Origin of the sequence: Pseudomonas sp. Irchel s3a12 (genome assembly GCF_900187485.1) — a bacterium.
GTDB classification, from domain to species: domain Bacteria; phylum Pseudomonadota; class Gammaproteobacteria; order Pseudomonadales; family Pseudomonadaceae; genus Aquipseudomonas; species Aquipseudomonas neuropathica.
Genome location: NZ_FYDN01000012.1, coordinates 1 through 115,093, shown reverse-complemented (window position 1 = coordinate 115,093; position 115,093 = coordinate 1). Strand labels below are relative to the sequence as shown.

The 115,093-nt window shown below is 58.5% G+C and carries 104 protein-coding genes and 1 pseudogene (1 of these 105 cut by a window edge); 46 read left to right on the top strand and 59 right to left on the bottom strand.

Annotated features, from left to right (window positions below; translation table 11 throughout):
- Nucleotides 1-637, bottom strand: partial view of an NADP-dependent oxidoreductase gene (locus CKW14_RS20570; RefSeq protein WP_095126081.1) — the 5' portion only. Its footprint begins 362 nt before the window's first position; only the first 637 of its 999 coding nucleotides appear in the window; its start codon is at nt 635-637; its stop codon lies beyond the left edge, outside the window.
- Nucleotides 638-744: 107 nt separating this feature from the next.
- On the bottom strand, nt 745-1,533 hold the full coding sequence (locus CKW14_RS20565) for an SDR family oxidoreductase (protein WP_034154110.1): 789 nt from the start codon (nt 1,531-1,533) through the stop codon (nt 745-747).
- 223 nt (nt 1,534-1,756) lie between these two features.
- Here CKW14_RS20565 and CKW14_RS20560 point away from each other — a divergent pair, with 223 nt between their 5' ends.
- Nucleotides 1,757-2,344, top strand: coding sequence for a TetR/AcrR family transcriptional regulator (locus CKW14_RS20560; protein ID WP_176471314.1), 588 nt, complete (start codon nt 1,757-1,759; stop codon nt 2,342-2,344).
- Nucleotides 2,345-2,353: 9 nt separating this feature from the next.
- Here CKW14_RS20560 and CKW14_RS20555 read toward each other — a convergent pair whose 3' ends face one another.
- From CKW14_RS20555 to CKW14_RS20535, 5 genes are all read right to left on the bottom strand, one after another.
- Nucleotides 2,354-3,358, bottom strand: a complete 1,005-nt coding sequence (locus tag CKW14_RS20555; protein WP_095126014.1) for an XdhC family protein — start codon at nt 3,356-3,358, stop codon at nt 2,354-2,356.
- A gap of 12 nt (nt 3,359-3,370) precedes the next feature.
- On the bottom strand, nt 3,371-4,723 hold the full coding sequence (locus tag CKW14_RS20550; protein WP_095126013.1) for a cytochrome c: 1,353 nt from the start codon (nt 4,721-4,723) through the stop codon (nt 3,371-3,373).
- A 17-nt stretch (nt 4,724-4,740) separates the two neighbouring features.
- Nucleotides 4,741-6,993 carry a xanthine dehydrogenase family protein molybdopterin-binding subunit gene (locus CKW14_RS20545; RefSeq protein WP_095126012.1) on the bottom strand — a complete coding sequence of 751 codons (2,253 nt, stop codon included), beginning with the start codon at nt 6,991-6,993 and terminating at the stop codon, nt 4,741-4,743.
- Entirely contained in the window at nt 6,993-7,448 is a 456-nt protein-coding gene (locus CKW14_RS20540; protein WP_007955170.1) for a (2Fe-2S)-binding protein, read from the bottom strand. The genes CKW14_RS20545 and CKW14_RS20540 overlap by 1 nt, the downstream gene beginning before the upstream one ends.
- Nucleotides 7,449-7,525: 77 nt before the next feature.
- Nucleotides 7,526-8,458 carry an AraC family transcriptional regulator gene (locus CKW14_RS20535; RefSeq protein WP_095126011.1) on the bottom strand — a complete coding sequence of 311 codons (933 nt, stop codon included), beginning with the start codon at nt 8,456-8,458 and terminating at the stop codon, nt 7,526-7,528.
- Between the two features lie 229 nt (nt 8,459-8,687).
- On the opposite strand from CKW14_RS20535, the gene CKW14_RS20530 reads away from it, so the two are divergent.
- Entirely contained in the window at nt 8,688-9,911 is a 1,224-nt protein-coding gene (locus CKW14_RS20530; protein ID WP_095126010.1) for an MFS transporter, read from the top strand.
- Between the two features lie 37 nt (nt 9,912-9,948).
- On the opposite strand, the gene CKW14_RS20525 is transcribed toward CKW14_RS20530, so the two are convergent.
- Nucleotides 9,949-10,410 (bottom strand): hypothetical protein, encoded by a 462-nt coding sequence (locus CKW14_RS20525; RefSeq protein WP_095126009.1) that lies wholly within the window; start codon nt 10,408-10,410, stop codon nt 9,949-9,951.
- 170 nt (nt 10,411-10,580) lie between these two features.
- Nucleotides 10,581-11,495, bottom strand: coding sequence for a LysR family transcriptional regulator (locus CKW14_RS20520; RefSeq protein WP_095126008.1), 915 nt, complete (start codon nt 11,493-11,495; stop codon nt 10,581-10,583).
- 172 nt (nt 11,496-11,667) lie between these two features.
- Between CKW14_RS20520 and CKW14_RS20515 the strand changes: the two genes are divergently transcribed.
- Entirely contained in the window at nt 11,668-12,678 is a 1,011-nt protein-coding gene (locus CKW14_RS20515) for an NAD(P)-dependent alcohol dehydrogenase (RefSeq protein WP_095126007.1), read from the top strand.
- A 129-nt stretch (nt 12,679-12,807) separates the two neighbouring features.
- Here CKW14_RS20515 and CKW14_RS20510 read toward each other — a convergent pair whose 3' ends face one another.
- Nucleotides 12,808-13,191, bottom strand: coding sequence for a nuclear transport factor 2 family protein (locus CKW14_RS20510; protein ID WP_095126006.1), 384 nt, complete (start codon nt 13,189-13,191; stop codon nt 12,808-12,810).
- 40 nt (nt 13,192-13,231) lie between these two features.
- Nucleotides 13,232-14,272 (bottom strand): NADPH dehydrogenase NamA, encoded by a 1,041-nt coding sequence (gene namA, locus CKW14_RS20505; protein WP_095126005.1) that lies wholly within the window; start codon nt 14,270-14,272, stop codon nt 13,232-13,234.
- Between the two features lie 112 nt (nt 14,273-14,384).
- Here namA and CKW14_RS20500 point away from each other — a divergent pair, with 112 nt between their 5' ends.
- Nucleotides 14,385-14,774 (top strand): helix-turn-helix domain-containing protein, encoded by a 390-nt coding sequence (locus tag CKW14_RS20500; RefSeq protein ID WP_095126004.1) that lies wholly within the window; start codon nt 14,385-14,387, stop codon nt 14,772-14,774.
- A gap of 150 nt (nt 14,775-14,924) precedes the next feature.
- Here CKW14_RS20500 and CKW14_RS20495 read toward each other — a convergent pair whose 3' ends face one another.
- Nucleotides 14,925-15,887 (bottom strand): AraC family transcriptional regulator ligand-binding domain-containing protein, encoded by a 963-nt coding sequence (locus tag CKW14_RS20495; RefSeq protein ID WP_095049007.1) that lies wholly within the window; start codon nt 15,885-15,887, stop codon nt 14,925-14,927.
- A gap of 67 nt (nt 15,888-15,954) precedes the next feature.
- On the opposite strand from CKW14_RS20495, the gene CKW14_RS20490 reads away from it, so the two are divergent.
- Both CKW14_RS20490 and CKW14_RS20485 read left to right on the top strand, forming a co-directional pair.
- Complete coding sequence (locus tag CKW14_RS20490; RefSeq protein WP_095126003.1) at nt 15,955-16,812, top strand: sterol desaturase family protein; 858 nt, start codon at nt 15,955-15,957, stop codon at nt 16,810-16,812.
- Complete coding sequence (locus CKW14_RS20485) at nt 16,809-17,402, top strand: NADPH-dependent FMN reductase (protein WP_095126002.1); 594 nt, start codon at nt 16,809-16,811, stop codon at nt 17,400-17,402. Before CKW14_RS20490 ends, CKW14_RS20485 begins: the two co-directional genes overlap by 4 nt.
- Nucleotides 17,403-17,495: 93 nt before the next feature.
- Here CKW14_RS20485 and CKW14_RS20480 read toward each other — a convergent pair whose 3' ends face one another.
- Nucleotides 17,496-18,398, bottom strand: coding sequence for a LysR family transcriptional regulator (locus tag CKW14_RS20480; protein ID WP_175559576.1), 903 nt, complete (start codon nt 18,396-18,398; stop codon nt 17,496-17,498).
- 123 nt (nt 18,399-18,521) lie between these two features.
- On the opposite strand from CKW14_RS20480, the gene CKW14_RS20475 reads away from it, so the two are divergent.
- Both CKW14_RS20475 and CKW14_RS20465 read left to right on the top strand, forming a co-directional pair.
- Nucleotides 18,522-19,952 carry an aldehyde dehydrogenase family protein gene (locus CKW14_RS20475; RefSeq protein WP_095126001.1) on the top strand — a complete coding sequence of 477 codons (1,431 nt, stop codon included), beginning with the start codon at nt 18,522-18,524 and terminating at the stop codon, nt 19,950-19,952.
- 430 nt (nt 19,953-20,382) lie between these two features.
- Complete coding sequence (locus CKW14_RS20465) at nt 20,383-20,712, top strand: hypothetical protein (RefSeq protein ID WP_095126000.1); 330 nt, start codon at nt 20,383-20,385, stop codon at nt 20,710-20,712.
- A 61-nt stretch (nt 20,713-20,773) separates the two neighbouring features.
- Here CKW14_RS20465 and CKW14_RS20460 read toward each other — a convergent pair whose 3' ends face one another.
- Nucleotides 20,774-21,679 (bottom strand): LysR substrate-binding domain-containing protein, encoded by a 906-nt coding sequence (locus CKW14_RS20460; RefSeq protein WP_093431533.1) that lies wholly within the window; start codon nt 21,677-21,679, stop codon nt 20,774-20,776.
- A 94-nt stretch (nt 21,680-21,773) separates the two neighbouring features.
- Here CKW14_RS20460 and CKW14_RS20455 point away from each other — a divergent pair, with 94 nt between their 5' ends.
- The 5 genes from CKW14_RS20455 (at nt 21,774) to CKW14_RS20435 (ending at nt 29,416) form a co-directional block, all read left to right on the top strand.
- Nucleotides 21,774-22,940, top strand: coding sequence for an MFS transporter (locus tag CKW14_RS20455; protein ID WP_095125999.1), 1,167 nt, complete (start codon nt 21,774-21,776; stop codon nt 22,938-22,940).
- Between the two features lie 58 nt (nt 22,941-22,998).
- Nucleotides 22,999-23,625 (top strand): TetR/AcrR family transcriptional regulator, encoded by a 627-nt coding sequence (locus CKW14_RS20450; protein WP_095125998.1) that lies wholly within the window; start codon nt 22,999-23,001, stop codon nt 23,623-23,625.
- 198 nt (nt 23,626-23,823) lie between these two features.
- Nucleotides 23,824-25,095 carry an OmpP1/FadL family transporter gene (locus tag CKW14_RS20445; RefSeq protein ID WP_095125997.1) on the top strand — a complete coding sequence of 424 codons (1,272 nt, stop codon included), beginning with the start codon at nt 23,824-23,826 and terminating at the stop codon, nt 25,093-25,095.
- A gap of 125 nt (nt 25,096-25,220) precedes the next feature.
- On the top strand, nt 25,221-26,330 hold the full coding sequence (locus CKW14_RS20440; RefSeq protein ID WP_095125996.1) for an efflux RND transporter periplasmic adaptor subunit: 1,110 nt from the start codon (nt 25,221-25,223) through the stop codon (nt 26,328-26,330).
- Nucleotides 26,327-29,416, top strand: a complete 3,090-nt coding sequence (locus tag CKW14_RS20435; protein ID WP_095125995.1) for an efflux RND transporter permease subunit — start codon at nt 26,327-26,329, stop codon at nt 29,414-29,416. The genes CKW14_RS20440 and CKW14_RS20435 overlap by 4 nt, the downstream gene beginning before the upstream one ends.
- A gap of 51 nt (nt 29,417-29,467) precedes the next feature.
- Here the strand turns inward: CKW14_RS20435 and CKW14_RS20430 are convergent, their stop codons facing one another.
- Nucleotides 29,468-30,382 carry a LysR family transcriptional regulator gene (locus CKW14_RS20430; protein ID WP_095048995.1) on the bottom strand — a complete coding sequence of 305 codons (915 nt, stop codon included), beginning with the start codon at nt 30,380-30,382 and terminating at the stop codon, nt 29,468-29,470.
- 214 nt (nt 30,383-30,596) lie between these two features.
- Here CKW14_RS20430 and CKW14_RS20425 point away from each other — a divergent pair, with 214 nt between their 5' ends.
- The 3 genes from CKW14_RS20425 to CKW14_RS30230 all read left to right on the top strand — a co-directional run bounded on the left by CKW14_RS20425 (nt 30,597) and on the right by CKW14_RS30230 (nt 32,749).
- The gene (locus CKW14_RS20425; protein ID WP_095125994.1) at nt 30,597-31,928 is read left to right on the top strand and encodes a nucleobase:cation symporter-2 family protein; all 1,332 of its coding nucleotides are present in this window, start codon (nt 30,597-30,599) and stop codon (nt 31,926-31,928) included.
- 31 nt (nt 31,929-31,959) lie between these two features.
- The gene (locus CKW14_RS20420) at nt 31,960-32,469 is read left to right on the top strand and encodes a nucleoside deaminase (RefSeq protein WP_095125993.1); all 510 of its coding nucleotides are present in this window, start codon (nt 31,960-31,962) and stop codon (nt 32,467-32,469) included.
- A gap of 148 nt (nt 32,470-32,617) precedes the next feature.
- Nucleotides 32,618-32,749 (top strand): hypothetical protein, encoded by a 132-nt coding sequence (locus CKW14_RS30230; protein ID WP_086936038.1) that lies wholly within the window; start codon nt 32,618-32,620, stop codon nt 32,747-32,749.
- Nucleotides 32,750-32,846: 97 nt separating this feature from the next.
- Here CKW14_RS30230 and CKW14_RS20410 read toward each other — a convergent pair whose 3' ends face one another.
- The 4 genes from CKW14_RS20410 to CKW14_RS20395 all read right to left on the bottom strand — a co-directional run bounded on the left by CKW14_RS20410 (nt 32,847) and on the right by CKW14_RS20395 (nt 37,547).
- Complete coding sequence (locus CKW14_RS20410) at nt 32,847-33,242, bottom strand: hypothetical protein (protein WP_095125992.1); 396 nt, start codon at nt 33,240-33,242, stop codon at nt 32,847-32,849.
- A 215-nt stretch (nt 33,243-33,457) separates the two neighbouring features.
- Nucleotides 33,458-35,926, bottom strand: coding sequence for a fimbria/pilus outer membrane usher protein (locus tag CKW14_RS20405; RefSeq protein WP_371857756.1), 2,469 nt, complete (start codon nt 35,924-35,926; stop codon nt 33,458-33,460).
- Nucleotides 35,927-36,123: 197 nt separating this feature from the next.
- Nucleotides 36,124-36,873 (bottom strand): molecular chaperone, encoded by a 750-nt coding sequence (locus CKW14_RS20400; protein ID WP_095125990.1) that lies wholly within the window; start codon nt 36,871-36,873, stop codon nt 36,124-36,126.
- A gap of 68 nt (nt 36,874-36,941) precedes the next feature.
- Nucleotides 36,942-37,547 carry a fimbrial protein gene (locus CKW14_RS20395; RefSeq protein WP_095125989.1) on the bottom strand — a complete coding sequence of 202 codons (606 nt, stop codon included), beginning with the start codon at nt 37,545-37,547 and terminating at the stop codon, nt 36,942-36,944.
- Between the two features lie 322 nt (nt 37,548-37,869).
- Between CKW14_RS20395 and CKW14_RS20390 the strand changes: the two genes are divergently transcribed.
- The 6 genes from CKW14_RS20390 (at nt 37,870) to CKW14_RS20365 (ending at nt 46,616) form a co-directional block, all read left to right on the top strand.
- Nucleotides 37,870-39,090, top strand: coding sequence for an EAL domain-containing protein (locus tag CKW14_RS20390; RefSeq protein WP_095048990.1), 1,221 nt, complete (start codon nt 37,870-37,872; stop codon nt 39,088-39,090).
- Between the two features lie 174 nt (nt 39,091-39,264).
- Complete coding sequence (locus CKW14_RS20385; RefSeq protein ID WP_093431564.1) at nt 39,265-39,972, top strand: response regulator transcription factor; 708 nt, start codon at nt 39,265-39,267, stop codon at nt 39,970-39,972.
- A gap of 7 nt (nt 39,973-39,979) precedes the next feature.
- Complete coding sequence (locus tag CKW14_RS20380) at nt 39,980-43,612, top strand: transporter substrate-binding domain-containing protein (RefSeq protein WP_095125988.1); 3,633 nt, start codon at nt 39,980-39,982, stop codon at nt 43,610-43,612.
- 104 nt (nt 43,613-43,716) lie between these two features.
- Nucleotides 43,717-44,100, top strand: a complete 384-nt coding sequence (locus tag CKW14_RS20375; RefSeq protein WP_095125987.1) for a hypothetical protein — start codon at nt 43,717-43,719, stop codon at nt 44,098-44,100.
- Nucleotides 44,101-44,410: 310 nt separating this feature from the next.
- On the top strand, nt 44,411-44,872 hold the full coding sequence (locus CKW14_RS20370) for a hypothetical protein (RefSeq protein ID WP_095125986.1): 462 nt from the start codon (nt 44,411-44,413) through the stop codon (nt 44,870-44,872).
- Nucleotides 44,873-44,987: 115 nt separating this feature from the next.
- Nucleotides 44,988-46,616, top strand: coding sequence for a methyl-accepting chemotaxis protein (locus CKW14_RS20365; protein ID WP_095048988.1), 1,629 nt, complete (start codon nt 44,988-44,990; stop codon nt 46,614-46,616).
- 75 nt (nt 46,617-46,691) lie between these two features.
- On the opposite strand, the gene CKW14_RS20360 is transcribed toward CKW14_RS20365, so the two are convergent.
- A complete protein-coding gene (locus CKW14_RS20360; RefSeq protein WP_093431579.1) occupies nt 46,692-47,231 on the bottom strand; it encodes a hypothetical protein in 540 nt (179 codons plus the stop codon).
- A gap of 299 nt (nt 47,232-47,530) precedes the next feature.
- Between CKW14_RS20360 and CKW14_RS20355 the strand changes: the two genes are divergently transcribed.
- A complete protein-coding gene (locus CKW14_RS20355) occupies nt 47,531-48,514 on the top strand; it encodes a fimbrial protein (RefSeq protein WP_371857755.1) in 984 nt (327 codons plus the stop codon).
- Here CKW14_RS20355 and CKW14_RS20350 read toward each other — a convergent pair.
- Together CKW14_RS20350 and CKW14_RS20345 are read right to left on the bottom strand one after the other, a co-directional pair.
- On the bottom strand, nt 48,509-48,871 hold the full coding sequence (locus tag CKW14_RS20350; protein WP_095048986.1) for a response regulator: 363 nt from the start codon (nt 48,869-48,871) through the stop codon (nt 48,509-48,511). The two genes, CKW14_RS20355 and CKW14_RS20350, sit on opposite strands and share 6 nt — an antisense overlap.
- Before the next feature lie 23 nt (nt 48,872-48,894).
- Nucleotides 48,895-50,334 carry an ATPase domain-containing protein gene (locus CKW14_RS20345; RefSeq protein ID WP_095125984.1) on the bottom strand — a complete coding sequence of 480 codons (1,440 nt, stop codon included), beginning with the start codon at nt 50,332-50,334 and terminating at the stop codon, nt 48,895-48,897.
- A gap of 531 nt (nt 50,335-50,865) precedes the next feature.
- On the opposite strand from CKW14_RS20345, the gene pstS reads away from it, so the two are divergent.
- The 6 genes from pstS (at nt 50,866) to CKW14_RS20315 (ending at nt 56,095) form a co-directional block, all read left to right on the top strand.
- Nucleotides 50,866-51,897 (top strand): phosphate ABC transporter substrate-binding protein PstS, encoded by a 1,032-nt coding sequence (gene pstS, locus CKW14_RS20340; protein ID WP_095125983.1) that lies wholly within the window; start codon nt 50,866-50,868, stop codon nt 51,895-51,897.
- Nucleotides 51,898-51,968: 71 nt separating this feature from the next.
- Entirely contained in the window at nt 51,969-52,934 is a 966-nt protein-coding gene (pstC, locus tag CKW14_RS20335) for a phosphate ABC transporter permease subunit PstC (RefSeq protein ID WP_095048983.1), read from the top strand.
- Nucleotides 52,934-53,827, top strand: a complete 894-nt coding sequence (gene pstA / locus CKW14_RS20330) for a phosphate ABC transporter permease PstA (RefSeq protein WP_095048982.1) — start codon at nt 52,934-52,936, stop codon at nt 53,825-53,827. Before pstC ends, pstA begins: the two co-directional genes overlap by 1 nt.
- A gap of 75 nt (nt 53,828-53,902) precedes the next feature.
- Entirely contained in the window at nt 53,903-54,664 is a 762-nt protein-coding gene (gene pstB / locus CKW14_RS20325; RefSeq protein ID WP_217827632.1) for a phosphate ABC transporter ATP-binding protein PstB, read from the top strand.
- A gap of 100 nt (nt 54,665-54,764) precedes the next feature.
- Entirely contained in the window at nt 54,765-55,463 is a 699-nt protein-coding gene (locus CKW14_RS20320) for a hypothetical protein (RefSeq protein ID WP_095048981.1), read from the top strand.
- 59 nt (nt 55,464-55,522) lie between these two features.
- Entirely contained in the window at nt 55,523-56,095 is a 573-nt protein-coding gene (locus CKW14_RS20315; RefSeq protein WP_095126080.1) for a hypothetical protein, read from the top strand.
- Nucleotides 56,096-56,176: 81 nt separating this feature from the next.
- Here the strand turns inward: CKW14_RS20315 and CKW14_RS20310 are convergent, their stop codons facing one another.
- Both CKW14_RS20310 and CKW14_RS20305 read right to left on the bottom strand, forming a co-directional pair.
- Nucleotides 56,177-57,421 carry a saccharopine dehydrogenase family protein gene (locus CKW14_RS20310; protein WP_095125982.1) on the bottom strand — a complete coding sequence of 415 codons (1,245 nt, stop codon included), beginning with the start codon at nt 57,419-57,421 and terminating at the stop codon, nt 56,177-56,179.
- A gap of 29 nt (nt 57,422-57,450) precedes the next feature.
- Nucleotides 57,451-58,548, bottom strand: coding sequence for a carboxynorspermidine decarboxylase (locus CKW14_RS20305; RefSeq protein ID WP_095125981.1), 1,098 nt, complete (start codon nt 58,546-58,548; stop codon nt 57,451-57,453).
- Nucleotides 58,549-58,789: 241 nt separating this feature from the next.
- On the opposite strand from CKW14_RS20305, the gene ppk2 reads away from it, so the two are divergent.
- Complete coding sequence (gene ppk2 / locus CKW14_RS20300; RefSeq protein ID WP_095048978.1) at nt 58,790-59,707, top strand: polyphosphate kinase 2; 918 nt, start codon at nt 58,790-58,792, stop codon at nt 59,705-59,707.
- A 40-nt stretch (nt 59,708-59,747) separates the two neighbouring features.
- Here ppk2 and CKW14_RS20295 read toward each other — a convergent pair whose 3' ends face one another.
- Complete coding sequence (locus tag CKW14_RS20295) at nt 59,748-60,875, bottom strand: aminotransferase class V-fold PLP-dependent enzyme (protein WP_095125980.1); 1,128 nt, start codon at nt 60,873-60,875, stop codon at nt 59,748-59,750.
- Between the two features lie 169 nt (nt 60,876-61,044).
- Here CKW14_RS20295 and CKW14_RS20290 point away from each other — a divergent pair, with 169 nt between their 5' ends.
- The gene (locus CKW14_RS20290) at nt 61,045-62,160 is read left to right on the top strand and encodes an aromatic ring-hydroxylating dioxygenase subunit alpha (RefSeq protein WP_095125979.1); all 1,116 of its coding nucleotides are present in this window, start codon (nt 61,045-61,047) and stop codon (nt 62,158-62,160) included.
- Between the two features lie 42 nt (nt 62,161-62,202).
- Here the strand turns inward: CKW14_RS20290 and CKW14_RS20285 are convergent, their stop codons facing one another.
- Nucleotides 62,203-63,501 carry an MFS transporter gene (locus CKW14_RS20285; protein WP_095048975.1) on the bottom strand — a complete coding sequence of 433 codons (1,299 nt, stop codon included), beginning with the start codon at nt 63,499-63,501 and terminating at the stop codon, nt 62,203-62,205.
- A gap of 294 nt (nt 63,502-63,795) precedes the next feature.
- Here CKW14_RS20285 and CKW14_RS20280 point away from each other — a divergent pair, with 294 nt between their 5' ends.
- Nucleotides 63,796-64,710: a hypothetical protein gene (locus tag CKW14_RS20280; protein WP_095048974.1), complete on the top strand. Its 915-nt coding sequence runs from the start codon at nt 63,796-63,798 to the stop codon at nt 64,708-64,710.
- A 20-nt stretch (nt 64,711-64,730) separates the two neighbouring features.
- Here CKW14_RS20280 and CKW14_RS20275 read toward each other — a convergent pair whose 3' ends face one another.
- The 5 genes from CKW14_RS20275 to CKW14_RS20255 all read right to left on the bottom strand — a co-directional run bounded on the left by CKW14_RS20275 (nt 64,731) and on the right by CKW14_RS20255 (nt 71,211).
- Nucleotides 64,731-65,690 (bottom strand): DMT family transporter, encoded by a 960-nt coding sequence (locus CKW14_RS20275; RefSeq protein ID WP_095125978.1) that lies wholly within the window; start codon nt 65,688-65,690, stop codon nt 64,731-64,733.
- A 256-nt stretch (nt 65,691-65,946) separates the two neighbouring features.
- Nucleotides 65,947-67,059 carry an alkene reductase gene (locus CKW14_RS20270; RefSeq protein ID WP_095048972.1) on the bottom strand — a complete coding sequence of 371 codons (1,113 nt, stop codon included), beginning with the start codon at nt 67,057-67,059 and terminating at the stop codon, nt 65,947-65,949.
- A gap of 170 nt (nt 67,060-67,229) precedes the next feature.
- Nucleotides 67,230-69,464: a molybdopterin cofactor-binding domain-containing protein gene (locus tag CKW14_RS20265; protein WP_095125977.1), complete on the bottom strand. Its 2,235-nt coding sequence runs from the start codon at nt 69,462-69,464 to the stop codon at nt 67,230-67,232.
- Complete coding sequence (locus CKW14_RS20260) at nt 69,461-69,934, bottom strand: (2Fe-2S)-binding protein (RefSeq protein ID WP_095125976.1); 474 nt, start codon at nt 69,932-69,934, stop codon at nt 69,461-69,463. Before CKW14_RS20260 ends, CKW14_RS20265 begins: the two co-directional genes overlap by 4 nt.
- Nucleotides 69,931-71,211, bottom strand: a complete 1,281-nt coding sequence (locus CKW14_RS20255; RefSeq protein ID WP_095125975.1) for a c-type cytochrome — start codon at nt 71,209-71,211, stop codon at nt 69,931-69,933. The genes CKW14_RS20260 and CKW14_RS20255 overlap by 4 nt, the downstream gene beginning before the upstream one ends.
- A 295-nt stretch (nt 71,212-71,506) precedes the next feature.
- Between CKW14_RS20255 and CKW14_RS20250 the strand changes: the two genes are divergently transcribed.
- Both CKW14_RS20250 and CKW14_RS20245 read left to right on the top strand, forming a co-directional pair.
- The gene (locus tag CKW14_RS20250) at nt 71,507-72,706 is read left to right on the top strand and encodes an MFS transporter (protein ID WP_095048968.1); all 1,200 of its coding nucleotides are present in this window, start codon (nt 71,507-71,509) and stop codon (nt 72,704-72,706) included.
- A 94-nt stretch (nt 72,707-72,800) separates the two neighbouring features.
- Nucleotides 72,801-73,724 (top strand): LysR family transcriptional regulator, encoded by a 924-nt coding sequence (locus CKW14_RS20245; protein ID WP_095125974.1) that lies wholly within the window; start codon nt 72,801-72,803, stop codon nt 73,722-73,724.
- A gap of 10 nt (nt 73,725-73,734) precedes the next feature.
- On the opposite strand, the gene CKW14_RS20240 is transcribed toward CKW14_RS20245, so the two are convergent.
- The 4 genes from CKW14_RS20240 to xylA all read right to left on the bottom strand — a co-directional run bounded on the left by CKW14_RS20240 (nt 73,735) and on the right by xylA (nt 79,051).
- Nucleotides 73,735-74,871 carry a sugar ABC transporter permease gene (locus tag CKW14_RS20240; RefSeq protein ID WP_007913196.1) on the bottom strand — a complete coding sequence of 379 codons (1,137 nt, stop codon included), beginning with the start codon at nt 74,869-74,871 and terminating at the stop codon, nt 73,735-73,737.
- On the bottom strand, nt 74,872-76,428 hold the full coding sequence (gene xylG, locus CKW14_RS20235; RefSeq protein ID WP_095125973.1) for a D-xylose ABC transporter ATP-binding protein: 1,557 nt from the start codon (nt 76,426-76,428) through the stop codon (nt 74,872-74,874).
- Nucleotides 76,429-76,583: 155 nt separating this feature from the next.
- A complete protein-coding gene (gene xylF / locus CKW14_RS20230) occupies nt 76,584-77,585 on the bottom strand; it encodes a D-xylose ABC transporter substrate-binding protein (protein WP_064118124.1) in 1,002 nt (333 codons plus the stop codon).
- A gap of 149 nt (nt 77,586-77,734) precedes the next feature.
- A complete protein-coding gene (gene xylA / locus CKW14_RS20225) occupies nt 77,735-79,051 on the bottom strand; it encodes a xylose isomerase (protein WP_095125972.1) in 1,317 nt (438 codons plus the stop codon).
- 175 nt (nt 79,052-79,226) lie between these two features.
- On the opposite strand from xylA, the gene CKW14_RS20220 reads away from it, so the two are divergent.
- Nucleotides 79,227-80,408, top strand: coding sequence for a XylR family transcriptional regulator (locus CKW14_RS20220; RefSeq protein ID WP_077572858.1), 1,182 nt, complete (start codon nt 79,227-79,229; stop codon nt 80,406-80,408).
- Nucleotides 80,409-80,465: 57 nt separating this feature from the next.
- Entirely contained in the window at nt 80,466-81,122 is a 657-nt protein-coding gene (locus CKW14_RS20215) for a dTMP kinase (RefSeq protein ID WP_095125971.1), read from the top strand.
- A 168-nt stretch (nt 81,123-81,290) separates the two neighbouring features.
- Here CKW14_RS20215 and CKW14_RS20210 read toward each other — a convergent pair whose 3' ends face one another.
- On the bottom strand, nt 81,291-82,217 hold the full coding sequence (locus CKW14_RS20210) for an alpha/beta hydrolase (protein WP_027620514.1): 927 nt from the start codon (nt 82,215-82,217) through the stop codon (nt 81,291-81,293).
- A gap of 121 nt (nt 82,218-82,338) precedes the next feature.
- Between CKW14_RS20210 and CKW14_RS20205 the strand changes: the two genes are divergently transcribed.
- Together CKW14_RS20205 and CKW14_RS20200 are read left to right on the top strand one after the other, a co-directional pair.
- Complete coding sequence (locus CKW14_RS20205; RefSeq protein WP_095048962.1) at nt 82,339-83,277, top strand: LysR family transcriptional regulator; 939 nt, start codon at nt 82,339-82,341, stop codon at nt 83,275-83,277.
- 254 nt (nt 83,278-83,531) lie between these two features.
- Nucleotides 83,532-84,308: an SDR family NAD(P)-dependent oxidoreductase gene (locus CKW14_RS20200; RefSeq protein ID WP_095049094.1), complete on the top strand. Its 777-nt coding sequence runs from the start codon at nt 83,532-83,534 to the stop codon at nt 84,306-84,308.
- Nucleotides 84,309-84,493: 185 nt separating this feature from the next.
- Here the strand turns inward: CKW14_RS20200 and CKW14_RS20195 are convergent, their stop codons facing one another.
- The 8 genes and pseudogenes from CKW14_RS20195 to CKW14_RS20160 all read right to left on the bottom strand — a co-directional run bounded on the left by CKW14_RS20195 (nt 84,494) and on the right by CKW14_RS20160 (nt 90,833).
- The gene (locus CKW14_RS20195) at nt 84,494-85,552 is read right to left on the bottom strand and encodes an ArsO family NAD(P)H-dependent flavin-containing monooxygenase (RefSeq protein ID WP_095125970.1); all 1,059 of its coding nucleotides are present in this window, start codon (nt 85,550-85,552) and stop codon (nt 84,494-84,496) included.
- Between the two features lie 219 nt (nt 85,553-85,771).
- The gene (locus CKW14_RS20190) at nt 85,772-86,287 is read right to left on the bottom strand and encodes a cupin domain-containing protein (protein ID WP_095048961.1); all 516 of its coding nucleotides are present in this window, start codon (nt 86,285-86,287) and stop codon (nt 85,772-85,774) included.
- A 278-nt stretch (nt 86,288-86,565) separates the two neighbouring features.
- Nucleotides 86,566-86,952: a putative quinol monooxygenase gene (locus CKW14_RS20185; protein ID WP_095048960.1), complete on the bottom strand. Its 387-nt coding sequence runs from the start codon at nt 86,950-86,952 to the stop codon at nt 86,566-86,568.
- Nucleotides 86,953-86,965: 13 nt separating this feature from the next.
- Nucleotides 86,966-87,091 (bottom strand): annotated as a pseudogene (locus CKW14_RS20180) (LysR family transcriptional regulator); the annotation flags it as partial.
- A 170-nt stretch (nt 87,092-87,261) separates the two neighbouring features.
- Complete coding sequence (locus CKW14_RS20175; protein ID WP_095049093.1) at nt 87,262-87,978, bottom strand: SDR family oxidoreductase; 717 nt, start codon at nt 87,976-87,978, stop codon at nt 87,262-87,264.
- Nucleotides 87,979-88,060: 82 nt separating this feature from the next.
- Entirely contained in the window at nt 88,061-88,546 is a 486-nt protein-coding gene (locus CKW14_RS20170) for an ATP-binding protein (protein WP_095125969.1), read from the bottom strand.
- Nucleotides 88,547-88,725: 179 nt separating this feature from the next.
- Nucleotides 88,726-89,625, bottom strand: a complete 900-nt coding sequence (locus tag CKW14_RS20165; RefSeq protein ID WP_095048958.1) for a DMT family transporter — start codon at nt 89,623-89,625, stop codon at nt 88,726-88,728.
- Nucleotides 89,626-89,753: 128 nt separating this feature from the next.
- Complete coding sequence (locus CKW14_RS20160) at nt 89,754-90,833, bottom strand: SDR family oxidoreductase (RefSeq protein ID WP_095125968.1); 1,080 nt, start codon at nt 90,831-90,833, stop codon at nt 89,754-89,756.
- 74 nt (nt 90,834-90,907) lie between these two features.
- On the opposite strand from CKW14_RS20160, the gene CKW14_RS20155 reads away from it, so the two are divergent.
- The gene (locus tag CKW14_RS20155) at nt 90,908-91,300 is read left to right on the top strand and encodes a MerR family transcriptional regulator (RefSeq protein WP_095048956.1); all 393 of its coding nucleotides are present in this window, start codon (nt 90,908-90,910) and stop codon (nt 91,298-91,300) included.
- A gap of 182 nt (nt 91,301-91,482) precedes the next feature.
- Here the strand turns inward: CKW14_RS20155 and CKW14_RS20150 are convergent, their stop codons facing one another.
- Nucleotides 91,483-91,953, bottom strand: a complete 471-nt coding sequence (locus CKW14_RS20150; protein WP_095125967.1) for a MarR family winged helix-turn-helix transcriptional regulator — start codon at nt 91,951-91,953, stop codon at nt 91,483-91,485.
- A gap of 285 nt (nt 91,954-92,238) precedes the next feature.
- On the opposite strand from CKW14_RS20150, the gene CKW14_RS20145 reads away from it, so the two are divergent.
- Together CKW14_RS20145 and CKW14_RS20140 are read left to right on the top strand one after the other, a co-directional pair.
- Entirely contained in the window at nt 92,239-93,192 is a 954-nt protein-coding gene (locus CKW14_RS20145; RefSeq protein ID WP_095125966.1) for a PDR/VanB family oxidoreductase, read from the top strand.
- A 36-nt stretch (nt 93,193-93,228) separates the two neighbouring features.
- The gene (locus CKW14_RS20140) at nt 93,229-94,302 is read left to right on the top strand and encodes an aromatic ring-hydroxylating dioxygenase subunit alpha (protein WP_095125965.1); all 1,074 of its coding nucleotides are present in this window, start codon (nt 93,229-93,231) and stop codon (nt 94,300-94,302) included.
- A 95-nt stretch (nt 94,303-94,397) separates the two neighbouring features.
- Here the strand turns inward: CKW14_RS20140 and CKW14_RS20135 are convergent, their stop codons facing one another.
- The 12 genes from CKW14_RS20135 to CKW14_RS20080 all read right to left on the bottom strand — a co-directional run bounded on the left by CKW14_RS20135 (nt 94,398) and on the right by CKW14_RS20080 (nt 108,380).
- Complete coding sequence (locus CKW14_RS20135) at nt 94,398-95,192, bottom strand: cyclase family protein (RefSeq protein WP_095125964.1); 795 nt, start codon at nt 95,190-95,192, stop codon at nt 94,398-94,400.
- Nucleotides 95,170-96,171, bottom strand: coding sequence for an NAD-dependent epimerase/dehydratase family protein (locus tag CKW14_RS20130; protein ID WP_095048951.1), 1,002 nt, complete (start codon nt 96,169-96,171; stop codon nt 95,170-95,172). Before CKW14_RS20130 ends, CKW14_RS20135 begins: the two co-directional genes overlap by 23 nt.
- 9 nt (nt 96,172-96,180) lie before the next feature.
- On the bottom strand, nt 96,181-97,164 hold the full coding sequence (locus tag CKW14_RS20125; protein WP_095125963.1) for a fumarylacetoacetate hydrolase family protein: 984 nt from the start codon (nt 97,162-97,164) through the stop codon (nt 96,181-96,183).
- Nucleotides 97,161-97,742: a cupin domain-containing protein gene (locus tag CKW14_RS20120; RefSeq protein WP_095125962.1), complete on the bottom strand. Its 582-nt coding sequence runs from the start codon at nt 97,740-97,742 to the stop codon at nt 97,161-97,163. Before CKW14_RS20120 ends, CKW14_RS20125 begins: the two co-directional genes overlap by 4 nt.
- 13 nt (nt 97,743-97,755) lie before the next feature.
- Nucleotides 97,756-99,003, bottom strand: coding sequence for an MFS transporter (locus CKW14_RS20115; RefSeq protein ID WP_095125961.1), 1,248 nt, complete (start codon nt 99,001-99,003; stop codon nt 97,756-97,758).
- Entirely contained in the window at nt 98,993-101,467 is a 2,475-nt protein-coding gene (locus CKW14_RS20110; RefSeq protein WP_095125960.1) for an RND family transporter, read from the bottom strand. Before CKW14_RS20110 ends, CKW14_RS20115 begins: the two co-directional genes overlap by 11 nt.
- Before the next feature lie 4 nt (nt 101,468-101,471).
- On the bottom strand, nt 101,472-102,575 hold the full coding sequence (locus CKW14_RS20105; RefSeq protein ID WP_095125959.1) for a YCF48-related protein: 1,104 nt from the start codon (nt 102,573-102,575) through the stop codon (nt 101,472-101,474).
- 59 nt (nt 102,576-102,634) lie between these two features.
- Nucleotides 102,635-104,023, bottom strand: coding sequence for a DUF1329 domain-containing protein (locus tag CKW14_RS20100; RefSeq protein WP_095125958.1), 1,389 nt, complete (start codon nt 104,021-104,023; stop codon nt 102,635-102,637).
- A gap of 12 nt (nt 104,024-104,035) precedes the next feature.
- The gene (locus CKW14_RS20095; RefSeq protein WP_095048944.1) at nt 104,036-105,733 is read right to left on the bottom strand and encodes a DUF1302 domain-containing protein; all 1,698 of its coding nucleotides are present in this window, start codon (nt 105,731-105,733) and stop codon (nt 104,036-104,038) included.
- 57 nt (nt 105,734-105,790) lie between these two features.
- Nucleotides 105,791-106,927 (bottom strand): FAD-dependent oxidoreductase, encoded by a 1,137-nt coding sequence (locus CKW14_RS20090; protein ID WP_007910244.1) that lies wholly within the window; start codon nt 106,925-106,927, stop codon nt 105,791-105,793.
- 134 nt (nt 106,928-107,061) lie between these two features.
- Nucleotides 107,062-107,424, bottom strand: a complete 363-nt coding sequence (locus tag CKW14_RS20085) for a Rieske (2Fe-2S) protein (protein ID WP_095126079.1) — start codon at nt 107,422-107,424, stop codon at nt 107,062-107,064.
- A 14-nt stretch (nt 107,425-107,438) separates the two neighbouring features.
- Complete coding sequence (locus CKW14_RS20080; RefSeq protein ID WP_095125957.1) at nt 107,439-108,380, bottom strand: VOC family protein; 942 nt, start codon at nt 108,378-108,380, stop codon at nt 107,439-107,441.
- Nucleotides 108,381-108,636: 256 nt separating this feature from the next.
- Between CKW14_RS20080 and CKW14_RS20075 the strand changes: the two genes are divergently transcribed.
- From CKW14_RS20075 to CKW14_RS20060, 4 genes are all read left to right on the top strand, one after another.
- Nucleotides 108,637-109,599 carry a LysR family transcriptional regulator gene (locus CKW14_RS20075; RefSeq protein WP_095048941.1) on the top strand — a complete coding sequence of 321 codons (963 nt, stop codon included), beginning with the start codon at nt 108,637-108,639 and terminating at the stop codon, nt 109,597-109,599.
- 59 nt (nt 109,600-109,658) lie between these two features.
- Nucleotides 109,659-110,816, top strand: coding sequence for a S9 family peptidase (locus CKW14_RS20070; RefSeq protein ID WP_095125956.1), 1,158 nt, complete (start codon nt 109,659-109,661; stop codon nt 110,814-110,816).
- 188 nt (nt 110,817-111,004) lie between these two features.
- Entirely contained in the window at nt 111,005-112,354 is a 1,350-nt protein-coding gene (locus tag CKW14_RS20065; protein ID WP_095125955.1) for an amidohydrolase family protein, read from the top strand.
- 11 nt (nt 112,355-112,365) lie between these two features.
- Nucleotides 112,366-112,812, top strand: coding sequence for a heme-binding protein (locus CKW14_RS20060; protein ID WP_095125954.1), 447 nt, complete (start codon nt 112,366-112,368; stop codon nt 112,810-112,812).
- Here CKW14_RS20060 and CKW14_RS20055 read toward each other — a convergent pair.
- On the bottom strand, nt 112,797-113,732 hold the full coding sequence (locus tag CKW14_RS20055; protein WP_095126078.1) for a LysR family transcriptional regulator: 936 nt from the start codon (nt 113,730-113,732) through the stop codon (nt 112,797-112,799). The two genes, CKW14_RS20060 and CKW14_RS20055, sit on opposite strands and share 16 nt — an antisense overlap.
- 431 nt (nt 113,733-114,163) lie before the next feature.
- Nucleotides 114,164-114,592 (bottom strand): hypothetical protein, encoded by a 429-nt coding sequence (locus CKW14_RS20050; protein ID WP_095125953.1) that lies wholly within the window; start codon nt 114,590-114,592, stop codon nt 114,164-114,166.
- A 372-nt stretch (nt 114,593-114,964) separates the two neighbouring features.
- On the opposite strand from CKW14_RS20050, the gene CKW14_RS30515 reads away from it, so the two are divergent.
- The coding region (locus CKW14_RS30515) for a transposase (protein ID WP_371857757.1) at nt 114,965-115,093 on the top strand (129 nt) is incomplete at its 3' end.

Here is a 115,093-nt window from a genome sequence, read left to right as displayed (position 1 = left end):
GGCTGTTCAACACCACGTCGTAGTCGTGCAAGACACTTTCGAAGTTCTGCTGTTTGTAGTCGATCACCACGTCAGCCCCTAGCACCTTGACCCATTCGACATTCGCGGTGCTAGTGGTTGTGGCGACAAAGGCGCCGAGGTGTTTGGCAAGCTGAATGGCAACGGTGCCGACGCCGCCGGAGCCGGCGTGAATCAGTACTTTCTGGCCTTTTTTCAGCTGGGCGGTTTCGACCAGCACTTGCCAGGCGGTCAGTGCCACCAAGGGCAGGGAAGCAGCCTGTGCCATGTCGGTATTGGCCGGTTTGAGGGCAATCGCATTTTCGTTCACGGCGATCAACTCAGCGAAGGTGCCGATTCGTGCTTCGGGTGGGCGAGCGTACACCTCGTCTCCCGGTTTGAAGCGTGTCACTTGCGTGCCGACTTCAGTCACCACGCCTGCCAGATCGTTGCCCAGAATCAATGGAAACGCGTAGGGGAGGATCAACTTGAATTCGCCGGTGCTGATCTTCGAGTCCAGCACGTTGACGCTGCTGGCATGGACCTCGATCAAGACGTCGTGAGAACCCACTGCCGGGACCGGCGCGTCGCCGATGCGCCCGGTGTGTTTGCCATAGCGATCAATCAAAAAAGCTTTCATCGAGGTGCGGCTCTTGTCGGTGTACGGATGGTAGTCGGTGCGTTGCGGATTCGATGCAGCGCCTTGTGACTGCATCTAATCTGCCGCGCATGCTCGCTAGCTGAGGATCACTCTGGCGTCTGGTAGCGCTGGGCAACCTCAGATTGGCGGATTTGCCCGATCAGGCCCAGCCGTGCGCCCTGCAGGGCATCCCAGCGCTCTGCTTCGTGCAGCGGCGGAATGGTCACCGGTTCGCGACGATCGAAGCCGACGAGCGCAGCATCCACCAGATCACCCACCTCCATGATTTCGCTCAAGGTGTTGATGTCGACGCCGGAGCGATCCCAGATTTCCGTGCGTGTGGCGGCCGGCAACACGGCCTGCACGTAGACACCCTGAGGCGACAGTTCCAGGCTCAGTCCTTGGGACAGGAACAATACAAACGCCTTGGTCGCGCCGTAGACCGTCATGCCGAACTCCGGTGCGAGGCCAACTACCGAACCGATGTTGATGATCGCACCGTCACCGGCCTTGGCCAGGCGTGGAGCGATGGCGCTGGCAAGCCGCACCAGTGCGGTGGTGTTGAGGGCGACCAGTTGCGCCACTTTGTCGGTGCTTTGCTCGACGAAATGGCCGGACAGCGCCGCGCCGGCGTTATTGACGAGGACGCCGATACGGGCATCGTCGCGCAGGCGGTTTTCAACAGTGGTCAGATCGCCGGGTTGGGTCAGGTCCGCCGGGATCACATCGACGGCGACGTCATGCTCGCTGCGCAAGCGCGCAGCCAGTGCATCCAGGCGCGCCTGATCGCGGGCGACCAGCACCAGATCGTGGCCGCGTTGCGCAAAGCGTTCGGCGTAGACCGCGCCGATGCCGGTGGAGGCGCCAGTGATCAGAACAGTAGGGCGAGTGCTCATGGTTTATCTCTCTTTGAGGGTGTGAGAAGCAGAACGCGCTCAGCTTGCGCTGATGCTCGATTCAGCCAGCGGCGATTGAGGTTGTTCCGTGCCCGTTGATGAAGATCGATGGTGCGAGCAATTAGGATGATGATCTAAATCTAAACTGTCAACGGTTTTGATTATGGCCAACATCTATGTATCATCGGACGCAGGATTTCCCCGGAAACACGAGGTATTGCACGTGAGAGTGACCAAGGCCCAGGCGCAGGCCAATCGAGAACACATCGTTGAAACCGCCTCAGAGCTGTTCCGTGAGCGCGGCTTTGACGGCGTCGGCGTGGCGGACCTCATGGCGGCCGCCGGTTTTACCCATGGTGGTTTCTATAAACATTTCGGGTCGAAGGCCGACCTGATGGCCGAAGCCTCGGCGTGCAGTCTGGCCAAATCGCTGACAGCCGCCCAAGCGCTGGATGTTCCGGGCTTCATCAACGTCTATGTGAACAGAGAACATCGCGACGGACGCGGCGACGGTTGCACCATGGCCGCGTTGGGCGGCGACGCGGCGCGTCAGTCGGATGAGGTGAAAGCGACGTTTGCCGAGGGCATTGAGCACACCCTGCAAACCCTGGGCGAGAAATACCCGAGCGGGCCGGATGCCGAGGCGGGTGAGGGGCGCAAGAAGATGATTGACCTGCTGTCGCGGGCCGTCGGCGCGATTATCCTGTCGCGTGCCTGCCCGGATGATTCCGCGCTGGCAGACGAGATTCTTGAGGTATGCCGCGCAGAAATGCTCGCTTCGTTGCCGACCGAAAACGCCGTCGCAGAGTAGCAGCGCGGCTCATTCAGCGAGCGCTTTGGCCCTGACGATGGAGAACGCTTGCGGCAGCTGGGCGCCATTCTTCGCCGCAAGAATCTCGGCCATCACGCTGACGGCGATTTCCGCAGGCGTCTTGCTGCCGATGTAGAGGCCGATCGGCCCGTGTAGACGCGCAAGCGACGCCTCGGTCTCGCCAAAATGCTCGATCAGGCGTTCGCGACGCAGCTGGCTGTTGCGCCGCGAGCCGATGGCACCGATGTAGAACGCCGGGCCGTGCAGCGCTTCGAGCAAGGCCAGATCGTCGAGTTTGGGGTCATGACTCAAGGCGACGATGCAGGTGCGCAGATCGACCGCGAAGTCGCGGACCACGTCGTCCGGCATGCCGACAATGCGCTCCACACCGTCTACCGCCCAAGTCTCGATGTACTCGGGACGCGGATCGCACACCGCCACCTTGAAACCGTTGAACAAGGCCATGGTCGCCAGATACTCGGCCAGCGCGCCGGCACCGATCATCAGCATTCGATAGCCCGGCCCCAAGGTGTTGAGCATCTGCACGCCATCGAAGCTGAACTGTTCCGGCGTTGCGGTCGGTTCGAGCATCACCTGACCAGACTCCAACGCCAGACGACGGCGAACCAGTTGCCCGGCGTCCAGTTGCGTCAGCAGTTCATCGAGCGACTGCCACGCCGGGTTGAACTCAAGGATCAGTTCAAGCGTGCCACCGCACGGCAAGCCAAAGCGATGCGCTTCATCGGCGCTGACGCCATAGCGCACCACTTGCGGCGCGCTGTCGCTAAAAGCGCTGCCGCCATGGGCCGTGGTATAGCGATGGATCAGATCGTCCTCGATGCAGCCGCCGGACACACTGCCCACCACGCGACCATCGTCACGCAAAGCCATCATCGAACCGGTCGGACGCGGTGAAGAACCCCAGGTGCGCGCCACCGTGGCGAGCAATACACGCTCGCCAGCGGCAAGCCAGTCCCGCGCTGTGCGCAGGACCAGCAAGTCGATGCTTTCCATCAGTGTCTCCTCTTAGCGCATCTGCAGAATGATCGGGCTGCTGCTGGCCGGATCGGTGTGTTCACGCAGTTTGCCCACCGTCTGCGCATCAACCGCAGTGCTTTGGTTGCCCCAGGTGCTGCGCATGAAGGTCAGCACTTCGGCGATCTGCTGATCCGACAGCTGTTCACGGAAGGCCGGCATGCGATAGGCATCCGGCACGCCAGCCGCGACGACACGCTGCGAGCCATTGAGGGTGATGTTGATCGCCGAGGCGCTTTCCTTGGCCAGTGCAGAAGTCGCGCCGGCCAGCGGCGGCATCCATTCGGACTGGCCCTTGCCGTCCAGACCATGGCAGGAAGCACAGCGCGTCACGTAGGTATGAGCACCGGGCGAGTCGAGACGCTCCGCCGCCGAAACCGCTTGATACTGCCAAGGCTCGCCATCGCGCTGGCGGTCGCCAGGCAAGGACTTCAGGTAGTGGGCAATCGCGGTCAGATCGTCATCGGTCATGAACTGCGTGGAGTTGTTGAATGCTTCGGTCATCGAGCCGTAGACCACCGCATGTTTGTTGCGACCGGTCTTGAGGAACTGGACGATCTCCGGTTCGCTCCAGCGGCCCAGCCCGGTGTTGTGATCATCACGCAGGCTCGGTGCGTACCAGCCATCGAGCAAAGCGCCAGCGAGGTATGGCTTACCGGCCTCATCCAGTGCCTTTTCGTTGAACGCCAAACCGCGCGGCGTGTGGCAACTGCCGCAATGCCCGGCGCCTTGAACGAGGTAAGCGCCACGGTTCCAGCGTTCATCCTGCGAGGGTTTCGCCGCATAAGGCTCGGCGTCGACAAACACGCCATTCCACAGCGCAATCGGCCAGCGCAGGTTCAGTGGAAACGGAATCGCACTGGGGATGTTCGCCTGTTTCACCGGCGCCACGCCTTTCATGAAGAACGCATACAGCGCACGCACATCGTCATCACTGAGCTTGGCGTAGGACGGGTAGGGCATCGCCGGGTACAGACGGCGACTGTCGGGCGCCACGCCGTGGCGCACCGCTCGGTCGAAGTCCGCCAGGCTGTAGTGGCCGATGCCGGTTTCCGTGTCCGGGGTGATATTGGTCGCATGGATTGAGCCCAGCGGTGTGGCCATTTCCAGGCCGCCAGCGAATGGCGCGCCCCCTGGCACGCTGTGGCAGGCCACGCAATCGCTGAGCCGGGCGACGTATTCGCCACGGGCGACCAGTGCCGGATCGATGTCGGCCACGGCGATCTGATGGGTTTCCAGGCGCGAGACAGGCTCGCGGGTGACATACCAGGCCAGCAGGCCTGCCGCGACCAGGCACGGCACTGCCAGCCAGCCAGCGGTTCTTGCGAATCGGCTGTTATTCATGGACGCTCCGGCGCTGATCAAGTGAAGGTGTGTCGGCTCATGGGCAGGCTGCGCACCCGCTGACCGGTTAGCCTTGCCACCGCGTTAGCGACGGCGGGCGCGACCGCAGGCAGCGGCGGTTCACCGATGCCACCCATTTTTTCGCCACTCTCGACCACACGCACATGGACCCGAGCCATCCGCGCAGGCGGCAGGATCGGATACAAGTCGTAGTTGCGCGCCCGGGGTTTGCCATCAATCCACACGGCTTCTTCCACCAGGGTTTGCGACAGCCCCAGCGCCACGGCGCCATTGACCTGAGCCTCGACGATCGCTGGGTTGACGATGCTGCCCGGGTCAATCGCTTGCCAGATATCGTGCACCTTGACTTGGCCGTTCTCGATGGACACCTCGGCGATCACCGCGGTCTCCGTACCGAACGGCGAAGCCATGGCCACGCCGCGCGCACGTTTGCTGCCATCCTCGGCGGTAAACGGCCCGCGCTTCCAGCCTCCGGATAGCTCACCCACCGCTTGCAGCAGAGTGGTCAAGCGCTTGTTGTCGCGTAACAGATGCAGGCGCAAATCGAACGGGTCTTTGCCGCCCTTGTCGGCCAGTTCGTCGAGGAACGATTCATAGAAGAAGTCGTTGAGCGAATTGCCCACCGAACGCCAGTAACCGAGCATGGCCGGGCCTTTGACGTAGATCTGCGCGATGCGCTTGTTAGGGATCGCGTAGGACTTGCCGGACAAGCCTTCAAGTGCCGTCGGATCAAGCTTCTCACCCTGCTTGCCGGCGAGGGCTTCGGTCGGGCCTTCGGTGGCACTGATCGCTTCGATTGCCAGCGGCCAGCCGTCGCTGTCCAGTGCGGCACGGAAATTCACTGCGGCAACGGGACGAAGCACGTCACGCAGGAACTCTTCTTCGCGACTCCAGATCAGTTTGACCGGGCGGCCAACCGCTTGCGCCAGCGCGATCGCCTGCGGATAGGGACTGGCCGAATCGTAGAGGAAATGCCGGCCAAAGAACCCGCCCAGCAGCGGCGAATGCAAGGTGATGCGCGAAATATCGAGGCCCGTGCGTTTGGCGATGTCCGCACGGAACATGTCCGGCGCCTGATTCGGCAACCAGACTTCCAGCGAACCGTCCGGGTTGAATCGCGCCAGTGCCGACGGCGGCTCCAACTGCCCGTGGTTCAGGTATTGGTTGTGGTAAGTGGCGTCGATCCGGGTCTTGGTTTCCTTGAGAATCGCCGCCACGTCGCCTTCATGTTCATCATCTTTGGCCGGGCCTTTATCTTCCGCGAGGCGCTTGAACCAGGCAACGCTGGAAAAGTCGGCGGGCATCGGCCGCACTTTGCTGTCGGCCGTTGGCTCTTGCCAGTTGACCTGGATCGCCTCGACAGCACGTTTGGCGTGCCACCAGCGCTCGGCGACTACCGCCACGGCACCCGGCAGACGATGCACGGAATGCACGCCTTTCATTGCCTTGACCTGCTCTTCGTTGCGCAAAGTGCCGACCGTCATGCCCAGGCGCGGGGCATGTTGCACGGCGGCATGGAGCATGTCGTCGACCTTCAGATCGATGCTGTAGAGCGCCTTGCCGGTGGACTTGTCGTAGGCATCGAGGCGCTTCACCGGTTTGCCGATCCAGCGGAACTGGCTCGGATCACGCAGCTTCACGGAGGCCGGATCGGGAACCGGCAGATCCATCGCGCGCTCGGCCAGTTCACCGTAAGCCAGCGAGCGGCCCGACTTGGCGTGCACGACTTTGCCTGGCTCGGTGGTCAATTCACTTACCGGCACGCCAAGTTGCTGCGCGCCCGCCTGCAATAACATGGCGCGGGCAAGGGCGCCGAGGCGGCGCATCACCGGGTAACTCATGCGCACCGACATGCTGCCGCCGGTGATGCGCATGCCGTTTTCCAACACCACATAGGCTTCGCCGGGCGGCGCCGCTTCGACCAGGAAGGTCGCCGGGTCGGCATCCAGTTCTTCACCGACAATCTGCGCCATTGCCGTGAAAGTGCCTTGTCCGCCTTCCATGAACGGGCAGAGCAAACGCACGCGATTGTCCGGACGGATCTCGAGAAACGCCGGGACCTGCGTGCCGCGCTCAGCCGTCGCCGTTGCAACGGCAGCTTGCACGCGTGTCGCACCCAGCGGCAGACCGAATCCGAGAACCAGAGCGCCGACGGCGGTGCCGGTGAGAAAACGTCTGCGCGAAACATTGATCGGTTCGTGCAGATCCAATACCGAGGCTTGCTGTGAAGGGTCGATACGAACGTTCATCACGCTTCTCCCTTGCCGGCCAGTTCATGCACGGCTGCATGAATCGCGTTGTAAGTACCGCAGCGGCACAGATTGACCATCGCTGCCTCGATCTGCGCATCACTCGGTTTAGGGTTTTGTTTGAGCAGCGCAGTGGCGGCCATCACTTGCCCGGACTGGCAGTAACCGCACTGCGCGACTTGCAGATCGACCCAGGTCGAGACCACCCGTTTGCCCACGTCATCGCTTTCGATCGCCTCAATCGTGGTGACCTCGCGACCGACGACACCCGCCACCGGCGTGACGCACGAGCGCACGACGTTGCCATCCACCAGCACCGAGCAGGCGCCACATTGCGCCAGTCCGCAGCCGTACTTGGTCCCGGTCATGCCCAGATCATCGCGGATCACCCAGAGCAAGGGCGTATCGGCGTCGGCATCGACCTGATAGGTCTTCTGGTTGATTCGTAGTTCCATGATTCACCCGCTGATCATCGGTTGACGTGCATTGTTATGAGCGGTGACGCGCGGCGAGGCGCATCACCGGTTTTCGTTCAATTCGCGACTGTGCCGAGCGCTTCTGCCTCGAATGGCTGACCGCGCAGAAGGGCGATGTCACGACTCGGCGCGGTGCCGAACAGCCGGGCATATTCGCGGCTGAACTGCGAAGGACTTTCATAGCCAACCGCAAACGCCGCCCGCGAAACGTCGAGGCGCTCGACCAGCATCAGCCGGCGGGCCTCGTTCAGCCGCAGCCATTTCTGGTACTGCAACGGACTCATGCCGGTGAGCTGGCGGAAATGATGGTGAAAGGTCGGCGCGCTCATCTGCACCCGCGCGGCCAGATCGTCGATGCGCAGGGCATCGGTGTAGTTGACCTTGAGCCAGTCGATGGCCTTGGCAATGCGGTAACCCTGGCCATCGACGGCCGTGATCTGCCGCAGCCGTGCGCCTTGATCGGTGTGCAGCAGCCGATAGTGGATTTCGCGCAGAATCAGCGGCGCCAGCACGGGGATCGCCTCGGGTTCATCAAGCAATGCCAGCAGGCGATCGAGTGCGCCTTCCAGGGCAGACGACAGACTGCCAATCGCGGCGCCCGTGCCCGTTGCTGGCTGCCGCTTGGCCGGCAAGCCGCTCTTGGTGATGACCTCAGCGAGCATGCTGACATCCAGCTTCAGTACGAGGCCGACACAGGGCCGCTCGGGGCTGGCAAGCATCACTTCGGAGTTGGCGGGCAGATCCAGCGAAGTCACCAGAAACCGTGAAGGGTCATAGCTGTAGCCTTCACCACCGACCCACAAACGTTTTTCGCCGCGACCGACGAGAATCAGGCTGGGTTCGATCATGCACACCACGGGCGGCGCTGGCTGGTCGCGACGAAACAGCGACAGTCCGGGTATGGCCGTGGCGAAGTCACCCGGCGCACTCACGCGCGGGTCAATGTGCAACGCCAAAGGCGATTCCTCGGGCAGAAGGGTTGGGATCATGTCGGGTCACTCCTGTTGACTGAACTCTAATCCGCGCGCGAGACGTTTCCTATCCATCACCCTGCATCGCCAGAGGATCAGGCAAGCATTCAAGAGGAATGCGCTAGGGAAGGGCCGGATTGACCGGGAGAATGTGTCTATCTGTTACAGGGGCAGTGCCCGGATGGGCGTCAAACTGCTTGCCCCTGCGCATCACACCCACAGGTTTTTCGCACCACAGGTAGTTCCCATGACGTTTCCTTCTACAGATCCTTCTAAAAGAACAGGCGGCTGGAGCGCTGTGCTGGCCATGTCGCTGGCCGCATTCGCTTTGGTCGCTTCAGAATTCATGCCCGTCAGTCTGCTGACGCCGATTGCGGCTGACCTGCACATCACTGAAGGCCAGGCCGGACAGGGGATTTCCGTGTCCGGTGCCTTTGCCTTGATCACCAGTCTGTTGATTGCCTCGGTCGCCGCGCGCGTCGAACGCAAGAAGCTGCTGTTGGGCCTGACCTTGCTGATGATCGTCTCCGGTACGATCGTCGCGGTCGCGCCGGGTTACCCTTCATTCATGTTTGGACGTGCGTTGATCGGGATCGCGATTGGTGGTTTCTGGTCGCTGTCGGCGGCGACTGCAATACGTTTGGTGAAGCCTGAACAGGTTTCGCGAGCGCTGGCCATCGTCAATGGCGGTAACGCGCTGGCCACAGTCATCGCCGCTCCGGCGGGGAGCTTTCTTGGCTCGCTGATCGGCTGGCGCGGCGCATTCTTCTGTGTGGTTCCGGTAGCAGTGCTGGCCGCCGTGTGGCTGCTGATCAGCCTGCCGTCCTTTAAGGCCGAACGCCAGGCCGGTAGCGGCAACGTCCTGCGGCTGATGAAGCAATTGCCAGTGGCCTTGGGCATGGTCGCCGTCAGCGTCTTTTTCATGGGCCAGTTCATGCTGTTCACCTACCTGCGTCCCTTCCTTGAAGGCGTGACGGGCGTCAGTGTCTCGACGTTGTCCTTGATGCTGCTGGGGTTGGGACTGGCCGGTTTTATCGGCACTTTTTTGATCGAACGGTTCATGGGGCGCGGCCTCTATCGCACGCTGACCATCATCCCGCTGATCATGGCGGCCATCGCGCTGGCGTTGGTCAGCTTCGGCAAATCACCGGTACTCACCGCCGTATTGCTCGGACTCTGGGGACTGGTTGCTACCGCCGCGCCGGTCGGCTGGTGGACATGGCTGGCGCAAACACTGCCGGATGATGCGGAGGCTGGAGGTGGCTTGCTGGTGGCGATTGTCCAACTGGCGATCGCCGGCGGCGCGATCATTGGTGGTCTGGCTTTTGATCTGAGTGGTTATAAAGCTACGTTCGAGCTTAGCGCCGCGGTGTTGGTTGTCGCGTCGGTGTTGGCCTGGCTGGCGGGGCGCAATGCAACGGAGGTTCATCTTGTCGAGGCGACAGCTCATTCGGACGCCGTTTCCGGCTAAGCTGGGTCCCGATTTGTCTGATCACGTAGGAAGCTGCTCAGTGCACCAATGACGGTTGGGTCGCGACCGAGACAGTGAAGACCACGACAAACAGCACGACGAGTCCCCAGAACAACACCATGATTGTCAGCATGACGACCTTAAGGCCTTGATAAAGCCTGCGCAGCCAATGGCCTTCGGGTTTTGCTTCAGAACGGGTTCTGAGTAGGCCTTTCAAGTAAAAACCGAGGAGCGCCAACAGCGCGCCATCGATCGCCAGCGCAGGCAGGCCGGCTATGGGGAAAATGCTTTCCCACCGATAGAAAGAAGACCGGCTCAGAAAGACCACATAACAAGTCAGGCTGCCGTAGGGCAGTGCTCTCCACCATTTACCGGCCAGCGCCCCGACCATCAGGCACATGATCACCATGAACGGGCTGAGGAGAATATGGAGCATCCAGTCCAGTACGTTGGGCAAGTAGTCCGGGGAGTGGATGCTGCGCCAGAGGTATTCCAACATTGTTCGGGCTCCTGCCGTCCATGAAGTAAGTGCTGCTGCGGTGCTTCCGTGCTGCAGCACGGTATCGGCGTGTTTTCGGGTTACATAAGGGGGTTATGTGAATTGGGCAGGAACGGACGTTTGCAAAGGACCGGTTCCGCCCTGTAACCACCGTTTACACAGCTTGATCGCTAGAGTTCCAGCCAGTCAGAATGAAGGTACGGAAAGCGCTCTTGCAGCCACTCAATAAAAGCTTGAACCTGGGGCGCCAGATGAGTCCGGCTCGGGTATAGCAACGACACCGGGCGAGGGGCTGGCCGATAGGGTTTTAGAATCTCCACCAAACCGCGACTTTCCAAATGCTCGGCCACGGCGATCCCGGGCGCCTGAATTATTCCGAAGCCAGACACGCCACACTGAACGTACGCATTCGACTCGGTGACGGTGATGCCGGCGTCAGGCACAAAGGATCGATCCCGACCTTTTACCGAAAAATGCCAGGGCAATGTTCTGTTGCTCTGACCGGACAAGAAGTTGACGCCTCGATGGGAGGCCAGATCGTCAAGTGTCTTGGGTTCGCCATGTTCGTTCAAATACCCGGGCGCGGCACACGTCACCATCGTCGCCATCGCGACAGGGCGAGCGATCAACGTCGAATCAGGTAGATCGCCGATACGCAACGCACAGTCGACGCCTTCGCCGATCAAGTCGACGGCCCGATCAGTCACGCCCAGAACCATGTTGATACTGGGGTAGCAGACGGTGAATTCTTTAAGGCTATTGATGAATTTCATCTGCGCGAAGGCGCTCGGGATATCGACGCGCAGCCGGCCTGTGAGCGTTGCTCCTGATCGATCGAACATTGAGGTCGCAGCAGCAATACCCGCCAGAATTTCCTGTACCCGTTCATAGAATCTCTCGCCCTCGGCGGTGAGTGCGACCTTTCTCGTGGTGCGCTGGAACAAGCGCACGCCCAATGACGTTTCCAGCTCCTGGATATATCGAGTGACCTGAGGTCGCCCGATGTCTAGCGATTCGGCAGCTTTGGTAAAGCTGCCAAGTTCGGCAAGCCTGGCGAACAGGCGCATCGATTGAAGCAATTCCATGACGCTTTCCTGTGAACCCGAATGAATCAAAGGTTGAACATGATTGTTATCCAAGAATAGAACAATCATGTCTTTTTCCACGCATTTATTGCGCGCCTTCAGCAGCGAAAAATGCACCCAAGGCGGAACCGGCTCTGGTTCGTGGCCATTGATGTGTAATTGGAGACTGGCAATGAAAGCTTGGTTATTGAAAGATTTCGGACTCGACAACCTGCAATTGGGAGAGGTTGCGACCCCGCAACCCAAGGCTGGCGAGTTACTGGTGAAGGTCGGCGCTGTCTCGCTCAACTTTCGCGACAAGGCTATCGTCGACGGCATTTATGAACCGCACATGGTGCCCAAGCCGCTGATTCCAGTGAGCGATGCTGCCGGCACGGTAGTTGCGATTGGTGACAACGTCACGCGCTTTAAAGTCGGTGATCGCGTCAACTCCCACCTTTACTCCCGTTGGCTGGATGGCGAGCCAGGGCCGAACGAACCCGATTACTGCTTCGGTTCGCCGTTGCCCGGCGGTCTGGCCGAATACATGATCATCCATGAAGACAGTGCCGTCGGTGCCCCCGACAACATGAGCGACGAAGAGGCGGCAACACTGCCCATTGCTGCGCTCACAGCCTGGTATTCGCTGGTGGACTTTGGACAAATCCAGCCGGGCCAAACCGTATTGGTTCAGGGCACTGGAGGTGTATCGATATTTGCCGTGCAGATTGCTAGTGCACTTGGTGCGAAGGTCATTGCAACGTCGAGCAGCGACCAGAATCTGCAAACTGTGACGGGACTGGGAGCCGTGGCTGGCATCAACTACAGAACCACCCCGAAGTGGGCGGACGAAGTGCTGAAATTAACCGACGGCAAGGGTGTGGATCTGCTACTCGATGTGGCCGGTGGCAGCGGCATCAATCAATCGGTCGCAGCAACCAAAGCATCGGGGCGCATTGCACAGATCGGCTTTCTCACTGGACAAACCGTTGAGCTCAATCTGATGCCACTTATTTTCCGCCAGACGACCATTCGCGGAATCGCCGTGGCGCCGCGTTCATCATTCGACCGGATGAACGCGTTCCTCAACGAGCACGAAATCCGTCCCGTGATCGATCAGGTTTATCCGTTCGAGAAAGCACGAGAAGCTTACGAACATCTCGCGAGGGGAGCGTTTGGGAAGGTTGTGATCAAAGTCGCTTGATAACGTTGAGGCGCCAATTTGGCGCCTTTTTTCTCGCTCATCGCAGCTTATTCGCCACCAGAGTCTGAGCCGGGCTAGGCTCAGATTCCGATGTCAACGATAAGCAGGGGCCGTCGGACGACCATTCCATCAAGGCCCTACATGAGTTTGAAAAATCTTGCTAATCACAGTCCACTTGCCATCAACTTTCAGCAGATGAAAAAAGTCGGTGAAAGAGATGCCTGACATGTCGTTGGCGTCGATGCGAGCACTAGCCGCCGTACCGACGACTTCGACGCGGACGATAGCTGCTGGTGCGTCAGGAGAAGGGCGGAAACCCTTGTCGATCCCTTCGAACAGTATTGAAATCGCACCCCCAGCCAGCTTACCGTCGCCATCGACGCTGAACATGGTCGCTTGCTCACTGAAAGCCGGCTTCATGATGCTGCTTTTGGCCTGCTTGCAGCCCTCAATGTACTTGTTAAGCACCTCGGTAATGGCTTGGTATTCTTCAACGTAAGTCGGTTTGCTCATGTGCTTGCTCCTGCTTCATAGGATTAGTGCAACAAAGGCATCAGGCTTTGGTATCAAGCCAGACAGATCCATAACGTGTGTAGGCGGTAGGAATCTCGATGATTTCCTTAAGATCATCTGCAGCGGTGCGAACCCAGAATGGATCTCGGAGCATTTGCCGCCCGACAAACACCAGATCAGCTCGGCCGTTCTGCAAGATTTCTTCTGCCTGACGCCCACTCTGGATCACCCCCACAGCGCCTGTCGCAATATGCAATTCCTTACGCAGTAATTCAGCGGCCGGCACCTGGTAACCCGGATAGGTCTCGACCTTGACCATCTTGATCCCGCCGGAACTGCAGTCGATCAAGTCAACGCCCTGCGCTTTCATCCAGCGACCATATTCGAGAAACGATTCGGGCGTGTTTCCGCCTTCGGCGTAATCAGAGCTGGAGATGCGAACGAATAGAGGGCGATCCCCCCAATGAGTTTTAACCTCTTCCAGTACCTCGCGCAGGAAGCGATAACGACGCTTGGCATCACCGCCATACTCGTCGTCGCGGGTGTTAGCCAGCGGCGAGAGAAACTCACTTAACAAGTAGCCGTGCGCGGCATGGATCTCAAGCACATCGAAGCCCGCTTCGCTGGCGCGACGTGCGGCATCGCCGTAAAGCTTTACCAGAGCCGGAATCTCATCAGCCGCGAGTTCGCGAGGAACAGGGCTGGTTTGCGTAAATGGAATCGCCGATGGCGCGATGTGAATCAGACCGGGCAGGTCAGCATTGCGCCCCGCATGGCCGATCTGAGCGCCGGCTTTTGCACCAAAACCGTGAAGCAATTCTGTTAGCGCCTTCAAGCCAACAACGTGCTCATCGCTCCAGATGCCAAGGTCACCGGCTCCAATACGACCGTCAGCCTGAATGGCCAGCGTTTCGGGAAAAATCAGTGCTGCCTGACCCAGGGCACGAGCGCCGTAATGAACGCGGTGCCAGTCGGTCACGAAGCCATCATCCGCCGCCATGTGCATGCACATAGGGGACATGACGACCCGGTTTTTCAGGGTGAGGCCCTTAATTTCATAGGGTGATAACAACAAACTCATCTGGCAGATTCCATCGTGGTGAACATGGAATCATGCTAACTTTTGCAGCACATCGACGTAAGTACGCACAATTTTGTGCGGTAGGCACACTTTTTATACCAAGGTGATAACAGTGAAAAAATGTAACCCTCAGGATGAGATTGAGGCTTTCGCGTGTCCCGTCGCCTTCACTGTTGATGTCATTGGTGGAAAATGGAAATCGCTCATGCTTTTTCACCTGATGTCGGGCACGAAGCGCTTCAACGAGCTGCGTCGGCTAATTCCAGATATCACGCAGAGGATGCTCACACTTCAGCTCAGAGAACTGGAGACTGACGGGGTGATTCATCGCGAAATCTATCGCGAGGTGCCACCCAAAGTTGAGTATTCGCTTACAGCGTTAGGTGACTCACTCGCGCCATTGGTGAGTGCGATGCGAGAGTGGGGCGCAGTGCATGAACGCACGATCCTGGAGCTCAGGCGCTCTGCCGTCTGTGACGACAAGTTGGAATCTCTGGCTTGAATCATGCCGATGTTGAGAGGTGGAGGGGGTGAACAATACGAAGTTTGATGCCCGCTTGGCGCAGGGTTGAAACTGCACGAAAATCACTCGCGCGTGATGAGGCGAATTTTTGAGGTCGCACTGCCGTTACGAAAAATTCGGGCTGCCACCTTATTTCATGTCACGCCATCGGCTTCGGGCGTGTAGATACGCCGTCAAATCGCTGTAACCTAGTTGAGCTGCAATCTCCGTTAATGACTCTCCCTGCAATTCAAGATGCATTTCCAATTCTGCGCGAATCTGATCGAGCAATTGTCTGAAGGTTGTACCTTGCTCTTCCAGCCGTCTGCGCAAGGTCCTTGGCGTCTGGTGCAGCGACTTCGCCAGATTGTCCAGATTGGGAGTTTCACGTCTCGCTAGAGATCGTCGCGCTCCTTCAGCAACCTTGGCTGACCAACCGCTGAAGTTCCGATGCGCGGCGATCCGTCGATCCAGCTCCTGCGTTAATAATTCCAACATCCCGTGATGACGGGTTTGCATTGGCAGGCTTAAGCTTCGAGCATGAAAATAGAAGCAGTTGATCGAGCAATCAAACTCGACTCGATCACCAAACCATTCGGTGTATTGCTTGTAATACGACGGACGCGAATGAGTGAACTTTGCCAAAATCGGCTGCACATTGTGTCCTGTACCTCGTCGTAACTGCGCTATGGACATAACCCCGTAGTGTTCGACGACATACCGCGCCAACTCTCCTGGCGCATCAACGTTCAATTCGACTCCGACGCCGTTTTCGTCATTAACCAACCTGACATTGTCTGTGTCCGAGGCAAGAGGTGCGTACCGGGCCCAAAGGTGCATGGCTGACAAAATATCTGGACTGTACAGGCAAAGATAAGCCAAGACATGCCAGTCCTGGGGTGTGAATAGCGCGAACAATTTTAATCCGATCGCCGGATCGATACGTGCCGCTTCGCGCCACAGTTGATCCAGTTCGATCAGGTTGTAATCCGTACTTTTCCGGGCAACCTGGCTATCAAGGAAGCGCTCCAATACCTGGCCCAGCCTGCCGCGATGAAAGCGTTGGGGGGGGCGGTTGGCCGGTTCTAGCTCAATTTTGTCCATTTCGCGCATTGGGAGGACTTGCTCGCAGGTTTCTAATGAAAGGGCATTGCCCGCAAGGGCCTAAATCGAGAGTGCCATGAATACAACAATGCTCGTCAATAACCCCGCTGTGATAGTAGCCGGGATTTTCCTCTCCTTCATTTTACTGGAACTTGCCTGTTCCTCGCTTCGTCAGTCGTCAGGTAGTAAACGTGACGTGCTCATTGAAGTCGTCGGCTCCGGTATATTAGTGATGGTCACATTTCCTTTAGTCATGTGGCTAAGTGGTCTGATATTAAATCACGCCATCCCGGAAATGAAGGGCGCACTGACCTCTATTCCATGGATCGCAGGATTTGCGTTGTTTCTACTGCTGGATGACATGACCCAATATTGGTGGCATCGCCTGACGCATCGTATCCCTGCTCTTTATGCATTGCATCGCGCACATCATTCCGCGCCCTATATGAGTATTCGCATCGTCTACCGCAACAATAGTTTCTACTATCTCTTGATGCCGGGCATCTGGCTATCAGGCGTGTTGATTTATCTGGGGCTCGCACCCGTTTATTATGTTTATCTGATTATAAAAATGACTGTGATCTTCGCCGCACACAGCAATGTTGCGTGGGACGACAAACTCTATCGCATTCGCGCTTTACGGCCGATCATCTGGGTTCTTGAGCGAACCATCTCCACTCCATCCACTCATTCTGCGCATCACGGTTTGACTGCAGAGGATGGCGTGACTCACTACAAAGGTAATTTCGGTAACCTGTTATTTTTATGGGATGTGTTGTTCGGAACAGCCAAAATTACCCGTAGGCGTCCGCCAGCATACGGTATCGAACACTTGTCACCGATAAGCTGGAAAGAAGAATTGTTCTGGCCAATCGTTCGCTCCCATCGCACGGCACCCAAGGTAAGTGAAGCTAAACAGAAGGTCGCACAATGAGTCGTCATATCGTTCTGCTGTCTGGATCGAATAGATCCAACAGTCAATCAATCAAAGTTGCGCATTATCTGCGCGAGCGGTTAGAAGCACTTGAGCTTTGTGACTCAAGCGAACTAATAGATCTGGCGTCGAGTCCGCTACCGCTGTGGCCAGAAGAAGACACTCAGAAAGCCTGGAGTGCCCAGCAATCCACCCTCAAAAAAGCAACAGCATTGATCGTGATTAGCCCAGAGTGGAATGGCATGGCTTGCCCGGCCCTGAAGAACTTTTTTTTGTACGCAGGATTCAGCGAACTAGGACATAAACCCGCGCTTCTAGTTGGCGTTTCGGCTGGACTTGGGGGAGCCTACCCAATTACAGAGTTACGTGCTTCAAGCTATAAAAATAGCCGGATCCTGTATTTGCCTGAGCAACTGATTATTAGAAACGTTGAATCAATGTTTAACAGTGAGTGCCCTTCAGATGAAAATGATATGCGCATCCGCGCACGTACCGATTGGGTTTTGCATGTTCTTTGCCAATACGATGACGCCTTGCGTACGATACGAACTGCAATCAAATATCCTCCTGAGTTCTCGACGGGGATGTGAGATTGTCGCACCTCAATAAGTTTAAAGTGCAACTGTTAAAGCTAAACATTAGTGGCTGCCGGTAAAGGTCAACTATTTCCAACTCAGCCCAGATCAAACCACAGTGGGCCGTAACTCCTGCGCCAGTTCAATCAGTGCGCGCAATCGCGCCGGCACGAAGCGATGGCCCGAGTAGTAGAGCCTCAACCCGCCAAACGACGGGCACCACGGCAGCAACACCGGCACCAGGGCGCCGCTCGCCAGTTCTTCCTGGATGAACCACTCGGAAATGAACCCAATGCCGAGGCCCGACACTACGGCCTGTTTGATGGCCAGCAACTCGTTGGACGCGAAGCACACCGGCAGATCCATCTGCAGTTTTTGGCCATCGCACTCCAATTCCCACTGGTAGAGGCCACCATGGGCCATGCGCATGCCGATGCTCCGGTGGGTGAGCAGATCTCGCGGATGCTCGGGCACGCCTTGGCGTTCGAGGTACTCGGGCGTGGCCACCACAAGCATGCGGATGTCACCTGAGAGTGCCACGGCAATCATGTCTTGCGGCACAGACTCTGCCAGACGAATCCCGGCGTCGAAGCCACCGGCGATGATGTCGACCATGCTTGATTCGCTGACGATGTCGATGCGCACATCGGGATAGCGCTGAGCGTACTGCTTCAATAGCGGATCCAACAGCAGGTAGGCCGCGCCATGCGGTGCATTGATGCGCAATGTGCCGCTGGGTTCATCGGGGCCGGCGCTGGCTTCCTCGCCGGCACTTTTGATCTGTGCCAACGCAGGTGCGATGCGTGCCACATAGCGTTGGCCGATGTCGGTGAGGGCAACGCTGCGCGTGGAGCGATTGAACAGGCGCACTTTCAGGCGAGCTTCCAGGCCGGCCACCGCGCTGCTCACGGCGGTGGTGGACATGCCCAACTCCTGTGCTGCGCCGCGAAAACTGCTGCGGCGCGCCACGGCCAGTACCACTTCCAGCTCGGTCATTGCTGTTCTGTGCATGGATTGTCCTGAATATAAGGATGCTTCATCAGCCAAAGGATGGCTTATCGGAATAATGAACCCTTCTTAGACTCCTTCACAGAGGCTCGATTCAGGCGAGCCGTTTTTGAGCGAGGAGTCGCCATGCAACGCATTGAACATATCTACATCAACGGCGAGTTCGTCCTTCCACACGGTCAGGAATGGTTTGATCTTCATAACCCGAGTACCGAGGAAGTCATCGGCCAGGTTCGGCTGGGCGACGCACTGGACGCACAGCGTGCGATCGCAGCCGCCAAGGTTGCGTTCCCGGCGTGGGCCCGTACCAGCCGGGAGGAGCGCATTGCGGCACTGCACCGCATGCACCGGGCCATGGCGGCAAGGGAGGAGGAGCTGCTGGAAGCCATCCTCGTGGAGTACGGCGCACCTGCGGTTCGCGGGCGCTGGATGGCGACTTATCCGGCCGAGGTGATCGCGCAGGCAATCGATGCACTGGAGGCATTCGATTTCGAGGAACAGGTCGGCATGGCCAGGGTCATTCTGACGCCGGTGGGCGTGACCGGTCTGATCACGCCCTGGAACAGCAATGCAGGCTTCATCTGCAACAAGCTGGCCACCGCGCTGGCAGCAGGCTGCACCGCCGTCATCAAGCCTAGCGAGATGAGCGCATTGCAGACGCAGGTCGTGGTCAGTGCGTTGCACGAAGCGGGGCTGCCACCGGGTGTATTCAACATCGTCAACGGGCGAGGCGATGTGGTCGGTGAGGAAATCGCGCGACATCCCGATGTCGCCAAGATCTCGTTCACGGGCTCGTCCGCTATCGGGCGACACCTGGTAAAAACCGGTGCTGACACCATGAAGCGCGTGACGCTTGAACTCGGCGGCAAGTCGCCCACCGTCGTACTTGACGATGCGGATTTCCAGGCAGTCATGCCGCTGGTGCTGCAAGCCGGATTTCTCAACAGCGGCCAGGCTTGCATCGCAGGCACTCGCATCCTCGTGCCGCGCCGCCGGCTGGCAGAGTTCGAGCGCATTGCGAAGGAGGGCGTCTCACAGATCCGATCGGGCGATCCGCGTAACACCGACACCGACATCGGTCCGATGGTGAGCCAGAAACAATGGGAACGGGTGCAGCGCTACATCCGTACCGGCCAGGAAGAAGGCGCGAGGTTGCTGGCGGGTGGCGAAGGTCGCCCGCAAGGCTTGCATGCCGGATGGTTCGTGAAGCCCACGATCTTCACTGATGCCAACAACCGGATGCGCATCGCGCGTGAGGAAATCTTCGGCCCCGTGCTGACAATCATTCCCTACGAGGGTGATGCCGATGCGATCAGCATTGCCAACGATACGGACTATGGGCTGAGCGCCCTGGTGCTGGGAAAAAGCTCGGAACGTTGTATGAACGTCGCTCGTCAGATCGATGCGGGGCGCGTGCTCATCAACACCCTGGCCCACGAATCACGTGCGCCCTTCGGTGGATTCAAGCATTCAGGCCTTGGGCGCGAAATGGGCAGGTGGGGGATCAGTGCGTATTTGGAGCCGAAGGCGTTGATCAGCTCTGCCCCATTGAAATGACTGGGTCAGGTTCCTGTCTGGGGGCACTGGAGGGGGAATGGCAATTTAGCGTTCACTGAGCGACTGAAAACGGCCCGAAGCTGCCCTTGATGTCTGTTTGTTGTCGTCATATCTTACGGGCATTCATGGAGGATCCTGGCTGATGGCTCGCGTGGGTTTGAAACTGACACCCGGTTTGCGGACTGAGAGTATGCTTTCCCCGTTTTACGGGATCGACGTCAGGTTTTTTGCTCCTGCTATGGGGCAGTTTCGTTCGCAGGGTGGATTGGCTGTACTGCTCCAGGCACCGCCCCGTCAGCTTCACCTGCGCAGTGTTTGAAGATGCCGGGCTATCTTCAGAGAGCATTGCTCAGTTCAGGTCAATGTTGGCAGCGGAACATGGATGATCGCGTCGTCCCGGCATGTCGGGCACATTCTCAGGAGATAATTGATGAGCGCTGGCGATGTACCTGTGGGGCAAGTGGTACAAGGCTACGTAACGTTTCTGGGGAGTGAGGGGACGTGGATTGGAGCGCAGTTCATGAGCTTCAGTTATAGCGCCAACGGGAAGCGGTTTCACAAGTCTCTCAACGAAACCATTGACGCTTGGTCAACTGCAACTCTGCGTAAAGCCTCATACGGGCTGAAGGTAGGCGATCCGGTGTCGGTTTGGTGCTCTCTCAGCGACCCAGATGTGTGTTGCATCGGCGAAAAACCAGCCGACAAGCCGGCATTGGTGCGTTTGATTGAGTCTCTGGGAGCGATAGGGTATTTAAGTTGATCCACGCTCTCCAGGCCGACATGTGTTGAATTCAACATCACGAATATCCGCAAATATCAGCTTAAGTCTCGGCTGACATCCGATGATGTTCCACCAAGAAGTCCACGAACAACCGCACCCGCGCCGGCATTGCCGCGCCACCGACGAATACCGCATGAATCGGTTCTTGGTCCCCCGGGTTCCACGCTTCCAGCAGCGCAATCAGTTTGCCGCGCTGCAGATCCTCACTCACGCTGAACTCCCCGATACGGGCAATGCCGGCGCCCATTCGCGCGAATTGCGCCAGCGCTTCACCACTGCTGCATTCGATGTTGCCGCTGACCTTCAGGGCAAACGCTTTGCTATCGCGGATAAATGGCCAGTTGGGTTCGGCACGCTTGAAATTGAAGCGCAGGCAGTTGTGTTGGAGCAGGTCTTCCGGTTCCTGAGGGATGCCGTGGCGTTGCAGATACTTCGGCGATGCCACCACGACCTGGCCGGTGGTGCCGATCCTGCGTGCGGTCAGCGGGCTGTCGGGCAGATGGCCGAAGCGCACCGCGACGTCGGCTTGCCCGCCAAGAATGTCGACCACTTCGTCGCCGAGGTTGAGGTCGACGACGATGTTCGGGTAACGGGCGCTGAAGGCTGCGATCAAGGGAACGATGGCCAGCCGTCCATGGCCAAGGGCGGCACTGACCCGCAGTCGCCCCTTGGGCACGCCTTGATCGGCGATGGCTTCTTCGACTTCATCCATGTCGGCGAGGATTCGTCGGGCGCCGCGCAGGAACGCTTCGCCCTCGGCCGTGAAGGTGATCGCTCGGGTGGTGCGCAACAGCAGGCGGGTGCCAAGCCGTTGCTCGGTGCGCGCGATGATCCGACTGACGGCCGACGGTGTCAGACCCAGTGCACGCGCGGCGGCCGACAGGCTGCCTTCCTGCGCGACGGTGGTGAATACGCTCATTTCACCTGATCTGCCGTTGAAATCCACTTGTGCCTCCTACGCAAAGGTGATTGCCAAAAATGCTATCTACCGCCTGAAAAGACGGGATCGTAGCATTGGCGGCATAGATAAGGAGCTTTCCATGCGTATCAATCCACCACTTGTTGCACTCGCCATCGGTGCCTTCGGCATCGGCGTAACAGAATTCGCCCCCATGGGCATGTTGCCGGGTATCGCTGCGGATCTGGGCGTTTCCATTCCCGCTGCCGGTTTGCTGGTCAGTGCTTATGCGCTGGGCGTATTGCTCGGCGCACCGCTGATGACCCTGACCACCGGCAAGATTCCCCGACGCTATCTGCTGATCGGGCTCATGGCGATTTTTACCCTCGGTAATCTGATGTCAGCGTTGGCCACCGATTACTACAGCCTCATGGTCGCCAGGGTGGTCACCTCACTGAACCACGGTGCGTTTTTTGGCGTTGGCTCCGTCGTCGCCGCCACCCTGGTCGCCCCGGAGAAACGTGCCGGGGCGGTTGCGGCGATGTTCATGGGCCTGACGTTGGCGACCATCGGCGGTGTGCCGCTGGCTGCCTGGTTTGGCGAAATGTTTGGTTGGCGCACGGCTTTCTGGGGCATTACCGGCCTGGGCGTGCTGACCATGGCTGCGTTGTGGTTCGCTTTGCCCAACGTGCGGGCGCCGCAAAGCGTCGGTGTCATGGCGGAAATTCGGGTATTGGGGCGCGGCCCGGTGCTCGCCGCGCTGGCCCTGACCGTCGTCGGCTCGAGCGCGATGTTTACCGTCTTCACTTACATCGCACCGATCCTCAGCAGCGAGACCCATGCGTCCACTGCTTACATCACCGCCATGCTGATGCTTTACGGTGTCGGGTTGACGCTGGGCAACATGTGGGGCGGCAAGGCCGCTGACCGCTCGATCGATCGCACCCTGATCGTCTCGCTGAGCGTGCTGATTCTGGTCTTGTTGGCGTTCACCGTACTGATGCGCTGGCCGCTGCCGGCCGCCGTGGCCATCCTGATCTGGGGTATCGCCAGCTTCGCTCTGGTGCCACCGCTACAGATGCGTGTAATGGAGGCAGCCAAGGACGCGCCCAATCTGGCCTCGGCGGTGAACATCGGCGCCTTCAACTTCGGCAATGCGATTGGCGCGGCGCTGGGCGGCGCGGTGATCAGCAGCGGGCTGGGTTATCCGGCGATCTCCCTGGCCGGCGCGGCGATGGCGGGCCTGGGGCTGCTGATGGTGTTGGGATTTGCGTGGCGTTCCAGGACGATTGAAGCCGCCGTGGTGTAACACGTTCAACAATGCTCGGCGAGTTGTCAGTCATTCATAGGGTGAGTAAGCTGCCCCCATGAATCAGCCATCCCTATCTGCCTCCTCGCCGAGCACTCGTGGCCCCGCCGAACACGACATTCGTGACCAGATTGTCGCCGCGGCCAACGAGCATTTCAGCCAATATGGCTACGGTAAAACCACGGTTTCCGACCTGGCCAAGGCCATCGGTTTTTCCAAGGCGTACATCTATAAATTCTTTGATTCCAAGCAGGCGATTGGCGAGGCCATTTGCGGCAACTGCCTGGGCCAAATCGCTGCAGCCGTCGAACAAGCGGTTAACGCAGAAGCGCTTTCAGCCACCGAGCGTTTGCGCAGGTTGGTCAAAACCGTGATCGCCACGGGTGTGGATCTGTTCTTCAACGATCGCAAGCTCTACGACATCGCGGCGTTTTCCGCATCAGAGCGCTGGAACAGCGCCCAGGTGTACGAAGCGCAGATCAAGGGCTTTATCCTCGACATCGTGCGTCAAGGTCGAGAAGCGGGGGAGTTCGAGCGCAAGACCCCGCTGGACGAGACCGTCGAGGCGATCAATCTGGCGTTGCGACCTTTCGTCAACCCGTTGCTGTTGCAGCACAATCTGGATTTGATCGAGCAAGCGCCCACGCTGACCACCAATCTCATCCTGCGCAGCCTCATGCCTTGACCCATCGCTGAGCAAGGTTTTCAGGCGATTCGAGTCAAACGACATCCCCTCATTACGTTTCCTGCCCACCGGCACATCAGTGCTGGGAGGGCATTGAATTTAGTCTTATGTGACCATTGACTGAATCGGTCACATGGATAATATGGCTTCGCTGTAGTGCTCGATGTTCTATTCCAGTGATCTCCATAGAGTCCAATAATGAAAAAAACAATGCTCAAGAGGCCCGTGGGCCTGGCCTTCGTGCTTGCGTCTTCCAATGTGTTTGCCGGTGGCTTTGCACTCAACGAACAAAGCATCAGCGGGATGGGCTCGGGTTTTGCCGGGCGCTCCTCTTCAGCTGAAGACGCCAGCACGATCTACGGCAACCCGGCGGGCATGGCGCGGCTTAAACGGGAGCAGGTCAGCGTGGGCGCGGCGACACTGTTCGCCAAGTCGGATATCAGCCGGACGCGCAGTACGTTCGGCGGCAATGAAGATGGCGACATGGTGCCGACGACCACCGTACCGATGGGGTATTACGTCAAACCCATCGATGACCACTGGGCATTCGGCGTCGGATTTTATGTACCGTTCGGGCTGATCACCGACTACGGCCGTGGTTTTGCCGGGCGCTATTACGCCAACAAGAGCGAAGTCACCACGCTGACTTTCCAGCCGACCATCAGTTACGCCTTTAACGAAAAAGTCTCGATCGGCTTCGGCCCGACCATTAACCGTATCAGCGGCGAGATATCGGGCATGGTCCCCAATCCACTCAGCCCGGGGCGTAATGACGGCAAGCTGAAAAGCACCGGCGATGACACCGCGCTGGGCTTCAACGCCGGTGTGCTGGTGCAGGCGACAGACCAGACCCGCCTGGGCCTGACCTACCATTCCAAGGTCAGTTACCACCTGGATGCGAAAACCAAGGTCACCGATGGCATCTTCAGCGTGCTGGGCGTCAGCGGTCGCAACTATGACGCGTCGCTGGACGTGGACACGCCGGAGTCGGTGGACTTTTCGGTCACGCATCAAATCAATAACGACTGGACGCTTTATGTGGGCAGTACCTGGACGCGCTGGAGCCGCTTCAAGGAGCTGACGATCGAGAACAGTGGTTTGCCGCCATTGCTGAGCGGCCAATTGGGCAAGATCAGCGAAGAGCAGAACTGGCATGACACTTGGGCTCACGCGATCGGTGCAGCCTATCAATTGAATAACCAGTGGGTGCTGCGCGCCGGTTTCTCGGTTGATCAGTCACCGGCTAACAACACCAATCGGGGGCCGCGGATTCCGACGGGCGACCGCAAGGTGCTCAGCTTCGGGGCCGGCTGGACGCCCGTGGAAAATGTCACGATCGACCTGGCTTATTCCTACCTTTGGGAGGAGAGCGTCGAGGTCAACGACACCTCGACATCGAGAGGTGCCTACAGTGCCCAATACAAGAACAGTGCGAGCGGGCTCGGGACTTCGGTGAGCTACCGTTTTTAGGCAGGCCCGTCAGCCGATTCGTAGTTCGATACTGCAGGTGGTCAGGATGCAGGTTGTGACCATTGACGTTATTGGTCACAAGGCTGAGAATATGATGATCATCCTATTCCTCAGTAAGGGAACCTATGCGCCGGCTCCGACCTTTCCCCATTGCCGCATGCTTGTTGCCTCTCGCCCTGAGCGCCTGTGGCGAATCTTCCAGCGTTGCAGATCCCCGTACGCAGGCGCCGCTGGTCAGATCCGCTGCGGTTCAAGCGTCACCCGATGTCGCTCGCTCTTTCACCGGCGTGGTCGCGGCGCGCGTTCAGGGCGACCTGGGTTTTCGCGTATCGGGCAAGGTGCTCGAACGTCTGGTTGATACGGGGGAGGTCGTCAAGCGGGGTCAGCCGCTGATGCGTCTCGACCCGATCGACCTCGGGCTGCAAGCGCGGGCGCAGCAGGCGGCGGTCATAGCTGCTCGCGCCAGCGCCAAACAGACAGCCGACGATGAGGCTCGCTATCGCAAACTGGTCGGAGTTGGCGCCATTTCGGCATCAGCCTACGACCAGTTCAGAGCCGCCGCAGAGACGGCAAAGGCGCAGCTCAACGCCGCGCAAGCGCAGGCGGACGTCGCGCGTAATGCTTCGGGTTATGCGCTGCTGGTCGCTGATGCGGACGGCGTGGTGGTGGAAACGCTCGCTGAACCGGGACAAGTCGTCAGCCCGGGACAACCGGTGGTGCGCCTGGCCCGCGCAGGGCAACGCGAAGCCATCGTGCATCTGCCCGAAACGTTGCGTCCGGCAGCGGGCTCCACCGCACAAGCCAGCCTCTACGGGGTTAATTCAGCGGCGGTGACGGCGAAACTGCGGCTGCTTTCGGACTCTGCAGACCGTACAACGCGCACGTTTGAGGCGCGCTATGTGCTCGAGGGGCCGCTGGCCAATGCGCCGATCGGTGCGACCGTGACCCTCAGCATTGCCGAAGGCGCCACCCAGACACAGGCATTACAAGTCCCCATCGCAGCGATTTACGATCCGGGCAAAGGCCCCGGGGTGTGGGTCATCGCCGGAACACCGGCAACAGTGACCTGGCGAGCGGTGCAGGTGCTGGGGTTGAGCGATGATTCGGCCCGCATCGCCGGCGACCTCGCTGCCGGTGAGCAGGTTGTAGCGTTGGGCGCCCACCTGCTGCGCGATGGCGAAGAGGTGCGATTGCCGCAGCAGAACGAAACCAGCGTTGCCGGGAGTCGTCCATGAGCCAGGGGCGCTTCAACCTTTCGGCCATCGCCGTGCGCGAGCGGGCGATCACGGTGTTCCTGATCTTTCTGATCGCTGTTGCGGGGACGTTGTCGTTCTTTAAGTTGGGACGTGCGGAAGATCCACCGTTTACGGTCAAGCAGTTGACCGTGATTACTGCGTGGCCCGGTGCGACGGCGCAAGAGATGCAGGATCAGGTCGCCGAACCCCTTGAAAAGCGCCTGCAAGAACTCAAGTGGTACGACCGCTCGGAAACCTACACCCGCCAGGGGCTGGCGTTCACGATGGTGTCGTTGCTCGACAGCACGCCACCCTCGCAAGTGCAGGAAGAGTTCTATCAAGCGCGCAAGAAACTCGACGATGAAGCCATTAGGCTGCCGGCCGGTGTGATCGGGCCGATGGTCAACGATGAGTTTTCCGATGTGACCTTCGCGCTGTTCGCCTTGAAAGCCAAAGGCGAGCCACAGCGCTTGCTGGTGCGTGATGCCGAAGCCATGCGCCAGCGTCTGCTGCATGTGCCGGGGGTGAAGAAGGTCAACATCATCGGTGAGCAAGCCGAGCGCATCTACGTTTCGTTTTCCCATGATCGGTTGGCGACCTTGGGCCTGTCGCCGCAGGACATCTTCGCCGCCCTGAACAGTCAGAACGTGCTGACGCCCGCCGGGTCCATCGAAACCAATGGGCCACAGGTGTTTCTGCGTCTCGACGGTGCTTTCGACAAGGTGCAGAAAATTCGCGACACACCGGTCTCCGTGCAGGGCCGCACACTCAAGCTCTCTGATGTCGCGACGGTTGAACGCGGTTACGAAGACCCGGCGACTTTTGTTGTGCGCAATAACGGCGAAGACGCGCTGCTACTGGGTGTGGTGATGCGCGAAGGCTGGAACGGTCTGGATCTGGGCAAGGCGCTGGATGCGGAAACCGCGCGGATCAATGCAGAAATACCGTTGGGCATGACGCTCGCCAAAGTCACCGACCAGGCGGTCAATATCGACTCGGCGGTCGGCGAGTTCATGGTCAAGTTTTTTGTCGCGCTGCTGGTGGTCATGCTCGTTTGCTTTCTCAGCATGGGCTGGCGGGTCGGGGTGGTGGTCGCCGCGGCAGTGCCGTTGACCCTGGCGATCGTGTTCGTGGTGATGGCCGCCACCGGCAAGAACTTTGATCGCATTACCCTCGGCTCATTGATCCTCGCGCTCGGGCTGTTGGTCGATGACGCGATCATCGCCATTGAAATGATGGTGGTGAAAATGGAGGAGGGCTACGACCGCATCAAGGCATCTGCCTATGCCTGGAGCCATACGGCGGCGCCGATGCTGTCCGGTACGCTGGTGACGGCGATCGGCTTTTTGCCCAACGGTTTTGCCCAGTCCACTGCCGGCGAATACACCAGCAACATGTTTTGGATTGTCGGCATTGCGCTGATCGCGTCCTGGGTCGTCGCGGTGGCGTTCACCCCGTATCTGGGCGTGAAGTTATTGCCGGACATCAAGAAGGTCGTAGGTGGCCACGCGGCGATCTACAACACGCCGAATTACAACCGCTTCCGCCGGCTGCTGACTGCCGTGATCGCACGCAAATGGCTGGTGGCGGGCACGGTGGTCACGCTGTTTTTCGTCGCCGTGCCAGGCATGGGGCTGGTGAAGAAACAGTTCTTCCCGACCTCCGACCGCCCCGAGGTGATGATCGAGGTGCAAATGCCCTACGGCACCTCGATCGAGCAGACCAGCGCCACGGCCGCCAAGGTCGAAGCCTGGTTGCACAAGCAGGATGAGGCAAAAATCGTCACCGCCTATATCGGCCAGGGTGCGCCGCGCTTCTTCCTGGCGATGGCGCCCGAATTGCCCGACCCTTCGTTCGCCAAAATCGTCGTGCTGACGGACAGTCAAGAAGCACGCGAAACCCTCAAGTTCCGACTTCGTGAAGCGGTTGCTGAAGGACTCGCGCCGGAGGCCCGCGTAAGAGCAACGCAAATTGTCTTTGGTCCTTATTCGCCGTTTCCGGTTGCCTACCGGGTGATGGGTCCTGATCCGGCGAAGTTGCGCGACATCGCCGAGCAGGTCCGCGGCGTGATGCAAGACAGCCCGATGATGAGAACGGTGAACACCGACTGGGGACCGCTGACCCCGACCTTGCATTTCAGTCTCGATCAGGACCGTCTGCAGGCAGTGGGGCTGACCTCCAATGCGGTCGCCCAGCAACTGCAGTTTCTGCTGAGCGGAGTGCCGATCACGGCGGTGCGCGAGGATATTCGTTCTGTGCAGGTCGTCGGGCGTGCGGCGGGCAATATCAGGCTCGACCCGGCGCAGATCAAGGGTTTCACTTTGGTCGGCGTGTCGGGACAACGCATCCCGTTATCGCAGATTGGCGAGGTCGATGTGCGCATGGAGGACCCGATTCTGCGCCGCCGTGACCGCACACCGACGATCACTGTGCGTGGCGACATTGCCGAAGGTTTGCAGCCACCGGATGTATCGAGTTCGATCATCAAGCAGTTGCAGCCGATCATCGACACGTTGCCTTCCGGTTACCGCATCGAGCAGGCGGGGGCTATCGAGGAGTCCGGCAAGGCGGGCAAGGCGATCTTGCCCTTGCTGCCGATCATGATCGCCATGACGTTGCTGATCATCATCGTGCAGGTGCGTTCGATCGCGGCGATGATCATGGTCTTCCTCACATCACCGCTAGGCTTGATTGGCGTGGTGCCGACGCTGCTGATCTTCAATCAGCCGTTTGGCATCAATGCGCTGGTCGGTCTGATTGCGCTGTCGGGGATCCTGATGCGCAATACGCTGATTCTGATCGGGCAGATCCACCACAACACGCTGGAAGGGCTGGACCCGTTCCACGCCGTTGTCGAGGCCACGGTGCAACGCGCACGGCCGGTCCTGCTGACGGCGCTGGCGGCCATCCTGGCCTTTATTCCCCTGACGCACTCGGTGTTCTGGGGCACGCTGGCCTACACCCTGATCGGCGGCACATTCGTCGGTACCATCATGACGCTGGTGTTCCTGCCAGCGATGTATTCCATCTGGTTCAAGATCCGTCCTGAGCACAACGCTCAGACTGAAACAGTCAAACTGGCGTAGTGACAACGCCTGCAATCGAGGCCCGCTTTGGCGGGCCTCTTTGTCCCCCCGTCAAAGTGTGGTGATCTGCCCGTTGCGGTCCAGCTCATACACCTTGTTGCCCTGCAATTTCTCCTTCAGCCACCGCTCGGCCTTGCCCAGCGGTCGCTGCCGCGCCCACAACAAATCCACACCGATCTGCCAGTCCGTATGCGGATACGCCGAGAGCTGCAGTTCCACCAGCTCACCATTGGCCAGTTCGCGCTGAACAAGCTGACGGGGCAGGGTGGCCCAGCCGAGCCCGGCGCGGACCATTTCCAATAACGCCAGATAGCTTTCCGCTTGCCACAACTGGGTCGAGCGCAGGTATTCGCTGCTCGGCAGTTTGCTTGCGTGGGCGCTGAAGGCCAGGCGGCGATGGACGTGCAGGTCGTCGAAGGTGACGTCATCGAGTTGCGCCAATGGATGCTCGGGATGGCAGACGTGCAGCATGATCAGTTTGCCCAGTTGCTGGAACGCCAGTTCCTTGGGGTAGCCGGGCTGCGAAAACGCCACACCGAGTACCGCTTCGCCGCTGCTGACCAATTCGCTGACGTCGCCATACACCGGATGGCGGATGATCAGGTCGACAAAGGGGAACGCGGCTTCGAAGGCCTTGAGCACCGGCATGATCGGGCCGTACGGCGTTTCAATCGCCAGTGTCAGGCTGGTTTCGACATTGTCCGAAAGGCAATCGGCGTGGGCTTCGAAGGTCATGCAGCGTTCGAGCACGGCTTCGGCCTGCACCAGCAATTTGTGGCCGCTGGCGGTGAGGGCAGGGCTGCGGTTGCTGCGATCGAACAGGTCGACGCCAAGGTCGGTTTCGAGGTTGGCAATCGCCGCGCTGATGGTCGATTGGGTCTTGCCCAGTTGGCGCCCGGCTGCGGAGAACGATCCGCTTTTGACCACTTGGACGAACATCAACAGTTGATCGAGTGAGAAGCGCAAGCGGTGAACTCCCGGGTCGAAAATAAAGGTTTGGAGCGGCTAACGAATGCGTGATTGTGCCATCGAAAAAAACGATGGTTGCTAATTTGTTTCATCGTAATAAACGTTCAACTATGGTCCCGCGTCAAACGATCTCCGGGGCGGATCTGACTTTCAAGCGCCCCTGAGCATGCCCGCGATCTCAACAGATGCCGCACCTTCAGGAGCGTGTGAAATGACTACACAACGCATTCATCCGGTGGACGAGGTTTTGCCACTGCGACAGTTGTTCACGTTTGGCTTGCAGCATGTGCTGGTGATGTACGCGGGAGCGGTGGCAGTGCCGCTGATTCTCGGCAGTGCGATGGGGCTGACCTCGGCGCAGATCGTTTTACTGATTAACGCCAACCTGTTGACCTCGGGGGTGGCGACGTTGATTCAAACCCTTGGCTTCTGGAAGTTCGGCGCGCGGCTGCCGCTGATTCAGGGCTGCTCGTTCATAGCCCTGGCGCCGATGATCATGATCGGCAAGGAATTCGGCCTCAGTCAGATTTTCGGTGCGGTGATCGCGGCGGGCTTTATCACCATTGCGTTGGCACCGGTGTTCATCCGCTTGCTGCGGTTTTTTCCGCCGGTAGTGATTGGCAGTCTGATCACCATCATCGGCATCTCGCTAATGCCGGCGGCGGCGATCTGGCTGGGCGGCGGCAATCCCGACTCGGCGGATTTTGGTAATCCCGCGAACCTGTTGCTCGGTTTGGCGACGGTCAGCGTGACGCTAGTGATCTACGCCAAATGCAAGGGCTTTCTCGGCAACCTCAGCGTGCTGATTGGTCTGTTCGTCGGCAGCCTGATCGCAGCAGCCTGCGGTATGACTCACTTCAATCGTGTCAGCGAAGCGGCGTGGTTTGAGCTGAGTGCGCCGATCGCCTTCGGCGCGCCGGAATTCGCACCGGTGCCGATTCTGATCATGACCCTGGCGATGCTGGTGATCATGGCCGAGACCACCGGCAACTGCTTGGCGATCGGCAAGCTGACCGGCAAACCGACCACGCAACAGACTCTCGGCAATGCGTTCCGCGCCGACGGCTTGTCGACCATGCTCGGCGGTTTGTTCAACAGCTTTCCCTACAACGCCTTCACTCAGAACACCGGTTTGATCGCGCTTTCCAACGTGAAAAGCCGCTTCGTCGTGGCCGCCGCCGGGGCAATCATGGTGCTGATGGGCCTGTTCCCCAAACTCGGCGCGTTGATCGCCGCCGTGCCGACGCCAGTGCTCGGTGCCTGCGCGATCGTGATGTTCGGCATGACCACGGTGGCGGGGATTCAGGAACTGTCACGGGTGCAATTCGAGGGCACTCGCAACGGCATCATCGTCGCCGTATCGGTGAGCGTCGGCGTGCTGCCAATGTCCTTTCCGGCGCTGTTCGAACACGTCGGCCCGACCCTGAAACTGGTGCTCGACAGCGGGATTTTCCTCGGTGCGATCACCGCCATCGTCCTCAACATCCTGCTCAACAACGATAAAAAATCCACTGAAACCATCGGCGCTGAACTGGCCGACTGACTGTTTGTTTTCCACTGCCCAGGAGTTACCCATGAATCAATTCACTCAGCTCATCCCGGCTGGCGTCAGCGATCTGGATCTGGCGTTGTTGCGCCAGACCATCGCCTTGTCCGAGGCATCGAAACAACGCGGTCGCCATCCGTTCGCGGCATTGGTGGCCGACCGCAACGGCAAGGTGATTGTCGAAGCGGGGAATAACTCGATGCCGCCGGAAGGCGATCCGACGCAGCACGCCGAGTTGGTGGCGGCCGCCGCAGCGGCAAAATTGCTGTCGCCGCAAGAGCTGGAACTGTGCACGCTGTACACCAGCGCCGAACCTTGCTGCATGTGCGCCGGCGCGGTGTATTGGACCGGAATCGGGCGAGTGGTTTATGCCTTGTCGGAGCATGCCTTGCTGGGATTGACGGGGGATCATCCGGAGAACCCGACGTTCTCCTTGCCGTGCCGCGAGGTATTCGCCAAGGGGCAGCGCAAGGTCAGTGTGTTGGGGCCGATGCTAGAGGGCGAGGCGGCTGAGCCGCACAAGGGTTTTTGGTCGTAACCAGCTTTGCAACGAAGCTCGAATGGGGTGAGGTTGCGCTATCCAGAGACTTGAGAGCACTTGCTCGCCGAGAGGGAGAAGGTGCGAAGTTTTGGAACTGCCAGCCCTCGGCCGATGCCGAATGAGTAACCAGAACGAGGGCAAAGCAATGACTGAAGAAACAGCACAATTTCCAGAGGAAGAAGTACCGGATCAATCGACGCCGGCGCATTCCACAGAGGAAGAGCAAAAGCGCCTTAAAGATTTTAACAAGGAAGGCATCCCGCCCGGCAGCTGCTGATCGGTAGGCACTGGCTCGGGCCACGTACCTTCGGCGCGTCGCTTTGCGACGCGCCATGAGGCGTTGGCCCGTGCCTGTGCGGCCATCGGCGGGGATTTCAAGCGTGTGTGTCAACGCTGAGTGTCATTTGGATCAATGTTGCCTGCAGCGCGTGGAGGTTGCCAGCGCATACAGAAATCTGATTTTGAATCTCGATTGTTCTTTGAGCCTTCTCTTCTTCTGGCATATTCATTCTTTCGGTTTTAGCCAGCTCTGCTTTGCGAGTTGCAAGTTGTTGCTGTATCTCGGCAATTTGTTTTTTTATGAGCTCGACTGCACTAATAGGCTGTTTGACCGTATTAACTCCTTTTTCGCTGGAATCAGTCCTAATCTTGTCGTCGCTTGTGGTTTTCTTCGTAAGCGATAGATGGTTTTGCGAATCTGATTTTATGTGTTGGTTGTTCTCTGGTTTTTTCTTATAGGTGGTTGTTCTAATGGCGCTGATTTTTGGCATGGCTAATTCTCTTGGCTTTCTCGCCTAAAGGGCGTTGGGGCTATTGATCTCACACGGTTGCGCGTGAGTGCTCACTACGCCTTTTATGGTAATGAGCCTTCTGCGTGTGGATATAGGAATTGTCTTGTTTTTATGTGCCATGGCTAGACGAGCAGAAACGACAAGGCTCTGAATAAATCAGAGCCTTGATGTTGAAGATTTAAGAATTGAACGTGTTATTTCGATGTGTCTACGCTGGTTGAGCAAGAAAGCCTGTAATGCTCATAGTTCAAATCCTTCAGTCGTTCTGGCAGCTTGTAAGGGGCAGGGCAACTTTTACCCTGCCACTTGATTGTGATGATGCCTTGATCTTTGGTAACAAGCGCTAACGCCTTGCCGGTGGGGTCGGAAAGCGCCAGTTGTTTACCGTCGGCGTCCATCAATACCGCTCCGAATGGAAGGGGTTTGCCCTCGGCATCGTAGAGTTCGAACTGGATCCGTCTCCCTTTGCTGCCTTCGAAGCGCGCAAGCACTACTGAACCTCGTCTCGGTACGAGTTGTTGGGTGGCGTTGTCCAGCTCTATGTCACCGCCGAGATTTCGTGTGTCCAGCGTCACCCAATTCACCCGATAGGGCTGTGCGTTTGGAAGGACGGCATAGCCGTTGAGGCCGGTTTTTACGCCGGAGTAGCTGCTGACTTCTACCCCTGACATGCCAGGCACCGCCACCAGGGCGAATGTTTCGCCCACGGTCTGGCCCATGTTGATGCCCCCCGCGTGGGCCACGATCGAGCCGGCCGCGCTCAGGTTCTGTGATTCATAACCGCTGCCTCGGCTGTAGCCCAATCCCAGATCACCCATCGCTGTGCGGGTACTCAGGCTGAGCGAGCCAGAGCGATCACCTTGCACACTGCGGCCGGTCTGTACGGAATAGTAGGTGTCACTGTCTTCAGTCAGATAACCATTGATCCCGGCTTGTGTACTGGTGCCGGTATTCTGATGATTGCTGGAAATATAGGCGCGAGGCGCGCGAGGTGTCGATCCGAGCGGGAATGAGATCGAAACGCTCAGTTGGGTGTCGTGAGTGGTGTCACCGCGTGCGCCGAACTCTTCGGTTTTACTCAAACTGATGTTGTAGTTCAGGTCGCGCCAATTATTGTTGTAACCGGCAGAAAAGCTGCGCGAACCACCGCGATCCCAATAGCGCTGATCACTGGCATTCAAGTACAGCGAGCCGTACTGGCGCGCTTCACCCAGGGTCTGGTTGATCGTGAGGTCGGTACGGGTTTTGGCGTTACCTGCGCGCCGCGTAGCGCCGGTGCTGGTGTCCTGAACGTGGTCGGTCAGCGTGCGGTAACCCTCGGTCGAATAACGATAGGCGGCGAGGGTGAAACTGGTATCGGTGCCGGTGAAGGTCTTTGCATAGAGCGCGCGTACGCTGCTGCCCTGGGTCGTTTTACCGAATGCCTTGCTAGACGATTGCGTGAGGTCCAGTGACATCGCGCCAATCGAAGTGTTCTTCGCCGCACCGACGGAAAGCGCCTTGAAACCATTGCTGGCCTGAATGCCGGCAATGCCTGTCAGGTTGCTGGTCAAACCGTAGGCGAAAGTACCGCCCAGGAAGGCCGGCTTGTCGTAGCCCTCGCTGTTGTTGTTGAATTTTCCGCTCGACAGGCTGTACTTCAATTGACCCTCACGCACCATCGTCGGCAAGGCGGAGAACGCCTGTCGGGTGACCTTGCGCCGACCATCCGCCTCGACAATGGTGATCTCCAGATCGCCATTGGAGCCCGATGGATAGATATCACTGATCTCGAACGGACCCGGCGGCACGTTGGTGGTGTAAAGAATGTAGTTATCCTGGCGGACCTCGATCTTCGCATTGGTTTCAGCCACGCCACGAATGATCGGCGCATAGCCGCGCTCGCTGTCTGCGCGCATGCCCTCATCAGAGGCCACCTTGACGCCTTGATAGCGCACGCTGTCGAACAGGTCTGAGTCGGAAAAGATTTCACCCGCGCTCAGTTGCCCCTTGATCGCCGTGAGGTCGCGCTGGATGAACGTGCGGTTGCTGACAAACCGGTTGGGCCGGCCGGTGGCACTGCTCAGATTGGACTCGTTGCGCAAACGCCAGGCACCGAAGTTGATGCCGTTGCGCAGACCCAGGTTATTTGAGATTTGCGTCGAGTAATCGGTTTTGCTGCGGGAGCTGCTCAACTGATAGTTGATGAACCCGGCGGCCACGCCATCGTCCCAAAGCTCTGGGTCCACATAGCCGCGCATGCCGCGCGCCATCGCGACCTGCGGCACGCTGATATTGAGGCGCAGGCGGTTGGCGTCAAAACTGAGACTGGCTTGTTCGATCATCGACGCAAGATCGTAGTGATCGGCCGGCCGTTGCTCGTCAACCAGACCTTGCTCACGCAGTTTGCGCATGTCTACGCCTAGCTGCTGTAACAATTCCAGGGTGATGCGTGGCTCGACTTTGCCGTTGAGCGGATTGGCCGCGAAATCAACGTCGCGGCGACCGACCAGCGTGCCGTTGCTGAATACGTCAACGCGATATCGGCCCGGCAGAACGCTGTTGGCATTCAACAAGGGTTGCAGATCGACCGCAGATGAACCTTCCAGAAACAAGGTATTGAACGCTTCACCCGCTACCGCGGCGGGGGCTTCGGCACCCATGGCGAATCCACAGATGGCCATATTGATGGCAAAGCACAATGGATGCAGGCAGCCCAACGCCGTTTTGTTTTTATGGCGCGCAACGTGATGCTTTACACAACTTGAAGATGTGTGGTGTTGGGAGGAAAACATGCAATTTGCCTTATCAGTCCGTATTGCTTCAACCGGAGTCCGGAACTCGTAAATAGCTTGTAAATTGGCGGGGTGGGGCGGGGAAGTTATTGGGCGGATGCATCTTTCAAGCGCTCGGCATGACTTTCGGTAGCGCTGAGTGGTGCATCGAATCGTTGTTGTGCGCCGTAATCGTTAATGGCTGAAAAAGTCAGACGCGGAGATCCAGGTGGCAACTCTTTCAAGTTGAATGAACGGACTTCGCCCGGAACGATCATTGTCGAATCAATCACCAGTTCGGCTTTTTTTCCTGCAGCGACTTTCAGGTCGGCCAGCGATACGTGGTAATTGCTTTGATTTTTTACTTTCAGTACCGACTTGCCAGCTTGCGTGACCAGTTGCCATACAAGTTGCACCGGCGCTTGCGCGGCGTCACCGGCGAGTCCATCCGGACGGAAGAAAACCTTGATGCGCTGACGTACCGCCAGTTGCAGCGTATTGACATCGGCAGCACTGGCCTGAGGGATTTCCTGCACGTTCAGCCACACCACCGACTCTTTGTCCGCAGGCATGCCGCGGCCTTCATACAGAATCCTCAACAGTTGCTGTTGATTGGGTTCGAGTCGGGCCAGCGGTGGAGTCACCGCAAATGGCGGCGCGCTGCCAGCCGTGTCGCCGGCATCCAGCCACGATTGCGCCAGGATGGTTTGCCCGCCGTTGCGCACGGTGACGTTTGCCTCTTTGTGCGCGCCATCGAAGATGACCCGGGTGGAACTCAAGGAGATGCTGGCGAATGCCGAGTGCGTCATCAACACCCCGGCAAGCCCCAGACACAGCGGAAAATAGCGACTTAACATAGTTTTCACCGATTGATCTGGTGGGGAAGGACGAGGCACAGCGGCCCCGTCCAGGTATTGCGCGCTGCTTATTCGTATTCGAGAACGAACGGCAGAGTGGTGTTACCGGTACCTGCAGTAGCGGTGGTCTTGTCGCCGGTGGTGACGTAAGCGGCTGCGAACGACAGGGTGCCGTCGCCGCCAGTGGTGCCGTCGCCAGTCAGGCTGGTCTGTACTTTGGCTGTGGCTTCGGAGCTCAGGTCGATCAACTGGCCGTTGCTGTCCAGCAGCGCGATACCTACGCCTTTGGCCGCATCAGTACCTTGCAGCTTGAGAACTTTCTTGCCATCAACCAGGCCCGAACCGCCGTTGACGGTTGGTTTGAACAGCATCGACACCTTGGTGCCGGCGTTGCAGTTCACTTTCAGGTTGAAATCGTTGGCAGCCACGCGACCAGCACCCGGGGCAGAATCGGTGCCCATGTCTTTGATCGATACGCTGCCCATGTCCACGGCAATCATCTTGTCGTTACCCGAAGCGCCATCTACCGAGCACGCATCGTTGTTGATGACGCCGGTGAAGCTGATTTGACCGCTGCCGCCCTTGACGGCTTTAGCGGCTTCTTCTTCAGCCAGTGCACCAGTGGAGGCAGCCAGTACGGAAAGAGTGAGTACTGCGAAAGCGAACTTTTTCATGTTTATATCCGAAGTTATTGTGAAGTGCTGCATTGAAATGCCAGGCCATGTTAGGTCGGTGATAGCGATGGGTCTTTGAGATTTGTCTTAAAGCGTGATAAGTGCGAACAAGGCGGCAATATCGGAAGTGAGTATTTATATCTTCAGTCAATTTTACGGCAGGCTAAATGAGACAATTCTCAAAGTCGCACGGGTTCTGTTCGGTTACTGTTTGCGGATGCAGAAATTCTTAGTCAGTGCAAAGTTTGTGAGCGGTCTTTCTGCTTGAAAGATAATTCAGATGTTTTGCTATTAATGGCTGATAGAAAGAGGTTCCCGGTTTGTGAGCACGCTTCGAATATTGGTATTGGAAGATCACGCCTTCCAGCGCACGGCTGCGGTCAGCGCGCTTAATAGTCTGGGTTACAAAAATATCTTTCAGGCGGCTGATGGCAAAGATGCGCTGGCTGTGATCTCCCAGGCAGGGGGTGTGGACGTTGCGTTGTGTGACCTGAGCATGGCCGGGATGGATGGTTTGACCTTTTTGCGCCTGGCGAGAGAGGCCGGATTGATTCGCGCAGTGATCATCTGCAGTTCGTTGCCTGAAGACTTGTTGCGCACGGTTGATCGAATTGTCACGTTGCAGGGCCTGGAATTGCTCGGCAGTGTTGCAAAGCCGTTGATGGTCGATGTGCTGGCGCCATTGCTGGCGCGCTATCGGCCGCACAGCCAGGTCGATGTCAAAGTGGCGGAAAGTCATCTCGATCAGCCTTCGGAGAACGAAGTGCTTGAAGCGATACGTCGGCAGGAATTTCGCGCGTACTTCCAGCCCAAGTTTCATCTGCGCAGTGGTGAAGTGGATGGCGCCGAGGTGCTGGTGCGCTGGCAAAGCCCCAGTCGCGGGTTACTTTCACCGGGCATGTTCTTGCCCACGATCGAGCGTTGCGGGCTGCTTGACGAAATGTTTTTCAGCCTGCTCACGCAAGGATTGAGTCTGCAGCGTTTCGTGCAGTCCCACGGCAAACCGTTCAAGCTCGCGTTCAATCTCGACGTGACGCAGATGGCCAACCCGAATCTTGTCGATCGGATCAAGGCGCTGTTGCGCATTCACGGTGCCTCGCCAGCCGGGCTGATATTCGAGCTGACGGAAACCGGTCTGCTGCAGATGCCCGAGATCAGCATGGAAAACATGGTGCGTCTGCGCATGCTCGGCTTCAGCCTGGCAATCGATGATTTCGGTGTCGGCTATTCTTCGCTGGAGCGACTGTGTCAGATGCCGTTCAACGAAATCAAACTCGACGCCGGCTTCGTGCAGAATTTCCAGCAGGCTCGCTACAGTGCGGTCATCCACGGTGCCTTGGCCTTGGCGCGCGAGCTGGACATGCGTGTGGTGGCAGAGGGTATTGAAACCGCAGACCAGGTTCATCACCTGGCTCGACTCGGTTGCCAGTGGGGGCAGGGCTTCTTCTACGCTCGCCCCATGAATTGGGCGCATCTGGTCGATTGGCGCTTCGAGGGTCAAAAGTCGTCCTGGCGCCGCGCAATAGGTACGTCCGACCTTTGATGCGCGCTCGCGGTCTGACTTTTGGGACAAAGCCCTATTTCGTCGTGTCTTCAAAACAATCATCATGTGCCGAGAAATCAATCAGATGCACCTGAAAGCTTCGGTGATGCCCGGGATCTGCTGCGGTTGCCAAGTGCTGATGATCCTTCAACCCTCCTCATCATGGAGTTGCTCATGCATTGGTCAGTCGTGAATCCGTTACGCGTTGCCATCCTTGATGATCACTCGCTCATACGTCTGGCGATGAAATCGCGGCTGACGCGCGAAGCCGAGTTCAGTGTCGTGGGCGTGTACGGGAGCAGCGCGCAGTTGCTCGCTGGATTGCGCGAGGTCGAAATCGACCTGCTGATACTCGACTACAAGCTGCACGATGGTGAGCTGGACGGGCTCAATCTGATTCGCCTGCTGCGCAAGCAATATCCAGACATGCGCATCCTAGTCTCATCCTCTGAAGAGCGCCCGGCGGTGGTGAACATGGCGATCGGAGCGGGCGTCAGCGGATTCTTCGGCAAGTCCCAGCCAGTCGATGACCTGATCACGGGCATCCGTTGCGCAGCGTCCGGCCAGTTGTACCTGTCGCCGGCAATGGCCTTCGAGCTTGATGTGCTGCCTGCGTCGGTCGATGAACCTGCTGGTGCCAATGATGACGGCGCGGCGCACAGCGACGATTTCCTGAGCAATCCTTTGCTGTCGCCGAAAGAGAAAGAAGTCTTGCGTTGCTGCCTCGAGGGTATGGGGGTGACGCAGATTGCTTTGAAGTTCTCGCGCAGTCGCAAAACCATCAGTGGGCAAAAACAGGCCGCTTTCAAAAAGCTTGGCATTCGTGGTGATGCAGAGCTGTTCAAGTTGCAGCACAGCCTGACAGCCGACAACCAGGGATAACACGCTTATGTTTCAACTGTTGCGCGGTGTTTTGCTCGTCAGTGTGCTTTTCGTATTCGGTAGCGGGTCGTTGTGGGCAGCAGAGCCGCGCACTCTGCAGGTGTTCGGTCGATCAGACTGCAAGACGCTGCAGGTCGATCTGGGCAATGAAGACTGGAGTTGGCTGCGGCAGAAACGCAGCCTCGTATTGGGATCGGCACTTCCGGATTTCCCGCCTTATGTCATGACCGCCAGCGGTACGCGTTATGAGGGCATTGCCGCCGACATCGCCTGCATTATCGGCCAGGCCTTGCATGTCGAAGTTACCGTCAAGGCATATCCCGACCGTCGCGATGCCATGGCGGCGCTTGAACGCGGCGACATCGACATGTTGGGCAGCTCCAACAGTTTCGAGTTGATCGACGGCCTCGTCGCGCTCAGCAAGCCTTATGTCGAAGACGTGCCGGCAATGTTCATGCGCGGCGATGATCGGCGACCGATGCCGGCCAATCTGGCCGGTTTGCGTATTGCGGTTGCCGACGATTACCTGCCATCCAGTCAGCTCCATGGTTTGTATCCCAATGCCGAGTTCGTACTTTTTCCATCGAACGAGTTGGCACTGGCCGCGCTGGCGTTTGGCAAAGTCGATCTGTTTCTGGGCGATACGGTGTCCAGCAACTATCTGATCAACCTCAACTACTTCAACTATGTGCGCCTGCACTCGTTCGTCAAAACGCAAACCAACGGTTTCAGCTTTGCCCTGCGCCGAGGTAATGATCAACTGCTGCGTCTGATCGACTCGGTCATCGAGTCGATGGGTGACGGCAAGATAGCCGAAATCACCAAGCGCTGGTCCGGTGGCGGCGGGGCACTGACACCCAAACGTATTGACCTGACACCCGGCGAAGCACGCTGGCTTGAGCTGCACCCGGTCGCGCGGTTCGTGATCAATGACGATCAGGCGCCATTTGCGTTCTTTGATGGCGATGGCAACTTTGGCGGAATCGGCGCCGATCTGCTGGAACTGATTCAGCGGCGCACCGGTTTGCAGATCGATGTGGAGCGTACTGACAGTTTTTCCAGCTTGAGCACACGCCTGCTGGATGGCAGCGCCGATATCTCATTGCTGACGCCAACGGTCTCCCGTGAAGTCGGTATGCGTTTCACTCACCCATTCCTCGCCAGTCCCTTTGTGATCGTCACCGCCAAGGATGCAGGCGCGCCTTCAAGCCTGCAGGAGCTACGCGGCAAGCGCGTCGCCGTCCCCGAAAGCTCCGCGGAGCGTGAGTTGCTCAAGGATTATCCCGACATTGAAATTGTCGACAGCGAGACAGTGCTGGGTGCGCTGGCTGACGTGAAGGATGGGCGAGCGGATGCGATGATTACCACGTTGCACGGTGCGCGCTACTACATCGCTCACATCTACAGTGACAGTTTGCGCATCTCCAACATCGTCGGCATGAACAAGGGTTTCCTCGCCTTCGCCGCCCGGCGCGCCGATACCGAACTGGTCAGCATTCTGAACAAGGCTCTGCTGAGCATTCCACCCGATGAGCTGGACGTGATTCTCAACCGTTGGCGTCCCATTGCCGCGTTCTCGGGACTGTCGTGGCGCGATTACAAGGTGTTGATCTATCAAATCAGCGCTGGTGCCTTCTTGATTATCCTCGGATCGCTGGCGTGGAATTTCTATATTCGCCGGCAGATCCGCGAGCGCAGTAGGGCAGAGCGCTTGCTCGGCGATCAGCTGAAGTTCATGGGGGCGCTGATCAACGGCACGCCGCATCCCATTTACGTACGCGATCGGGAAGGTCGGCTTGTCACCTGCAATAACAATTATCTGCAGACGTTTGGCCTGTTGGAAAAAGACGTGATCGGCAAGACCGTGCTCGAAAGCGGCAAGCGCAATCGCCAGGAAGCGTTGCAATTTCACGATGACTATCTGCGCGTCATCGAGCGGGACGAACCTTACGAGGTGGATCGCACGCTGCATGTTGGTGAAACGCGGCTGATCATTTATCACTGGATCCAGCCTTATCACGACACGACGGGGGAAGTCAGAGGCGTGATCTGCGGCTGGATCGACATCAGCGAACGCCGCGAACTGATCGAGGAGTTGCGTTCGGCGAAAGAGCTGGCCGATGAGTCAAGCCGCGCCAAAACCACGTTCCTCGCGACCATGAGCCACGAGATCCGTACGCCGATGAGTGCCGTGATCGGCATGCTCGAACTCACCCTCAAGCGCGCCGAGCAGGGCCACTTCGATCGACCGGCGATTGAAGTCGCCTACGACTCGGCGAAAGGCCTGCTGGAGCTGATCGGCGATATCCTCGATGTGGTTCGCATCGAGTCTGGGCATGTCAGTCTTTCGCCCAAACGTGCCAACCTGCGCGAACTTGTGGAGTCCGTGGCGCGGGTGTTCGACGGCTTGGCCAGGCAGAAGAGTCTGGTATTGAAGCTCGATATCGACGCCACAGTCGGCTGTGACGTACTGGTTGATCCGATGCGCTTCCAGCAGGTGCTCTCGAATCTGGTCGGCAATGCCATCAAGTTTACCGATACCGGGCATGTCAGCGTCTCGATTCGCGGCCAACGCCTTGCTGACGAACGTTTGCAGGTCGACCTCAAAGTCGAGGATACCGGCATCGGCATTTCCAGCGCTGATCTGCAGATCCTGTTCCAGCCGTTTTCGCAAGCCAATCACGGCCCCTCGAACCGGGGCGGCACCGGTCTGGGATTGGCGATTTCACGTTCGTTGTGCGAGTTGATGGGCGGGCGACTGAACATCACCAGTACGCTGGGCAAAGGCACCTGCCTGGAAGTGTCGCTGTTCTTCAATATCCTCAGTCCGCTCGGCGGCAAGGTGCTGCCTGTTTCGGTTGTCCAGGACAAGCCAGTGCCGACGCTGCGGATTCTGGTAGTGGATGACCAGAGCGCCAACCGTCTGCTGCTGACGCAGCAGCTCAGCTTTCTTGGCCAGGCGGTGCGTGATGCTGCCGATGGTGCCCAGGCATTGGCATTGTGGCGTTCGGAGCCGTTCGACATTGTGATCACGGACTGCAACATGCCGGTCATGAACGGCTACGAACTGGCCCGCACTATTCGCCAGGACGAACGCGACAGTGGTGGAGCGCGGTGTATCGTGCTGGGCTTCACAGCCAACGCGCAGCCGGAAGAAAAAGTGAAATGCCGAGAGGCGGGGATGGACGACTGTCTGTTCAAACCGATCAGCCTCAGCACCTTGTCGACCCTGCTTGCCGGCTGGGAAAAGGACGTCGAAACCGAGCCAGTTGAAAGCCCGCCTGCGGCGGGTATCAAGGAGCTGGGGTCGATTCGCGAGCGTCTGACCGAGCTCACCGGAGGCGATCTCGACATGATGAAAGAACTGCTGCGCGAGGCGCTGTCGAGTTGTGAGAAGGATCTGGAGGAGCTGCATTCGCTGATACCCGAAAGCGATCCCGGGTTGTTGGCTGACCTGGCACATCGGATCAAGGGCGCGGCGCGCATTGTCGCCGAGCATCAGGTCATCGAGGCGTGTAACGACCTTGAGGCCGAGTGCGAAGCGCCGGTCATCGATCCACTGGATATCAATCGCAGCGCGTTGAAGCTGGAGCATGCACAGGCTGATCTGATCAAGAAAATCAAACGGGTCGAGCTGTAACCGTATTGGCGCAGGGCTCTGCTGACTGGCCTTGCATTGAAGGGGGACGTTAAAGATCATTTTGCAACGGGCGATACCTTGGTTAATAACCATGGAGTTTCGCGATGATCATTCGACGTCCTTTATTGATTGCCTGTCTCTGCCTGCTGAGTTTTGACACCGTCAGCGCGGCCCAGTCTGCGCCTGTCAGCGGAGTGATTCGCTTCAGCGGACAGATCGTCGAGACAAGTTGCATGGCGAGTGGCGCCAGCCGTGCTTCTGCTTCTGTCGAGCTGCTTGATTGTCCGCAGGCGAGCACCGGTCAGATATTCTCGGTGACTAACGTCAGTGCAGCAGGGCGGGGTGAGCCGCGCCAGCAAGTGTTCGTGAGGATGATTGCCGATACCCACGAGCAGGAAAAATATTACGACCAACGTTTGCTGCTCACGGACAACAAGGGCCATCAGATAACGACTGGCAATTACGTCGTGACGCTGACGCTGCCTTGATGGACTGAGAAAGAATGAGTTTGCGCCCCTTGTTTCAAGGTTACTGATAACAAGGGGCATTAATAATGAGAATTGTCTGGTTCGTACACAACCGTCCCGCGCTTCTGGCATTGCGCCGCTCTCCACCGTTGCAAAATCCCTCCTTCCAATAACCTTGAACCAAGCCACGCCGCGCTAGCGCAGGCTTGTCGTCAAGGTGTGCTTTTCGTTCAGCGAATCCTGTGGTTATTTTGAGACAAGTCTCATATCGGCCAGGTTGGCCCCTTGGTTATTTTCTTGAAAGGAAGAATGGAGCTGCCAAAGGTGTCCGATGTTTCTTGAAAATAACCGAAGTCGATCCTTGCGGATCCTGATCGCCGATAACGACGTGCGTAGAGGTCTGTCGATTGAACAACAGTTCAACAAGCTGGGCTGTCTCAGCGTAGTGAACGTCTGTACTTATCGTGACCTGAGAGTACTGACGTATTACTGCCCCCAACGGCTCAGCCTGGTCGTCGTCAATGCTGAGTTGCTCAACGAGATGGCGATGGATCCGCTCGATTTTTTTGGGGAAAACCCGCTGATTCGTCACCTGCTGATTTTCAACCCCAGTGACGATCATCAGTGGTCGAAGACCTTCTTCAACCCGCATCCGCAACGCTGGATGCGTCTGGTCTCGAAAATCAATCTGCCGCGATTGGCGGACTTTCTGATGCTGGCCGACCCGACGCTCAAGGAACTGGCGGAGCCGGCCTCATCCGAATCCACGCTTCCTTCAGGTGCAAACCGCTAGCTGTTGCGCCTTCGCGCGGTAATCCACTTGTGCTTTGAGGTGCTATTGCTCAGCGCCTGCTTTGCTGCCCGCTCGTTTGCCCCATTGTCTTGAATACACTCTAAGGTAAGGCATCATGCTGCTTCGTAAACTCAATCTCGCGCCGCGTTCGGCGCTGTGTTTTGGCTTGTTCTGTCTCATGATTATCGCGATCGGATTGATCGCCTTGCAGCAAGTCGACTTGCTCAATAAGGCGGAGACCTATGTCGAGACGACCATCGTGCCGAGTATCAAGCTGCTCGGACAACTGGATCGTGAACTCATCGAAATCAAGGGCAATAACGCCCGCCTGCGCAACCCTATTGAAACCCCTGAGCGCAAGGCTCAGGCCCTGATGGACATTCAGCAATCGCGTCAGCTCATCAAAAATCATCAGCGCGCACTCATTGATCTGCTGGCAACTGACGCCGGACGTGAGGCCTTCGAGGCGTTCGCCAAAGCACAACAGGTCAATGATCAGGCGCAGGACCAATACCTTGAAACCGTGGCGAACGGGCAGCTTGAAGCGGCCATTGCGCTGTCAAAGAATCAGATGCGTGCCGCCTCGGACGGCGTGCAGGTCGCGCTCAAGAAGCTGATTGCTCTCAATGAGATCGAAGCTTATGAAGCGGGCAAGCAGGCCGACAATGTCTACGAACACACGCTGTGGATCGTCAGTGTGTTCATTATCATTGCCATCGGTGCTTCCTTGGCCCTGGCGGTGTTGTACACGCGCAGCCTGACGGTGCCGATTGCAGGCTCGCTGAGGGTGGCGGAATGCATCGCCGCCAACGATCTGAGCGAAACCATCGCGCTGGATGGCTCCGATGAGGCAGCGCAGATGCTGTCGTCGTTGGCCGCGATGCAAGCCAGTTTGCGTGATGCGCTGATCATGATCCGTGACTCGTCCACGCAGTTGGCCGAAACCTCGGAAGTCATGCACGGCGTCACCGAAGATATTTCGCGTATCACTCAACGTCAGAGTCATGAAATCGAAATGGCCGCCACCGCCGTGACGCAAATGAGTGCGGCGGTGGAGCAGGTCGCGGACAACGCCGCATCGACCTCGCAACTGACGTCGGAATCAAGCGCCGCAGCCATTGCCGGTAAAGCCCAGGTCAGCGAAACGGTCGCGGCAATCAATCTGATGGTTTCCAGCGTGCATGGCACCTCGGCAGAAGTGCAGGCGCTTTCTACGATGGCGAGCGATATCAGCAGCGTGCTGGACGTGATCCGAGAAGTCGCCGAACAAACCAATCTGCTCGCGTTGAACGCGGCCATCGAGGCGGCGCGGGCGGGGGAGGCGGGCCGCGGCTTTGCCGTGGTTGCAGATGAGGTGAGAGGGCTGGCGCAGCGTACGCAGAAATCGACCGAGGACATCGAGTCCATGGTCAGCTCCATTCAGTCGGGCACCAGCAGGGCGGTTTCTTCCATGAGTCACACCCGCTCTCAAGCTGAAAGAACACTCGAGATGGCCAATATCGCCGGCGAAGTGCTGACTGACATCACTGGGTCTCTGAATCTTATCAATGAACGAAACCTGCTGATGGCGACCGCTGCCGAAGAGCAGGCTCAGGTTGCGCGCGAAGTGGATCGCAGCCTGATCAGCATTCGCGACCTGTCTTGCGAAACTGCAGAAGGCTCGAAACAGACCGCCGTTGCGTCGGCGGAGCTTTCGCAATTAGCGGCATCGCTGAATAAGTTGACCAAGGAATTCAAGCTGTAAAGAGTGAGCAGGAAGCCCTGATCACCAGGGCTTTGTTTGATCCGCGGTCAATCCTGTTGTGCAGCGGCCGCTACCTCATTTCTGTGTTGGCTGCTCGGTTTGTGCCGTCAGTTGTTCAATGCAGGTGGCGAGTTGTTTTTCATAGCTTTCAAGCACCGCTTCGGCTTCAGCTTCGCGCTCATCACGCAAGCGAAAGAAGTCATCGCGACTGAGCTGGTCCGCTACGAGGCGGATATTTTGCTCGATGATCGCGCACAGTGAATCTTCATCCTCTAACGCGGCGCTGGTTTGCGCCGCGCGTTGAGTGTTTTCGAGCTCCGTCTTTGCCGTCTCGGCGGCCTTCGCCTGTTCCTTCGCGGTAAGCAGGTCAGTCTCCAGTGCCTGCTTTTGTTCTGCCAGACGCTTGAGTTCTGCGCTCATTGACTGGATGGCATCGGCTCGCTGTGTGAGCTGGATCTCCTGCTTTTGCACCACGGCCTTCAGTGGAAACAGATTGTTGAGCTCATAACCGGCGGCGACAGTCATGGCGATCAGCGCCAGTGCCAGAATCGTCAGGCAATAGATGGCGGCGTTGCTCTGGGGTTTTGGGCTATTGAGGGTATCGAGGGCTCTCACGGAATCGTTTCTCCTTTCAAGAGTGGACAGTGTAATGACCGATTTCCGTTGCGCCTTTAAGACGAGTCTTAAATTGTCTGTTGGTTATCTGCGCTGGTAAAGGATGGTGTTCAATAACGTGTCCTTTTATAGGTTTTTCCGATTTGGCTAGTTAGCTATAAATCTATGAGAATTGTCTGTTTGTTGAATAAATAAACTTTTTGCGCAAGTGCTGTTTATTTATTATCTTCTCGTTCCGATTGTGGTGGTTTTGCTGCCGATTAAATATTCGCGCCATCGTCAGTCATTCAGTTGTTTGCATGCAATGCAGAGTCAGAGAGAGTGCTATGAAGTTATCCCGTATATCAATTGTCGGACTCTTGTATATGCTGTCGTCAAATACAATGGCGGCGGTATGCGAATTTTATCCCGATAATTCCATGGGCGACCTCCGAGTTGTCCTTCCGGCCACGATCTCGGTGCCGCGGGACACGCCGAACGGCACGGTTATCTATGAAAGCCCAATCGTGACCCTGGGAGCCATTCCCAGTTCGTTCAGGTGCTCTGCGGTACACAATGAAGGTGTTCGCAATTCTGTGGGCTTCACCCAATCAGGCGCGCAGATTTTTCCTGTTGGAAATACCGGGATCGGCTGGCAATGGATTCGACCGCCATCGGGCAAAGCATGGAAAGGCTTTCCGGGAGACACCGACGTTGCTGGCGGTTGGGGGTGGAATGGCACTCAGCACATCTTGCGTCTTGTAAAGACGGGTGAGATTTCCGGTAGTGCGACGATACCCTCAGGCCAATTGGGGAAATTTGTCGCTGCTGAAATCGAGCCTCTGGCATTGAATACAAGTGGCACGCGGGTGGTCTCACAGTCTTGCGAAACACCCGATGTAAAAGTTGATATGGGTAGCTATAACTTGAGCGATTTCCCGAAGAACGGTGCCTATGCCAAGGAGCAATACTTTTTTCTCAGTATGAAAAACTGTCCTGCCGGAATAAACAACTTCCGCTACTCCTTTTCGCCCACTGCGGGCAGCCCTCTGTGGGACGCTAATACTGGCATGGTAAATCTGAACAGTAGTTCCACTGCCAAAGGTTTGGCATTGCAGATGCGCTTCAGAGACGGGAAGCCACTCAAGCTGAATCAGAACTACATAATGAAAGCGCCTACATCGGAAGGCGGGAACGCATCTGTAGACTTGCAAGCGCGCTTCGTGCGCATTGAGCCCGCGAATTCACAAATGAGAGCGGGCAATGCCAATGCCGAAATTGCCTTTGTCGTTGAGTATCTATGAGGAAGCCAACAGCTTCTTCACCTCAGCCACAATCACTTCAATGTCGAAAGGCTTGGGCAGCACCACGTCAAACAGATCCGAGCGCTGCATGCCGATGTGCGCCTGCGCTCCACTCATGAGAATGATCGGCAGGTGTTTGACGGAAGGCTGAGCACGCACGGCTTCGGCGAATTCGAGGCCGTCCATGACCGGCATCATGAAGTCCGTGATGATCAGTGCTGGCCGTTCTCTCTCCAGCACTTCGAGGGCTTTCTTGCCATTGCTGGCCGTCACCGTCATGAAGCCTTCATCCTCCAGTGCAAAGCCAAGAATGTCAGCAATCAGATACTCGTCGTCGACTACCAGGATGGTGGTCATGTTATTTCAACCCGCTCGAAGACTTACGATATTGAACCAGGCAATGACTCAGATGAGACGGAAGGTTCATTTCTCAAAGCCTTTTCCAGGAACACATCTTGATCACGGATGACTACCTCGAACCGCGAAGGGTTGTAGGAGCTATCACGTATCTTGAGAATGGAAAGCGTCCTGCGAAGTTCAGCGTGATTTTCAAAGAAACGCATGAGAATCAGGTTGTCAGCAATACTGGACAGGTCGGAATTCGGTGCGCTGACCTCGGAGCCAAACAGATCGCGCATTTCCCACGAGGCGAAGACCGTGACGCCTCGGGATCGCAGCTCGTTCATCAGTGCACTGAAAAAATCGGTGATGCGTTCCGGTGTGGTTGAAACCCGAGTCATGCCGCTGAGGCTGTCGATGAACAGGCGCTTGATTCCTTTTGCATCGACCAGGCTCAGCAGGCGCGCACCGAGGGCGTCGAGCAAGCCCTCGGTGGTCGGCTGCCAGGCAATGCTCAGTGCACCGCTGTGTTCCATTTCTTCAATATTGATGCCCAGCGAACGGCCTTTGAGTCGCAGCCGTTGCGGGCTCTCATAGAAGCCGAAATGCAGGCCCGGCGCTTCGGCCGTCGACTGCGCGAGAAACTTCAGCCCCAGCGTGGTTTTGCCGATCCCGGAAGGTCCCATGACGAGCGTGACGCTGGAGCTGTGCAAGCCGCCACCGAGAATGTCATCCAGCGAAGCGATGCCGCTGGGAATGCGTGTCATGTCTGCGCTGTCGGGGGCGGAAGGGCGTTTGTACAGACTTTCCAGGCGCGGATAGACCACCAGGCCTTTTTCGGTGATTTCACACTCGTGAACACCGGTCAACGCGCCGCTGCCGCGGGTCTTGCGCAGGTGAATGCGGCGCACCGATCGGGTGCCGAACAGCTCTTCGCCCATTTCGATGACGCCGTCGACCATCGTGTGTTCCGGGCTGCCGTCGTCAAGGCGCGAGCTGGTGAGAAACAGCACGGTGCAACCGGCGAATGCCGCATGGCCTTGCAGTTCGGAGATGAATTTTTTCGTGTCGATCGGTGAGTCGGCCTTGGAGCGGGCGTTGAGCAAACCGTCGACGACCATGACCGTCGCTTTCTGCCGGCTGATTTCGCGCCGCAGCAGTTTCACCACTTCATCGAGGCCTTCGTTTTCCAGCGTATCGAAAGCGCTGACAAACTGTATTTCAGCGCCCACTCGGGATGCGTCGAAAAAACTCATGGTCGACAGAAACTGAAACAGTCGGTCGTGGGACTCGGCCAGCAACGTGGCGACCAGAACGCGACCGCCATTGCGGGCATGATTGAAGCCGAGCTGATTGGCGAGGATGGTCTTGCCGGAACCGGGGCGGCCCTGAACGATGTACGAAGCACCCGCGACCAGGCCACCCTGAAGCAGCGCGTCGAGCCCTTCGATTCCGCTTTGAAGGCGTTTTAGCTTTTCCACTATGCGACCCTGATCTGAAAAAACAGGCTTGTTAAGCCGGATGGATGAAATGCTAACGCCATTTCCATTTTGGAGCCATGGCGGTGGAGGCAAAGTAGCGTTGGAAAGTGGCGCTTGGCGAATGGCGGCACGCAATCCGGGAATAAGGACAACCCGCGCGCAAGAAGATTCGATTGCCAAATCCCGCGAACGACAAAGGCGGAACAGGCAGGGCTTTGCCTGACTGAGATAACGCAGGCGATGGGATTCGGACTCATGGCGACGGCCAGCGAATTCTCACGCGCCTGCCGCCGCAGCGGGCGAGTAAAAATTCAGATCCACTGTCGCCTGGATGGACACCCATTGCCTTGAGAGTCCTGGAAAGTCATGTGCGTCGGTACTACTGCGCAATAGGTATGTGCGAGGAGGGGGTACGATGAGTAAGGGTAGCAAGGGGTCAAAACGATTGAGGCGGGGTCCTGCCATCCAACGTTCATAAAAACTTAACGAGATTGCTGCAGAGTTAAGGAGCCCCTATAAGGAGTTTCCTTGATGAAACGATTGATCAAGTCTGCTGCGTTCGTTGTGACTGCATCTCTGTTGGCTACCTCAATGTCCTTCGCGGCGGAAAACGTCCGGCTGACAGGCTCCGGAGCCAGTTTTCCGGCACCGATCTACCTCACCTGGTTCAAGGATTTCAGCAAAAAGTCGGCGGGTGTCACTGTGGATTACCAATCCAAGGGCAGCGGTGCGGGTGTACAGGACTTTTTGAATAAAACCGTTGATTTCGCCGCCAGTGATTCTGCGATGAAAGACGAAGACATTGCCAAGGTGGGCGAGGGCGTGCAGTTGCTGCCAATGACGGCGGGTGAAATCGTGCTGGCTTATAACCTGCCGGGCAATCCTAAAGGGCTCAAATTGCCACGCGACGTCTACTCCAACATCTTCCTGGGCAAGATCACCCGCTGGAACGATCCGCAGATCGTCGCAGCCAACCCCGAGTTGAAACTGGCCGATACACCGATCACGGTTGTTGTGCGAGCAGACTCCAGCGGTACCACTGCGGTGTTCACCAAGCACCTGGCGGCCATCAATCCGGAGTTCAAGCAGGCGCTGGGGGAGGGCAACACCGTCAACTGGCCGGCCAGCGACAAATTCATCAAGTCGCCCAAGAATGACGGTGTGACAGCCACCGTACGCCAGACGCCGGGTGCCATCGGTTACATCGAATACGGCTTTGCCAAACTTGCCAAGGTTGACTTCGCGCAGTTGCAGAACAAGGCCGGTCAGTACGTGGTACCGAACGCGGAAAGCGGCGCCGAGGCACTCGCTGCGGTAAAAATGCCCGAGAGCCTGGTGGCCTGGCTGCCAGATCCGGACGGCGCCAAGTCTTACCCGATCACTTCCTACACCTGGATGATCTTTCGCAAGGACAACGGTAACCCGGCCAAGGCCAAAGCCATGCGCGAGATGGTCGAGTACAGCTTGACCGAAGGGCAGAAAATCGCCGACTCGATGGGTTATATACCTTTGCCACAGTCAGTCGTCGATCAGGTTCGCAAAGCGTCTGCCAACATCCAGTAAGCGCTCCTGAGGCCTCTCTCGGCGCCCGCTTGCAGCGCCGGGAGAGTTTCCCTTCATTCCGGAATTAGCCAATGAACACACCTTTTGTCGTACCGGTTAATCCGGCTTCTGCGTGCCAACCACCGTCCGCAAAGGACTTTCTGGTCGACCGCGTCTTCCGTGCGCTAGCGCAAATAGGCGTGGTGCTGATTCTGGCGCTGGTCTTTGCGCTGATATTCGAAGTAGGGCGCAAGGCCATTCCCGGCATGGAGAAGCACGGCCTGGATGTGCTTTTGGGGTCCGTCTGGGATGTTAATCAGGGCAAATACGGCATTCTGCCGGCCATTTGGGGGACGCTCTACAGTGCTTTCATCGCGCTGCTGATCGCCGGTTTTTTCGGTGTCAGCATGGCGATTTTTCTGACCCAGGATTTCCTGCCCGCTAAGCTCGCTGCCGTCTTTCGTACCATCGTCGAGTTACTGGCAGCCATCCCCAGCGTCGTTTATGGTCTCTGGGGGATCTACGTGGTGATTCCGGCAATTCGGCCGCTGGCGGAGTGGCTGAACAGCGAACTCAGCTGGATACCTTTTTTTGGCACGTCGTTGAGCGGACCTGGACTGCTGCCGGCGGCGCTGGTTCTGGCAATCATGATTCTGCCGACCATTGCTGCCGTGTCGCAGGACGCGCTCACCGGCGTACCGATGAAAACCAAGCAGGCTGCCTACGGCATGGGAACCACCCATTGGGAGGCCATTCTCAAGGTGATGGTGCCATCTGCCGCCACCGGCATCTTTGGTTCCCTCGTCTTGGGGCTGGGCCGCGCGTTAGGTGAAACCATGGCGCTGGCCATGCTGGTAGGCAACGCAAACAACATCTCCCTTTCTCTCTTTGCCCCGGCCAATACGCTGGCGGCCTTGCTGGCGTTGAATTTTCCCGAGGCAGGGCCGAATGAGATTGAAGTGTTGATGTACGCCGCATTGGTCCTGATGTTCATCACGCTACTGGTGAACATCATCGGTTCCATGATCATGGTCTATGCCCAACGTGGTACTAAATAATGACTGACATCACGTCCTCTGAGGCTGCATTTCCTAGCCTGCAGCGCAAGTTTGAAGGTCGCGCGCTGCGCAGCCTGGTGTTGACCATGCTGGTCTGGGGCGGTGCTCTATTGGCCAGCGTGCCATTGATCTCCGTGCTCTACATGCTGATCACTCGCGGCGGGGCACGTCTGAATCTGGAGGTCTTCACCGAACTTCCGCCCACCGGTTTCGAGACGGGCGGTGGCTTCGGCAACGCTATGGCCGGCACTTTCGTCATGGTCGGTATCGCAGCGGCGATCGCGGTGCCAGTTGGCATCATGGCGGCTATCTTTCTGGCGGAACTGGGCCCTGACAGCAAGCTGGCAAACGCCGCGCGCTTTGCCGCCAAGATGCTCACGGGGCTGCCCTCCATTCTGGCCGGGGTGTTCGCCTATGCGCTGGTCGTGATGACCACTGGTACTTACTCGGCGCCGGCCGGTGGCGTGGCACTGGCCGTGCTGATGTTGCCGATCGTCGTGCTGACGGCTGAAGAGTCGATGCGAATGGTGCCCAAGATCATGAAGGATGCCGCCTACGGCATGGGCTGCACCCGCTCACAGGTCATCTGGAAAATCGTCTTGCCGACCGGCATGCCCGCGATCCTCACCGGGGTCATGCTGGCCGTGGCCCGCGCTGCAGGCGAAACCGCACCTTTGTTGTTCACGGCGCTGTTCAGCAACTACTGGATCTACCACGACGGCAACCTGGCGGTCATGAATCCGACGGCCTCGCTCGCCGTACTGATTTACAACTTTTCCGGCATGCCCTTCGACAACCAACTCGAACTGGCATGGGCGGCCTCGCTGGTGCTGGTGATGATCGTACTGGTCGTCAATATTGTCAGCCGTATTTTCGGCAAGCCCAAGTACTGAGAACGGAGCATCTGAACCTTGAACGCATCAAATCTGCAAGTCGCGGCTCCGTTTGTCACTCAGGCGCCAGTGGTCATGGACTGCAAGCTGGACAAGATTTTCTACGGTAACTTCCTGGCAGTGCGTGACAGCCATGTTCCGATCGAAAAAAACAAGATCACCGGTTTCATCGGTCCATCGGGTTGCGGCAAGAGCACCGTGCTGCGCAGCCTCAACCGGATGAACGATCTGGTGAAGGGATTTCGCTTTGAAGGGCACGTGCATTTCCTCGGGCAAGACGTTTATGGAAAGGGCGTTGATCCAGTGGTCGTGCGTCGTTATATCGGCATGGTGTTTCAGCAGCCGAATCCGTTCTCGATGAGCATTTTCGACAACGTTGCATTCGGCCTGCGCCTCAATCGCTACAAGGGCGATCTGGGCGACCGCGTGAAACATGCCTTGCAGGGTGCCGCGCTGTGGGATGAGGTCAAGGACAAGCTCAAGGTCAGCGGCCTGTCCCTCTCCGGTGGTCAGCAGCAACGGCTTTGCATCGCCCGTGCCATTGCGACCGAGCCGGAAGTGCTGTTGCTGGACGAGCCTTGCTCGGCACTCGACCCGATCGCGACCCGACGGGTTGAGGAGTTGATGATCGAGTTGAAGAAGGACTACACCATCGCCCTGGTGACTCACAATATGCAGCAGGCCATCCGCGTCGCTGACACGACCGCTTTTTTCTCGGTTGATATTTCCCAGGGGACGCGCACCGGCTATCTGGTCGAGATGGGGCCGACAACCCAGATATTCGATAAGCCGCGTGAACAAATGACCGAAGACTACATCAGCGGCAAGTTCAGCTAAGCAGCAATCATCCAGTCAAGACGGCAAGCGGCCATGGACAAGGGTGCTGTACTGGCATCCGGCCGTTTGACCCTTTTATCTACCGTTCTCAGGATTGCCAATGTCTGCAACGCGTCGTCTTGATTTGCCCGCGATTGAACGGGTATTGCGAGAGGTTCAGGGCCGTTTCTCCGAACTCAGCAGGCACTTTACCGAGCCTCGCGATCCCTTCACTGACGAAGTGCTGCACAATGTGCTTGAAGGCTATGCGCTGATTGACGACTATGTCGCTCGCGGTGTCGACCTGTTCGACCTTCAGCAACTGAACCTGATGCTGGAGATCAACGCTACCGTCCTCTGTGGCCGGGACCCGGTTCGCCGACTGGAGTACGCTCAACACCTAGCGGCGACCGAAGAGCACTTCTTCAACAACGTTGAGGGGGGGATAAAGGACCTGTTCAACTGGTATTGCGCGTATCGCAGCGAGTCAGTCTGGAAGCGAGCGGCTGGTGTTTATGTTCGAATCCTCAGCAAGCCGCAGTTGTTTATCGAGGGTAATAACCGCAGTGGCTCACTCATCGTCAGCTATTTGCTCATGCGCGCGGGATTACCTCCGTTCGTGCTGACGCTGGAAAATGCCGGGGGTTACTTTAATCCGTCCTCGGTCATCCGCAACTCCGCCAAGCACGGGGTAAAGGCGTTGTATGAATTGCCCAAAATCAAGAAAAAGTATGCGGCCTTCCTTGAAGGTCAGGCGCCTGAGTCGATGAATTTTTTACTCAAAGACAAGACCTCGCCCGTCTTGCAAGGGGGAGATTGATGAGCGGGCAACCCATTTCCGCCAGGTACCAGGCTTCCGTCAGCCGCGTTTGGCAAGCCATGCTCGGTGCTATCCCCATGAGCGTATTCGCTCGCCAGCGCATACGGGTTTCGTTCGATATCGATGACACGCTGGCCTGCCAGCTGCATCACTGTGCCGTCGAGCAGAGCTGGTTGCCGGCTTGCTTGCATCGTTGGCTCGGCGAGCCACTGCGATGCGGTACGCGCTCATTGACCCGCGAGTTGCGGCGTCAGGGCTGCAGTATCTGGGTTTACACGTCGTCCGGTCGGACCCCGGCCTATATCAGGCGCTGGCTATTGTTGTATGGCATCCGCGTCGACGGGGTGGTCAACAGTGTGGTGCATAACCAGGCGTTGGCGACAAACGGACTGTCAAACGGCCCGTCGAAATTCCCCCCGGCCTTCGATATCGACTTGCATGTCGATGACTCCGAAGGTGTGCGCTCGGAAGGCCATGATCACGGTTTTCGCGTTGTTGTCGTGCACCCGGAGGATGAGCATTGGGCGCAGCGGGTTCTGGATGCCGTCGCTGACGTACAGGCACTGCTCGCCCGGCAACAACAGGGCAAGAGCAGGAATCCGCCGCAACAATGTCCGGAAGCCGTGTCCTGATTTTCAGTGCAGACAAAAACGCCGCTCAATGAGCGGCGTTTTTTGTAGCGGGCAGTGACGCGTCGCGGGTTATTGCGAGCCTCAGGCTACGCCGTTCCAGGGACGATCTCCGTTTTCATCCTTGATGCGGGTCGGCAGTCCCATGACGTCCAGCGCCTTGAGGAACGGCTCAGCCGGCAGTTCCTCGACGTTGGCCATGCGCTGCACATCCCACTCGCCACGGGCGACCAGCAGGGCAGCGGCAACAGGCGGTACGCCGGCGGTGTAGGAAATGCCCTGGCTGTCGGTTTCGGCAAAGGCTTCCTCGTGGTCGGCCACGTTGTAGATGAACACTTCGCGCGACTGGCCATCCTTGGTGCCCTTGACCAGGTCACCGATGCAGGTCTTGCCGGTGTAGCCGGGCGCCAGCGAACTCGGATCAGGCAGCACGGCCTTGACCACTTTCAGCGGCACGACTTCCAGGCCTTCAGCGGTCTTGACCGGTTGTTCGGACAGCAGACCGAGGTTTCTGAGGACCGTGAACACGTTGATGTAGTGCTCGCCGAAACTCATCCAGAAACGCACGTTGGGTACGTCCAGATTCTTCGACAGCGAGTGCACTTCATCGTGACCGGTCAGGTACAGGTTCTGCGAGCCTACAACCGGCAGGTCGTCGGTGCGTTTGACTTCGAACATGGTGTTGCTGGTCCACTGGCTGTTCTGCCAGCTCCACACCTGCCCGGTGAATTCACGGAAATTGATTTCCGGATCGAAATTGGTGGCGAAATATTTGCCGTGGGAACCGGCATTGACGTCAAGAATGTCAATCGAATCAATGCGGTCGAAATACTGTTGTTGTGCCAGTGCTGCATAGGCGTTGACCACACCCGGGTCGAAGCCCACGCCGAGAATGGCGGTGATGTTCTTCTCTTGGCACTCGGCGAGGTGCTTCCACTCATAGTTGCCATACCAGGGCGGGGTTTCGCAGATCTTGCCCGGCTCTTCGTGAATGGCGGTGTCGAGATAAGCGACGCCGGTATCGATGCAGGCACGCAACACCGACATATTGAGGAACGCGGAGCCGACGTTGATGACGATCTCGGATCCGGTTTCACGGATCAGCGCCTTGGTCGCCTCGACATCCAGCGCATTGAGGGAGAAGGCTTTGATATCGGCGGGTTGTTTGAGGCTACCCTTGGCCTTGACGCTGTCGATGATGGCCTGGCATTTGGAGATGTTGCGCGACGCGATAGCGATACGACCGAGTTCATCGTTATGCTGCGCGCACTTGTGGGCCACCACCTTAGCGACACCTCCTGCACCAATGATAAGAACGTTCTTTTTCAATTGCTTTTTCTCTCCTTTGTCTGTCCGTTTCAAGAAAGGCTGGACAGGTAGTCTTCGTAACCGAATTGGCGAACTACTTCGACGGTACCATCGAGTTGTTTCACCACGATGGATGGCATTTTCAGGCCGTTGAACCAGTTCTTCTTGACCATGGTGTAGCCGGCGGTATCAATGAATGACAGTCGATCGCCAATGGCCAGCGGACGATCAAACTGGTACTCGCCGAAGATGTCTCCGGCCAGGCACGATTTGCCGCACACCATGTAGGTGTGTTCACCCTCGCTCGGCGCCAGCTTGGCGTTCAGGCGATAGATCAACAGGTCGAGCAAGTGGGCTTCAATGGAGCTGTCCACGACGGCCAGGTGCTTGCCGTTGTAGAGAGTGTCGAGCACGGTGACTTCCAGCGAAGCGCTGTTAGTGATCGCCGCTTCGCCAGGCTCCAGATAGACCTGCACGCCGTACTTTTGCGAGAACGCCTTGAGACGAGCGCAGAACGCGTCCAGTGCGTAGCCTTCACCGGTGAAGTGAATGCCGCCGCCCAGGCTGACCCAGCTGACCTTGTGCAGCAGCTCACCGAAGCGTTCTTCAATGGTGCAGAGCATTTGGTCGAACAGGCCAAAGTCGCCGTTCTCACAGTTATTGTGGAACATGAAGCCGGAGATCTGGCTGATAACGCCTTCGATCTTCACCGGGTCCCATTCGCCTAGACGGCTGAACGGACGCGCCGGGTCGGCCAGCAGATAATCGGAGCTGCTGACTTGCGGGTTAACGCGCAGGCCCCGGACTTTGCCCTCAGAGCGCTCGGCAAAGCGTTGCAGCTGGCTGATGGAGTTGAAGATGATCTTGTCGCAATTGGCGAGCATCTCCTCGATCTCATCGTCGGCCCAGGCCACGCTGTAGGCGTGGGTTTCGCCTTCGAACTTCTGGCGGCCGAGCTTGAGTTCGTACAGCGACGACGACGTGGTGCCGTCCATGTATTGCTGCATCAAGTCGAACACCGACCAGGTTGCGAAGCACTTGAGTGCCAGCAGGGCCTTGGCCCCTGACTGTTCGCGCACATAGGCGATCTTCTGCATGTTGGTCAGCAGTTTCTGTTTGTCGATGAGGTAGTACGGTGTCTTGATCATTTCGAGGCCTCCGGCAAGGCCAGCCAAAAAAGGATGCGCATTGTGCCCCGACTGACTACATATCGAAAGAGCAGAGCGTGAGGCTCACTGAGCGGATACCCAACAGAGTTGAACGCTCGGGACGTTGGGCCGGTATGCAACGTCTGCTTCAAGCGATCAGCAATCCCGAGAACCCCGGTAACTGCTCAGTCATAAATCGACGTCAGTATGGCAGTACCATCCAGTACCCGAGGTCTTCACCATGCCCTCAGCTCAAGATCAGTTGATACACCGCATTCAGCGCGAGCTGCTCGACCACAGTGACGAGGAGCTGGAGTTGGAGTTGTCCGAAGACGGGCATGACCTGAACGCGCTGTTCGATGACCACGTTCCGAATGGTATTGAGAAGGACGACCGACGGCTTTATTTCAGCGAGTTGTTTCGCCTGCAGGGTGAACTGGTGAAGTTGCAAAGCTGGGTGGTCAAGACCGGACACAAGGTAGTGATCTTGTTTGAAGGGCGCGATGCCGCTGGCAAGGGAGGGGTAATCAAGCGCATAACCCAGCGGCTCAACCCCCGGGTATGCCGAGTCGCTGCCTTGCCCGCGCCCAACGACCGCGAGCGAACTCAATGGTACTTCCAGCGATATGTCTCGCACCTACCGGCAGCAGGTGAGATCGTGCTATTTGACCGCAGTTGGTACAACCGCGCCGGTGTTGAAAAAGTTATGGGATTTTGCAACGACTATCAGTACGAAGAATTTTTCCGGACCGTGCCAGAGTTTGAACGGATGCTCGCCCGTTCCGGCATTCAGTTGATCAAGTACTGGTTTTCCATTTCCGACCAAGAACAACACCTGCGCTTCCTTAGTCGCATTCACGACCCGCTCAAGCAGTGGAAACTCAGCCCGATGGACCTGGAGTCACGTCGGCGTTGGGAGGCCTATACCAAGGCCAAGGAAATCATGCTCGAACGCACCCACATTGCCGAAGCACCCTGGTGGGTGGTGCAAGCCGACGACAAGAAAAAAGCCCGACTTAACTGCATCAATCATCTACTCGGCCAAATGCCTTACGAAGAAGTCGAGTTACCGCTGATTGAACTGCCGCAGCGCGTGCGCGAGGAGGACTACTCTCGCAGTCCTACGCCACCGGAACTCATGGTGCCTCAAGTCTATTAAACGGCCGAACCAGGCGGCCCGACGACGGGTTGCCGGGTATCTAAATAACCTCATCCAATGCCTGCTCCAGCAGGCTGACCGTGCGCTCGATATTCTGTAGCTTCTCCAGCCCGAACAGGCCGAGGCGAAAGGTCTGGAAGTCGGCTGGCTCATCGCATTGCAGTGGCACGCCGGCGGCGATCTGCAGGCCGTGCTGGGCAAATTTCTTGCCGTTTTTGATGTCGGCATCATCGGTGTAGCTCACCACGACGCCGGGCGCCTGATAGCCTTCTGCGGCGACGCTTTTGATGCCTTTGCCGGTCAATAGCGCACGCACCCGATCGCCCAGCGCCTGTTGTTCATCGCGAACCTTGTCGAACCCGTACGCTTGCGTCTCTTTCATCACGTCGTTGAACCGCGCGAGGGAATCGCTGGGCATGGTCGCGTGATAGGCATGTCCACCCTGTTCGTAGGCCTGCATGATCTGCAGCCACTTTTTCAGGTCGCAGGCGAAGCTGCTGCTTTGCGTCTGTTCGATGCGCTCAAGCGCTGCAGAACTGAACATCACCAAGGCGCAGCAGGGGGAAGCGCTCCAGCCTTTCTGTGGTGCGCTGATCAGCAGGTCGACGGCGCATTTGTGCATATCCACCCAAATGGTGCCGGAGGCGATGCAGTCCAGCACGAACAGACCGCCCACCGCATGCACGGCGTCGCCAACGGCTCGCAGGTAATCGTCGGGAAGGAGGATCCCGGATGAAGTTTCAACGTGGGGCGCGAAGACGACTTTCGGTTTCTGCGCCGCGATGGCTGCCAGCACTTCGTCCAGCGGCGGCGGGGCGTAGGCGGCCTGGCGACCCGTCTCGATCGGCCGGGCCTTGAGCACCGTAGTGGCCGCCGGGATGTTGCCCATCTCCAAAATCTGGCTCCAGCGATAACTGAACCAGCCGTTGCGTATCACCAGGCATTGCTGGCCGGTGGCGAACTGCCGCGCCACCGCTTCCATGCCGAAAGTGCCGCTGCCTGGAACCACCGCCACCGCTTCGGCGTGGTAGACCTGTTTCAGGGTTTTGGAAATGTTCTTCATCACGCCTTGAAAGGACTGCGACATGTGATTGAGCGAGCGGTCGGTGTAGACCACGGAATACTCGACCAATCCCTCGGGATCGATGCTCGGATAGAGCTTGGACATGGTGACTCCTTCGGCAGAGAGGTAAACATCATTGGCAAGCAAGTGTAGGCAAAGGGCAGGGCAAGGGCACTGGCAAATCACGTTGGCCAAGTGGAGCCCTCTGGTTTAGTTTTGCACTCCAGGGTTTTTCTGATTTGAACTCACCGTACTGACGGATCACACGCCCCCCATGCTCACAAACCTGTGGTATGTCGTTCTCCCATCGTCACAGCTGACTGATGGACTGATGCCGGTTAAATTGCTCGGACAACCGTTCGTTGCGTTCCGCGATGACGCGGGCGTCGCTCATGTGCTTTCAGATATTTGCGTGCATCGCGGCGGTTCACTGTCAGCCGGCAGCAAGGTCGGCAACAGCGTGCAGTGTCCCTATCACGGCTGGCGGTTTGGCGGTGATGGCGTGTGCACGCAGATACCGGCGCAGCCCGACCTGCGGATTCCCGCCAAGGCCCGCGTCGATGCCTACCCGACACTGGAGCGATACGGCTGGATCTGGGCGTTTTTAGGTGATCTGCCTGAGTCTGAGCGTCCACCCTTGCCGATGCTCGACTGGATCGACGATCCCGCCATCCGCGTGGTCTCGGGTCACTTTGACTGGCAGGCCAGTTGGGACCGGATTATCGAAAACGGTCTGGACTTCGCGCACGCACCGTTTGTCCATGGATCAACCTTCGGCGATCCGGATCATCCCGAGATTGAATCATTCGAGGTCGACAGCGATGCGTGGAGCGGCAGCGCCCAAATGCTCATGCGCAGGCCGGCACGCAAAGGGCTGCTGCGGCGCAAATCCTCCACCGAGTTTGTCAGTGTGGCCACTGTTCCGGGGTTTCACCTGTCCGGCCCTTGTACAACGCTTGAGCTTGAGTTGCCCAACGGCTGGCGGATCTACATCGTCTCGGCGCATGTGCCGATTGACGCCAATCGCACGCGCACCTGGTGGATGATGGGCAGAACGTTCCTGCGCTCACGGCTGCTGGATCGCAGGTTCATTGCCAGCAATATCCGAATCTTCGAACAAGATCACGCGGTGCTGAAAAACGTCCGGCCCGAACGTGTGCCGGACTCCTTTCAGCAGGAGGTTTCGTTGAAGTCCGACGCGCTACAGATTGCCTTTCGCAAAGACGTGCAGGCGCTGGAGCAGCGCGGCTGGCGCATCGATGAAGAGCGTCTTGCGCGAACGTTCACCGGACGCAAGGCTTGTGCGATACCCAGCCCCGAACGTCGTCAGATTCGCGCTTGGGCGATTGAGCCGATTCCGCTCGTGGACATCACCCACGAATCCCAATAGTGGTGCAAGCCAGCCTGCGCTTGGCGCAGACTGGCGGAACGCTTAGCGCGTCTCGCACTGAGGCGATGGCTCACCGCTCAATGCATCAACCATCGGCGGATGCTCCTGTACCGCTTGACGCAAGTCTTCGGTCACTCGCAATTCCGCACCTGTCGGCGAGAAGGTGGCTGCCGCTGCAAACGGCGCGGGATTGGCCGGAACCGGGCGTTTGCCACGGCGCCACAGGAAGAAGGTGACCATGCACAGATTGACCAGCGCAAACACCCAGAACAGACCATTGGCACCGAACGAATTCATCACCGGCGAGATCATCATCGGGCTGATCGCCGAGCCCAGCGAATTGATCAGCAGCAAGCCCTGAATCATCGGCACCAAGGCTTCGGCCGGGGCACGGTCGGCGGCGTGGCTGACGGCAACCGGGTACAGCGCGAACACACCACCGCCAAGCAGAAACAACATCACCGCGAGCATGGTCGAGGACAACGGCACCAGAACGATCACCAGCGATAGCACCGTGCATGCCACCGTCAGAATGGTCAGCACTTGCAAGCGATCCTTGCGGTCAGACCAGCGCCCGACTGGGTATTGCAGGAGCATCGCGCCGAGAATCGTCCAAGCCATCATGCTGCCGACTTCACCGACATTCAGACCGCTGCGTTGCAGATACAGCGGCAGCAAGGTGTAGATCGCCGCGATGGTCACACCCGAGCCGAAACAGCCGACCAGCCCGGTCGGCGTCACGCCTAGCAGTTGCCGGGGTTTGAGCGGTTCAACCTGATCAAGCAATGGCGATACGCGCGGCAGAATCACGATCGGCAGCACCGACAACGAGGCGAGCATGCCGGCGACCATGAACGGTGCGCTGTCGCTCAACCCGGTGATTTTCCCTAGCGTTGCCTGACCCAGCACACCGGCGCCGTACAAGACGATCATGTACAACGCGAGCAAGCGCCCACGAATCTTCGCGTCGCCCGCCAGCAGCAACCAGCTTTCGATCACCAGAAACACGCCGACCGTGGCCCAGCCGTTGATCAGGCGCAGGGCGAACCAGCCCCAAGTGTCATAGAACAAGCCCTGCAGCAGGATGGTCACGGCGATCAGCGAGGCGAAACTGCCATAGGCGCGGATATGGCCGATGCGCAGAATCAAACGGTCATTGAACACCGCACCCAGGGTCAGGCCGATGAAGTAGGCCGATGAAACGATACCGATCATCGTGGTCGAGGCACCGGCAGCGTCCAGTCGAAGGGTGGTCAGCGACGACATGAAACCGTTGCCCAGCGCAACAATGAACAGCCCGAGCAGGGGCGCCAGCGCCATGGCCAGCAAACGCGGAGACATAAAAACCTCTAGAGGACGAACAGCGCAACGTGCGCCGCTGCGCATGCGATTGCCAAGCCGAAGTGTGTTGTGGTGCAGGCAGACACCGAGGGGGCTGCAAGAGAGCGCGGGATTCTAAGGCTTGTGCAGGATTTGCCAATAGTTGTTTGCTGCGACGTTAGGACGCAGGGGTTGCCCTTTATGCTTGTCCTGAGTGGCTGAGCAAAAAACAGCTTTTTGCCACCACCTAAGTGCTAAATTGCCGCGCGTACGATAAGTGTTCCGCAATCACGCAAGTTTCTGGAGATCAACAGCATGGAAGCCACCCGGATAGGCCGAAGAGCCGCAACACGTTACCTCGCAGTATTTGGCCTATCGCTGCTGTTCAACCCGTCAACCCCAGCCTTCGCCTTCAACCCCGACTTGCATTCGGCCTATGCACTGAAAGCAGCTCAGGCGTATCAACGCTGCCCGGGGGTGAAGTTGCCCGAACAGTTGGCGGAGGCTTTGGCGGCAGGCACTGACGCTGAGGATTCAAACCTGCTAACGCTCCCTCAGCGCGCTACCAATTGGCACTTCTATAACCGCAACAAAAAACTTGAGCCATTCTGGTTCGCCAACCGAAGCCTGGACGTGATCTTTTCCAAACGTATTGAAAAGCTGAACGCGCTGCTGGTGGAACCCGGTGCCGATCCCGTTGCGGTATACGAGCAAGCGGGAAGGGTCTTGCATTACATACAGGACATGAGCGTCCCCGGCCATGTCGTGCCGGCTTACCACGCCAAGTTGCCGGGCAATCATGCCGATCCGTTTGATGAGTTCGAGAGCATTGAAGCGCTGCCATTGTTCGACTTGTCTGACGCGCAGTGTCAGGCGCTTCGTGATGAGGCGAGTAAAGCCGACGCCACCCCTCAAGGTTTTCTGGACGCCGCTGCGACAGCAACCTTGCAGGCGATTGAGCAGATAGACGCGGCCGGCAAACCTGTCGTCGACGGTGCATGGCAAGCGTATTGGGTGTATCCCGCCCGAGATACCGATGAGGCCCGCAAAGGCTGGGGCCAATACGGTAGCTGCGAATTTGCAAGGGGCGATATCAACGCTGAGTGCAAGCGTGAAGAAGAGCTTGTGGCGTTGTTTGAGCAGCAATCTCGACAGGCTCAGACAAATTCGGTGTTGATGCTTTTTTATGTGCAAAAGAAGCTGGCCGAAGCAGGCCAAACTCGACCGTGAGAACCGCTGGCGAGAACCCCTCACGCACTGACTTTAACCTCAGCCTTGACCACTGATTTACGATATGTCAGCAAAACGATGCCCGTGACCACAATTACCCCGCCGAGAATCTGTCCGTTGCTGAGCATCTGATCCAGCACAATCCAGCCCATCAGCAGCGTTGCCAATGGTTCGATGTTCATCACCGGCGCATTGCGCGGCATGTCGAGTCGAGGTACGGAAATGAACAAGACGATAAAACCTGTGCCGTACAGCACCACCAGAGTGGCGAGGGCCAGCCATCCGGTCGAGGTGGCGGGCAGGTTCAATCCGCCGGGAAGAGCGCCCGTCAGCCCTGCGAGGTTGACGCTGCTGAATACGATGAAAATGGTCAGCAGACTGCGCACCGAGCCGCGTACCTGAGACAGTTTGTGGTCGGTGATCCACAGCGCGCAGGCGAACACGCTGGCGGCGCAGAACGCGAGCGCGACGCCCGTCAGCCATTGCGGATTGACGTCTGTCGTGGTTGAGAGACGCCCGGGGACATCCAGCACAAACACCAGACCCAATAGAATCAAACCCATCAATATCGCGGTGCGCGCGCTCGGTCGCGGGCCACCCAGCGCCCAGGTGAGCAATGCCAGCAGAATAGGGAATACGTTCGCCACCAGCAGGGCCAGCGCCACCGGCACCCGTGCGACAGCGGAATACAGACACAGACTCTGCGCAGTGATCAGCAACCCCAGCAGCAGTTGCCAGCGCCATGCGCCCGCCGGCAAACGCGGGCTTTGTCTTTGCCACAGCACCAGCATGGCGAGCACCAGCAAGGTCCCGCCGGAACGCATCAAAATCGCCAGCAACACTCCCGCACCATCATCAAATGCGACTCGCGCCGCCACATGATTGCCGGCAAACGCACAGCCCATGCACAACAGAATGATCACCGCCAGATAACGGGGGTAGGGTGGCGGCACGGTTTGCGTAGCGGTAGGGCGAGGCATGGCAGATCTCAGGATTGTTAGCCGTTCGAACGACTTGGTTTTTATTAGGTTGTCGTACAACTAGCCCGTTTTATCGCATTCGGCGACGTCGGGCAATAGACCTGAAAGCTCACAGCTGCACTGTGATAGGCGTTACGGTGGATTTTTCACATCTGCGACTAAACGTAGAGATCGTATGACTTGATCGAGCAGGGGCGCATCGGCCCCTGCTTCCAGGGATTTACACATTCATGAGAGGCGGGTGGCCTGCATTTGTTCAGGCATGAAATGGATAATCGATGTAGCCCCGCTGATCCCCACCGAAAAAGCTGCTCGGATCCGGCACGTTGAGCGCCAGGCCATCGTGCAGCCGACGCGGCAAGTCCGGGTTGGCCAGGAACGGCCGGCCAAACGCGATGATGTCGGCACGATCGGCAATCAGCGCCTGTTCGGCAGATTGCGCATCGTAGCCGCCGGCCAGGATCAGCACGCCGTTCCAGGTCTTGCGCAACTGGGCAATGATCGCGTCCCAGCGCGGGTCGAAGTTCTCGTCTTTGACTGTGCCGACCATCGCCGGCTCGACCAGGTGCAGGTAGGCCAGATTCCAATGATTGAGCGCTTCGACGAGGTGGCCGAAGGTTGCCTCCGGGGTGTCATCGCCCATGCCCATGAAGCGCCCCATCGGCGTCAGGCGTACGCCGACCCGCTCGGCGCCAACTTCTTCAGCCACGGCCGCGACCACCTCCAGCAGAAACCGCGCGCGGTTCTCCACGCTGCCGCCATAGGCATCGTCACGCTGGTTGCTGTTGCTGTTAAGAAACTGGTCGAGCAGGTAACCGTTGCCAGCATGAATCTCTACACCGTCCATGCCCGCCAGCAATGCGTTGCGCGCGGCCACGCGGTAGTCCTCGACGATGCCGGCGATTTCCGCGGTTTCCAGCGCGCGCGGCACCGGCACATCACCCCAGACGCCGTTACCGTTTTCGTCGACGATAAACGTCTTGCCAGGCACTGGCAGCGCGCTGGGCGCAACCGGCAGGCCAGCATCGGGTTGAAAACTGGGGTGGGACACCCGGCCGACGTGCCACAGTTGCATGAAGATCAGGCCGCCGGCCTCATGCACCGCCGCGCTGACGTCGCGCCACGCCTCAACTTGCTCAGGACTGTAGATGCCCGGCGTCCAGGCGTAACCCTGAGCCTGCCGGGAGATTTGTGTGGCCTCGGTGATGATCAGCGCGGCGCTGGCCCGCTGGCGGTAGTACTCGGCGTTCATCGGCGTCGGTACATCGCCCGGTTGGCCGGCGCGTGAGCGCGTCAAGGGGGCCATCGCCACGCGATGGGCGAGGGTGTAAGGACCGAGTGCGAGGGGTTGGAACAGACGACGGGTCATGGGTAGCTCCAGATTTCAATAAAGGAAATTCAAGCGCGGCAGCGGGGCCGCGAACCAGTGCCGCTAACTTAACCGCGCTCAGCGGGGCTGATAATCGGCGACCGGCGCTACGCTGTTTTGCGCGCAACGCAACGGCGCCCGTGCTCATCAGCGATGAACACGGGCGTGGCTCAGTCGGATTGGTTTGAGCGCGTGAGCGGTAGGTTCAGCCAGCGCCGGCCAGTGGCGTTGGCGACGGCGTTGCCAAGGGCGGCGGCCATCGGCCCTTGAACGATTTCAGCGGCACCGAGGAAGGGTTCTCCCGGTTGGTCGAGCAAATGCACATCGACTTTTTTCGGCAGTTGCGTGAAGCGCAGAATCGGATAACCGCTCCAGTCGTAGCTGCGAATGCCCCCCGCGTCGTAGGCGACTTTTTCGTACAGGGTCCAGCTCGCGGACTGCACGATGCCGCCCTCGACCTGATTGCGCAGGCCATCGGGGCTGACGATCTGGCCGACATCCACCGCCGTCACCACGTGATCGATGCGGATCTCGCCAGTCTGCGGATGCACGCGAAGTTTCACCGCGATGGCGCAGTAACCCATGATGTTTTTGTAGCGGGCAAAGGCGAAACCGATACCGGCGCCGGGCTCGCTGCTTTTTTGCGGCCAACCGATCTCATCACGCACACGTTCTACCACCGCGCGAGCACGCGGGTCGCTGAGATGGGCCAGACGCAAGGCGACCGCGTCGATGCCGGCCCTGATCGCCAGTTCGTCGATACTCGCCTCGATGGCAAAAATGTTGATGTGCGCGCCCAGTGAACGCATGGCCGAGGTGCGAAAGGGCATCTGGGTGACGAAGGTCATGTTGATGCGCGTCGAGTTCAACGCATACAGCGGTACCGCGTTGCGATCACCATCGCCTTCGGGCTGGGCGATCGGCACGGATGGCGCCGAGGCGAAGGGCCTCGCGAGCAAGCGTGCCGGCAGCAGACGCCCGGCGTTGACGATGCGTTCGTTATGCGGCGTGGTCCAGAGTTCGTAGGCCCAGTCCTGCAGACGACCCTGGCTGAGGCCTGCGTCGACTTCAGTGACCATCGCCGAGCTATACGGCTCCCAAAGATTTTCCTGTTCGCGCATCCATTGCACGCGCACCGGCGTACCGGGCACGCGCAGGGCAATCAATGCTGCATCGGCGGCGGCATCATCTGCGCCGTTGTGGCCGTAACACCCTGAGCCTTCAGTATGAATACAGCGCACCCGCTCTGGTGGCAGGCCGAGCATTTCGGCAATGCCGGCGCGCAGCGGGTAAACGCCTTGGGTGTGGGTCCAGACGGTGAGCGTGCCGTCCTTGAACCAGGCCACTGCGCAAGACGGGCCGATCGAGCCGTGCATCAGATATTGCTTGGTGACCCGCGCCTGAAAACGCGTGTCGGCCGCGCCGCTCGGCGTGCCGCTGTGGCTGATCGGATAGCGCCGTGAGGGCAGGCGTTTGAGCAGGTCATGAATCTGCGCCGCATCAGGAATCGCCTCGCCGCTGCTCCACTGCGCGACTTCGCTGGCACGGCGCATGGCTTTGATCGCTTGCCACTCATCACCGGCGACCACCGCCAGATAGTTGCCGTCGCGGATCACCTTGACCACGCCAGCCAGCGCTTCGATGGACGCCGCATCGAATGCTTGCAACGTGCAGCCCGGACGGGGCGGGCGGATCACCCGCGCATGCAGCATGCCCGGCAGGCGCATGTCCTGGACGAAGGCCGCACCACCGCTGACCTTCGCCGGGATGTCGAGGCGCGGCAACGAATGGCCGATCAGTTTGAAATCAGCGGCGGCCATCGCCGGTGACTGAGCCTTGGCATATTGATGCACATCGACATGCTTGACCGCGTCGGCATAACTCATCCGTTGAGCGGCCGGGCCTTCGATCACAGCGTCGCGGGTGCTCAGCAGTGCTGCATCAACCTGCCAACTGCGCGCGGCGGCATCGACGAGCATTTCGCGCACCTGCGCGGCGGCGTTATACAACGCGGTACCGCTGTCAAAAATGCTGTGGCTGCCGGCGGTGTAGCCTTCGTTGGGTGTCAGCGCGGTGTCGGCGGTGAGTAGGTTGATCGCGGACGCCGGCACCTGCAAACGTTCGGCGGCGATTTGCAGCAGCGCGGTTTTCACCCCGGTGCCCAATTCGACCTTGCCGGTGTAGACGGTAATGCCGTCGGCGCCGATGCGGATCCAAGCGTCGAGAAACGGATTGGTGCGCAGGCTTCCGGGCAGGTCGGGGGCGAGGACCACGGTGCCGAGCGTATCGACTTCCGTATCCGCTAACACACGCCGCGCGACCGGCAGCAGGGTGAACGCCATCAGCAACGCACCACCGCGCAGAAAGGCGCGTCGGCTCGGCTGCAAACCATTCGACTCACTCATGTCAGGCTCCCATTGTGCCCGGCCACCTGTTTGATCGCCTCGATGATCCGCAAGTGCGTACCGCAGCGGCACAGGTTGCCGGCCATGTGCTCGCGAATGGTCGCCTCATCCGGGTGGCGATTACGCTCAAGCAACGCCTGCGCGCGCATCAGCATGCCGGCAATGCAGTAACCGCATTGCGCGGCCTGTTTCTCAATGAACGCCGCTTGCAGGGGGCCAGGATCTTCTGCGCTACCGAGGCTTTCCACGGTGCGGATTTTTTTGCCTTCGAGACCGGCGCAGGGCGTCAGGCAGGCGAACACCGGTTGATCATCGACGATCACCGTGCAGGCGCCGCACTGACCGAGACCGCAGCCGTATTTGGCGCCGTTGAGGTTCAAGTGATTGCGCAGCGCATACAGCAGCGGCATGTCCGGCTCCAGCTCAAGCGCTTGCGCGGCTCCGTTGACGTTGAGAGTGATCTGGCTCATTTCGTCTCCTGACGTAACGCTTCAATAGTGGAAGAGAGGTCGGCCCACGGTTGATCGGGGCTGGCTTGCTGACGCAGATACGCGGCCAGTGCGCCGAGTTGCGCGTTGTCGAGGCTGGCGGCGAATGCAGGCATCAGCGGACCGGGCGATCCGGGTGTGGCGGGCAAGCCTTCAAGCACGGTTTTGAGGAAATTGCGCGAGCTGGCCGCTTGCAGCGCCGAGGTGTTTTGCAACCCCGGGCGACCATCGATGGTGCGCATCGGCGCCGCTGGGCCATGGCAACCGGCGCAGGCGCTGCTGAAGAGCAGGGCGCCGGTCGAGTGGTCTGCCGGGGCATTGGCGGCGCGTTGCGCTGTTGTCTCTGTCACCGAAAGCGGGTTTTCCAAACTGAGCAGGTATTCGGCAATCGCCTCGGCCTCACTGGCGGGCAAGCGGGCCAGACTCAAGCTGACCGGACGCATCGGCCCGGCGGGTGTGCCGTGGCCATCAACGATCTCAGCGCGCAGATAGCCGACCAGTTGCTCACGACTCCACGGGTTGCTGCGCTGGCCCATGCCGACCAGCGCCGGCGCGTGCCAGCCGTCAACGCTGCCGCCCTGTAGGTATTCCGAGGACTTTTCCGCGCCGATCAGGTTCAGCGGCGAATGGCAGCCGGCGCAATGGCCCGGGCCGTCGACCAGATAACGCCCGCGATTCCACGCCTCGCTACGTCCCGCCAGAGGCGTCAGTGGCTCACCGTGCAGGAACAGCAGGTTCCAGAACGCCACCAACGGACGAATATTCATCGGGAAATTCATCTGGTTGTGCGCGGCCGGCGCGTGCACGGCGGGGCCGCTCATCAAGTAGGCATAGGCGTCGGCGATGTCTGCTGCGCTCATGCGCCGGTAGTGCACGTAGGGGAACGCCGGATAGAGCAAGTGACCATCGCGAGCAATGCCCTGACGCATCGCCCGCTCGAAGGCCAGCAGTGACCATTGGCCGATACCGGTCTCAGCGTCCGGGGTGATGTTGGTGCTGTACAGCGTGCCGAACGGCGTTACCAGCGGCAGCCCGCCGGCCAGATATTCACCGCCGGGGCGGGTATGGCAGACCGCACAATCGCCGGCCTCGACCACCCGCGCCCCGCGTTGCAACTGCGCAGTATCGAACAGCGTCGGGCGCTCGATCGGCGCAATCGCCGGGCGCCACATCAGCCAAACGGCGCCGATCAGGCCGAGCACGGCGGCGACTGCCACGCTGATCCATAGCGTTCTGGACTTCAGAAATGAGCTGTTCATGGCACAGGAAGAAACGCGGCAGGCGATGACAGGACGGATGGGCTGCGGGTCATGGAAACGCTCCTTGTGATGGCCGGGGAAGGGCGCCGCAGGGGACTACGGCGCCAGGGGCCAAAGCGTAGAGAAACCGTCTGCGCGGGAGAATGACCGGCCCACGCAACAGCGCGTTGCGCGAGAAGCAACGCCTGCGCCGTTGCGTCGGACGCATCACTGCGTTGCCCGCCGCGTGGATTCTGCGCATCGCCACAGGGCCGTAGCCTTGGCAGCACTTTCCTGAACTCAATGAGGTGTCATCATGCTCACGGGCAACCCGGCCGTTGCGGCGAATGCCGAACAGCCAACTTCACTGTCCGGCCTGATGGTCGCGTTCCTGGCATTTTGCTGTGGCGCGGTCGTGGCCAATCTTTACTACGCGCAGCCGATCGTCGAACTGATTGCACCGCAGATCGGTCTGTCCAGCGCTAATGCCAGCCTGATCGTTTCGTTGACGCAATTTGGCTACGCACTGGGCCTGTTGCTGCTGGTGCCGCTGGCCGACCTGATGGAAAACCGTCGGTTGGTGGTCGGCTTCACCCTGGCGGCGAGCGTCACATTGCTGTGCGCCGGGCTGACCCATTCACCGTCGATGTTCCTGCTGTTGTCTTTGCTGATCGGTCTGACCTCGGTGGCCGTGCAGATCCTTGTGCCGTTGGCGGCACACCTGGCGCCCGAGGCCAGTCGTGGCCGCGTCGTCGGCAATATCATGAGCGGTCTGCTGCTGGGTATTCTGTTGTCGCGGCCACTGTCGAGCCTGTTGGTTGAAGTGTTCGGCTGGCGCGGGGTGTTTTACAGCGCGGCGGCCCTGATGGCGGTCATCGCGCTGATCACTGCGGTGGCGCTGCCGCGTCGGCTGCCGACGCATAAAGCTTCGTATGCTGCGTTGATCGGTTCGGTGTTTGCCTTGGCCCGGCGCTATCCACTGTTGCGTCAGCGCTCGCTGTATCAAGGGTTGCTGTTTGCCAGTTTCAGCCTGTTCTGGACCCTTGCACCGATTGAACTGATGCGTCACCACGGCTTCACTCAGGCACAAGTCGCGATCTTCGCGCTGGTCGGTGCGGTGGGTGCCATTGCCGCGCCGATTGCCGGACGTCTGGCCGATGCCGGGCATGGTCGTCGCGGCACGCTGGTCGCATTGCTGCTGGCGCCGGTTTCGCTGCTGATCGCCGCGCTCCCGGGCAGCGGCTATGTCTGGTTGGTGGTGTGCGCGGTGCTGCTGGATTTCGCCGTGCAATTGAACATGGTGCTCGGCCAGCGTGAGGTGTACGCCCTCGATCCCCACAGCCGTGCGCGCCTGAACGCCGTGTACATGACCAGTATTTTCGTCGGCGGCGCGCTGGGGTCGCTGGTTGCAAGCCCGTTGTACGAGCATTTCGGCTGGAACCTGTCCGCTGTCGCGGTGGCGCTGTTGCCAGCGCTGGCGCTCGGCTTGTTCCTGGGTCGCCAGGCCGATGTCTGAACAACCGGCGAGTGCGGGCAAGCACGGCGGTACAAGACGACGGGGGAACAGTGATGCACAATCATCCGCGTTCCCTTTCGACCGGACTCCGCTTATGGACAAGTTGCTGGCACTGAAGATGTTTGTGGAAACCGTGCGCTGCGGGGGCTATTCCTCTGCAGCGCGCAAACTCGGGATATCAACGTCGTCAGTGACCCGGCAAGTCGCGGGGCTGGAACACGAGTTGGGCGCGAGCCTGCTCAATCGCACCACGCGCAACACCAGCGTGACCGTTGCCGGCCAGACCTATTTCGAAAAAGCCGTGGCGATTCTCGACGCGATCGACGAAGCCGATGCCGTCGTCGCCGATCGTGGCGCCGAAGCGCAGGGCCGTCTGCGCATCAGCGTGCCGGTGGAGTTCGGGCGGCGCCTGATTGCGCCGCACCTGAGCCGTTTGCTTGAACGGCATCCGGGACTTGAGATCAGTCTGTCGCTGAGCGATCAGGTCAGCGACCTGCTCAGCGAGCAGATCGATGTTTCCGTGCGGCTCGGATCGTCGGTGGTCAGTGAAGACATCGTCAGCAAACGCGTGGGGCAGTTCGAACGCTGGGTGGTAGCGAGTCCGGCGTATCTGGCGCGTAGCGCAGTGCTCTGTCACCCACGGGATTTGCTCGAGCATCAATGCCTGCGTTTCGATTACGGCGGCACCCACCAGCACTGGACTTTTCAGAATGAAGACGCGCCCATTCAGCTCAATGTCCACGGGCGGCTGCAAAGTAATAATGCCGACATCCTGCGCGAAGCCGCCATCGGCGGCGGCGGGGTGACGCTGCTGGCCGACTGGCTGGTGCGCGACGACGTCGCAGTCGGCCGGCTGACCCGCTTGCTTGAGCAGTACGAGGTCAATCCCGGCAGCGCCAGCACGTGCATCAACGCGTTGTATTTACCCAATCACCGTGGGTCCAGCCGGATCAATGTGTTTATCGACTTCCTGATGGAAATTCTCAGCCCGACGCCCGCGACCACGCCCGCTGCGTGATGCCTGCGGCTCAACGGCGCCCGGTCCGCGTACTCACATCCACCCAAACCGCCAACACCAGAATGCTGCCCTTGACGATCATCTGCCAGTAACTGTCGACGTCGAGCATGGACATGCCGTTATCCAGACTGGTGATGACCAGCGCGCCGAGGAGGGCGCCGTACACCGTGCCGGAGCCACCGCGCATGGAGGTACCGCCGATAAAGCACGCGGCGATGGCGTCGAGTTCGCCCATGCTCCCGGCTGAAGGCGAACCGGCGGCCAGGCGTGCGGTATTGACCACGCCGGCGAGGGCGCACATCACGCCCATGATCCCGAAGATCCACAGCTTCACCGCCTGCACATTGATCCCGGACAGGCGCGTCGCTTCCATATTGCTGCCCACGGCATAGACGCGCCGGCCGAACACGGTCTGACTGGTGACGTAACTGAACACGCCCAGCAGAATCAGCAACAACAAGACCGGCACGGGAATGCCGTCATAGCTGTTCAGCGTCTGAACGAAACCGGCGAGCACGGCGCCGATCACCAATACGCGGATGACGTCACGCACCAACGAATGCGCCGCGAGGCCGTGAAGGGCGCGATTGCGCCGCTGTTTCCAGGTCAGGAACACCGTCAGCGCGAACAGCAAAATGCCCAGGCCAGTGCCGATCGCGTGGGGCAGGTAACCCTGACCGATGTAAACGAGCTCCGGCGATACCGGTGCGATGGTCGTGCCGCCGGTAATCCCCAGCAGAATCCCGCGAAACGCCAGCATGCCGCCGAGACCGACAATGAACGAGGGGATGCGCAGGTAAGCCGTCATGTAGCCGTTGGCGAGGCCGATCATCAGGCCACACAGGGCGACCAGACTGAGGTTGGCCAACAACGGAATGTGATAGACCACATCAAGAATAGCCGCGAGGCCACCGAGCAGGCCCAGCAACGAGCCGACCGACAAATCGATCTCGCCGCTGATGATCACCAGCACCATGCCGCAGGCGAGAATGCCGGTGATCGACATTTGCCGCAGCAGGTTGGAGAGGTTGCGCGGGGTCAGGAATCCGCCTTCGGTCTGCCAACTGAAGAACAGCCAGATCAGCACCACGGCAAACACCAGCGCGAGCATTTTGTAGCGGGTGAACAGTTGTTTGACCTGATTCATTTACGCGGTTTTCCGATCATTATTGTTATGACTGCCAGGCTGGCTGAGGGCGGCGGCGAGTACCTGTTCCTGGGTGAGTTCATGGTTGATGAAGTCACCACGCAACTGGCCTTCGCCGATCACCAGCACGCGGTCGGAAACGCCAAGCACTTCGGCCAGTTCCGACGAGACCATGATGATCGACACGCCGGCAGCGGCCAGTGCGCCCATCAACTTGTAGATTTCGTATTTGGCGCCGACGTCCACGCCTCGGGTCGGCTCGTCGAGAATCAACACCCGGGGTTTGGCCAGCAGCATCTTCGCCAGCACGGCTTTTTGTTGATTACCCCCCGAGAGGCTGGTGATCGGCAGGAACGGGCTGGCGGTCTTGAGGTGCAGGCGCGAGATTTCTCGATCGATGCTGCCCAGTTCGGCTTCGGCATCGATGCGGGTCAGTTTCGAGTAGTTGTCCAACACGGCGAGGGTGATGTTCTGACCGACGCCCAGGTCCGGAATGATGCCTTGGCGCTTGCGGTCCTCCGGCACCAGGCACAGGCCAGCACCGATGGACTTGAGTGGCGTGCGGGTGTCGATGGGTTGGCCATTGAGCCAGACTTCGCCCTCGTGGCGACCGGGGTAAGCGCCGAACAGCGCGGTCACCAGTTCGGTACGGCCGGCACCGACCAGCCCGGCTATGCCGAGGATTTCCCCGCGCTTGAGGACGAAGGAAATATCGTCGACCCGTTTGCGCTTGGGGTTGTCGACGTCGTAGCAGGTGATGTGGCGGGCCTCGAAAATCACTTCGCCAATGTCGTGTGGCTCGCTGGGGTAGAGGTTGCTCATTTCCCGCCCGACCATCTGCGTGATGATCTGCGCAATGTCCATGTCGGCCATGGCGGTGGTGGCGATGTGTTTGCCGTCGCGGATCACCGAAATGGTGTCGCACACGGCGGCCACTTCATCGAGCTTGTGCGAGATATAGACGCAGGCCACGCCTTTGGCTTTGAGGTCGCGGATGATGTCCAGCAACACCTCAATTTCCGAGCGGCTCAAGGCTGAGGAAGGCTCGTCGAGGATCAGCAGGCGCGCCTTTTTGTTCAGGGCCTTGGCGATTTCCACCAGTTGCTGATAGCCGCCGCCGTACTGTGAAACCGGCAGCGAGACGTTCATGTCGGGGACTTTCAATTCACGCATCAGCGCTTCGGCGCGGTGGATCATCGCCGGGTAATTCATGCGTCCGCCGGGCAGCGTCAATTCATGGCCCATGAAAATGTTTTCGGCCACCGACAGGTCGGGCACCAGTGTCAGTTCCTGGTGAATGATGACGATACCGGCGGCTTCCGTTTCGCTGATCGATTGCGCCCTGAGCGGTTGCCCGTCCCAGAGAATTTCACCGTCCCAGGTGCCGTGCGGGTAGACCGCCGAGAGGATTTTCATCAGCGTGGACTTGCCGGCGCCATTCTCGCCGCACAGGCCAACGCACTCGCCGGGTCGGACCTTGATGTCGATGCCGTTGAGCGCTTTGACACCGCCGAAGGTTTTGACGATGCCGTTCATTTGCAGCAGATAGTCGGACATGGACAGGGCTCGTATATCAAAGACTCACACACCACTGAACCTGTGTGGGAGCGAGCCTGCTCGCGAAAGCGTCAGTTCAGACAATGCATCGTTGACTGACACACCGCATTCGCGAGCAGGCTCGCTCCCACAAGGGTTTTTCGCATTACCGGAGATCACTTCCCGGCAATTTGCGCCTTGGTGTAAAAGCCGTCCTGTTCGAGCAGGTCGATGTTGTCCTTGGTCAACGGGGTTGGCGTGAGCAGGATGGTGTCGACCTTTTTGCTGCCGTTGTCGTACTGCGAGCTGAAGGCGGGTTTTTCGTTGCGCGCCAGTTGCACCGAAAGCTTGGCCGCTTCGCTGGCGATGAGTTTCAGCGGTTTGTACACGGTCATGGTTTGCGTGCCGGCGATCACTCGTTTGACTGCAGCAAGGTCAGCGTCCTGCCCGGAAATCGGCACCTTGCCGGCCAACTGCTGCGCCGCCAATGCCTGAATGGCACCACCCGCCGTGGCGTCGTTGGAGGCAACGATGCCGTCGATTTTGTTGTCGTTGCGGGTCAGGGCGTTTTCAACAATGCTCAGCGCTTCGGTCGGGTTCCATTCCTTCACCCACTGCTGCCCGACGATCTTGATATCGCCCTTGTCGATGGCCGGTTGCAGCACTTTCATCTGGCCTTCACGCAGGATCTTGGCGTTGTTGTCGGTAGGCGCACCACCGAGCAAAAAGTAATTGCCCTTCGGCGCGGCATTCAGCACACCGCTGGCCTGCATCTCGCCGACCTTTTCGTTATCGAAGGAAATGTAGGCGTCGACATCGGCGTTGAGGATCAGACGATCATAGGACACGACTTTGATCCCGGCTTTCTTCGCTTCGGCCACTGCGTTGGTCAGCACCGTGGCATTGAACGGCACGATGACGATGACATCGACGCCCCGGGAAATCAGGTTTTCGATCTGCGAAATCTGTTTCTGCTCGTTGGCATCGGCCGACTGTACGAAGACCTTGGCGTCCATTTTTTCTGCCGCCGCGACGAAGTAGTCGCGGTCACGCGACCAGCGTTCCAGGCGCAGGTCATCAATGGAGAAACCGATTTTCGGGTGGGCAGCGTCAGCCATCACCGGCAGTGACAGTAGCGCCAGGGCAGTGGCCAACAGCGTGCGTTTTACGTTCTTCATAGTGGGGCGTCCTTTTATTGTTGTTGGAAAGACACGGCCTGACGATGAGTATCGGGCTGGTAAAACTGTAGAGAATCCGCAGACGCCGCAGGCACAGATTTGTCGTAGAAATGTCACCGCGTCGATGCCCCTGCAGACTCCCTGTGTGATCAGCGATAGATGAACCGATTGACGATGTTCTCGAGCCTTTCCTGGCGGCCGCTGACGGCTTGCGGGTTCAACTCGTTGGTGAACGCGTGCTCGGCCAACGACTCAAGGTTGAAGTCACCGGCCATCACCGCCTGCCCGAACGGCTTTTGCCAGCCGGCGTAGCGTTGATCCTTGAGCCGTTGCAGCTCGTCGTTCTGGACCATGGCCGCTGCGCGCTCTAGCGACAGGGCGAGAACATCCATGGCGCCGACGTGGCCATGGAACAGATCGATCTGATCGAGGCTTTGCCGGCGCACCTTGGAGTCGAAGTTGAAACCGCCATTCTTGAAGCCGCCAGCCTTGAGGATTTCATAGGTGGCCAGGGTCATTTCTTCGACGCTGTTGGGGAACTGATCGGTGTCCCAGCCGTTTTGCGGATCACCCCGGTTGGCGTCGATACTGCCGAAAATTCCCAGCGAGACGGCCGTCGCGATCTCGTGATGAAAACTGTGGCCGGCGAGGGTGGCGTGGTTGGCCTCGATGTTGACCTTGATTTCGTGCTCCAGCCCGAACTGCTGGAGAAAGCCGAACACGGTGGCGCTGTCGTAATCGTATTGATGCTTGGTTGGCTCCTGCGGTTTCGGTTCGATCAGCAGGTCGCCGGTGAAACCAATCTTGTGCTTGTGCTCGACCACCATGCGCATAAAGCGGCCGAGTTGTTCGCGTTCACGCTTCAAGTCCGTGTTGAGCAGGGTTTCGTAGCCTTCGCGACCGCCCCATAACACGTAGTTGGCGCCTTTCAGGCGATGGGTCGCGTTCATGGCGCTGAACACCTGGGCAGCGGCGCAGGCGAACACTTCCGGATCCGGATTACTCGCGGCGCCGGCAGCGAAACGCGGGTTGCTGAAGCAGTTGGCGGTGCCCCACAACAGCTTGATGCCGCTGGCTTCCTGGTGTTGCTCAAGGTGATCAACCATCTGCGCGAAATGGTTGCGATACTCCTTCAGCGAGCTGCCTTCCGGGGCGACATCGGTGTCATGGAAGCAGTAATAGTCGATACCCAGTTTGGAGAAAAACTCGAAGGCGGCGGCTGCTTTGCCGATCGCCAGTTCCATCGGGTCGCCGGCGTGTTGCCATGGGCGCTTGAACGTCCCCGCGCCGAACACATCGGAACCCGGCCAGACGAAAGTGTGCCAGTAACAGGCGGCCATGCGCAGGTGTTCGCGCATGGGTTTGCCGAGGATGAGTTTGTCGGCGTCGTAGTGACGGAAGGAGAGGGGGGAATCGCTGTTTGGGCCTTCGTAGCGAATCGGCTCGACATCAGGGAAATACTGCATGGACCTTGTCCTTGTTGTTCTTGGCGGTGTCTCGATACTAGCAACGGCCCCGACCCCGCGGATTATGAAAAGCATCAACACGGAGTGCGATTTTGCGTATTGAGCTTCTTCGACCAGGCGCCTAGTCTGTGTCAATCGCCTCTGTGACAAGGGGCTCGGGACAAGCATAAAAACAATGAAAACCGTACCGCCTGTTCACCGCATCGCTCTGTTGTTCAACGGCAGCAAGATCTACGACCGTGGCATCATCAGCGGCATCGGCAACTACCTGAGCAGCACCCGTGCCTCCTGGGACCTGTTTCTCGAGGAGGATTTTCTCTGTCGTTTGAAAGGCATCGAGCGCTGGCAGGGCGACGGGATCATCGCCGACTTCGACGATCCGCTGATTGGCGAGGCGCTGGCCGATATCCAGATGCCAGTGGTAGCGGTAGGGGGCTCGTACGAGGATAAGCGCGCCTATCCGAAAGCGATTCCCTATGTCGCCACCGATAACAATGCGCTGATGACGCTGGCCTATACGCATTTGATAGAAGCAGGACTGCAACGTTTTGCCTGCTTCAGCCTGCCGGAAGCGCAAGCCAATCGCTGGGCGCAGGAGCGGGAAAAAGCCTTTCGCAAACTGATGAAACGCGACGGCCTGCACGGCGAAATCTATCGCGGCATGGGCACCAGCGCACCGCTGTGGGACAGCGCCGTCGAACAACTGATCGCCTGGCTGCAAAGCCTGCCCAAACCCATCGGCATCATCGCCGTCAGCGACGCCCGCGCGCGCCAGTTGCTGCAAGCCTGTCTGACCGCCGGGATTGCCGTGCCGGAACAGGTGGCATTGATCGGCATCGACAATGATCCGCTGACACGCAGCCTGACCCGCGTGCCGCTGAGTTCTGTTATTCAGGGCACGGAAACCATGGGCCGAACCGCTGCGCAATTACTCCACCAGATGCTGCACGGCATGCCGTCCACCGGTACGCAGATCCTGATCCCGCCGGATGCTGTGAACGTGCAGGTGTCGAGCTTGCACCAACCGTTGGGCAATCCGTACGTGATGCAGGCGCTGCTGTTTATCCGACAATATGCTTGCCAGGGCATCAAAACGGCGCAGGTGGCGGCGTATGTCGGTGTGTCGCGCTCATCACTCGAAGCGCATTTCCGCGCCGAGCGAGGCTGCAGCGTGCACGATGAGATCCTGCGTTTCAAACTGGCAGCGGCCACCAGCGGATTGAAAAATACTGACTCGGTGATCGCCGACGTGGCGCGCAGTTGCGGGTTTAAATCTGCGCAGTATCTGCACACGGTGTTTCGCCGGGAATTTGGCTGTACGCCGCGGGAGTATCAGCAAGGGGCAGGGATGCGCTGATGGAATGGCGGAAATGAGGTTAGAGTGGGCGTCAATGTCTTGATTGTTGCGTGAACAATGAATCGTCCGCTGTTCGTTTCTCTGGATGGGCCCAAAGGCACCGGCAAAACCACACTGTTGGAAGCCGTTACGCAAGTACTGAGGGCGGGCAACCAGAAAGTCATCCGGCTTTGCGAGAGAAAAAGCGATCCGTTCAGGGGTGAAACCATGGCCTTGGTCAACACTCTGGCGAGAAATCCTTGCCGGGATCTGGAGTGGGCTGTGTGTCAGCGCCTCGCGGATAGCCGTCGCTGGATCTCCCAGAACGTTCTGACGAAGCAGCCGCTGGACAGCATCATCTTGATCGATCGCTGGTATCCCTCGGATGCCGCGTTTCGCCAAACCATCCCGTTTGCCGAGATTCTTCAATTGAATATGGAGCGAGATGTGCGGGTGCCAGATCTGCATGTCGGCGTCGTCACCGATCCGGATATTTCATGGGCCAGGGCTGCGAACCGATCACGAGGACTGGGCGGCACTGTGATCCAGAAGCACGCAGAGCATGTGGCGTGTACAGAAATGTTCGAGCAAGCGGTCAAGGATCACGGCTGGATGTTGTGCCGTAATGAAGGAACGGTTGAGGAGGCGACGATGCTGGTGGTTTCTCGGATCTATGAGGTGCTTGGGTTGAACGTCGAAGTGGATGCCAGGCTTGGCGCTCAGGGTATCGCGTAGACCTTGAAGTTCAGTGGACACGGCCCTGCCAGGAAGGCCGTTTGGTTAGATTTTCTGGGGTTGGGCAGGGCGTTTGCTCAGGCTCTGTGAATAGCCTGATGAAGGTTTTATAGAAACAGGATGAGCAAAACCGCGACAGCCACAAAGCCATCGCGGTTGTTCTGCGTTTTAGCGGTTAGCGTCGGCCAAGCCAGCCTCGATGAAGCGAACGGAACTCTCCATAGCCTGCTGACCTTCTGGCAGCATGGTGGCGTAGAAGTGCCAGGCGTGGAACATCGCAGGCCATACTTCCAGGTTCACGCGAACTCGGTTATCAGCCAGGTGAGTTGCAAGGCGCATTGCATCACTCAACATCAGCTCGTTCTCGCCGATCTGCACCAAGATTGGTGGAAGACCGGTAACGTCCGCGAACACAGGTGAGGCTAGAGGATGATTAGCCAATGTGTCGCCTAGGAATGCTCTGGCGAGGATGTCCAAGACAGGCTTGGAGTTCAGAGGATCCAGACCTTCACGGTTGCTCATGGAAGCACCGGTGTGTTCAAGGTTCGCCCATGGTGAGATGGAGGAGCCAACCGCAGGCAATGGAAGCCCTTTCGATTTAGCCGCGACCATGACGCTTACAACCATCGCGCCGCCAGCCGACTCGCCAGAGAACGCAATTTTGTTAGCCGGGATTTTCTGCTCAAGCAACCATTCGTAAGCGCGCAATGTGTCGTCAATTGATGCTGGGAACTTGTGCTCGGGAGCGAGGCGGTAGTCCGGCATGTACACACGAGCGCCGAGCATTTTTGCGTAGTTGCCGCCGATGCCGTGGTAGCCGTCTGGACGGCCAACAATGTATGCACCACCGTGGATGTACATAACGACTGCGTCGGTTTTGATCTCATCAGGGGTAACCAGTGTGCCCGGTACGCCACCCATGTCGACTGCTTCGAATTTGACGCCAGCAGGCGCAGGATTTTGCGCGAGCATTTTTGCGTAGGAGTCGCGGATGTCGCTCATTTTTGTAGTGGTATCGATTCCCTTAAGAACGGGTACCAGATCGCTAAGGCTATTGGCCCAGGTTTGGACGGCTGCTTGGACTTTAGTGTTCATAATGACCTCAATTGATCGTTGGGAGTGGATTAGCTAATTGAGATACTATGCTTAGTATTGGGGAATAGGGTTCCCCATAACAGGTGCTAAGCCGCCCGAACGTTGAGACCACCGAGGCCGTATGGAACTCCATAACTTGAATGATATTGCCGCGTTTGTGAGCTCGGTAAACGCTGGAAGCTTCACTGCTGCGGCAAAACAGCTTGGCCTTACGCGCTCTGCAGTGGGCAAGTCGATAGTCAGGCTCGAGGCTCGTTTACAGGTACGCTTACTGAATCGCACTACGCGTAGCTTGAGCATGACCGATGACGGCCAGGTCCTGTATGAGCGCTGTGTGGGCGTTCTTCAGGATCTGGATGACGTGGAGGATGCCCTTGCGTTTCGTCGTTCGACACCCAGTGGGCGACTGCGGATGAGTCTGCCGGTTGCGCTGGGCAGACTTCATGTCCTTCAGCACATTGAGTGCTGCCTTAAGGATTGGCCCTCCCTGAGCGTGGATATCACCTTTTCTGACAGGCTGGTCGATCTGATCGATGAGGGATTTGATTTGGCCATGCGCATCGGCCCACCGAAGGAAGATTCTCGGTTGTTAACGCGCACTGTGGCCTATCAACAAATGATTACCTGCGCTTCCCCCAAATATTTGGCTGAGCATGCCGAGCCTAAAACGCCGGAGGATTTATCCGAGCACCAGTGCCTGCATTTCGTGAGCGGTGGGAGATTGCTTCCTTGGAATTTTCGCGTGAATGGTAGCTCTGTGTCCGTTACTCATGGTGGAAGGCTACAGATGGACAGTGCTGAGTCATTACACCAGTCAGCTGTAGCTGGCCTGGGTATCGCGACTCTTCCTTCCTACGTGGTGAACGACGATTTGAGGAGCGGCAAGCTTGTTCAATTGCTCGCTGGGTATGCAGAGGCGGCAGAGCCTATTCGGGTGATCTACCCTAGCAAGCGGCACCTCTCTCCAAAAATTCGACTCTTCATCGATAAGCTCGTGGAGGCTTGGTCACCATGCCCACCATGGGAGCATCACCTAGGGGAAGGCGCTCATTCAGGTTGATCAGTGACCGAGGTGCGTAATTGCAATTTACAAGTCGACTTCGTGCTAAGCGACGCACGCGCCGATTTGATCGCTGATCGCATCGATATAGCGTTTCCGGCAACACCTACCGCTAGCTGTATCTGCTTTCATTGGTCTGGTTATGGAGAAATTAGAGGGGCAAGAATTCCCTGCGACGACTCTTTCCTGATCCATGCATTGTCGAAATATCGACGATTCGGTCGCGCTGCAAACCTTCAACAGAGGCAACGATGATGAATTCAACCTGGGCAGATCAAGTGGCACTTGTGAGTGGAGCGGGCAGTGAGCTTGGAATCGGTATGGCCATTTCCCATCGTCTTGGGGCTCAAGGGGCCAAGTTGATCGTCACTGCAAGCAGCGCACGCATCAATGAGCGGGTTGCGGAGTTACGTGCCGCCGGCTTCGAAGCAGTGGGTCGATCGGTCGACTTGACTCAGGAAACTCAGGTGAGTGAATTCGTCGCTTGGGCTGAGGCCGTCTGGGGCCGCATCGATATTCTTGTAAATAATGCCGGTATGGCGATGCAAGGGAGTCCAGAACAGTTCTCCGAATTCACGAGTACGAGCCTCGAAAGCTGGAATCTTTCCATCGCTAGAAATCTGACAACTGCGTTTCTGTTAACCCAAGGGGTGTTGCCCGGGATGCGAGCGAGAGGCTATGGCCGCATAGTGAACATCAGCTCAACTACCGGCACACGGGCGAGTAATCCAGGGGAGGCTGCTTACAGTGCTGCAAAGGCGGGAATGGTTGGAATGAACATGAGTCTAGCCCTTGAGGTTGCTCATCAAGGTATCACTGTGAATTCAGTTGCCCCTGGTTGGATCGCTACAGGGTCGAGCACGCCTGATGAAGTCAAAGCCGCACGTTCTACGCCTCTCGGGAGAGCGGGGCGACCAGACGAAGTGGCCGCAGCCGTTGTATTCCTGGCTTCACCTGAAGCGAGTTACATCACGGGTGAGCTGCTCGTAGTGGATGGAGGCAATTGTCTGGTTGAGAACAAAGCTGATTAAGACTTTTTAGTTCCTGAGAGGGATCTCAACGAGCTTGAGGGATTGCGCTTGCGTCACTCGCTTTCAGGGATATCGCCCGATCAGGTCGTGCGTCGACGCTCATTTTGCGTCTCCTGCACAGAAATGCTGATAAAGGACGTTGATTTTGATGTCAATCAGCGTTGACTGAGCTGCGCTGCGCCGACTCACTGCTCCAGCAAAAACCGCTCAATTTCCTCGACGGTACTGCGCGCCGTTCTAGTGACGCCGATCAGTGTCGCGGAAGCGGCGCCAGTCCAGTCGCCATAACCCACCAACCACAAACGCGGTTCCTGAATCGAATGCGTACCTTTGACGGCCACGCGCCCGTCGGCGGAACACACGCCCAGTGATTCCAGATAGCCGAGGGCAGGGCGGAAGCCGGTGCACCAGATCACCGCGTCGACCGGCGTTTGCGAGCCATCAGCCCAAGTCACGCCGGTCTCGGTGAAGCGCAGGAACGGCCGAACCGCGTGCAACACGCCGCGCTCCCGTGCCTCAACGACTGGCGGCACCATCACGATATCGCCCAGGCCGCCAACCGGGTTTTCAATGACCATGCCGGCCAGCTGCGCTTTCCAGCGCTCGGTGGCGCGTTCGAAGAGCACGCGTCCATCAACGTCATCGGCAAGAAACTCTGGTGGCTGCGGAGTGACCCAAGTGGCATCGGCCACTTGCGAGACTTCAGCGAGGATCTGTGCACCGGAGTTGCCACCGCCCACCACCAGGACTTTTTTTCCCGCAAACGGCTTGGCGTTAACGTAATGGGCCGAATGCAATTGCTGACCGGTAAAGGTTTCGCTGCCTGGGTAATGCGGCAGGTAGGGATGGCGCCAAGTGCCGGTCGCGCTGACCACGGTGCGGGCCAGCCAACTGCGGCCCTGGGCTTTTACGTTGAGGTGATTACCCCGACGTTCAATAGCGTTGACCCAGTAGGGCCGTGCGACAGGAAACTGGTAGCGTTGCTCATACTGGCGCAGGTAATCGAGTACGTTGTCGCGACTGGGGTAACCGTCAGTGACCGGAGGCATCATCCAACCGGCGATGGAACTCCAGGTCGACGGTGAAAACAGTCGCAGGGAATCCCAGCCATGCCGCCAAGCGCCACCCGGTGCTGCTTCGGCATCAATAATCACAAAGGAACGCCCGGTACGGCGCAGGAAGTAAGCCACGGCGAGTGCAGACTGGCCACCGCCAATAATCGCGACATCCACTTCGGCAGGCATGGGGAATCCTTGGGTCAGCGAGGTTCAGGTTAAGTTAATACATTTGAAGTGGACGTTTGTTGATGTTGCTCAATCGGCGGCGTTGTAATGGATATGATTTAACATAATATACATTACACGTAACAAGATGTTACGAGATCAGCCCGGTTGCACAGTGGATTTCAACCTACAGAATCGACCTGAATCCGATCCACTGCTTTTCCTTGAATTCGACGGCGCTCAACCCTCATCACGCGTCAGCTTTTCAATCAGCGTTCGATGCTGTGGAAATTGTTGCGTGAGTTTCTGCCGATCACCCATTTCCATATCGGCAAAATCAAATCCTGGCGAAACGGCTTCGCTGATCAGCCCAAATCCGTTTTCGCCTTCGAGCAACCGCGAAGCTTTCCATAGTCCACCCGGTACGTGTAATTGTAAAAGCTGTCCTGCCAGAATGTCGGCGCCCATCACCAATGTCTGCAACGAGCCGTCAGCATGAATCAGGCTGTACTCAATGGCGTCGCCCAGGTGGAAATAATGCAGGATGTCGGATCGATTGAAATGAAACTGGCCCACCGGTGATCGTTGATCGAGCAGATAGTAAATCGAGGTCATCAGATACCGTGGACCGCTGGGGGTTTCGAGTGGGTCGCGATGATCGGCTTGATAGGTTCTGCGGAAATAGCCACCTTCGAGGTGAGGCTGCAGATCCAGCGTTCTAATAATGTATCCAACTTTGGCTTCACCCTTGATCATGGTCTCTTCTCCGTCGAATATGATGCTATTTTACGTTAACTCGACTAAACGACCATTTAGTGTAGTTAAACATGATTTCTAGTGAATAAAGGTCCATGCTCGTGCCACTACTTTTGAAATTCACTACGCCGCTGGTATCTCCAAGCAATCATGACGGAGCCGCCCTACCCTCAATGCAAAACCTCATCAGATCGCCATCACCTTCAAATTTTTCATCGCTTTCCTCCATTTAAAAAACCAGCGCTGCCCAGCGCGCAAATTTCTTTCGAACTGGCCTGTTACGGCGCAGGCCGGGGGCTTAGCTCGATTGGCGCGGTTTCAATCAAGCGCTTCGACACAATCATCGACTGGGTTGTGGCTGCGTACTTTTTGAAGTGCGGCGATTCGATATGGCTTCGGTATGCCGAATCGCTGGCGTAGATTTCGAAGAAATGAAACCAGTTCGGGCGGTCGACTTCGGCGACGGCGTAGATTGATATGACGCCCGGCTCTGTTCGAGTCGACTCTGTGATCTCTTCCTTGACTGCGGCTTGATAGGCCGCAACCTGTGCAGGATCGATTTCGAGTTGCGCGATGCGCACCACCAAGCCATTTTCCTCGGCGGCCAGCGCTTGTCCTGCCAGTAATCCAGCCAATGCCACCACTCCTAATAAACGTTTACACATCAGGTTTCCCCCTCTTCATTGTGTGGCTCAAGGCGGAGGCGCTGATGCCCACCTCTTTGCCTGCGCGATTAAAGCTTTGATGGCGGGTAATGGCGAGAAAGTAGACAAAGTCTGCGACGTTGGCGCGGCTTACATTCATGAGGCCTCACAACTTGAAACCGGGATGGAAGCCGGACGAGCGACCACGTCAGATGATTCTACGGATCACGTAAGCGTATTTTGATGAGTTTCCCTCATTAAACTGTCGCATCCGACTCATCAGTTAAATTCCATGATCGGGAACGAAGGCCGGAAATCTTCTTCGTATCGCTATTTGCCACCGAGACTCCCTCCCCCATCGACGCTGATCACCTGGCCGGTAACGAAGGATGCTCCCTCGCTCAGCAGGAAGGTAATCAGCGAGGCCACTTCTGATGGCGTGCCCAGTCTTTGCATCGGAATGGTGGAGAGTATCTGACGCTCACCCTCACTTCCCACGGGTCGGTTTTTTCGGAAAAGCTCGGTGTCTATAGGGCCCGGTGCGACTGCATTGACCGTAATGCCAATGGGCGCCAACTCAAGAGCCCACGTACGAGTGACACCCACCAATGCGCTTTTTGCGGCAGCGTAAGCGGTTCTGTCACGGGCGCCAAAAATGGCACGGCTGCACACATTCACGATGCGCCCCGCAGACGATCGCTTCAGAGACGGCAGGCAAGCCTGGGTGATTTGTACCGAGGCTCTGACATTCAGGTCAAAAACGTTTTGGAGTGTTTCGAGTTCAAGCGTTTCCAGGCTTTGCGCAGACGCAACACCTGCGTTATTGACGACGGCATCAATAGAGGTCCGTTCCAGGAGTTTCTCAAGCATTTTCCTCGTTTGCTGAGCATCGCTTAAATCACAGAGCAACAGCTTCCCGGGAAAATCATCAACCGGATGCCTGGCGATGCCGACCACATTCCAGCCTGCCTGATTCAACTGAGTACTGAGTGCAAAACCGATCCCTTTGGTTGCACCAGTGACCAGTGCAGTTCGGCTGTTGTTCATGGTTACCCCTCTCATCAACGATCACCTGCGCCGCCAGAAGTAGACGTTCCAGATAACTCACTCCAAGCAATATGACCGCCCTTCAGTATCGGTGAATTTCAATCCGTATCCCCTCATTCGTATCTGGAGCACGAAAGTAGCTCGTTATCAAATCAAACTCAGCGTCGCTTGCTGTAAACTCATGCTCGGCGCGGCCATTGCGCCGATGTAGCCTGCCCCGACAGGTCTCATCATCCACTTCGATGTAGTGGAAACAGTGGGGAATTTCGGCAGCGTCAGCCAGACCGCGTAACCACAGCCGATCCTCTGGCGTGTTGGCCGGGAAATCCAGAACCACAGTCACGCCAGCCTTCAGCACATCGATGACAAGCGGGCCCACCAGTGCCCGAATCTGACGCGCAAGCCTCACGTAATCGGCCACTGATTGGATCTGATCAGGGTAAAGCCTTGAGAGCCAATAATCCTCACTCATCAAAATAGCCGACCGTTCAGACGCCAAGGCCTTGGCCAACGTCGATTTACCGGATGCCATCTTGCCTGACATCAAATGAAGCATTGGTTTGGTCATGGGGGACGTCTCCTTGTCGAGTTCTGATGATCTTCATTGAAAAGCATCGAAGCAACCGCATACCCACCACTGTCAGCTTTGGACTGGGCCCGGTTTTTCCAGCCAGAACTTCAGCCTTTCTTGCTTTTCTCTTCATCGTATTCTTCTTGGACCGCACGTAATAAGGATCCGAAATAGCCTCACTCGGTCGAAGGGACGGAAGCTTTGCTGCCCAAGCGTATGAGTTCATTGGAGAAACACAGGCCGACTATGATCAGCACCGCTCCCGCGTAGAGGCTTTCGCGCGGTACTTCATTGAGCGCCACAAACGCCAGCAGCGCGGCAAACAGTGGCTCGGTCAATTCCAGCGCTTGTACTTGGGATGGCTTGAGATACTCGATGGCCTTGGTTGTGCAGAAGAAGCCCAGGATTGTCGGCAGCGTGGCCAACGCCAGCAACGCGGCGATCGCCATCGGCGACAACTCGCCTATTACAAAACCATTGGCGGCAGCCGGCATCAGCAAGTACAGGCTGCCAAAGAACAGCAATTGGCGGGTGAAGTGCAGTCCTCCCGACACCCCCATACGCTTCATGGCCACCGAAAAGGCTCCATAGCCGGAACCGGCCACGGCGGCGAGCGCAGCACCTTGCAGTGTAAAGCCCTGCTGCAGGTCGCCGCCGAAGATTACCGAGATTCCGGCGATAGCCAGTGTGGCGCCAACAGTAGCGTTCGCGGTGATCGCGTCCTTGAGGAAAATGCGCCCCAGAATGATCGAGGAAATTGACGCGCTGGCCATCAGCACCACCACCACACCTGCCGCAGCGTAGTGTCGATAGGCGGACGTTTCGAAATGGAACAGCACAAAGATGCCAAGAAACGCGCAGACAGCCGCCTGCGTCCATTTGGTCGATGTCGCCGGGCGCTTGAGGAAAAACAACAGAATCGAGAGAAGCACGCAACCCAGTACGGTCTTGATGACAGCAACACTGGTAGAGGTGAAACCATTACTCATGAGTATTTTGCTGAGTACCCCGATCGTTGCGTTCAGTGCCGCAGCGGAGAGTGCAAATATGACGCCTTTCCTGAAAGTCGATTGCATGGATGACGATCCCTGTCGCTGAATGGTCGTTCGATAGAAAGCCGCCCTGTATCGACGGCGCAAAGTTTGAGGACATGAACAGCCGACTAATACCGATAGAGTGCTATTCGCCGTCATGTCGCCAACGGTCAGAGGGCCTGGCCTTTGGCGATGCAATACGAGTTGACGAACATGGCAGTGTGCTGCAGAGACTGACGTATATCCGGTTTGGCTATTCCGTGCCTGTTGGCAAATTGTTCAACCGCCGCCGTATTAAAACGAGTGGTCTGGATAAAATCCAGGGCTTCGGGTTTTGAATTCAAGAACCTCGCTACGGGAGGAATACTCAGTAGCAGCTTCAGTAATCGAAGTGAAATGTGATGCTTGGGAGACTTTAATCCCAACGGTTGTGCAGCCTGTGCCAGGAGCTCTCGCAGGTTTGGCGTCTGGTCATCAAGCGCCAGCAGTTCCTGACCCACCATGGCAGGATCAAACGCACAAACTGCCACCAGTTCAGCCAGGTAATCCACGGTCACCAGTGGCAGCCAGTGCCTGGCGGTGCCGGGCACCGCAGTCAACTTGCCCTGCACAAGGTTGCGTATCAGCTCCACCAGCGGCTGACCGTCAAGGATATGCCCCGTGCCGCTGTGGCCACAGACCGTCGCAGGGTGGACAACAGTAATCTCCCCGCCCTTGGCTGACATGACCTCCAGGGTCGCAAAATGCGCCTCCAGCTTGCTTCCCTCGTAACCACCGACACGCCGGTAGACGGCAGGCCAATTCGTCCGTTCCGGATAGCAAGGGTCAATGCCGATGCGTTGTAGATGTTCATGATTTTTCAGCATGTAGCCGCCGATCATCACTAAACGGCTTTTTTGCTCAGCCGCCAACAGCGCCACGCGCTTTGCCCCTTCTACGTTCACCGCACGAGAGTGCTCCACTGAAAGCCCCCATGCGAAGTGCGCGCCCAAGTGGAACATGACGCTGGCGCGCCTCAGCACTTCTCGGTCAGCAGCGCTCAGCCCGAGGTTGTCGTGTTCCAGATCGCCAGCGACGGCGAATACCCGGTTTGCGCACCCGCCCAAATGATCGACTTGCTCGCGCAAGGCAGCCAGTCGCTCCGGGCGACGCATCAACACCCGAACGGTGTGACCTTTTGCACTCAGGTTCGCCACTAAATGTTGACCGACGAAACCCGTCCCGCCTGTGACAAAGCACTCCACGCTCATTTCCCTGTTCCTTGTTGAAGGTGAGAAATCAAGCGTAAAGTATCGACCCCACTCTACAGTCAAGCGGTGTTTCCATGAAAATCGGCGAACTCGAAGCGCGCAGCGGCGCCAGCCGTCATACGTTGCGCTACTACGAGCAAATAGGCCTGATCTCCCCCCTACGGCAAACCAACAACTATCGCGTTTACAACGAGCAAACTCTGCAGGATCTGGACTTTATCCAGCGCGCGCAAAGCATGGGATTTTCTCTGGGGGAAATCGGCGAGATTCTGGATGCGCAGCGGAACAAGCTGATCGATTGTGCTGAAGGCGCGAAGCTGATTGAAAAGAAGATGGCCGACATCAAACAGAAAATCGCCAACCTCCAAAGCGTTTATCGGTATCTGGATGAAGAGCGTGCAACCCTGGAAGCCAGTGCTGCCAGGCAACTTGAGCTTCAGCAACTGAGCAACGCTTCCAATCATTAAACCAGCACGTTTTCCCGGCGCATCATGGTGATCATTCCTGGCCGGTTTCTTTCAGTCACGATGGGCGGAATTCAGGCGTTCGGCTAGACGTGTACACCCATGCACAGCAGATATCAGCAGTCCGGCAACTCGCACCGCGCAGCAGCTTTCAACGTCATTTCCACGCTGCAGTCTCCCGAGACTCACTCATCACTCGGGTCATAACTGTTCACATTGGGCACTTGCAGATGCAGGCGCCCAAGCAAGTCAATCAACGTGTCGACCTCAGCCGGGGTCAATCCGCTGAGCAGTCGCGCTTCTCGCTCAAGTGCAACTTTGAGCACGCGGTCATGCAGTTCTTTGCCGCTGGCCGTCAATCGCACGGTGTAACGCCGCGCATCCTTGGGATCCAGCTGACTGGTGATCCGCCCCGCCGCTTCCAATGTCTGCAATGAACGACTGACAGCGCTCTTGTCGAGACCGATCGCCTGACAGATTCGATTGGCGGTGATGTCGGATTCAACCGCCAGCATCGACAGCATCCGCCATTCAACCACGCCGATTCCGAAGTGTTTGCGGTAGCACTGGGAAGCCCCGGTGGCGAGTTTGTTCGCCAGGAAAGTCACCAGGCCAGGTACATAACGCGACAGGTTCAGTTGTGTATCGGTAGGCATCGAGAAAACACCGTAGATCGAAGATCTTGCAATTTGGTTGACACCGCAACTAAATTATCTGAGGATTCACTCAGCCTGTCATTGCGGACGATGCGCCGCATGATACGCCGTAGCACAACCTCAAAAAAATAATTAACAGGTCTTGCTTATGAACGCTCCCCAACTGTGCCCTTCCTTGGCGCCCATGATTACCCAACCTTTCTACTTCTTCTTGCCTGGCTGATTCGTCACCCGCAAGTCCCCCTTTCGTTTTTCAGCAGCCACTTCAATGTGGAGGGAGAAGTCATGCTTCAAGTCAGCGTCACCCGCAAGGTCGTCGAGGCCGAGGGTATTTGCAGTTTTGAGCTGTGCGCAGCAGACGGCCGGCCGTTACCACCGTTCAATGCCGGTGCCCATATCGACATCAACATTGCCGACGGCCTCACCCGGCAATACTCGCTGTGCAATGACTCAAAAGAACGTCATCGCTACGTAATCAGTGTGCTGAAGGATCCCGCCTCACGCGGCGGTTCCACTGCGATGCACGACACCATCAGCCAAGGACAGACAATCAGCATCAGCGAACCCCGCAACCTCTTTCCACTCGCGAACTCAGCCAAGCGTCACCTGCTGTTTGGCGGTGGTATTGGCATCACGCCGATGCTGGCAATGGCTCATGAGCTTCATCATCAAGGCGCGGATTTCGAGCTGCATTACAGCTTTCGATCCAGCGAACGCGCCGCGTTTATCCAGTACCTGCGACAAGCGCCCTTCGCCAGCCACGTGCATTTGCATGACGACAGCGGAGAGTTCGAACAGAAACTTGATGCAACCGCCCTCCTCGCCACGCCAGACACCACAAGCCACCTTTACGTGTGTGGCCCGGCCGGCTTCATGAATTTCATCCTCGACACCGCGCAGACCGCTGGCTGGCCCGAAGATCACGTGCACAGAGAGTTCTTCGCCGCCGCACCTGTCGATGCAAGCGCTGATTCGCCTTTTGAAGTTCAGCTGGCGAGCACAGGGCAAATTTTTTACATCCCCGCCGATCGCACCGTTTTCGAAGTGCTCGATGAGGCCGGGATTGCCATCGAATCATCGTGCGAGCAAGGAGTCTGCGGCACCTGTGTCACGGGCTTGCTAGAAGGCATTGGCGATCATCGTGACCAGTTCATGACGGCTGCGGAACACGCGGCCAATGACCGTTTCACCCCGTGCTGCTCACGTGCCAAATCGCCCCGGCTGGTATTGGACCTTTAACCTGAACCGAGCATCGACCGTTCGCTGGAGAACATCATGACTACCGCTGCCCAGCCTCTCGCCCATGAAATTGCCCCGGCCACTGCGCCGAGTTTTCCTCTCGATCAATGGTACGTCGCAGCCTTGAGCCGGGAGTTGAAAGACCAACCCCTTGGCCGCACGTTGCTGAATAAACCAGTGGTGCTTTTTCGCACGGCAGATAACCAGGTCGCCGCGCTGGAAGACCGCTGCTGCCATCGTGCATTGCCCCTGTCTGGCGGCACTGTGGAAGCACGCGGTTTACGCTGCGGTTACCACGGCCTGCTGTTCGATGAAGGCGGTAAATGCATCGAAATTCCGGGCCAGGACAAGATCCCCAGCAAAGCCAAAGTCCCTTCCTACCCCGTCCAGGAACAGGATCAGATCATCTGGATCTGGTTCGGCAGCGCTGAGCATCCGCAGCCGACATTCGCGCCGCCGGTCTACGACGTGCACAGCAGCGGTAAATACCTGTTCGACGGTGATGTTTACCACTACGACGCGCCCTATCAACTCATCCACGACAACCTCATGGATCTCAGTCACCTGGGCTACGTCCATCTGCACACCATTGGCGGTAACGCCAGCATTCATATGAACGCGAAGATGAACGTCGATGGTGATGACTCAATGGTTCGCGTGGTTCGCCACATGCCCGATTCCGTTCCGCCGCCGACCTACACCGCGGCCTACCCGTTCAAAGGCAACATTGACCGCTGGCAGGAGATCGAATTTCACATCAATCACCTGCGCATCTGGACCGGCGCGATAGATGCGGGCACGGACGATCTGAACAACCCGGATCGAGGCGGTTTCCACATGCGTGGTTTTCACGGCGTGACACCTGAAACAGACACCACAAGCCATTACTTCTGGACCATGGCCACCAACCCTGAACATGATCCCGAGGCCGTCACAGCCAAAGTTCTGCATCAGACGCGATTGACGTTCGACGAAGACAAAGTGGTGATCGAAGCGCAGTACCAGAACATGTGCCGGTTCGGTACGCGCCCGATGATTGATATTCACGTCGACGTCGGGGCCAATCGTGCTCGTAGAATCATCGAGCGGCTGCGCAATCCAACGGGTTGATTGCTTCAGAACAGTGGCGGCGGCAAACGCCGTCCACTGTGTTCAAAGCCTGCCGTTCTCTTACTGTCGTTAAAGGAATGCCTCAAACAGCCCGATCACTCTTCGAAAATAGCTACCGCGCGCACAAAACCTGCGGACGCATGCCGGATCTTGTAGGGAAAGCACGACACCGTGAAGCCGCTCGCTGGCAGGGATTCGAGGTTGGCCAGTTTTTCCATTTGCCCGTAGCCGATATCGCGCCCGGCCTTATGCCCTTCCCAGATGATCGAGGCATCGCCGCTGGCAGCAAAACGTTCACGGGTGTATTTGAACGGCGCGTCCCAGCTCCAGGCATCGGTGCCGACCACGCGCACACCACGTTCCAGCAGATACATCGTCGCTTCGCGGCCCATGCCGATGCCAGCATCGAGGTAACCCGGCTGACCGAACAGCGCACCGGCGCGTGTGTTGATCAGCACGATATCGAGCGGTTGCAGCACGTGCTCAATGCGCGCCAGTTCCGCTTCGACCTCTTCTGCTGTCACCACGTGACCGTCGGGCAAATGGCGAAAATCCAGTTTGACCCCCGGCTGCAAACACCAGTCCAGCGGCAACTCATCAATGCCAAACGCCGGCTCGCCGCCATCGGTGGTCGAGGCGTAATGCCACGGCGCATCCATGTGGGTGCCGCTGTGGGTGGTGATCTGCAAGCGCTCGGCGGCCCACGATTCATGGCCGGGCATCTGCTCAAGCTGCAAACCCGGAAACATCGCCGCCATCTCCGGCCAGCCTTGCTGGTGGTCCATGTAATCGATTTTCGGCAACAGCGGCGGCGGATCTGTGTACGGGTTGTTATCGAGGGTCACCGAAAGGTCGACCAGACGACGTTTACGCTGGATAGGCTGTGACATGAGGCGTATCTCCGTTCAACGGCAGATGCCGAAAAGGGGCTGGGTTGAGGGCGTTGCGAATAAGCGTGGCGACGTTGCCGTCATGGCTGAAGCCGACAGCGCGGGCTTGCGGGGTTTTCAAGGGCGGCATGCGCCCAAACAGATTTTCAAGGTCAAGGTCAGCGGCAAAACTGATCAGCGCACGGCGTTGCTCGCCGTAATTCGCCGCCAGTGCATCAATGACCTGGGCAATGGACAAGTGCAGCACCGGCAGTTGCCAGACCCGCTGTTGCGCGGTGGCGTCATCCAGTTCGGCGGCGTGGATCAGGTTGTTCACGCAACAGCGCGCCGACATCCACCACGCTGTTGCTTGCGGTGATACCGGGCAGCAATACTCAGCGCCCTCGGCAAAGGCCCGCATCAAGTCGCTCATGAAGGCCGAGCGCAAGCCGTTGGGTTCGCGTGGACGCGCGACAATGCCCGGCAGGCGCACCGCGCGGCTGTCGACCTCACCGCGCCGACCCAGATCGATCAGCGCGCGCTCGACCATCATCTTGTGTGTGCCGTACGACAATTGCGGGTGCAGTTCAGCCTGCTCGTTCATCTTTGCCGGCAGATCAGCGCCGTACACCGCCACGCTGCTGGCATACACCAACACCGGAGGTCGCGCCTTGTTGCGCAATTGGTCAAGCAGTTCGAGGCTGGCCAGCAGGTTGACCTGATAACCCGATTCGTAATGCGCCTCCGCCGCTCCGCCGGGAATGCTGACCAAGTGAAACACCACGTCGATGCCATCGGCCAGGACACGGCGCATCAACGCCGCATCCGTCACGCTGCCGCTGTGCCGACGCAGGCGCGGGTCGTCTGGCAGGCCTTGGATATCGGTGTCCAGCACCAGCAACGAACGAATGACTTGCCCGCGCAAACTGCCGCGTGCGAGCAGACAACGCAGCAGTTCACGGCCGACAAAGCCATTGGCTCCGGTAATCAGTACACGCATGGGCGTTCCTTAGCCGTTGGCTTTGACGACGCGTTGATCGATCGCACCAAACAGTGACTGACCATCGCTGCCGGTGACGTCCATGCGCACGCGATCACCGAAACGCATGAAGCCTGTCACCGCCGCGCCTTGCTCGATCATCTCGATGGCCCGGCGTTCGGCGATGCACGCCGAGCCGACGTTGCGCTCGGCGTTCGACACCGTGCCGGAACCGATCAGCGTGCCGGCGCGCAAGCGTCGGGTTAAGGCTGCGTGGGCGATCAGTTGGCCAAAATGAAAGTTCATCTGCGCGCCGTGCGGCTGGCCAAACCACTCGCCGTTCCAGTGCACTTGCAGGGGCAAATTGACGCGGCCGTCTCGCCACGCTTCGCCGAGTTCATCCGGAGTAATCGCCAGCGGAGCAAAACTGGAGGATGGTTTGGCTTGCAGGAAACCGAACCCGGTGCGCATTTCTCGCGGCGCCAGTGCACGCAGGCTGACATCGTTGATCTGCAGGATCAGCTTGATGTGTTGCAACGCGTTTTCCGCCGAACAGCCCATCGGCACATCATCGACCAGCACGACAAATTCGCCTTCGAAATCGATGCCCTGGCTTTCGCTCGGCAGTTCGATGTCATCGTGTGCGCCGATAAAGTCATCACCGGCGCCCTGGTACATCAAGGGCGTGCGGTCAGCGCCTTCGATCGGGTCGAGGTTGAACGCTTTCTGCATCAGTGCGCCGTGGCTGAGAAACGCCGAACCGTCGCACCATTGGTAAGCACGCGGCAACGGTGCCATCGCCTGCGCGGGGTCGAAGGCAAAGGCTTCGCGGCAATCGTTATTTTCAAGTTCACGCGCCAGGGCTTGCAAACGCGGCTCGGCTTCAGCCCAGTTTTCGATGGCGTGCTGCAAGGTCGGCGCTACCGAACGGGCGTCCAGCGCCCGGGCCATGTCGCGCGAAACCACCACCAATTGGCCGTCACGGTTGCCGTTTTTCAGGGTTGCGAGCTTCATGACTTTTCTCCCGGGCAGTCTTGCAATTCAGCGGCAAAGCGCCCGTCCAGCAGAATAAACACCATGCGCGCCATGGCCTCGGTACGGTTGCTCCACGCGTGGTTGGTGCCGCGCTGAACCACCACATCGCCGCGTTTGAGGTGGACTTCTGTATCGTCGAGCACCAGCCAGACTTCGCCTTCGGTGACGATGCCGTAATCGAGGGTTTCGGTGCGGTGCATTAGTTTGTGCCGCGAGTTCGCTTGGCCGGTGCCGGCATGCGCCTGGCCAATCTCGGCAAATGCGGCTGCTGCATCGGCAGCGCTGACCTGGTTCTGCACGCTGTCTGGCGGAATGTCGACGACCCGAATCACACTGCCCAGCGGGCCGGGGCTCAGTTGTAAGGGTTTGCTGGTTGGATCATCGGCATTGTCGAGCAGGGCCGGACTGCCGCTGCTGTTCCATATTTCATGAAACACCGTGCCTGGCACCGCTTGCAGTGCGAAGACGTTAGCGGTTGCTCCGAGACTGGCGACGACCGCACGGCCCTGGGCGTCATGCCCGGTGACCACGCGTTTGAAAGGGGGAAGCGCTTGCATGGAAAATCCTCGTTCAATGGCCGTTGCCGATGGAGTCGTGACCGCCGACATGGGTGCGGGTCAACAGTCCACCGAGCCTCGGTACGGACAGACAAAACAGCGCCACGACCAGTTGCAACCAACCCATCATGGCTAATGCTTGAGGCAACGCCGTGGAAGTCCCGGAAGTGATGGCGAGTACCACCAGCGGGCTGATGAACTCGCCGGCAAAAATCGCGGCGGTGAAGCACCCCGCCGCTCGCCCACGCTGAGCAAAGCCGACTTGCGCCATGATCCAGGTGATCAACGTCGGCAACATCAGGCCGATGCCCAGACCGTTGACCAAGACCGCGACCACCACCTGCGCGTGGCTGCCGGCCGCGGCCATCAACAAGCCGCCAATGCCGGCCAGGCCAAAGGCAATCAGCAACACATGCTGGCTGCGCAGACCGCTCAACAGGCGAAAACTCAAGGCCCCGACGAGCACGCCAAGTTGATTGGCGCCCATGGTCATGCCGATCTGCTGCGGCGCATCCACGTGCAACAAGTTGAGCAAGTAGCCGGCCTGCACCGGCACGATGAACAGGCTCAGGCCCGCGAGCAGCGACAATGCATACATGGGTGTTAGTGCCCGCCATGGAAATGTGCGCGGGGCTGGCATCGGCACCGTTGTCACCGGTTGCACGCGGGGTTGCGGTTCCCAGAGTTTCCACGCCATCAGCGGCAGGAAGATCAGCCCGACTGCGTACAGCGCAAACGGCGTGCGCCAGTCGTCCTGTCCGAGAAAGCCACCCAAGGCGATAAACACCGCAGCAGACAGAGACGTCGCGACCATTTGCAGTGCAAACAGGCGTTCACGGCGTGCGCCGCTGTAGTAGTCGCCCATCAGCGTGGTGCAGCAGGTCATGATCCCCGCCTCCGCCAGACCGATGCCGGCGCGGCTGGCGACAATCGTCAGCAGAGAATCCAGCCACAGCGGCAACACACCGCAAAGCGCGTACAAGGCCATGCTCGCCAACAACAGCGGTTTGCGCCCGAGCCGATCGGCAATGACCCCGGCGAACGGCGCCAGTAATGCAATCACCAACGCTGGCAAGGTCAGCACGATCGGCACCAGCACGGTGCTGCCCGCGACCTCGGCAAAATGGGCCTGCATGCGCGGCAATACCGGTGCGAGCAATACCGCGCCGAGCACTGGTAGACAGCTGCCGAGCAGCAACAGCAACGACTGCGTCAAACCGGCGTGGCGGCCGCTGTTTTCAATTGAAGACTCAACGGCCATGACAGGTCTCCCGATGACGCGCTTGATGAACATCTACCGCCACCGCTCGCGACGGCACGGCCAGACTGATGGCCTCCTCCGGCGTTTCTGCGTCGGTGTTCGTGCGCCGTGCAGGCAGCAGAAAGTACGCCAGCGCTGGCAACAGCAGCAGCGCGCCGACCATGTTCCAGACGAACATGAACGCCAGCAGCACGCCCATGTCAGCCTGGAATTTGATCGGCGAGAAGATCCACGTGGCCACGCCAATGGCGAGCGTGATGCCGGTGAGCATCACCACTTTGCCGGTGGACACCAGTGCGCGGTAATAGGCTTCTGACAGGCTTGCGCCTTGGCGCAGATGGCCGAGCAGGATGCTCATTACATACAACGCATAGTCGACGCCAATGCCGACACCCAACGCGATCACCGGCAACGTCGCGACCTTCACGCCGATGTTCAGCCAGACCATCAATGCTTCGCAAAGGATCGAGGTGACCATCAGCGGAATCACCGCGCACAGCGTGGCGCGCCACGAACGGAAGGTGATCAGGCACAGGACAATCACCGCCCCGTAGACCCAGAACAGCATCTCGCGATTGGCCTGTTTGACCACGATATTGGTCGCCGCTTCGATGCCGGCATTGCCCGCTGCCAGCAGGAACTGCACATCATCGTTGTTATTGGCGGCGGCGAATTGCTCGACGTGCTCGACCAGCCGCGTCAGCGTTTCAGCCTTGTGGTCGGTGAGGTAAGCGTACAGCGTGAGCAGGCTGCAATCCTCGTTGTACAAGCCGCGTGGCGCACTGGCGGTGATCATGTTGAGCATCGCCTGATTGTTCTGCAGCTCGTACCACTTGGCGCTGCCTTCGCTGAGGCCAACCAGCATGCGCCGGTTGAGCAAGGCCAGCGAGTTGGTCGAATCCACCCCCGGCAGCGCACTCAGTTGCCAGTCCAGCGCATCGACCTTGGCAAGGATGTCGTAACGCGCACACTGCCCGGCCGGGGTCTTGACCATCACCGCGAACAAATCACTGCTGGCGCCGTAATGCCGGGTCAAAAACGCATCGTCCTGGTTGTAGCGTGAGTCGGCCCGCAGCTCCGGTGCACCGGCATCCAGATCACCGATCTTCAATTGCAGGCTGACCACAAAGCCCAATGCCGCCAACGCCAGGCTGATGGCAATGCACAGGCTGGCCCAGCGACGGCGGGTAAACAGATCGAGAAAACGCCAGAAGCCATGACGCCGCGCGCCGGCCTGATCGTTCTGCTCGCTCTTCAGGCTAAGTTGCGCCGCTCGCGGCGTTACGCCGACATAGGACAGCAACACCGGCAGCAGAATCAGGTTGGTGAAAATCAGCACCGCCACACCGATGCTGGCGATCACCGCCAGATCCTGAATCACCTGGATCTTGATCAGCATCAGCACGGCGAAACCCACTGCATCGCAGAGCAATGCCGTGAGCCCGGCCAGAAACAGCCGTCGAAAGGTGAAGCGCGCGGCCACCACCCGGTGCATGCCGCGACCGATGTCCTGCATGATGCCGTTCATTTTCTGCGCGCCGTGGCTCATGCCGATGGCGAACACCAGAAACGGCACCAGCACCGAGTACGGATCCAGTTGATAGTCGAGCAACGGCAACAGACCCAGCTGCCAGACCACCGCCACCAGCGAACAGAACACCACTAGCACCGTGCTGCGCAGGCAGCGTGTGTACCAGAACAGCACGGCGGTGGTGATCAGAATCGCTACGGCGAAGAACAACAGGATCTGCTTGAGCCCGGCAATCAGGTCGCCGACCTTTTTCGCGAAACCGGTGATGTGAATGTCGATCCTGTCGTTCTGGTACTGGCTGCGCAACGCCTCCAGTTGCTCCGACAGCACCGAGTAATTCAGCGCCTGGCCGTCGGCAGTCGTCGCCAGTAACGGCACGTAAATGATGCTCGAGGTTTGATCGAACGCTACCAGTTGGCCAAGTTCGTTGGAGCGCTGCACGTTGCGGCGCAAGGCCTCGAGACTGGCCGGGGTGCCAGCGTAATCGTCCGGGATCACCGGGCCGCCATCCAGGCCGTCTTCCGTCACTGCGACCCAGCGAGTTGCCGGCGTCCACAGCGACTTCATGTAGGCACGGTCGACGCCGGGCAGCAGGTAAAGTTTGTCGCTCAGCGCCTGCAAGATTTTCAGATAGTCAGCGTCGTAGATATCGCCCTGGCGATTGGCGACGACGATGCGCAAGGAGTTGCCCAGACCGCTGAGTTGCTTTTGATGTTGCAGATAATTGGCGATGTAGGGTTGTTGCGTGGGAATCATCTTTTCGAAACTGGCGTTCAGCTCGACGCGCGTGGCCTGATAACCCAAGAAGAGCGTGGTCACCAGGCACACCAGCAACACCCACAACCGATGATTGAACAAAGTGCGTTCCACGACCGAGCCGGAGCGCGGGTCGAAACTCGCCAGGCTGGCCGTGGCGTTGTCGAATGGTTTCATAACCTCACTCCGAAGCTGTAGCAGTGGGCGACGCCAGGCGCGTCACCCCGGTGAAACCGGCCAGCACCAGGCTGCCATCGGCGGCCTGCACGACGCTGGCAATCGGTTTGCCCAGCGGTTTGCCGAACCGCTCTAGGGTGGGTGCATCACCCGAGGTGCGAAACATTGCGCCCGCCTGATTGACCAACAACAACTGGCCGTCAGCGCTGCGGATCGCATCACTGAAGGACACCGGCATCGGTACCGGCGCGGGCACGAAGCTGTTGCCGCCGTCGGTGGAAATGAACGCGTTGCCTTTCAGCCCTGCCGCCAGCAGCGCTCCGTCATCGCGCAGTTGCAGGGCGAAGAAACTGCCGCTGTACGGGCTGTCGAGCGCGATGAAGGATTGTCCGCCGTCCTCGGAACGGGCCACGTAGCCTTGCTCGCCAGCGATGAACCAACGCTCGCCTTGTTGCGCGATGGCATACAGGTGCGCGCCCATCGGATTGTCGATATGGCCCATCAGCGACTGCCAGCTCACGCCGCCGTCTTCGGTGGTAAAGGCGAGGCCGTAGGCGCCGACGATCAGGCCGTGACGCGCATCGGTGAACTTGAGGCTGAGAAACGGTTTGTCCGCGCCTTCGCTGACCATCCGTTCGGCGGTTTGCACGCGTGCCGTCGCTGCGTCGGGGTCAGTCGCTGTGGGCAGTTGCTCGCGTGCGGCGTGCAACTCCAGTTGCGCAGCACGGTTGCCGTCCAGCTGCAAAGCCCATTTTTCACCACCGTCATGGGAGACCAGCACCGCACCGGCATGACCGACCGCCCAGCCGGTGTTGGCATCGACAAATTGCACCGCCGTAAGGCTGACGGACACCGGCACCTGCGCCTGCCGCCAATTGATGCCGTTGTCATCGGAGAGCAAGACGATGCCGCGTTCGCCGACCGCCACCAACCGCGCACCTGCCCGCGCCAGATCAAGCAAGACCGCTTGCCGGGCCTGCGGCGCGCGCATCGCCGGCGTGTGCAATACATCACCAACGGCAGCAGCCTGAGCCTGGCTTACGGGTAATACGCAAGGCAGCGCCAGCAGCGCTAACAACCGCCCGAGCACCTGACAGATTCTATTCATACCGACCTCGAAACCACCTGTGAAACCGGATCGCCACACCTGTCGCGATCCGGCCCGATTCAACGAACCCCGGCACCCGCCATCGCCGCCGGCGAGAATTCAGACGCCTTGTAGCGATCGACCACGCCATATTGCTCAGGCAGGCCGGTGTAGACGTTCTGGATAAACCAGGCGCCGGAGGTCAGGTCGTAGAAACCCGAAGACAGCTGCGCCTGCGCTGGCAGATCCGGCAGCACGGCGGGCAGCGACCACAAGGTTTTGGCGAGTTGGCCGTTGGCGTCCCAGCGATCGCCGAGCATGGCCTGCCAGGTGTCTTCGTCGAGGTAGTAGCGGCCCTTCGGCAACTGGTGACGCTTGCCCGGCGCGAGTTCGGCGTCCACCACCCACACGCGATGCAATTCCCAGCGCACGTAATCAGGGTTCATGTGGTGAGCCAGAAACAGGTCTTCCGGTTTGCCGGCGGTCAGGACTTTGTTGGTGTTGTAAGGGATGTACATTTCCTGCTTGCCGACCAGCTTCCAGTCGAAGCGATCGATGCGTCCCTGGAACACGCTCAACTCATCGAACGACATCACCCCGGCGGTGGCCGGCGTCGGTGTGTCGCAGCAGGCATTCGGCAACTTGCGCACGCGGCGCTGGCCGGTCAGATAGACGTGGGCCTGGGACTTGTCGCCGTTGATATTGGTGCGCCCCATGATTTGCTCACCGGCACGCAACGGCGGGCCGACATTAAGCAGGCGGAACAGCCAGTAATCACCGGCGAAGCTTTCCGGCGTGCCGTCCTGGTAGTAATAAGGCATGTCCTGGATCGCCTGGCCGTCGGTGGTCATCACCTGTTTGCCGTCTGCAGTCATCAGGTAATGACGAAAGTGCATGGCCAGTGACGTGCCGCGCCAGTTGAGGATGTGGTTCCACATGGCTTCCGCGCCGTTATGCGGAATCGGGAATGGAATACCGCCAAACGCACCTTCGGGCACAGGTCCAGCGCTGCTCTCGACCAGCTTGGCGCGGGTCGCGTTTTTCAGGGTGTTGTCATACACCCATTGCGGTGCGGCGGCCGTGCGACGGGTCGGATAGACATCGATGCGATAGGTGTCGGGAAAACGCTTGAACATCTCCTTGGTGCCATCGCTGAGCTTGGCGGCGTATTGCGCAAGATTCTTCGAGGTGATGCTGAACAGCGGCTTGTCGGCCGCAAACGGATCGTTGCGTTTGCCGCCGGGTTTGTACGCCGGGTCAACTTTGGTGTAACCGCCCTGCCACGCCGGAATGCTGCCGTCGGCATTACCTGCGCGCTCGGCCCCCATTGGCGTGAGACTGCTCGACAGTTTGGCCGCCTCTTCTGCGGTGGCCGCAGTCGCAACCTGGCTCAGGACGGTAAGCGTTCCGAGCAAGGCAAAGCACAGAGCCTTCAGGCGCGGGAGACGATTGTGGTGGTGAGAAGTCATGCGCAAGTCCTCTTAAAACGTGGTCTTGACGGAGAAAGCCAGGTAATCCCGATCTTTCAGCGATTGCTGGAAATTGAATTGGCTGGCCGCGTTGAGGTTGGTGTTCTCGGGGCCGTAGTAATGCGTGTACGTCAGGCCGGCGGTCACACGGTCGAGGTAGGTCGCGGTAATACCGATATTCATGTCACCGCCGTTATCCGCGCCGAACGAACTGACAACCGCCGATTTGCCAAGCGGGAAATAGCTCAGGCCAACCGGAATGCTGATATCCACGCCGGGGAAAAACTGCCGATAAGTCGGGGTGTAAACCATCTTGAAGCCGAGACCGTCATCGGTGGCGTTGGGGTCTAGTGCGGCACGGTTTTTCGTGACGCTGAGCAGACGGTTCCAGGCGACCTCACCGACGAATCCGGACTCCTTGGCAATGAAGTTCGGCCCGAACGATGCGATCACGTTGAGGTTGATGTGCGCGGTGCGCCCGACGGCATAAAGCGCGTCATCATCGTTGTCGGCAGCAACCCCCGGTAGCACCGTGACGCCGTTGGACACCAGCGGCATGTTCCAGCGCATCGAGGCTTCACCGGCAAAGCTGTAGGCATCGACCGTGGTGGAGAAACTCGCGCCCAGCGCGCGGATGTCTTCTGGGTAAACCCAGTAGTAATCGCCGATTTGGCCCGTGCTGAAGTTCGGTGCGCCAGTGGAAGGTCTGAGGTACAGCTTGGGGGTCTTGTCGTGGTACTGAATGGCATAGAGACCGTACTCCACGGTCTCGGCGCTGTATTTCAGTTGCAGTCCACCCTGCCCCGAATCTCTGGCATCTTTGTCTTTGCCATGGAAAAACGCCGCCGGACTGCTGGCGTTACCACCCAGAAACGCCGGAAACGGTGCGCCGACAATCAGGCGTTCATTGCCTTCACCGATGGTGTCGCTGGTAGAAAAGTAGCTGCCTGCGCCAGGCAAGCGTGTTTCTTCCCACTCCAGTTGGTAAAACGCACCGAGGGACACGTCATCGGTCAGTTGGAAGGTGCCCGACAGTTGATTGACCGGACGGGTGATTTCCTTGAACTGCGTGTTAGGCACCGACTGCGCCTTGACCACGTCAACCGGGGCCATGCCACCGGCAATGCCGTTGGCGCCGAAGAACAGGCTTTCCCCCCAGATCAGGCCATGACGGCCGGCGCGAACCGACGTTGCGCGGTCGGCCAGTTCACCGTTCCAGTAGACGAACGCGTCGAGGATTTCGCCGTCGCCACCGTGCAAATGACGGGTGTCATCGGTGAACTCGTCGTAGCCCACCGAACGCGCGTTGGCGCGGCTTGGATCGTTATTGTCGTTGTTGCCCTGGTACTCGCTGTCGTACCACGCTGCACCGCTCAAACGTGCGCCGAAATCCTGAAAGGACAGATCCAGCTCCGAGAGGATGTCGGTGCGATTGGAGATCAGGCCTTTTTTGAACGCACGATCGCCATCGTCCTGATTGAGCGCCACCTGACCCTCGGTCAACTTGCTGCTCGGATTCTGCGTGCGCCAGGCAGCGCTGTACTTGATCGTGTTGTCCCAGCGCAGCTTGAAATCCGGGTTGCCGGTATCGATGTCGAAAGCGTGAGCGGCCTGGCTGCACAGCACCAGCAGCGCAGCAACGCTCAAACCAAAGGGTGCAGACGAGCAGACCGGGCGACGCGCGAGCGCCGCAGTCGTAGAACTAACCATCGCGTTAACCTCTTGTTTTTATAGTGGTAACTGCTGTGGATGAGTCGCAGGTGGGGCTTAGATCGGCTCGGCAGTGCGCGCGAGCATTTGCTTGACCAGGCCAATGCGATCGAAGGCGCGGTCGTGTTGCATCTCCTTGTCGCCGGCCAGCACCGAGCTTTCGCTGATGTATTTGCAACGTTCGAAGCGCCGCGCCATAAAGCGCTGCAACTGCTGCTCGACGCTGGTGGCGGCGGACTGCTCGCGAGTCAGTTCTTCGCTGAGCACAATCGCGTCTTCGATGGCCATGCCGGCGCCTTGACCGAGGTGCGGCGTGGTGGCGTGGGCCGCATCGCCAATCAGCAGAACGCGTCCGCGATGCCACGGCTCATCGACGAACACCACTTCCATCGGCTTGTAGACGACCTGGCTGTTGTCGGTGATTTGCTCGCGCAGCTCGCCGATCAGCCCGGTAAAACCTTGCAGGCGCTGGCGCATCTGCGCGGCCAGATCGGCAGGATCCATCCACGGATTGGACGGCTCGTGGGAGGTCAGAAACAGGTACATCAAGTTACCGGCCAGCGGCACCAGCCCGGCGTTGCCGTCGGCGCTTTGATAGTTGGCCAGATGATCGATCTGTGGTGCGCGGGGAAAGTTGTAGCGCCACACCGATTGGCCCGTGAAACGCGGGGTGTACGCATCGCCGAAGACCAAGCTGCGCACTTTCGAGAACAGTCCGTCGGCACCGACCACCAGGTCGTAGTGGCCGCGATTGCCGTCGGTAAACAACACGTCGACCTCTGTGCCGTTGTCGTCCAGCGCTTCCACACTCAGGCCCAAACGCACGTTGGCACCGAGTTGCAGGGCGGTTTCGCTGAGAACTTTATGCAGCGCCAAGCGAGAAATGCCGACGTTGGCGGGATACTGCGGGCCGGCCAGTCGCTGACCCGGAATGCGCGCCAGTTGTTGCCCGCCGGGGCCGTAGATGGCGACGTCTTCGAAGGCATAAGCGGCATCAAGATAGCCGTCGAGAACGCCCAGCTTGGCCATTTCACGGACGACGTTGCTCTGCTGAATAATCCCGACGCCGTAGACTGTCCATTCGGACTTGAGCTCGATCAGGTCGACCTCGATACCTTTACGCCGCAAGGCGATGGCCGCACACAAGCCGCCGATACCACCGCCCACGATCAGAACGTTGTTCACTGCACTCATGGTGTTCTCTCTTTTTATTCTTGTGATCGATGCTGCGTCGGGCACGGCATCGTTGGATGAAGCTTCCCGGCAAAGCAGGGATTTGACTAATCGCGAGTAGGGATGCGATGTATCGCCGTACGCGATACCTCGATTTATCCTGGCAGCGGCAAGCCTTCAGGCATTTGCACCAGCAGCCAGCCATCCTTTTCGCAGAACGGCAGCGCCTCCAGCGTCTGGCCCAGGCACGGGCCGTAGATGCACTCGCCGGTCGCCGGCAGAAATTGCGCACCGTGGGCGTAGCAGACGATCAACTGGCCATCGGCGGACAGGAAACGGTCCTTGCGATACTCCAGGCGCACGTCCAGATGCGGGCAACGGTTGCGATAGACCCGCACCTGATTGTCATGACGCAGGGCAAACACGCTGTCGCGTCCCTGCGCCAACGGATCGAACCCGCGCGCCCGGCCCTCCTCCAATTCGTCCAGCCGACACAATGGCTGCGCAATAGCGCTCATGATCAGCGCGGCCCTCAACCGAGCTTCGGCGGCGGACCGCCCGGCGCCCATTTTTCTTTCGCGCTGAACAGGAACAGCTGCGAGTTATCCGCCGACAGCGGCGCGCGACGGGCCTCCCAGGCGTCATCGTGCTTGTCCATGTCGGCGTCGTATTCGATGTGGCAGCCCAACGGACTGTTGAAGTACCAGAACCAATTGGAGCCAAACAGGTGACGGCCCGGGCCCCAGAAGCTGGTCCAGCCTTTTTGCTCGAAACGCGTCCCGGCCAGCAGCACTTCGGTGCCACTGCCCATGTGGAAGGTGAAGTGTTCGCAGCCTTTCATGTGCGGCGGGGTCTGGATCATGAACAGGCAATGGTGATCATCAGAGCCTGCCGGGCGCATGAACGGCCCGGCGCCAATGAAGGTGTCGGTGGTGCGAAAACCCAGACGCTCGGCGTAAAAGGCTTCAGCCTTTGCCGCATCAGGGACGAAATACACCACGTGGGACAAAGTGCGCGGAGCAGCGCCCATATCGAGGGTAATGCCCGGCTGGTTAAGTGGCCGCTGTGGCGCATGACCGGCGGCATTGGTCAGGTCATCCGGTGCGCTGTAAGGCCTGCGTACGCTGACCTGAAAAGCGATCGCGAAACCCATATCGTCAACGCTGTGCAGCACGCCGTGCTGATCACGACGGACGATGCGATCTCGGGCCAGCTCATCTTCGATGGCATCCAGATCGCTGATCGCGCCGACCCCGTAGACCGTCTCGCGAATGGACGGCGCCGGGCCGATTGCCGCCGGCAAATCAGGATCGTCGGCTCGACGGATAATCACGGCGGTGCCGTCCAGCGCTTCGAAACGCCCGCCTTCGCTGTCAACGCCGACCGGCGCAAGGCCGTAGTCGCGCAGGCAATCGGTGCAGGCTTGAATGTCATCGACGCCAAAAATCAGGGCATCAAGGCCAATGATGTTCATGGCTTACCACTCCATTGAAATTATGATCCGGTGACGGTCGCCATGGACGCCTTGCAGCACGTCAGGCCTGACTGGAAACCGGTGGTGGTGTCGGCTGCAGGGCCGACTGCGGCGAAGATTGGCGTAAGGGCTGAGCGCTGACTAATCGCGAGTCGGGATGCGACCTATCGGCAAACGCGATACCTGTGACGAAGGTTGACGCGCCGATGGATTCGTTCGAATGTATTGCGAAAATAAATACAAAACGGACCTGCCCATGCGTTTCAACCATCTGGACCTGAACCTGCTGGTCGCGCTCGATGTATTGCTCGAGGAGCAGAACATAACCCGCGCTGCCGAACGCCTGCACATGACCCAATCCGCCACCAGCGGCGTGCTCGCGCGTTTGCGCACCTACTTTGAGGATGAGTTGCTGGTCCAGGTGGGACGCAAGATGCAGCCCACGCCCTATGCCACGGAACTGGCCAAACCGGTGCGTGAAGTCCTGCTGACGATCCAGTCTTCAATCACCGCCAAACCGGTGTTCGACCCGGCCACCAGCAAGCGTCATTTTCGCTTGGTGACCTCGGATTATCTGATCAGCGTACTGTTCGCCCAGGTGATCCAGAACATTCATCAGCAAGCGCCCAACATCACCTTCGAAATGCTTGGCCCCAGCGACAATTCCGGCGAGTTGCTGGTGCGTGGCGAGGTCGATCTGATGATTGTTCCCGAGCGCTACATCATTGAAGGCCACCCTTCGCGCCTGCTGTTCGAAGAAGAACACGTGTGCGTGGTGTGGCAAGGCAATACGCAAGTCGGCGACAGCCTGACGCTTGAGCAGTACATGGAGATGGGCCATGTCTCGGTGGGCTTCGGCCGTACCCGGCACATGAGCATCGAAGAATGGTTCATGAATCAATACGGCTTCAATCGGCGCATTGAAGTGATCACCAGCGACTTCAATACCCTGCCGCAACTGATTGTCGGCACGCAGCGCATCGCCACGATGCACCAGCGCCTGGCGAACCTCTACGCGCACTATCTGCCGCTGCGCATCCTGCCGCCGCCGGTGAAAATCCCGGTCATGCGCGAGTACATGTTGTGGCACCGCAGCGTTGATGGCGACCCGATGCACCGCTGGCTGCGCGAACGCATCAGCGAATCCATCCAGCATCTGCAACACGTGCCCATCGTATCTCGCGATACCTCGTATCCGCCGTCACGATTGGCCAATTAGTCGGGTGATCCTTAACGTGCCTTGGGAATGCCAAGGCAACCATAAGGACAACAATAATCATGTTTCGCTATTTCCCGACCAACTACGTTTGGAATCTCTCTGTCGACCTGGCCATTGAAATGGGCGCCCGCATGGGTGAAATCGAAGAGATGTGCGCCCCACTGCAAGAGGCTGCGAAACAGCCAGACGCAGCCGGTACCCGCGCCTTTCGCGAAACCTGGGCGAAAATGGCTGACAAGCTCTGCGGTCTGGCCGAGGAAGACGAAGGCAATGGCCGGATGCTCTCGGCTGGCGAAAAATACAACCGCGCCGCCACCTATTATCTGACCTGCGAGCGCCTGCAGGCCCACGGCGCGCCGGGTCGTACCGAGTTCTATCAACGCTTCCTGCAAACCTTCAAGCGCGGCGTCGAACTGTCGCGTGAAAACTGTGAACGGGTGGAAATCCCTTACGAGGGCAAACATCTTTCCGGCTTGCTCGTGCGCGCCGAAGGCGTCGAGGGGCCGGCGCCGATACTGGTGCAGGTCAACGGTCTGGACTCGACCAAAGAAATGAAATACCGCGTGGGCCTGCCAGCGTGGCTGGCGAAACGCGGCATCTCTTCGCTGATCATCGACCAGCCCGGCACCGGCGAAGCGCTGCGCCTGCATGGCCTGACCGCACGATTCGACAGTGAACACTGGGCCAGTCGCGTGGTGGATTGGCTGGAAACCCGAAGCGATGTTGACGCTGCACGCATTGGACTCGAAGGTGTCTCGTTGGGCGGCTATTACTGCCCGCGCGCGGTTGCATTCGAACCGCGCTTCGCCTGCGGCGTTGTGTGGGGCGCCAACCACGACTGGCGTGATGTGCAAAAGCGTCGACTGGAAAAAGAAGGCAGCTTCCCGGTACCGCACTACTGGGCGCATGTCTGCTGGGTGTGGGGCGCCAAGGACGTCGAAGAGTTCATGACCATCGCCGAAAACGTCCACCTCGATGGCGTGCTCGACCGGATCAAGGTGCCGTTCCTGGTGACCCATGGTGAGCAGGATTCGCAGATTCCGTTGAAATGGGCGCATCGCACCTACGAACAATTGGTCAACAGTCCAAAATGTGAACTGAAAATCTTCACCGAACGTGAAGGTGGTGTGCAGCATTCGAGCTTCGACAACAGCATCAATGCCGGGCAATACATTGCTGACTGGGTTGCTGAAACCCTCGGCGGTCGCACCGCTTGATCCACTGAAAAACACGCCATAAAAAACGCCGGACAATCTTTCGATTGTCCGGCGTTTTGCATTAACGAATTCAAGCGCTGGCGCAGCTATTGATGCCATCAATACGCAGCCATCGATGCAATCTGCTGGTCGTCTCCTCGCCTGCTCACTAGCCTCTCTTTGCATAACAATCACTTAGCGAAGACGCCATGACTGCCCTGTACCTGAAATGCCAGACCCTGTTTGACGGCACCGGACTGGAGACCCGCCAACAACAGACATTGATCGTCGAAAACGGCCTGCTCAGTTACGTTGGGCCCACCGCGCTGGCACCCGCTCCCAAGCCAGGCGATACCCAGGTGGATGCGGGGGATAATTTCGTGATGCCGGGGCTGGTGGACGTGCACACGCATCTGGCCTTCGGCAACGCTCAAAGCGAAGAAGACATTGATCTATGGACCAGTGACGAATTTCGCGCGTTGCGCGGGATGTTCTTCGCGCAACACGTACTGGCCGCCGGCGTCACCAGCATGGTCTGCCCCGGCGACAGCGGCCAGCTCAGCATTGCGGTGCGCAATGCGGTGACCGCAGGTTTATTTGAAGGGCCGAGGATCGCAGCCAGCAGCCGCGTCATCACCAATCGGCAGAGTCTGAATGACTGGTTCCCGAGTCGGGTGGGCGCCCCGGAATACTTCACGGCGCAGTTGGTCACCAGCCGTAGCGATGCGCTCGCAGAAATTCGCAAGCAGGCCAAGGACGGTGTCGACCTGATCAAGATCGCCATGGACGGCACGCACCGCCGCCCAAACGGCGAAATCATTGCGGCCTTTACCGCTGACGAAACCTTCGAAATGGTCGAGGAAGCGCATCGTCTGGGCTGCAAGGTCGCCACCCATGCTTACGGTCGCGAAGCCGTGATGTACGCGGCGCGTGCAGGCGTTGATCTGGTTTTCCACGCCTTTTACATGGACGACGCGTGCATAGAAGCGTTGCTTGAGGCCGGCAGCATCCTTGCCCCGACCATGACGTTCCCGCAGAACACCGTGGACTTCTGCCAGCCCCATGATCCGGCGATCAGCACCGGTTATGCGGGTTATTGCGCACGCACGCTGGAGGTCGGTTCGGCGGTACTCAAACGCGCCAAAGCGGCCGGCGTACCGTTTGCCTGCGGCAGTGATAGCGGGTTCGCGGTAACGCCTTACGGCGAGTGGCACGCCCGTGAGCTGGAGCTGCTGGTGACCCGGCTTGGATTCACACCGGCCGAAGCGTTATACGCCGCAACCGCTGTCGGTGCGCGCTGCATGCCGCGCGGTGAAACCCTCGGCTCGCTGCAAGTGGGCAAGCAGGCAGACTTCCTCGTGCTCGACGGTTCACCGCTGGACGACATTCGCATCCTTCAGGATCGCTCGCGCCTCAAAGCGGTGTACAAGGCCGGCCAACCGGCGCGCATGGATCGCAGCCCCTACAATCCCAAGCAAGTGTCCGATTTCAACTCGCTGAAATGGACGGATCTTTACACCCGCGACCGCGTGGCCCAACTGGGCAAGTGGGCGGTATGAGGACAGATGTCATGCAACGACTTGATTTACTGACTGCGACGAACATGGCCAGCGATGCCATTCGCATTGCTCGGGAAACCAGGATCAAACCTCTGGGCGTCGCCGTACTGGATGCCGCCGCCCATCCCTTGGCGGTTTTGCGCGACGAAGACGCCACCTTCCTGCGCCCGCAAATCGCCATCGGCAAGGCACGCGGTTGTCTGGGCATGGGTTTTGGCGGACGTGAACTGGCGCGGCGCGCGCAGGCCATGCCGGCGTTTTTCGATGCGATCAACAGTTTGACCGGCGGCGAGGTGATTCCTGTGGCGGGAGGTGTATTGATCCGTAATGCCGAGGGCGTGCTGCTCGGGGCCATCGGCATCAGTGGCGATACCTCGGACAATGACGAACGCTGCGCATTGCTGGCCATCGCCAAGGCTGGATTGGTCGCCGACAGCGGCGATCAACCAGAGGGCTGATCGAGCAATGCGGCCTGTTCCAGGAGCAGGCCGCGAAACCACTGCATGGCCGGGTCATGTTCTTGATAGGGATGCCATTGCAAGACTTGCACGGCCTCGGGAAACGCCAGCGGTGCCGGGTGAATGCGCAACGGATAACGCTGGGCGAAGCGCTGCGCCTGTCGTTGAAACACCGTGGCAATGCGCGCGGTGCCGACAATGAACTGCGGCATCAGCACAAAGCTTTCAACGGTCACCGCCACTCGCCGCTCAATGCCGAGTTCATGCAGGTGCACGGCATCCATTGCCAGGTTTTGCCCGTTGGCAAACTCGCGCACCACGTGCGCCGCGGCGCAATAGTCGGCCAGGCTCAGTTGCTCGGCAAACTGTGGTTGTTGCGCGCAGACGATACAACAGAGCTGGTCAGTCATGAGCGGCACATGGGGATAGGCCGGATTCAGCCGTCGTTGCGGCACGATCACGCAATCACTGCGCCGATAATCCAGCGCTTCGCTGACGACATCGCCGTCGCGCGGCACAGGCATATCGCGAAGGCTCAAGCGAATACCCGGAGCGATACGCGCTAATACACGGCTTACCGCTGGGAGCAGCACATCGGCGACGTAATCGGAGGCCACCAGAGTGATGTGTCGCTCGCAGTTCGCCGGGTCAAAATTCAGCGGCGCGTCGACGATCTCCCGGGTCAGTGCCAACGCTGCACGCACTTTTGGCAGCAACTCCAGACCCAGCGCCGTGGGTTCCAGGCGGCGCCCCACTTGCACCAGTAACGGGTCGTTGAAATGTTCACGCAGGCGACCCAGTGCCGAACTGGCAGCTGACTGTCCCAGGCACAGGCGCTCGGCCGCCCGGCTGACGCTGCATTCGCTCAGTAAAGCGTCGAGCGCAACCAAGAGATTAAGGTCGAGGCGTCGATATCGCATGTAGGTTCCGCTGAAGGTGATGGTGACGTTTTTGCCACTGTTTACGGGCAGGATCAAAAACAAATCATGACCTTAGCGAGCTGTGTACCCATGCGCCAATCGCATGCGTCGTTGGGAGGTATCGCTAACGAAGATACCAAGCGCCAATGCGCGTAATTAGTTACTCATGGGAAGCCACTAATAGAAGGGGCAACACACACCATCGATTATCTAGTAGGTAAGCAAAAGCGCTGCGATCACTTTTGATCGAGAGCAACTTATAGGTTGCTCGAAAATCGATGCTCGTGGATGACGGTAGTCGGCCAGAAGCAACCGCTCGGGAATGGGGTCTTTTGACCAGACGCTCACGCACCCGAACGGTTGCATGGGCTGATAGAGAAAATCTGCTTTAACGCCTCCACCCTCTGCAAAGGGCCGACACTTTGATGAACTCATTCACTGAGCATGTCGCCAGTTTGACGTCTTTTTCTTACACAATTGTTCGTCAAAAGCACACCGGCTGCAATGCCTTGTGTTCCGCACATAAGCCAGATTAGGCCTATGTGAAAAAGGACCCAGGCACTCAAACCTAGAATCAGTGTTAACAAAACCCCAAGTAAAAGTAGTGGCAGGTGTTGCACAGAGGGGCTGTCCTCCAGCGAGTCGGAAAAAATGCTCCAGCATGCCCATTGCGAAAACAGCGACACCAGAAGCCACAACATGATCACGCCCCAACCTGAAAAGGATTGTGAGGTGAACAGGTTGATCGTCGAGGTGATGGTGATCCAAAGAGTGAAGACGAATGTAGTGCTTGAAGGTACGGTATAGGCTGGAAGGGCAATGGCTATCTGAATCAACTTGAGTGTTTGCAATCGAGTCATTCATACGCTCCCTGCGAGTTGAATTTTACCGCGCCCTATGGACTCTTCAGTGACTATAGATCAGGAGTTCTTTGAGGGGAGTATGCTGACGGTCAGCTCTTGGCCGATTGCTGTCTTTGGGAAGGTCCGCAGTCGACCCATAGCTGTCATTAAATTGAGGTAACGAAGCGGGTTTCGAGGCCTACACTTACTGGCGGTAGCGCATTAATCAATACGACGGCATCGTCGCCCTGGTTAAGGTAGATCAACGAGTCACCGGTCTCGAACGTAACTCTGAATCCGGCTAGCCAAGGCTCTTGTCCGTTGAAAGAGTCAAGTGATCTGGCTTAATGATTCTGGACACCCCTAAAGGGCGTTAATCTACGCCCAACGATGAGGTGTGATTTGACCAGACGATATTTTTCGACAGATTTCAAACGGGATGCGGCTTGCCTGGTTTTGGATAAAGACTATTCGGTGAGTGAAGCCTGCGAAGCAATGGGCGTGGGCCCTACAGCTCTG

Bases quoted from the DNA above. Each gene is read 5' to 3' on its own strand.
- CKW14_RS20565 (WP_034154110.1), bottom strand. From the start codon at position 1,533: ATGAGCACTCGCCCTACTGTTCTGATCACTGGCGCCTCCACCGGCATC.
- CKW14_RS20555 (WP_095126014.1), bottom strand. From the start codon at position 3,358: ATGGAAAGCATCGACTTGCTGGTCCTGCGCACAGCGCGGGACTGGCTT.
- CKW14_RS20550 (WP_095126013.1), bottom strand. From the start codon at position 4,723: ATGAATAACAGCCGATTCGCAAGAACCGCTGGCTGGCTGGCAGTGCCG.
- CKW14_RS20545 (WP_095126012.1), bottom strand. From the start codon at position 6,993: ATGAACGTTCGTATCGACCCTTCACAGCAAGCCTCGGTATTGGATCTG.
- CKW14_RS20540 (WP_007955170.1), bottom strand. From the start codon at position 7,448: ATGGAACTACGAATCAACCAGAAGACCTATCAGGTCGATGCCGACGCC.
- CKW14_RS20535 (WP_095126011.1), bottom strand. From the start codon at position 8,458: ATGATCCCAACCCTTCTGCCCGAGGAATCGCCTTTGGCGTTGCACATT.
- CKW14_RS20530 (WP_095126010.1), top strand. From the start codon at position 8,688: ATGACGTTTCCTTCTACAGATCCTTCTAAAAGAACAGGCGGCTGGAGC.
- CKW14_RS20525 (WP_095126009.1), bottom strand. From the start codon at position 10,410: ATGTTGGAATACCTCTGGCGCAGCATCCACTCCCCGGACTACTTGCCC.
- CKW14_RS20520 (WP_095126008.1), bottom strand. From the start codon at position 11,495: ATGGAATTGCTTCAATCGATGCGCCTGTTCGCCAGGCTTGCCGAACTT.
- CKW14_RS20515 (WP_095126007.1), top strand. From the start codon at position 11,668: ATGAAAGCTTGGTTATTGAAAGATTTCGGACTCGACAACCTGCAATTG.
- CKW14_RS20510 (WP_095126006.1), bottom strand. From the start codon at position 13,191: ATGAGCAAACCGACTTACGTTGAAGAATACCAAGCCATTACCGAGGTG.
- namA (WP_095126005.1), bottom strand. From the start codon at position 14,272: ATGAGTTTGTTGTTATCACCCTATGAAATTAAGGGCCTCACCCTGAAA.
- CKW14_RS20495 (WP_095049007.1), bottom strand. From the start codon at position 15,887: ATGCGCGAAATGGACAAAATTGAGCTAGAACCGGCCAACCGCCCCCCC.
- CKW14_RS20490 (WP_095126003.1), top strand. From the start codon at position 15,955: ATGAATACAACAATGCTCGTCAATAACCCCGCTGTGATAGTAGCCGGG.
- CKW14_RS20485 (WP_095126002.1), top strand. From the start codon at position 16,809: ATGAGTCGTCATATCGTTCTGCTGTCTGGATCGAATAGATCCAACAGT.
- CKW14_RS20480 (WP_175559576.1), bottom strand. From the start codon at position 18,398: ATGCACAGAACAGCAATGACCGAGCTGGAAGTGGTACTGGCCGTGGCG.
- CKW14_RS20475 (WP_095126001.1), top strand. From the start codon at position 18,522: ATGCAACGCATTGAACATATCTACATCAACGGCGAGTTCGTCCTTCCA.
- CKW14_RS20465 (WP_095126000.1), top strand. From the start codon at position 20,383: ATGAGCGCTGGCGATGTACCTGTGGGGCAAGTGGTACAAGGCTACGTA.
- CKW14_RS20455 (WP_095125999.1), top strand. From the start codon at position 21,774: ATGCGTATCAATCCACCACTTGTTGCACTCGCCATCGGTGCCTTCGGC.
- CKW14_RS20450 (WP_095125998.1), top strand. From the start codon at position 22,999: ATGAATCAGCCATCCCTATCTGCCTCCTCGCCGAGCACTCGTGGCCCC.
- CKW14_RS20445 (WP_095125997.1), top strand. From the start codon at position 23,824: ATGAAAAAAACAATGCTCAAGAGGCCCGTGGGCCTGGCCTTCGTGCTT.
- CKW14_RS20440 (WP_095125996.1), top strand. From the start codon at position 25,221: ATGCGCCGGCTCCGACCTTTCCCCATTGCCGCATGCTTGTTGCCTCTC.
- CKW14_RS20435 (WP_095125995.1), top strand. From the start codon at position 26,327: ATGAGCCAGGGGCGCTTCAACCTTTCGGCCATCGCCGTGCGCGAGCGG.
- CKW14_RS20425 (WP_095125994.1), top strand. From the start codon at position 30,597: ATGACTACACAACGCATTCATCCGGTGGACGAGGTTTTGCCACTGCGA.
- CKW14_RS20420 (WP_095125993.1), top strand. From the start codon at position 31,960: ATGAATCAATTCACTCAGCTCATCCCGGCTGGCGTCAGCGATCTGGAT.
- CKW14_RS30230 (WP_086936038.1), top strand. From the start codon at position 32,618: ATGACTGAAGAAACAGCACAATTTCCAGAGGAAGAAGTACCGGATCAA.
- CKW14_RS20410 (WP_095125992.1), bottom strand. From the start codon at position 33,242: ATGCCAAAAATCAGCGCCATTAGAACAACCACCTATAAGAAAAAACCA.
- CKW14_RS20405 (WP_371857756.1), bottom strand. From the start codon at position 35,926: ATGGCCATCTGTGGATTCGCCATGGGTGCCGAAGCCCCCGCCGCGGTA.
- CKW14_RS20400 (WP_095125990.1), bottom strand. From the start codon at position 36,873: ATGTTAAGTCGCTATTTTCCGCTGTGTCTGGGGCTTGCCGGGGTGTTG.
- CKW14_RS20395 (WP_095125989.1), bottom strand. From the start codon at position 37,547: ATGAAAAAGTTCGCTTTCGCAGTACTCACTCTTTCCGTACTGGCTGCC.
- CKW14_RS20385 (WP_093431564.1), top strand. From the start codon at position 39,265: ATGCATTGGTCAGTCGTGAATCCGTTACGCGTTGCCATCCTTGATGAT.
- CKW14_RS20380 (WP_095125988.1), top strand. From the start codon at position 39,980: ATGTTTCAACTGTTGCGCGGTGTTTTGCTCGTCAGTGTGCTTTTCGTA.
- CKW14_RS20375 (WP_095125987.1), top strand. From the start codon at position 43,717: ATGATCATTCGACGTCCTTTATTGATTGCCTGTCTCTGCCTGCTGAGT.
- CKW14_RS20370 (WP_095125986.1), top strand. From the start codon at position 44,411: ATGTTTCTTGAAAATAACCGAAGTCGATCCTTGCGGATCCTGATCGCC.
- CKW14_RS20365 (WP_095048988.1), top strand. From the start codon at position 44,988: ATGCTGCTTCGTAAACTCAATCTCGCGCCGCGTTCGGCGCTGTGTTTT.
- CKW14_RS20355 (WP_371857755.1), top strand. From the start codon at position 47,531: ATGCAATGCAGAGTCAGAGAGAGTGCTATGAAGTTATCCCGTATATCA.
- CKW14_RS20350 (WP_095048986.1), bottom strand. From the start codon at position 48,871: ATGACCACCATCCTGGTAGTCGACGACGAGTATCTGATTGCTGACATT.
- pstS (WP_095125983.1), top strand. From the start codon at position 50,866: ATGAAACGATTGATCAAGTCTGCTGCGTTCGTTGTGACTGCATCTCTG.
- pstC (WP_095048983.1), top strand. From the start codon at position 51,969: ATGAACACACCTTTTGTCGTACCGGTTAATCCGGCTTCTGCGTGCCAA.
- pstA (WP_095048982.1), top strand. From the start codon at position 52,934: ATGACTGACATCACGTCCTCTGAGGCTGCATTTCCTAGCCTGCAGCGC.
- pstB (WP_217827632.1), top strand. From the start codon at position 53,903: ATGGACTGCAAGCTGGACAAGATTTTCTACGGTAACTTCCTGGCAGTG.
- CKW14_RS20320 (WP_095048981.1), top strand. From the start codon at position 54,765: ATGTCTGCAACGCGTCGTCTTGATTTGCCCGCGATTGAACGGGTATTG.
- CKW14_RS20315 (WP_095126080.1), top strand. From the start codon at position 55,523: ATGCTCGGTGCTATCCCCATGAGCGTATTCGCTCGCCAGCGCATACGG.
- CKW14_RS20305 (WP_095125981.1), bottom strand. From the start codon at position 58,548: ATGATCAAGACACCGTACTACCTCATCGACAAACAGAAACTGCTGACC.
- ppk2 (WP_095048978.1), top strand. From the start codon at position 58,790: ATGCCCTCAGCTCAAGATCAGTTGATACACCGCATTCAGCGCGAGCTG.
- CKW14_RS20295 (WP_095125980.1), bottom strand. From the start codon at position 60,875: ATGTCCAAGCTCTATCCGAGCATCGATCCCGAGGGATTGGTCGAGTAT.
- CKW14_RS20290 (WP_095125979.1), top strand. From the start codon at position 61,045: ATGCTCACAAACCTGTGGTATGTCGTTCTCCCATCGTCACAGCTGACT.
- CKW14_RS20285 (WP_095048975.1), bottom strand. From the start codon at position 63,501: ATGTCTCCGCGTTTGCTGGCCATGGCGCTGGCGCCCCTGCTCGGGCTG.
- CKW14_RS20280 (WP_095048974.1), top strand. From the start codon at position 63,796: ATGGAAGCCACCCGGATAGGCCGAAGAGCCGCAACACGTTACCTCGCA.
- CKW14_RS20275 (WP_095125978.1), bottom strand. From the start codon at position 65,690: ATGCCTCGCCCTACCGCTACGCAAACCGTGCCGCCACCCTACCCCCGT.
- CKW14_RS20270 (WP_095048972.1), bottom strand. From the start codon at position 67,059: ATGACCCGTCGTCTGTTCCAACCCCTCGCACTCGGTCCTTACACCCTC.
- CKW14_RS20265 (WP_095125977.1), bottom strand. From the start codon at position 69,464: ATGAGTGAGTCGAATGGTTTGCAGCCGAGCCGACGCGCCTTTCTGCGC.
- CKW14_RS20260 (WP_095125976.1), bottom strand. From the start codon at position 69,934: ATGAGCCAGATCACTCTCAACGTCAACGGAGCCGCGCAAGCGCTTGAG.
- CKW14_RS20255 (WP_095125975.1), bottom strand. From the start codon at position 71,211: ATGAACAGCTCATTTCTGAAGTCCAGAACGCTATGGATCAGCGTGGCA.
- CKW14_RS20250 (WP_095048968.1), top strand. From the start codon at position 71,507: ATGCTCACGGGCAACCCGGCCGTTGCGGCGAATGCCGAACAGCCAACT.
- CKW14_RS20245 (WP_095125974.1), top strand. From the start codon at position 72,801: ATGGACAAGTTGCTGGCACTGAAGATGTTTGTGGAAACCGTGCGCTGC.
- CKW14_RS20240 (WP_007913196.1), bottom strand. From the start codon at position 74,871: ATGAATCAGGTCAAACAACTGTTCACCCGCTACAAAATGCTCGCGCTG.
- xylG (WP_095125973.1), bottom strand. From the start codon at position 76,428: ATGTCCGACTATCTGCTGCAAATGAACGGCATCGTCAAAACCTTCGGC.
- xylF (WP_064118124.1), bottom strand. From the start codon at position 77,585: ATGAAGAACGTAAAACGCACGCTGTTGGCCACTGCCCTGGCGCTACTG.
- xylA (WP_095125972.1), bottom strand. From the start codon at position 79,051: ATGCAGTATTTCCCTGATGTCGAGCCGATTCGCTACGAAGGCCCAAAC.
- CKW14_RS20220 (WP_077572858.1), top strand. From the start codon at position 79,227: ATGAAAACCGTACCGCCTGTTCACCGCATCGCTCTGTTGTTCAACGGC.
- CKW14_RS20215 (WP_095125971.1), top strand. From the start codon at position 80,466: ATGAATCGTCCGCTGTTCGTTTCTCTGGATGGGCCCAAAGGCACCGGC.
- CKW14_RS20210 (WP_027620514.1), bottom strand. From the start codon at position 82,217: ATGAACACTAAAGTCCAAGCAGCCGTCCAAACCTGGGCCAATAGCCTT.
- CKW14_RS20205 (WP_095048962.1), top strand. From the start codon at position 82,339: ATGGAACTCCATAACTTGAATGATATTGCCGCGTTTGTGAGCTCGGTA.
- CKW14_RS20200 (WP_095049094.1), top strand. From the start codon at position 83,532: ATGAATTCAACCTGGGCAGATCAAGTGGCACTTGTGAGTGGAGCGGGC.
- CKW14_RS20195 (WP_095125970.1), bottom strand. From the start codon at position 85,552: ATGCCTGCCGAAGTGGATGTCGCGATTATTGGCGGTGGCCAGTCTGCA.
- CKW14_RS20190 (WP_095048961.1), bottom strand. From the start codon at position 86,287: ATGATCAAGGGTGAAGCCAAAGTTGGATACATTATTAGAACGCTGGAT.
- CKW14_RS20185 (WP_095048960.1), bottom strand. From the start codon at position 86,952: ATGTGTAAACGTTTATTAGGAGTGGTGGCATTGGCTGGATTACTGGCA.
- CKW14_RS20175 (WP_095049093.1), bottom strand. From the start codon at position 87,978: ATGAACAACAGCCGAACTGCACTGGTCACTGGTGCAACCAAAGGGATC.
- CKW14_RS20170 (WP_095125969.1), bottom strand. From the start codon at position 88,546: ATGACCAAACCAATGCTTCATTTGATGTCAGGCAAGATGGCATCCGGT.
- CKW14_RS20165 (WP_095048958.1), bottom strand. From the start codon at position 89,625: ATGCAATCGACTTTCAGGAAAGGCGTCATATTTGCACTCTCCGCTGCG.
- CKW14_RS20160 (WP_095125968.1), bottom strand. From the start codon at position 90,833: ATGAGCGTGGAGTGCTTTGTCACAGGCGGGACGGGTTTCGTCGGTCAA.
- CKW14_RS20155 (WP_095048956.1), top strand. From the start codon at position 90,908: ATGAAAATCGGCGAACTCGAAGCGCGCAGCGGCGCCAGCCGTCATACG.
- CKW14_RS20150 (WP_095125967.1), bottom strand. From the start codon at position 91,953: ATGCCTACCGATACACAACTGAACCTGTCGCGTTATGTACCTGGCCTG.
- CKW14_RS20145 (WP_095125966.1), top strand. From the start codon at position 92,239: ATGCTTCAAGTCAGCGTCACCCGCAAGGTCGTCGAGGCCGAGGGTATT.
- CKW14_RS20140 (WP_095125965.1), top strand. From the start codon at position 93,229: ATGACTACCGCTGCCCAGCCTCTCGCCCATGAAATTGCCCCGGCCACT.
- CKW14_RS20135 (WP_095125964.1), bottom strand. From the start codon at position 95,192: ATGTCACAGCCTATCCAGCGTAAACGTCGTCTGGTCGACCTTTCGGTG.
- CKW14_RS20130 (WP_095048951.1), bottom strand. From the start codon at position 96,171: ATGCGTGTACTGATTACCGGAGCCAATGGCTTTGTCGGCCGTGAACTG.
- CKW14_RS20125 (WP_095125963.1), bottom strand. From the start codon at position 97,164: ATGAAGCTCGCAACCCTGAAAAACGGCAACCGTGACGGCCAATTGGTG.
- CKW14_RS20120 (WP_095125962.1), bottom strand. From the start codon at position 97,742: ATGCAAGCGCTTCCCCCTTTCAAACGCGTGGTCACCGGGCATGACGCC.
- CKW14_RS20115 (WP_095125961.1), bottom strand. From the start codon at position 99,003: ATGGCCGTTGAGTCTTCAATTGAAAACAGCGGCCGCCACGCCGGTTTG.
- CKW14_RS20110 (WP_095125960.1), bottom strand. From the start codon at position 101,467: ATGAAACCATTCGACAACGCCACGGCCAGCCTGGCGAGTTTCGACCCG.
- CKW14_RS20105 (WP_095125959.1), bottom strand. From the start codon at position 102,575: ATGAATAGAATCTGTCAGGTGCTCGGGCGGTTGTTAGCGCTGCTGGCG.
- CKW14_RS20100 (WP_095125958.1), bottom strand. From the start codon at position 104,023: ATGACTTCTCACCACCACAATCGTCTCCCGCGCCTGAAGGCTCTGTGC.
- CKW14_RS20095 (WP_095048944.1), bottom strand. From the start codon at position 105,733: ATGGTTAGTTCTACGACTGCGGCGCTCGCGCGTCGCCCGGTCTGCTCG.
- CKW14_RS20090 (WP_007910244.1), bottom strand. From the start codon at position 106,927: ATGAGTGCAGTGAACAACGTTCTGATCGTGGGCGGTGGTATCGGCGGC.
- CKW14_RS20085 (WP_095126079.1), bottom strand. From the start codon at position 107,424: ATGAGCGCTATTGCGCAGCCATTGTGTCGGCTGGACGAATTGGAGGAG.
- CKW14_RS20080 (WP_095125957.1), bottom strand. From the start codon at position 108,380: ATGAACATCATTGGCCTTGATGCCCTGATTTTTGGCGTCGATGACATT.
- CKW14_RS20075 (WP_095048941.1), top strand. From the start codon at position 108,637: ATGCGTTTCAACCATCTGGACCTGAACCTGCTGGTCGCGCTCGATGTA.
- CKW14_RS20070 (WP_095125956.1), top strand. From the start codon at position 109,659: ATGTTTCGCTATTTCCCGACCAACTACGTTTGGAATCTCTCTGTCGAC.
- CKW14_RS20065 (WP_095125955.1), top strand. From the start codon at position 111,005: ATGACTGCCCTGTACCTGAAATGCCAGACCCTGTTTGACGGCACCGGA.
- CKW14_RS20060 (WP_095125954.1), top strand. From the start codon at position 112,366: ATGCAACGACTTGATTTACTGACTGCGACGAACATGGCCAGCGATGCC.
- CKW14_RS20055 (WP_095126078.1), bottom strand. From the start codon at position 113,732: ATGCGATATCGACGCCTCGACCTTAATCTCTTGGTTGCGCTCGACGCT.
- CKW14_RS20050 (WP_095125953.1), bottom strand. From the start codon at position 114,592: ATGACTCGATTGCAAACACTCAAGTTGATTCAGATAGCCATTGCCCTT.